The sequence below is a fragment of the Alteromonas sp. KUL17 genome, assembly GCF_006538305.1.
In the GTDB taxonomy this organism is placed as follows: Bacteria; Pseudomonadota; Gammaproteobacteria; order Enterobacterales; family Alteromonadaceae; genus Alteromonas; species Alteromonas macleodii.
Genome location: NZ_BJKJ01000004.1, coordinates 57,672 through 173,014, shown reverse-complemented (window position 1 = coordinate 173,014; position 115,343 = coordinate 57,672). Strand labels below are relative to the sequence as shown.

At 44.2% G+C, this 115,343-nt stretch carries 99 protein-coding genes, 1 tRNA gene and 1 pseudogene (2 of these 101 cut by a window edge); 52 read left to right on the top strand and 49 right to left on the bottom strand.

Features of this window, described 5'->3' with window-relative positions:
* Nucleotides 1-1,252: the 3' portion of a short-chain fatty acid transporter gene (locus KUL49_RS05555; RefSeq protein ID WP_049587759.1), read on the top strand. Its footprint begins 56 nt before the window's first position; the window shows 1,252 of its 1,308 coding nt (coding positions 57-1,308); its start codon lies off the left edge, out of view; the stop codon is at nt 1,250-1,252.
* 82 nt (nt 1,253-1,334) lie between these two features.
* Nucleotides 1,335-1,895, top strand: a complete 561-nt coding sequence (locus KUL49_RS05550; RefSeq protein ID WP_242633727.1) for an isochorismatase family protein — start codon at nt 1,335-1,337, stop codon at nt 1,893-1,895.
* Between the two features lie 32 nt (nt 1,896-1,927).
* Here KUL49_RS05550 and KUL49_RS05545 read toward each other — a convergent pair whose 3' ends face one another.
* Complete coding sequence (locus tag KUL49_RS05545; protein WP_242633726.1) at nt 1,928-2,473, bottom strand: cysteine hydrolase family protein; 546 nt, start codon at nt 2,471-2,473, stop codon at nt 1,928-1,930.
* A gap of 104 nt (nt 2,474-2,577) precedes the next feature.
* Here KUL49_RS05545 and KUL49_RS05540 point away from each other — a divergent pair, with 104 nt between their 5' ends.
* The 3 genes from KUL49_RS05540 to KUL49_RS05530 all read left to right on the top strand — a co-directional run bounded on the left by KUL49_RS05540 (nt 2,578) and on the right by KUL49_RS05530 (nt 5,503).
* Nucleotides 2,578-3,534: a GlxA family transcriptional regulator gene (locus tag KUL49_RS05540; RefSeq protein ID WP_131136582.1), complete on the top strand. Its 957-nt coding sequence runs from the start codon at nt 2,578-2,580 to the stop codon at nt 3,532-3,534.
* 81 nt (nt 3,535-3,615) lie between these two features.
* A complete protein-coding gene (gene zigA / locus KUL49_RS05535) occupies nt 3,616-4,818 on the top strand; it encodes a zinc metallochaperone GTPase ZigA (protein ID WP_131136581.1) in 1,203 nt (400 codons plus the stop codon).
* A 1-nt stretch (nt 4,819) separates the two neighbouring features.
* The gene (locus tag KUL49_RS05530) at nt 4,820-5,503 is read left to right on the top strand and encodes a DUF1826 domain-containing protein (RefSeq protein WP_131136580.1); all 684 of its coding nucleotides are present in this window, start codon (nt 4,820-4,822) and stop codon (nt 5,501-5,503) included.
* A 223-nt stretch (nt 5,504-5,726) separates the two neighbouring features.
* On the opposite strand, the gene KUL49_RS05525 is transcribed toward KUL49_RS05530, so the two are convergent.
* Nucleotides 5,727-7,253: an ATP-binding cassette domain-containing protein gene (locus tag KUL49_RS05525; RefSeq protein ID WP_131136579.1), complete on the bottom strand. Its 1,527-nt coding sequence runs from the start codon at nt 7,251-7,253 to the stop codon at nt 5,727-5,729.
* 119 nt (nt 7,254-7,372) lie between these two features.
* Here KUL49_RS05525 and KUL49_RS05520 point away from each other — a divergent pair, with 119 nt between their 5' ends.
* Nucleotides 7,373-8,104, top strand: coding sequence for an SDR family oxidoreductase (locus KUL49_RS05520; protein ID WP_131136578.1), 732 nt, complete (start codon nt 7,373-7,375; stop codon nt 8,102-8,104).
* Between the two features lie 5 nt (nt 8,105-8,109).
* The gene (locus tag KUL49_RS05515; protein ID WP_131136577.1) at nt 8,110-8,598 is read left to right on the top strand and encodes a GNAT family N-acetyltransferase; all 489 of its coding nucleotides are present in this window, start codon (nt 8,110-8,112) and stop codon (nt 8,596-8,598) included.
* Nucleotides 8,599-8,658: 60 nt separating this feature from the next.
* Here KUL49_RS05515 and KUL49_RS05510 read toward each other — a convergent pair whose 3' ends face one another.
* Nucleotides 8,659-9,078 (bottom strand): helix-turn-helix domain-containing protein, encoded by a 420-nt coding sequence (locus KUL49_RS05510; RefSeq protein WP_131136576.1) that lies wholly within the window; start codon nt 9,076-9,078, stop codon nt 8,659-8,661.
* 91 nt (nt 9,079-9,169) lie between these two features.
* Here KUL49_RS05510 and KUL49_RS05505 point away from each other — a divergent pair, with 91 nt between their 5' ends.
* From KUL49_RS05505 to KUL49_RS05495, 3 genes are all read left to right on the top strand, one after another.
* The gene (locus KUL49_RS05505) at nt 9,170-9,655 is read left to right on the top strand and encodes a DUF2938 domain-containing protein (RefSeq protein WP_131136575.1); all 486 of its coding nucleotides are present in this window, start codon (nt 9,170-9,172) and stop codon (nt 9,653-9,655) included.
* Between the two features lie 156 nt (nt 9,656-9,811).
* Nucleotides 9,812-10,054: a type II toxin-antitoxin system Phd/YefM family antitoxin gene (locus KUL49_RS05500; RefSeq protein WP_131136574.1), complete on the top strand. Its 243-nt coding sequence runs from the start codon at nt 9,812-9,814 to the stop codon at nt 10,052-10,054.
* A gap of 8 nt (nt 10,055-10,062) precedes the next feature.
* A complete protein-coding gene (locus tag KUL49_RS05495; RefSeq protein ID WP_131136573.1) occupies nt 10,063-10,359 on the top strand; it encodes a type II toxin-antitoxin system RelE/ParE family toxin in 297 nt (98 codons plus the stop codon).
* Between the two features lie 203 nt (nt 10,360-10,562).
* Here KUL49_RS05495 and KUL49_RS05490 read toward each other — a convergent pair whose 3' ends face one another.
* Nucleotides 10,563-11,273, bottom strand: coding sequence for a hypothetical protein (locus tag KUL49_RS05490; RefSeq protein WP_131136572.1), 711 nt, complete (start codon nt 11,271-11,273; stop codon nt 10,563-10,565).
* A gap of 265 nt (nt 11,274-11,538) precedes the next feature.
* Between KUL49_RS05490 and KUL49_RS05485 the strand changes: the two genes are divergently transcribed.
* The 6 genes from KUL49_RS05485 to KUL49_RS05460 all read left to right on the top strand — a co-directional run bounded on the left by KUL49_RS05485 (nt 11,539) and on the right by KUL49_RS05460 (nt 15,384).
* Nucleotides 11,539-11,976 carry a GNAT family N-acetyltransferase gene (locus KUL49_RS05485; protein WP_131136571.1) on the top strand — a complete coding sequence of 146 codons (438 nt, stop codon included), beginning with the start codon at nt 11,539-11,541 and terminating at the stop codon, nt 11,974-11,976.
* Between the two features lie 45 nt (nt 11,977-12,021).
* On the top strand, nt 12,022-12,366 hold the full coding sequence (locus KUL49_RS05480; RefSeq protein WP_131136570.1) for a lactoylglutathione lyase: 345 nt from the start codon (nt 12,022-12,024) through the stop codon (nt 12,364-12,366).
* 30 nt (nt 12,367-12,396) lie between these two features.
* A complete protein-coding gene (locus KUL49_RS05475) occupies nt 12,397-12,816 on the top strand; it encodes a GNAT family N-acetyltransferase (RefSeq protein WP_131136569.1) in 420 nt (139 codons plus the stop codon).
* A 397-nt stretch (nt 12,817-13,213) separates the two neighbouring features.
* Nucleotides 13,214-13,879: a FlgO family outer membrane protein gene (locus KUL49_RS05470; RefSeq protein ID WP_131136568.1), complete on the top strand. Its 666-nt coding sequence runs from the start codon at nt 13,214-13,216 to the stop codon at nt 13,877-13,879.
* Between the two features lie 4 nt (nt 13,880-13,883).
* Nucleotides 13,884-14,648: a FlgO family outer membrane protein gene (locus KUL49_RS05465; RefSeq protein WP_014949957.1), complete on the top strand. Its 765-nt coding sequence runs from the start codon at nt 13,884-13,886 to the stop codon at nt 14,646-14,648.
* 10 nt (nt 14,649-14,658) lie between these two features.
* Nucleotides 14,659-15,384 (top strand): FlgO family outer membrane protein, encoded by a 726-nt coding sequence (locus KUL49_RS05460; RefSeq protein ID WP_131136567.1) that lies wholly within the window; start codon nt 14,659-14,661, stop codon nt 15,382-15,384.
* 125 nt (nt 15,385-15,509) lie between these two features.
* Here the strand turns inward: KUL49_RS05460 and mnmC are convergent, their stop codons facing one another.
* Together mnmC and KUL49_RS05450 are read right to left on the bottom strand one after the other, a co-directional pair.
* Nucleotides 15,510-17,570 (bottom strand): bifunctional tRNA (5-methylaminomethyl-2-thiouridine)(34)-methyltransferase MnmD/FAD-dependent 5-carboxymethylaminomethyl-2-thiouridine(34) oxidoreductase MnmC, encoded by a 2,061-nt coding sequence (gene mnmC / locus KUL49_RS05455; RefSeq protein WP_131136566.1) that lies wholly within the window; start codon nt 17,568-17,570, stop codon nt 15,510-15,512.
* A gap of 3 nt (nt 17,571-17,573) precedes the next feature.
* Complete coding sequence (locus KUL49_RS05450) at nt 17,574-18,848, bottom strand: galactose oxidase (protein ID WP_131136565.1); 1,275 nt, start codon at nt 18,846-18,848, stop codon at nt 17,574-17,576.
* Between the two features lie 223 nt (nt 18,849-19,071).
* On the opposite strand from KUL49_RS05450, the gene KUL49_RS05445 reads away from it, so the two are divergent.
* The 4 genes from KUL49_RS05445 to KUL49_RS05430 all read left to right on the top strand — a co-directional run bounded on the left by KUL49_RS05445 (nt 19,072) and on the right by KUL49_RS05430 (nt 22,995).
* A complete protein-coding gene (locus tag KUL49_RS05445; protein WP_131136564.1) occupies nt 19,072-20,634 on the top strand; it encodes an AMP-binding protein in 1,563 nt (520 codons plus the stop codon).
* 296 nt (nt 20,635-20,930) lie between these two features.
* Nucleotides 20,931-22,145, top strand: coding sequence for a beta-ketoacyl-ACP synthase I (gene fabB / locus KUL49_RS05440; protein WP_014949953.1), 1,215 nt, complete (start codon nt 20,931-20,933; stop codon nt 22,143-22,145).
* A gap of 353 nt (nt 22,146-22,498) precedes the next feature.
* Entirely contained in the window at nt 22,499-22,729 is a 231-nt protein-coding gene (locus KUL49_RS05435) for a type II toxin-antitoxin system ParD family antitoxin (RefSeq protein ID WP_131136563.1), read from the top strand.
* A complete protein-coding gene (locus tag KUL49_RS05430; RefSeq protein WP_131136562.1) occupies nt 22,726-22,995 on the top strand; it encodes a type II toxin-antitoxin system RelE/ParE family toxin in 270 nt (89 codons plus the stop codon). The genes KUL49_RS05435 and KUL49_RS05430 overlap by 4 nt, the downstream gene beginning before the upstream one ends.
* 67 nt (nt 22,996-23,062) lie before the next feature.
* Here the strand turns inward: KUL49_RS05430 and KUL49_RS05425 are convergent, their stop codons facing one another.
* Nucleotides 23,063-23,752 (bottom strand): Crp/Fnr family transcriptional regulator, encoded by a 690-nt coding sequence (locus KUL49_RS05425; protein WP_069944556.1) that lies wholly within the window; start codon nt 23,750-23,752, stop codon nt 23,063-23,065.
* A 176-nt stretch (nt 23,753-23,928) separates the two neighbouring features.
* On the opposite strand from KUL49_RS05425, the gene KUL49_RS05420 reads away from it, so the two are divergent.
* The 10 genes from KUL49_RS05420 (at nt 23,929) to purF (ending at nt 38,408) form a co-directional block, all read left to right on the top strand.
* Nucleotides 23,929-24,684 carry a class II aldolase/adducin family protein gene (locus KUL49_RS05420; protein ID WP_039225270.1) on the top strand — a complete coding sequence of 252 codons (756 nt, stop codon included), beginning with the start codon at nt 23,929-23,931 and terminating at the stop codon, nt 24,682-24,684.
* 237 nt (nt 24,685-24,921) lie between these two features.
* Nucleotides 24,922-26,124, top strand: a complete 1,203-nt coding sequence (locus tag KUL49_RS05415) for a 4-phosphoerythronate dehydrogenase (RefSeq protein WP_131136561.1) — start codon at nt 24,922-24,924, stop codon at nt 26,122-26,124.
* 29 nt (nt 26,125-26,153) lie between these two features.
* Nucleotides 26,154-27,170: an aspartate-semialdehyde dehydrogenase gene (locus tag KUL49_RS05410; RefSeq protein WP_014979671.1), complete on the top strand. Its 1,017-nt coding sequence runs from the start codon at nt 26,154-26,156 to the stop codon at nt 27,168-27,170.
* 498 nt (nt 27,171-27,668) lie between these two features.
* Nucleotides 27,669-32,072: a FimV/HubP family polar landmark protein gene (locus KUL49_RS05405; protein WP_131136560.1), complete on the top strand. Its 4,404-nt coding sequence runs from the start codon at nt 27,669-27,671 to the stop codon at nt 32,070-32,072.
* Nucleotides 32,073-32,276: 204 nt separating this feature from the next.
* Nucleotides 32,277-33,068 carry a tRNA pseudouridine(38-40) synthase TruA gene (truA, locus tag KUL49_RS05400; protein WP_131136559.1) on the top strand — a complete coding sequence of 264 codons (792 nt, stop codon included), beginning with the start codon at nt 32,277-32,279 and terminating at the stop codon, nt 33,066-33,068.
* 309 nt (nt 33,069-33,377) lie between these two features.
* On the top strand, nt 33,378-34,223 hold the full coding sequence (accD, locus tag KUL49_RS05395; RefSeq protein ID WP_014949945.1) for an acetyl-CoA carboxylase, carboxyltransferase subunit beta: 846 nt from the start codon (nt 33,378-33,380) through the stop codon (nt 34,221-34,223).
* Entirely contained in the window at nt 34,223-35,554 is a 1,332-nt protein-coding gene (folC, locus tag KUL49_RS05390) for a bifunctional tetrahydrofolate synthase/dihydrofolate synthase (RefSeq protein WP_131136558.1), read from the top strand. The genes accD and folC overlap by 1 nt, the downstream gene beginning before the upstream one ends.
* A gap of 46 nt (nt 35,555-35,600) precedes the next feature.
* A complete protein-coding gene (locus tag KUL49_RS05385; RefSeq protein ID WP_131136557.1) occupies nt 35,601-36,221 on the top strand; it encodes an SPOR domain-containing protein in 621 nt (206 codons plus the stop codon).
* 160 nt (nt 36,222-36,381) lie between these two features.
* Nucleotides 36,382-36,870, top strand: a complete 489-nt coding sequence (locus KUL49_RS05380) for a CvpA family protein (RefSeq protein ID WP_014949942.1) — start codon at nt 36,382-36,384, stop codon at nt 36,868-36,870.
* 14 nt (nt 36,871-36,884) lie between these two features.
* Nucleotides 36,885-38,408: an amidophosphoribosyltransferase gene (gene purF / locus KUL49_RS05375; RefSeq protein WP_014949941.1), complete on the top strand. Its 1,524-nt coding sequence runs from the start codon at nt 36,885-36,887 to the stop codon at nt 38,406-38,408.
* Between the two features lie 76 nt (nt 38,409-38,484).
* On the opposite strand, the gene KUL49_RS05370 is transcribed toward purF, so the two are convergent.
* The 3 genes from KUL49_RS05370 to KUL49_RS05360 form a co-directional block, all read right to left on the bottom strand.
* Nucleotides 38,485-39,084, bottom strand: a complete 600-nt coding sequence (locus KUL49_RS05370; protein WP_014949940.1) for a Yip1 family protein — start codon at nt 39,082-39,084, stop codon at nt 38,485-38,487.
* A 270-nt stretch (nt 39,085-39,354) separates the two neighbouring features.
* Nucleotides 39,355-40,296 carry a hypothetical protein gene (locus KUL49_RS05365; RefSeq protein WP_131136556.1) on the bottom strand — a complete coding sequence of 314 codons (942 nt, stop codon included), beginning with the start codon at nt 40,294-40,296 and terminating at the stop codon, nt 39,355-39,357.
* Between the two features lie 69 nt (nt 40,297-40,365).
* Nucleotides 40,366-41,154, bottom strand: a complete 789-nt coding sequence (locus KUL49_RS05360; protein ID WP_131136555.1) for a tRNA-(ms[2]io[6]A)-hydroxylase — start codon at nt 41,152-41,154, stop codon at nt 40,366-40,368.
* Between the two features lie 180 nt (nt 41,155-41,334).
* Between KUL49_RS05360 and KUL49_RS05355 the strand changes: the two genes are divergently transcribed.
* A complete protein-coding gene (locus tag KUL49_RS05355; RefSeq protein ID WP_131136554.1) occupies nt 41,335-41,922 on the top strand; it encodes an ACP phosphodiesterase in 588 nt (195 codons plus the stop codon).
* Between the two features lie 150 nt (nt 41,923-42,072).
* Nucleotides 42,073-43,689 (top strand): S10 family peptidase, encoded by a 1,617-nt coding sequence (locus tag KUL49_RS05350; RefSeq protein ID WP_131136553.1) that lies wholly within the window; start codon nt 42,073-42,075, stop codon nt 43,687-43,689.
* Between the two features lie 133 nt (nt 43,690-43,822).
* Here the strand turns inward: KUL49_RS05350 and KUL49_RS05345 are convergent, their stop codons facing one another.
* The gene (locus KUL49_RS05345) at nt 43,823-44,755 is read right to left on the bottom strand and encodes a LysR family transcriptional regulator (RefSeq protein WP_181412763.1); all 933 of its coding nucleotides are present in this window, start codon (nt 44,753-44,755) and stop codon (nt 43,823-43,825) included.
* Between the two features lie 99 nt (nt 44,756-44,854).
* Here KUL49_RS05345 and KUL49_RS05340 point away from each other — a divergent pair, with 99 nt between their 5' ends.
* Nucleotides 44,855-45,868: a zinc-binding alcohol dehydrogenase family protein gene (locus KUL49_RS05340; protein WP_131136681.1), complete on the top strand. Its 1,014-nt coding sequence runs from the start codon at nt 44,855-44,857 to the stop codon at nt 45,866-45,868.
* Between the two features lie 137 nt (nt 45,869-46,005).
* Here KUL49_RS05340 and KUL49_RS05335 read toward each other — a convergent pair whose 3' ends face one another.
* Entirely contained in the window at nt 46,006-47,001 is a 996-nt protein-coding gene (locus KUL49_RS05335) for a YhdH/YhfP family quinone oxidoreductase (protein ID WP_131136551.1), read from the bottom strand.
* A gap of 228 nt (nt 47,002-47,229) precedes the next feature.
* Here KUL49_RS05335 and KUL49_RS05330 point away from each other — a divergent pair, with 228 nt between their 5' ends.
* Entirely contained in the window at nt 47,230-47,670 is a 441-nt protein-coding gene (locus tag KUL49_RS05330) for a helix-turn-helix domain-containing protein (RefSeq protein ID WP_131136550.1), read from the top strand.
* Between the two features lie 212 nt (nt 47,671-47,882).
* On the opposite strand, the gene gtfA is transcribed toward KUL49_RS05330, so the two are convergent.
* The 3 genes from gtfA to KUL49_RS05315 all read right to left on the bottom strand — a co-directional run bounded on the left by gtfA (nt 47,883) and on the right by KUL49_RS05315 (nt 50,917).
* The gene (gtfA, locus tag KUL49_RS05325) at nt 47,883-49,379 is read right to left on the bottom strand and encodes a sucrose phosphorylase (RefSeq protein ID WP_131136549.1); all 1,497 of its coding nucleotides are present in this window, start codon (nt 49,377-49,379) and stop codon (nt 47,883-47,885) included.
* 372 nt (nt 49,380-49,751) lie between these two features.
* A complete protein-coding gene (locus KUL49_RS05320; RefSeq protein WP_014949928.1) occupies nt 49,752-49,931 on the bottom strand; it encodes an oxidoreductase-like domain-containing protein in 180 nt (59 codons plus the stop codon).
* Between the two features lie 230 nt (nt 49,932-50,161).
* Nucleotides 50,162-50,917 (bottom strand): SDR family NAD(P)-dependent oxidoreductase, encoded by a 756-nt coding sequence (locus KUL49_RS05315; protein ID WP_131136548.1) that lies wholly within the window; start codon nt 50,915-50,917, stop codon nt 50,162-50,164.
* A 112-nt stretch (nt 50,918-51,029) separates the two neighbouring features.
* Here KUL49_RS05315 and KUL49_RS05310 point away from each other — a divergent pair, with 112 nt between their 5' ends.
* Nucleotides 51,030-51,935: a LysR family transcriptional regulator gene (locus KUL49_RS05310; RefSeq protein WP_131136547.1), complete on the top strand. Its 906-nt coding sequence runs from the start codon at nt 51,030-51,032 to the stop codon at nt 51,933-51,935.
* 58 nt (nt 51,936-51,993) lie between these two features.
* On the opposite strand, the gene KUL49_RS05305 is transcribed toward KUL49_RS05310, so the two are convergent.
* The 7 genes from KUL49_RS05305 to KUL49_RS05275 all read right to left on the bottom strand — a co-directional run bounded on the left by KUL49_RS05305 (nt 51,994) and on the right by KUL49_RS05275 (nt 60,617).
* A complete protein-coding gene (locus KUL49_RS05305; RefSeq protein WP_131136546.1) occupies nt 51,994-53,763 on the bottom strand; it encodes a flotillin family protein in 1,770 nt (589 codons plus the stop codon).
* An 18-nt stretch (nt 53,764-53,781) separates the two neighbouring features.
* Nucleotides 53,782-54,396: an OB-fold-containig protein gene (locus tag KUL49_RS05300; RefSeq protein ID WP_131136545.1), complete on the bottom strand. Its 615-nt coding sequence runs from the start codon at nt 54,394-54,396 to the stop codon at nt 53,782-53,784.
* A gap of 166 nt (nt 54,397-54,562) precedes the next feature.
* Nucleotides 54,563-55,336, bottom strand: coding sequence for a hypothetical protein (locus tag KUL49_RS05295; RefSeq protein WP_242633724.1), 774 nt, complete (start codon nt 55,334-55,336; stop codon nt 54,563-54,565).
* An 81-nt stretch (nt 55,337-55,417) separates the two neighbouring features.
* On the bottom strand, nt 55,418-57,340 hold the full coding sequence (locus tag KUL49_RS05290) for an alkaline phosphatase (RefSeq protein ID WP_131136544.1): 1,923 nt from the start codon (nt 57,338-57,340) through the stop codon (nt 55,418-55,420).
* 14 nt (nt 57,341-57,354) lie between these two features.
* Nucleotides 57,355-58,938, bottom strand: coding sequence for an alkaline phosphatase (locus tag KUL49_RS05285; RefSeq protein WP_131136543.1), 1,584 nt, complete (start codon nt 58,936-58,938; stop codon nt 57,355-57,357).
* Between the two features lie 321 nt (nt 58,939-59,259).
* Nucleotides 59,260-59,985: a UDP-2,3-diacylglucosamine diphosphatase gene (gene lpxH, locus KUL49_RS05280; protein WP_131136542.1), complete on the bottom strand. Its 726-nt coding sequence runs from the start codon at nt 59,983-59,985 to the stop codon at nt 59,260-59,262.
* 140 nt (nt 59,986-60,125) lie between these two features.
* Nucleotides 60,126-60,617, bottom strand: a complete 492-nt coding sequence (locus KUL49_RS05275) for a peptidylprolyl isomerase (protein ID WP_014949922.1) — start codon at nt 60,615-60,617, stop codon at nt 60,126-60,128.
* 185 nt (nt 60,618-60,802) lie between these two features.
* Here KUL49_RS05275 and cysS point away from each other — a divergent pair, with 185 nt between their 5' ends.
* Nucleotides 60,803-62,185 (top strand): cysteine--tRNA ligase, encoded by a 1,383-nt coding sequence (gene cysS, locus KUL49_RS05270; RefSeq protein WP_131136541.1) that lies wholly within the window; start codon nt 60,803-60,805, stop codon nt 62,183-62,185.
* A 122-nt stretch (nt 62,186-62,307) separates the two neighbouring features.
* On the opposite strand, the gene ctlX is transcribed toward cysS, so the two are convergent.
* On the bottom strand, nt 62,308-64,314 hold the full coding sequence (ctlX, locus tag KUL49_RS05265; RefSeq protein WP_131136540.1) for a citrulline utilization hydrolase CtlX: 2,007 nt from the start codon (nt 64,312-64,314) through the stop codon (nt 62,308-62,310).
* Between the two features lie 213 nt (nt 64,315-64,527).
* Here ctlX and KUL49_RS05260 point away from each other — a divergent pair, with 213 nt between their 5' ends.
* Entirely contained in the window at nt 64,528-64,962 is a 435-nt protein-coding gene (locus KUL49_RS05260) for an Lrp/AsnC family transcriptional regulator (protein ID WP_131136539.1), read from the top strand.
* Between the two features lie 19 nt (nt 64,963-64,981).
* On the opposite strand, the gene KUL49_RS05255 is transcribed toward KUL49_RS05260, so the two are convergent.
* The 4 genes from KUL49_RS05255 to gloB all read right to left on the bottom strand — a co-directional run bounded on the left by KUL49_RS05255 (nt 64,982) and on the right by gloB (nt 69,159).
* Nucleotides 64,982-65,407 carry a halomucin gene (locus tag KUL49_RS05255; protein ID WP_242633723.1) on the bottom strand — a complete coding sequence of 142 codons (426 nt, stop codon included), beginning with the start codon at nt 65,405-65,407 and terminating at the stop codon, nt 64,982-64,984.
* Nucleotides 65,408-65,526: 119 nt separating this feature from the next.
* The gene (locus tag KUL49_RS05245) at nt 65,527-66,558 is read right to left on the bottom strand and encodes an ion transporter (RefSeq protein WP_131136537.1); all 1,032 of its coding nucleotides are present in this window, start codon (nt 66,556-66,558) and stop codon (nt 65,527-65,529) included.
* Nucleotides 66,559-66,638: 80 nt separating this feature from the next.
* Nucleotides 66,639-68,303, bottom strand: a complete 1,665-nt coding sequence (locus KUL49_RS05240) for a LysM peptidoglycan-binding domain-containing protein (protein WP_131136536.1) — start codon at nt 68,301-68,303, stop codon at nt 66,639-66,641.
* A gap of 64 nt (nt 68,304-68,367) precedes the next feature.
* Nucleotides 68,368-69,159: a hydroxyacylglutathione hydrolase gene (gene gloB, locus KUL49_RS05235; RefSeq protein ID WP_131136535.1), complete on the bottom strand. Its 792-nt coding sequence runs from the start codon at nt 69,157-69,159 to the stop codon at nt 68,368-68,370.
* An 84-nt stretch (nt 69,160-69,243) separates the two neighbouring features.
* Between gloB and KUL49_RS05230 the strand changes: the two genes are divergently transcribed.
* Nucleotides 69,244-70,101, top strand: a complete 858-nt coding sequence (locus KUL49_RS05230; RefSeq protein ID WP_014976867.1) for a class I SAM-dependent methyltransferase — start codon at nt 69,244-69,246, stop codon at nt 70,099-70,101.
* A gap of 186 nt (nt 70,102-70,287) precedes the next feature.
* On the opposite strand, the gene KUL49_RS05225 is transcribed toward KUL49_RS05230, so the two are convergent.
* Nucleotides 70,288-71,127: a mechanosensitive ion channel family protein gene (locus KUL49_RS05225; RefSeq protein WP_039225292.1), complete on the bottom strand. Its 840-nt coding sequence runs from the start codon at nt 71,125-71,127 to the stop codon at nt 70,288-70,290.
* Nucleotides 71,128-71,470: 343 nt separating this feature from the next.
* Nucleotides 71,471-73,498: a methionine--tRNA ligase gene (gene metG, locus KUL49_RS05220; protein WP_131136534.1), complete on the bottom strand. Its 2,028-nt coding sequence runs from the start codon at nt 73,496-73,498 to the stop codon at nt 71,471-71,473.
* A 108-nt stretch (nt 73,499-73,606) separates the two neighbouring features.
* Between metG and apbC the strand changes: the two genes are divergently transcribed.
* Both apbC and dcd read left to right on the top strand, forming a co-directional pair.
* Entirely contained in the window at nt 73,607-74,713 is a 1,107-nt protein-coding gene (gene apbC / locus KUL49_RS05215; protein ID WP_131136533.1) for an iron-sulfur cluster carrier protein ApbC, read from the top strand.
* A gap of 224 nt (nt 74,714-74,937) precedes the next feature.
* A complete protein-coding gene (gene dcd, locus KUL49_RS05210; RefSeq protein ID WP_131136532.1) occupies nt 74,938-75,531 on the top strand; it encodes a dCTP deaminase in 594 nt (197 codons plus the stop codon).
* Nucleotides 75,532-75,589: 58 nt separating this feature from the next.
* On the opposite strand, the gene KUL49_RS05205 is transcribed toward dcd, so the two are convergent.
* The 3 genes from KUL49_RS05205 to KUL49_RS05195 all read right to left on the bottom strand — a co-directional run bounded on the left by KUL49_RS05205 (nt 75,590) and on the right by KUL49_RS05195 (nt 77,908).
* Entirely contained in the window at nt 75,590-75,817 is a 228-nt protein-coding gene (locus KUL49_RS05205) for a hypothetical protein (protein ID WP_131136531.1), read from the bottom strand.
* A 254-nt stretch (nt 75,818-76,071) separates the two neighbouring features.
* The gene (locus tag KUL49_RS05200; RefSeq protein WP_131136530.1) at nt 76,072-76,935 is read right to left on the bottom strand and encodes an AAA family ATPase; all 864 of its coding nucleotides are present in this window, start codon (nt 76,933-76,935) and stop codon (nt 76,072-76,074) included.
* On the bottom strand, nt 76,922-77,908 hold the full coding sequence (locus KUL49_RS05195) for a reverse transcriptase domain-containing protein (RefSeq protein ID WP_131136529.1): 987 nt from the start codon (nt 77,906-77,908) through the stop codon (nt 76,922-76,924). The genes KUL49_RS05200 and KUL49_RS05195 overlap by 14 nt, the downstream gene beginning before the upstream one ends.
* 532 nt (nt 77,909-78,440) lie before the next feature.
* On the opposite strand from KUL49_RS05195, the gene KUL49_RS05190 reads away from it, so the two are divergent.
* Nucleotides 78,441-79,877, top strand: a complete 1,437-nt coding sequence (locus KUL49_RS05190; protein WP_049586885.1) for a DASS family sodium-coupled anion symporter — start codon at nt 78,441-78,443, stop codon at nt 79,875-79,877.
* On the opposite strand, the gene KUL49_RS05185 is transcribed toward KUL49_RS05190, so the two are convergent.
* Complete coding sequence (locus tag KUL49_RS05185; protein WP_131136528.1) at nt 79,864-80,760, bottom strand: AraC family transcriptional regulator; 897 nt, start codon at nt 80,758-80,760, stop codon at nt 79,864-79,866. The genes KUL49_RS05190 and KUL49_RS05185 overlap by 14 nt on opposite strands.
* A gap of 128 nt (nt 80,761-80,888) precedes the next feature.
* On the opposite strand from KUL49_RS05185, the gene KUL49_RS05180 reads away from it, so the two are divergent.
* Both KUL49_RS05180 and KUL49_RS05175 read left to right on the top strand, forming a co-directional pair.
* Nucleotides 80,889-81,350 carry a YHS domain-containing (seleno)protein gene (locus KUL49_RS05180; protein WP_131136679.1) on the top strand — a complete coding sequence of 154 codons (462 nt, stop codon included), beginning with the start codon at nt 80,889-80,891 and terminating at the stop codon, nt 81,348-81,350.
* A gap of 111 nt (nt 81,351-81,461) precedes the next feature.
* Nucleotides 81,462-81,538, top strand: a tRNA-Pro gene (locus KUL49_RS05175).
* 151 nt (nt 81,539-81,689) lie between these two features.
* On the opposite strand, the gene KUL49_RS05170 is transcribed toward KUL49_RS05175, so the two are convergent.
* The 7 genes from KUL49_RS05170 to KUL49_RS05140 form a co-directional block, all read right to left on the bottom strand.
* The gene (locus KUL49_RS05170) at nt 81,690-81,860 is read right to left on the bottom strand and encodes a YrhK family protein (RefSeq protein ID WP_230633717.1); all 171 of its coding nucleotides are present in this window, start codon (nt 81,858-81,860) and stop codon (nt 81,690-81,692) included.
* A gap of 28 nt (nt 81,861-81,888) precedes the next feature.
* Nucleotides 81,889-82,338, bottom strand: a complete 450-nt coding sequence (locus KUL49_RS05165; protein WP_131136527.1) for a carboxymuconolactone decarboxylase family protein — start codon at nt 82,336-82,338, stop codon at nt 81,889-81,891.
* A gap of 48 nt (nt 82,339-82,386) precedes the next feature.
* Complete coding sequence (locus KUL49_RS05160; protein ID WP_039225300.1) at nt 82,387-83,199, bottom strand: helix-turn-helix domain-containing protein; 813 nt, start codon at nt 83,197-83,199, stop codon at nt 82,387-82,389.
* Nucleotides 83,200-83,283: 84 nt separating this feature from the next.
* Complete coding sequence (locus KUL49_RS05155; protein ID WP_131136526.1) at nt 83,284-84,147, bottom strand: alpha/beta fold hydrolase; 864 nt, start codon at nt 84,145-84,147, stop codon at nt 83,284-83,286.
* A gap of 144 nt (nt 84,148-84,291) precedes the next feature.
* Nucleotides 84,292-85,644 carry a sensor histidine kinase gene (locus tag KUL49_RS05150; protein WP_131136525.1) on the bottom strand — a complete coding sequence of 451 codons (1,353 nt, stop codon included), beginning with the start codon at nt 85,642-85,644 and terminating at the stop codon, nt 84,292-84,294.
* Nucleotides 85,641-87,170, bottom strand: a complete 1,530-nt coding sequence (locus KUL49_RS05145; RefSeq protein WP_131136524.1) for a DUF3369 domain-containing protein — start codon at nt 87,168-87,170, stop codon at nt 85,641-85,643. Before KUL49_RS05145 ends, KUL49_RS05150 begins: the two co-directional genes overlap by 4 nt.
* A 242-nt stretch (nt 87,171-87,412) precedes the next feature.
* Nucleotides 87,413-88,915, bottom strand: coding sequence for a catalase (locus KUL49_RS05140; RefSeq protein WP_131136523.1), 1,503 nt, complete (start codon nt 88,913-88,915; stop codon nt 87,413-87,415).
* Nucleotides 88,916-89,144: 229 nt separating this feature from the next.
* Between KUL49_RS05140 and KUL49_RS05135 the strand changes: the two genes are divergently transcribed.
* Nucleotides 89,145-89,816 (top strand): nitroreductase, encoded by a 672-nt coding sequence (locus KUL49_RS05135; protein ID WP_039225304.1) that lies wholly within the window; start codon nt 89,145-89,147, stop codon nt 89,814-89,816.
* A gap of 146 nt (nt 89,817-89,962) precedes the next feature.
* Here KUL49_RS05135 and KUL49_RS05130 read toward each other — a convergent pair whose 3' ends face one another.
* From KUL49_RS05130 to KUL49_RS21445, 4 genes and pseudogenes are all read right to left on the bottom strand, one after another.
* On the bottom strand, nt 89,963-91,846 hold the full coding sequence (locus KUL49_RS05130; protein ID WP_131136522.1) for a bifunctional diguanylate cyclase/phosphodiesterase: 1,884 nt from the start codon (nt 91,844-91,846) through the stop codon (nt 89,963-89,965).
* A 413-nt stretch (nt 91,847-92,259) separates the two neighbouring features.
* Nucleotides 92,260-93,366, bottom strand: a complete 1,107-nt coding sequence (locus KUL49_RS05125; protein WP_131136521.1) for an NADH:flavin oxidoreductase/NADH oxidase — start codon at nt 93,364-93,366, stop codon at nt 92,260-92,262.
* Between the two features lie 65 nt (nt 93,367-93,431).
* Nucleotides 93,432-94,586, bottom strand: a complete 1,155-nt coding sequence (locus KUL49_RS05120; RefSeq protein WP_131136520.1) for an iron-containing alcohol dehydrogenase — start codon at nt 94,584-94,586, stop codon at nt 93,432-93,434.
* A gap of 14 nt (nt 94,587-94,600) precedes the next feature.
* Nucleotides 94,601-95,467 (bottom strand): annotated as a pseudogene (locus tag KUL49_RS21445) (type 1 glutamine amidotransferase domain-containing protein).
* A 108-nt stretch (nt 95,468-95,575) separates the two neighbouring features.
* Here KUL49_RS21445 and KUL49_RS05110 point away from each other — a divergent pair.
* Nucleotides 95,576-96,484, top strand: coding sequence for a LysR family transcriptional regulator (locus tag KUL49_RS05110; RefSeq protein WP_131136519.1), 909 nt, complete (start codon nt 95,576-95,578; stop codon nt 96,482-96,484).
* A gap of 110 nt (nt 96,485-96,594) precedes the next feature.
* Here KUL49_RS05110 and KUL49_RS05105 read toward each other — a convergent pair whose 3' ends face one another.
* On the bottom strand, nt 96,595-96,999 hold the full coding sequence (locus tag KUL49_RS05105) for a phosphate ABC transporter substrate-binding protein (RefSeq protein ID WP_014949893.1): 405 nt from the start codon (nt 96,997-96,999) through the stop codon (nt 96,595-96,597).
* Between the two features lie 163 nt (nt 97,000-97,162).
* Here KUL49_RS05105 and KUL49_RS05100 point away from each other — a divergent pair, with 163 nt between their 5' ends.
* From KUL49_RS05100 to KUL49_RS05075, 6 genes are all read left to right on the top strand, one after another.
* Complete coding sequence (locus tag KUL49_RS05100; RefSeq protein ID WP_014976849.1) at nt 97,163-97,414, top strand: hypothetical protein; 252 nt, start codon at nt 97,163-97,165, stop codon at nt 97,412-97,414.
* Nucleotides 97,415-97,620: 206 nt separating this feature from the next.
* On the top strand, nt 97,621-99,540 hold the full coding sequence (locus KUL49_RS05095; RefSeq protein ID WP_131136518.1) for a Cache 3/Cache 2 fusion domain-containing protein: 1,920 nt from the start codon (nt 97,621-97,623) through the stop codon (nt 99,538-99,540).
* 226 nt (nt 99,541-99,766) lie between these two features.
* Complete coding sequence (locus KUL49_RS05090) at nt 99,767-102,415, top strand: M1 family metallopeptidase (RefSeq protein ID WP_131136517.1); 2,649 nt, start codon at nt 99,767-99,769, stop codon at nt 102,413-102,415.
* A 337-nt stretch (nt 102,416-102,752) separates the two neighbouring features.
* On the top strand, nt 102,753-106,841 hold the full coding sequence (locus KUL49_RS05085) for an ExeM/NucH family extracellular endonuclease (protein WP_131136516.1): 4,089 nt from the start codon (nt 102,753-102,755) through the stop codon (nt 106,839-106,841).
* A gap of 16 nt (nt 106,842-106,857) precedes the next feature.
* Nucleotides 106,858-107,427, top strand: a complete 570-nt coding sequence (locus KUL49_RS05080) for a PEP-CTERM sorting domain-containing protein (protein ID WP_131136515.1) — start codon at nt 106,858-106,860, stop codon at nt 107,425-107,427.
* A gap of 115 nt (nt 107,428-107,542) precedes the next feature.
* Entirely contained in the window at nt 107,543-108,430 is an 888-nt protein-coding gene (locus tag KUL49_RS05075; RefSeq protein ID WP_131136514.1) for a WYL domain-containing protein, read from the top strand.
* Between the two features lie 52 nt (nt 108,431-108,482).
* On the opposite strand, the gene KUL49_RS05070 is transcribed toward KUL49_RS05075, so the two are convergent.
* From KUL49_RS05070 to KUL49_RS05055, 4 genes are all read right to left on the bottom strand, one after another.
* Complete coding sequence (locus KUL49_RS05070) at nt 108,483-110,606, bottom strand: response regulator (protein ID WP_131136513.1); 2,124 nt, start codon at nt 110,604-110,606, stop codon at nt 108,483-108,485.
* 91 nt (nt 110,607-110,697) lie between these two features.
* Nucleotides 110,698-111,888, bottom strand: a complete 1,191-nt coding sequence (locus tag KUL49_RS05065; RefSeq protein WP_131136512.1) for a pectinesterase family protein — start codon at nt 111,886-111,888, stop codon at nt 110,698-110,700.
* Nucleotides 111,889-111,901: 13 nt separating this feature from the next.
* On the bottom strand, nt 111,902-113,368 hold the full coding sequence (locus KUL49_RS05060) for a glycoside hydrolase family 28 protein (protein ID WP_131136511.1): 1,467 nt from the start codon (nt 113,366-113,368) through the stop codon (nt 111,902-111,904).
* Nucleotides 113,369-113,401: 33 nt separating this feature from the next.
* On the bottom strand, nt 113,402-114,607 hold the full coding sequence (locus KUL49_RS05055; protein WP_131136510.1) for a glycoside hydrolase family 105 protein: 1,206 nt from the start codon (nt 114,605-114,607) through the stop codon (nt 113,402-113,404).
* Nucleotides 114,608-115,288: 681 nt separating this feature from the next.
* Here KUL49_RS05055 and KUL49_RS05050 point away from each other — a divergent pair.
* Nucleotides 115,289-115,343 carry the 5' portion of a TonB-dependent receptor gene (locus KUL49_RS05050; protein WP_131136509.1) on the top strand. It continues 2,660 nt past the right edge of the window, so 55 of the gene's 2,715 nt are visible here — the first part of the coding sequence; its start codon is at nt 115,289-115,291; its stop codon lies beyond the right edge, outside the window.

The window sequence follows — 115,343 nt, the reverse complement described above, 5'->3', positions numbered from 1 at the left end:
CCCCTACATTTTCGTTTTATTACTCACCCTAATTACGTTTGCGTTTGCAGTGGTCATTCAAAATCAGTCTCCACTTACAACTATTCGACAGTGGGGTGACGGATTTTGGGGGCTGCTCACATTTTCAATGCAAATGCTCTTGGTGCTAGTCACTGGGTTTATGTTGGCATGCACGCCATTAGTAAAAGCCTTACTTGAAAGGCTTGCGAGCTTAGCAAAAAGCCCTGGGAGCGCCATTGTGCTGGTCACGTTGGTGTCGCTTATCGCAAGCTGGATAAACTGGGGCTTTGGTCTTGTTGTAGGCGCGTTGTTCGCTAAAGCCTTAGCAAGAAAAGTGTCGGTTGATTATCGGTTATTGGTGGCAAGCGCGTACTCAGGCTTTATTGTATGGCATGGAGGTTTAGCGGGCTCTGTGCCCTTAACTATTGCAACGCCGGGTCATTTTTCAGAAGCACAGATTGGCGTAGTTGGCACTGGAGAGACTATTTTCAGTGGGTTTAACTTGCTGTTATTGGCAATCATGTTCGTGATTATTCCTCTTGTTAATCGTTTAATGTTACCGCCTGAATCTGAAAGCATTATTGTCGATAGCGCCAAGCTAAAAGACGACGCTTTGCCTTCGGCAACAAACGAGCGGCCCGCCGACAAACTTGAAAACAGCAAGGTGCTTGGGTTACTCGTAGGCTTTGCAGGGCTTGCTTATCTCACTAATTACTTTGTTTCAGGGGGCGGGCTTAATCTCAATATCGTTAATACGCTATTTCTCTTTCTCGCTATTGTCCTTCACGGTACACCACGCAATGTACTGCACAGCCTGCAGCAAGCCGTTCAGGGCGGTAGTGGTATTGTTATACAGTTCCCATTTTATGCGGGGATCATGGCGGTAATGGTTCAATCAGGATTGGCCCAAACCATGTCAGAATGGCTGATTAGCTTTGCATCTGCAGAGTCGCTGCCAGTATGGAGTTTTATTAGCGCAGGCATTGTTAATATCTTTGTGCCGTCGGGTGGAGGGCAGTGGGCAGTGCAAGCCCCAGTAATCTTGCCTGCTGCCGCTGAACTTGGAGCCGAAATAAATAGAGTTGCCATGGCGGTAGCGTGGGGTGATGCGTGGACTAATTTGATTCAGCCATTTTGGGCGCTACCCGTACTTGCCATAGCCGGCCTGAAAGCAAAAGACATTATGGGCTTTTGCTTGGTTCAGCTTATCGTAACCGGTGTCATTATTTCCTTGGTATTGCGGTTTGTGTGAGGATTTAGAGAGCAATTTAACGCCGTCAAACAAAGCGAATAGAGCCGAATATGAAGCCACAACTTAAATACAAGCGATGTGAATGATGCATTTAGACGAAGAAAAGGTAGGATTGTTGATCGTAGATGTTCAGGGCGCGCTGGCTCGAAAAGTCAATGATAGTCAGACAATGATCTGCAAAACAGTAAAGCTAATACAGTGTTGTAAATTGCTCAATATTCCCGTAGTTGTACTTGAGCAAAATCCTGAAGGCTTGGGGAAAACGGTCCCTGAAATTGAAACTCATGTCGCAAGCGATCCTCACTTTAAGAAGTTTACTTTTAACGCTGTAGCGGGTACTGACCAGTGCTCGTCCGAAATACTGGCGTACATTGGTGAAATGGAATTAAGTCGATGGCTGGTTGTAGGAATTGAAGCGCACGTATGCGTTTATCAAACGGTAACGGGTTTATTGGAAAATAATCACACTGTGGAAGTAATACAGGACTGCATTTCTTCAAGAGAGTCTTCAAATGCTGTGCTCGCCATCCAAAATATGCGTGAGCAGGGCGCACGGATCAGCAGTTTTGAGATGACACTTTTTGGCCTTTTAAAATCATGCCAACATCCAAAATTCCGAGAAGTGTTAGCGCTCATCAAGTAGTCGAACAACGTGATGAGCGAAACAAGTCGGAGCTATGCGAATGCGGTTTCTATCGATACAATGTCAATACCACGCACTTGCATAGAATCCAGCGCCAATAGATGACCAATGGCGTCACGCGTACAGGTGCAAGGTTCAATGACTTTGGGGGAATACTTGGCAGCCGCTGGTGACAATGCTGTGTGAGTTACGCAGTTGTGCGTCATCATACCTGCAAGAAGAATTTCATCCACGCCCAATGACTGTAAGGTTTCTTCTAAATTGGTGTTCTCAAAACAATCGGCGTGTTGCTTTGTGATGATGGGCGCATTCGGGGCTGCGGCTATCACCTCTTTATGAATTTCAGCGCCGTGAGATCCTTCATAGAAAAACAACCCTTCTCCGGCCTCAACAGGCACAAGGTGCTGTATGTGAATAATTGGAATGCTCTTTTCCTTTGCAATAGCCATCGCTTTAAGTGTTTCTTGCATCGCAAGCTCTGGTTTGTGTAAAGGATACTTCCCTTCAGGAAAGTAATCGTTTTGAATATCTATAACAATAAGTGCTTGTTTAACCACGGTCTTACCCTCTTTTTCCAAGAAATAGTCTCTAGCACGGTTTAAGTTGTGCTTACTCGATATTGACTATTTTGCAGATTTTCACGTGTAATAGAGAGTGACGATAATGACAAAAAGCGCGCCAAATGCGACAGCGTACACAGAACGACAATGAAACGATGAAAGAAATAAAAATAGCAGTAATAAACTATCCAACCGCAAGCCAATCTGCGCTTTACGGCATCGTTGAGATGTTAGAGTTAGCAAATACGATGTGTGAGCAAATCAACGCTGATGTGGCATTTAGCGCGAGTATTTACAAAGCGGAACAGTTAAATTCAAATGCACTGGTTGATGTCGTCATCTTGCCGCCAAGCATGAGTGAAACATTTTTTGAGCATGACTTCACATCACTCATTAACTATATGGAAGTCATGAAGTCCCAAGGTGCATTGCTCGCATCTGCTTGCGTAGGTGCATTTATTCTTGGCAAAGGGGGCTTTTTAAATAACAAAATGTGTACTACACACTGGCGAATTGCCGATCACTTCATGGCAACCTTTCCCACAGCAAAGCTAGATGCTAAGGCTATCGTAGTAAACGGGGAGGGTGTAATAACAGCTGGCGGGAGAATGGCGTGGATTGATCTTGTGTTTGAAATCATATCGACCTTAAGTTCACCCACCATTGCCTTGAATCTTTCTAAAGAGATGGTGGTGGATACAGGTTACAGGGAGCAAGGCTTTTATCACCAGTTTTCACCTAAAAAAGATCATGGCGATGCTCTCGTTGTTAAAGCGCAAAATTACTTGGAAAACCATTACAGTCAGCCAATTTCTCTTAGCGATTTAGCCAGCCACACTTTCGTTAGTCAGCGAACCTTACAGCGAAGATTTACGCAAGCGTTAGGTATGTCAGTCATCGACTATCTGCAAAAACTGAGACTTCATCATGCTTGTCAGCAAATTGAAGTATCAACGCGTAGCATTGCTGATATTGCATTCAACGTGGGCTATCAAAACGTCAATGCGTTTAGGAAGATATTCCGTAAAGAGTATGGGCTTAGTCCGGTGGAATACCGCAAGCGTTTTGCAATAAATTAATCATATCGTTATTTTCATTTTAATTGTTATGTTATAACATTTATTAAATTCGAGATTTAAAATGAAACTTAGCGAGTCGTTATGTCAATTCAAACTCAGCTTCCCGTTACCGTACTTTCGGGCTTTCTAGGCGCCGGTAAGACCACGGTTCTAAACCATATTCTGAATAATCGTGATGGATTAAGAGTAGCCGTTATTGTTAATGATATGAGTGAAATCAATATCGATGCGGCTACGGTGAAAAATGAAGTTAGCTTTAATCGAGCCGAAGAAAAGTTGGTTGAAATGAGCAACGGCTGTATTTGCTGCACGTTGCGAGAAGATTTGCTTGAAGAGATAGAGCGTTTAGCGCATGAAGGTAAATACGATTATCTGGTAATAGAGTCTACAGGTATTTCGGAGCCTTTGCCTGTAGCTGAGACCTTCACGTTTGCCGATGAAGACGGTAAAAGTTTATCGGAAATATCACGCCTCGATACTATGGTTACCGTTGTCGACGCATTGAATTTTCTTAGAGACTATGACGAAGCTAAGTTTCTCAACGAAGTGGGTGAGAGCTTGGGTGAGGAAGACGAGCGTAGCGTAGCAGACTTGTTGGTCGAACAAGTGGAATTTGCTGATATATTGCTAATTAGCAAAACAGACTTAGTCTCTGAACAAGAGTTGGCGCGCCTTAAGAGTATTCTGCAAACCCTTAACACCGAGGCTATTCAAATTCCTATTGAGCATGGAAAAGTGCCCCTCGACAAAGTGCTAAACACAGGGCGATTTAGTTTTGAGCGTGCTCAGCAGTCGCCCGGTTGGCTGAAAGAAATGCGTGGCGAGCACGTACCAGAAACTGAAGAGTTTGGTATAAGCAGCTTTTCGTACGAAGCGCGACGTCCGTTCGATCCGCAGAAGTTTTATGATTTTATTCATAGTAAAGACATTGCAGGTAAGTTAATTCGTTCAAAAGGCTTCTTCTGGCTGGCAACACGCCCTCAATTAGCGGGCAGTTGGAGCCAAGCTGGCGGTATGGCGAGATACGGGGCTGCTGGGCTGTTTTGGAAAGCCGTACCCAAAGAGCAGTGGCCTGAAGACCCTGAATACCTTAAAGCGATTGAAGAACAATGGATGGAGCCCTTCGGTGACATGCGTCAAGAACTGGTGTTCATTGGACAAGGGCTTAATAAAAACGACATTATCGAGCGGTTAGATCGTTGCTTGCTAACAGACGAACAGCTTATTCAAGGTCATCATGTTTGGGCTGAAATGCCTGACCCATTTCCTGCGTGGGAGCACTAATATGCAGGCGTTACAAGACTACAATACCGTATTCGAACGCAGCAGTTCTTGGCGCTCAAACGCCGATGCTATGGTGTTGGGCGATATCTTTGAAAAAGGGGTAAGCGTTGCGATATGGACAAGGCCTGAAGTACCACTTGTCACGCAATATTATGTCGACGTTTTTAAGTCATTAGGAATGGGGATTCGCGGTGTTTTCTCTTTAACATCACTGAAAGAGGAAATCGCAAAGCTTTTACCTGATGGAAGAAATAGTGCCGGAAAGCAGGCTGCCATTGACGATATTTATTTGCTGTCTGACATGCTCACCACGCTATTTGACTGTGACAGTGTGGGTGTAAGGTTAGTGCCCCTTTCATCAGCAATGTGCCCAAGCTTTCATGTGGACAATATTCCTGTTCGGTTGGTGAATACCTATTTGGGCGAAGGTACAGAGTGGCTGCCGAAAGAAAGTGTGGTTACACGCCCAATGATTGGTCTTAACGACGCGAATACACAAGGGCTTACTAAGAATAGGTTGGGCCAGCACTATCGAGAGAGCAGCGTTAGGCAAATGAACGCGTTTGATGTGGGTTTACTTAAAGGTAAGTCGTGGCAGGGCCATGAAGAATTTGCCGCCGTGCATCGGTCCTGCAAAGTCATACCTGGTACTCATCGCGTGTTGCTTACCCTGGATCCCATGTAGTTTTTAAGTTCTTATTGTACCTCACCCTCGGTTACTTCGGCGCTATCACTTTTTCCATGAGTTTTCCCTTGTGATAGCGCTTTTTTCTTTCTCGGTACCTAACCTCGCTTATCTTCTTAAATATCCCCTTTTAAGCTTCCAGCGTTAAGGTAAATAGTCTAACAGGCAAGTGCCATATCTTTTTAGCGAAGACCTGAAAGGCCAAGTTTTTCAACATATACCCTTAAACATTATAGTCTTTCATATTTAACGTATTGTGAATGCTAGGAATGCGTTCTTCTGCATGGTGATTTACATACAGCAGTGTACTGGTGCCTGCTTTAGCCAATATATCAATAAGCTTAAGCGCTTTCTGTCGGTTGAAGTCGTCTAAACCATTGCAAGGTTCATCCAAAATAAGCACGGCGGGGTGCTTAACCATAGAACGTGCAATAAGTACTAATCGCTGGTCACCAAAAGAGAGTGACTGAAACGGCGTGTTCTTTTTCTGTTTCAAACCCAGTACTTCAAGCCACTGCTCTGCCACCATGCGTTCCTCTAGCGTGGGGCGGGTATACAGACCAATACTGTCGTGAAAGCCTGAAATGATAACGTGCTCAACACTTGCATTCACTTTGTACTGCATGTGGAGCGCGTTAGACATAATACCAATGTGCTTTTTAATGTCCCATATGCTCTCGCCTGTGCCACGTTTTATGCCAAACATTGTTAAATCGTTGGTATAACAATGGGAATTATCACCGGTAAACATTTGAAGCAAACAGGTTTTTCCTGACCCATTTGGACCAGTGATCTGCCAATGCTCATTTTTGTTAAGCGTAAAGTTAAGCTTTTCAAATACGGTTCGCTCATCAAAGCGCACGAACCCATCTTTAAGCTGAATTAAGGTATGAGGTAGTGAATCTAACTCACTGTTTTGCTCATTAAGGTTTCGGTCATTGCGATTTGGGTCATCGCCGTGTTTGTCTTTAGCGTTAAGGGCTGAGGGAACATCGATATCATCAGACTCTAGTGCAAACCAGGTGCTTAGTTCTGAGCGCAAACCGTCATAGTTAATTTTATCTTCAGATTTCCACGTAATAGCCAAGTCATCCATGACAATCAACTGGGCTTGAATATTCTTGGGAATATCTGCGAGTTTGTTGGCGGTAAGTACTAAAGAAGCTTGCTGCTGAGAGACAAGAAAGCGACTAAATGCGCTTATCGCTTCAACATCTAAACCTTCGAAGGGTTCATCAAGCAAAATAATAGAGGCATTACTTAACCATGCCAACATGATAATAATCTTGCGGGTTTCACCTGTTGAAAGTGAAAGAAACCCATTATCTAGCAAATGCTCAATTCTAAGCGCAGAGGCGAGTTCGTCGTAATAAGGGTGGTTTTGATAATCCACATTAGTCTGTGCGAATAGTTCGCGAACCTGTGTTGGCTCAGCTATTACGTCTAGAATATCTGCACTGTCTTTTTGTTTTTCTTCTTCAATTATCGCTTGCTGTTTAAAAACCGATACCTCTGCAACAACCGAACTACATTCACGACTACCGCTTGCTACCTTCCCACTACCGGCAAGCGCGGAAATTAAGAGTGACTTTCCGCTACTGTTTCTACCTGCAATAAGGAAGTGGGACGGCGCACTTTCAGTACAGAGCGCTAGCGAAAATGCAGGAGTAATGTATTGATTAGAAAGCTTTATTTTAAATTCAGAAAGGTACAGCATTAATGATCGCGAGTGAATATAAAGTAGAACCATTGTGAAGTTTTCTGATTACGTGTCAATGGTGAATAAGACTTTCTGAAGCCAGAACTAGCTGGTAAGTTAGTCTTATAAAGTTAGCGCCACGTTCAATGGCCAGTTAAGGGAATCAAATTGTGGGCAAGGTAGTTATTGTCACAGGCGCTAGTCGTGGTATTGGTGCCGCAACTGCTAAATTGTTGGGAAGTAACGATTATAAGGTTTGCGTTAATTACCTATCAGATAAAAATGCTGCGGATAGGGTGTGCGCGTCGATAGCTGACAACGGTGGCGTTGCATTTGCTCATAAAGCCGATGTTTCAGATGAAGCGCAAGTACTGGACATGTTCGAATATGTAAGGGAACAGTGGGGTGAGGTAACGCATTTGGTTAACAATGTGGGTGTTTTATTTACCAAAACTGAGTTAATTAACGTCAGTGCAGAGCGCTTCACCAAAGTACTTAATACTAATGTGCTTAGCGCATTCTTGTGTTCAAAGGCTTTTGTAAAACAAAGCGTTGCAGGAGGCGCAATCGTTAATGTTTCGTCCATTGCCTCTCGTACTGGTGCTCCTTTTGAATACGTCGACTATGCGACGTCGAAAGGGGCAATGGATTCATTCACCAAAGGGCTTTCATTAGAACTTGCTGCGAAGAACATTCGTGTAAACAGCGTCCGGCCTGGTTTTATTAAAACAGACATTCATGCCGATGGTGGTGAACCTGGCAGAGTAGAACGGTTAAGCTCACAAATTCCTATGCAGCGGGGCGGTACAGCAGATGAAGTCGCACAGGCGATAGCCTGGCTTCTATCACCTCAGTCTTCATATGTTACAGGATCGTTTATTGATTTAGCGGGTGGGAAGTAAAGCGCGTGATAACACTCAGAGATTTCAAAATGAGCGATGTAGGTAGACTGGTAGATATTTTGAATCAACCGTCGGTCACGCAGTTTCTGTCGACAAAAATTCCCAGCCCTTATACAAAAGAAGATGCCACATGGTGGATTCAAGAGGGGAGCAAAGAGGGTTTTATAAGAGCTGTAGAGTACGACGGCGAGTTAGTAGGGTGTATTGGTGTTAACCCAGGTAACTTTGAATATGAGAGATCTGGAGAAGTTGGGTACTGGCTTTGCTCATCGCATTGGCGAAAAGGCATTATGCGCGAGGCGCTGCGCCAGATTATTGCGCTTACTTTCTCAAACACAAATATAGAGCGCATTTTTGCCTGCGTATTTTCATCCAATTTTGCTTCGCAAAAGCTGCTGCTAAATGCAGGGTTCAAGCAGGAAGCGATATTGCAACGCGCCATTTTCAAAGATGGACAGTTTTACGATAGCCATATTTTTGCCATTTTGAGGTAGCTCTTCGATGGTGACTTTAGAACCCGCAAAGCGTTGAGTGGTTTCCATAGATACGGATATTTATTTTACTGCCTTATTCGCGGCAACGCCTTCAATCACCCCTGCGGCTGCAAGGTTCATCAATCGACGAAACCTCGGACATTCCAAATGACTCGGTGCTGTGCAAGCAGCTGCATGCTGCAGACCATCACGCATTGCTTCTAATTTTTTGATTGTTCCATCTAATTCGCTCGCTTTTTTAAGTAGCAGAGCGCGGTCTATATCAGGCTTTGCATCGGTTCCTAATATCCCAGAAATTTCTTCCAGTGAAAAACCAGCTGCGCGGCCTAGTGCGATTAATTCAAGGCGCTCTAAAACGTTTGAGCTAAATACGCGACGTATACCTTGTCGACCAATAGATTTGATAAGGCCTTTTTCTTCATAAAAGCGCAGTGTTGATGCCGACACTCCTGACTTTTTGGCGACCTGAGATATTTCCATACTTTTTCCCAAAGGAATGCTTGACTTAAAGTTAACTTGAAGTTGTAGGCTAGCATCTCATGTTAATTGAAACTAGTTATTGAGAGTGAATATGCAAAGTATTGTTTTTATCTTGCTGATAGGTATTGGAGCTACTTTAGTGATGGATTTATGGGCCTTGTTGAGAAAGCAATTGTTTGGTATTGCTCCAACAAATTGGGGCATGGTAGGGCGTTGGATAGGGCATATGAAAAAAGGGCGATTCTCGCATACTTGTATTGCCAACGCCGATGCTGTGAGTGGTGAGAAGATCATTGGGTGGACAGCGCATTACGTAATTGGTATTGGCTATGCGGTGTTACTTTTTCTTATATTTGGAGAAGCTTGGTTGTTCGAGCCGACACTAGGTCCAGCAGTAGCGCTCGGTATCGCTACGGTCGTTGCACCGTTCTTTATATTGCAGCCCGGAATGGGCGTAGGAATTGCTGCGTCGAAAACGCCTAATCCTAACGCTGTCCGTCTACACAACGTTTTAAACCATGCAGTATTTGGCTTAGGGTTGTACGTGTCGGCCTTGTTTGCTGGAGTCATTTTGTAGTAATCACTATAGGACAGGTACTTGTTGATAAAAATTGTGACCTTTGGTTATACAACGCATTTTAATCGAAATTAATTATTTCGCACGATCCGCTTAAATTGCACACTTTGTATGATGTTGTATACTTACGGATGTATATTGGATTGAGGTGTAATCATGCATACGTTAACCGCTAATGATGCCAAACGTAACTTTGGTGAACTTTTGCTAAGTGCCCAGCGCGAACCCGTTAAAATAAGTAAAAATAGTAAAGACGCAGTAGTTGTCATGTCGATGAAAGACTTCGAAGATTTGGAAGCTATGAAAGCTGAATACATAAAGCTTTGTTTTGAGACCGCCAAAAAAGATAAAATCGAAGGCAAACTCGCTGATGGTGATGATTTTATGAGTAAATTATAAAGTTCACAATGAAAAAAGCTTATCGATTAAGTAGTTTTGCACAGGGCCATTTAGTAAAGATAAGAGATTACACTTTAGCTGAATATTCGGTTGAACAATGGGAGCGCTACAAGGAAACGCTTGTTAAGGGGCTTCAATTTATCTCAGAAAACCCTTCAGTTGGTAAAAGTTGTAATGAATTGGTTACTGATGGCTTTTATTTTCCAGTAGGCAAGCATACAGTCTACTACCTTCAAGATAGCGACGGTTTAATAATTGTAGCGATTCTAGGCCAGTCGCAACTACCTCAAAATCACTTGAAATAGCTGTCACTACTCACCGAATATCGGCAGCTCTCTGTATTAAGGGGGGAAGCCGCCTTCGCTTTTTATCAACGGCCCGACGATGAATATCAAATATAATTATGGAATTGGCCGAGTTATGAATACAAATGAAAACTGCAGAGTGCAAAACCGAATCTGACTGCGGAAAGGCAATAACCCCTAAAATAAGCGGTAACTGGGAGCATTCAGTTGGCGATTCTTACGGTTGATGCCTTACCTTTTCTAACGCCAAGAAATGTAGCAAAGTGTTGATTATCATCACTGTACAGCCTAACAAATCCTCTTTGCATACTGGCGTATATGTCTGCATCAAACATTAAGTCATCAACTAGACTATTTAATATTTCCAAATTACTTGACGCCACCTCTATTGCACAAAGGTCGTTATTACAAACGGCCTCTCGATACAGTGCTGAGTCGTGCTCTTCTAGTCTGTCGTAGAGTGAATCTTGCAGTTCATTCTCTATTAAAAGGGTCTCACTAGCTTTGGGAGCAAACTTTATCGTTTCTACAAGGCCCCTTAATTCTGTAATAGTTAAAGAGCCTAAACGCTTAGTATCCAATATGGCAACGTCGTTATTGACCTTCAAAATGTGACTTGTATCGTCAATTGATTCTTCTGGTTCAATCAAAGCGTGAACATTGGTTTCATCACTAGTTAGTTTTTCATTTTTTAGCTCAGCGTCAGTATCAATTTTCATCACCATAAGTTCTTCCGCTGAAATCAGTGCTTGGGACGAGGTTGAGCCTGACTTATCCGCTAGGGGAACTGCTGTATTGTTCAGGTTAGTTGCTTGGTCTTTCTTCTGAATTCGTGGCTCACTGGTTAACGAGCCGATTGAGTAACCCACACTAGTGAACAATACTACGGTCAAAGTAAAAGAGAGTTTTTTCAATATAAATATCCTTATTTCAATAACTGAAAGATGTTGTGCTTGTTATGGAGAAGATTACCTCTGTCAAAAGCGCTATTCCTTATGCTCTTAACCAAGTGTTCCTGTAAAACGTGTCACTATACTATAAAGATTAAAACACGAACCAAGAACAACATATCACATTGAATAACGAAACTACTTACCTCAATTGCTGATAAGAAAGTTTAAAATACCAAAACAGCCACAATTATTTATTCTTAATAATTAACCGGAAAAAGAAAACAGGATGAAAATTTCACTGGAAGAAATAAACAAATCTAACTATGAGCAGGTTTGTGACTTGGATGTGGCGGATGATCAACAAGCGTTTGTAGCGTGCAATATGTGGTCGTTGGTTGAGTCTTTTTACAACGAGAACCATACCTGCAAAGCCATTTATTGCAATGGCCAGCCCGTAGGGTTCTTGATGTGGGTTCAGGAAACGCCAACCAAAGTGTCCATTTGGCGCTTTATGATTGATGAGAGCCATCAGAACAATGGAATTGGCAGAGTTGCTTTATCTCAAGCTATCACGCTTATAAAGCAAACTTCTGAGCTCAAACAGATAGAGATATGCTATAACCCCAAGAATCCTGTCGCCAAAGCCTTCTATTCAAGCTTTGGTTTCGAAGAGGTGGGGTTAGATGAAGATGGCGAAGACATGCTTGCTGTTATTGCCATTTAGCCACGACTTAAATTTAAAGCAGCGAAATGCGATGGATCTCAAGATATGGACGTCATAGATATTAAGACTTTTATTCCAAGCAAAAACTACGATATTTCTAAAGCATTTTATTCTGAGATTGGATTTAATGCTTCATACGTAAATGAAGACCTAACACTGTTTGAGAATGGTGATTGTCTCTACTTTCTTCAGCGCTTTTATAATCCTGAATTGGCGAATAACTTTATGCTACAAATATGTGTAGCAGACATTCAGGACGCTTTTGATTTGTGCTCGCGCTCGTTACATAAAACGAAAATTTCATCAATTGAGCAACAACATTGGGGAAGTGTTTTCTATCTATGGGGCCCGTCGGGCGAACTACTTCACATTACCGAATTAGGTAGCTAGCTTTTGCGAGAACGAGGGGAGGAATGACGAATGATGCATACCAATTACACCATTAAAGAAAGCCCTCCGTCAGTTGAAGACTTTGCCAGTTTAAGAAAATTGATTGGATGGAGTAACCCGTGTTTATCGGTTGTTCAAAAAAGTATTGATGCCTCGTTGTTTTGGGCAACAATTTACCTCGACAGCAACCTTGTAGGCTGTGGTCGGGTGATTGGCGATGGCGCAATGTATTTTTATATTCAAGACGTCATTATTCATCCAGAACATCAGAATAAAGGCTTGGGATCGAAAATAATGAACACGTTGATTACACATTTGGAGTCTTGCTGCGCACCTGGCGCAACCATTGGCTTGTTGGCTGCGCATGGAAAAGAGAGTTTTTATCTTAAGTTTGGCTTTAAACCTCGCGATGGTCAGAGCTTAGGTTTAGGCATGTGTAGGTTTATTTAGCTACTTGGTCATTGACGCGGCATGAGAGTCCCAGGAGTCCTCAAGTTTTTTAATCACTTGGCATTGTGATCATTGCCTATTTAATTATCGGCAGCTTTCTGTCCTAAGGCGGCAAGTCGCCTCCGCTTTTCATGCACGGCCTGACGATAAACATCAAGTTCTTTTAACACTGAGAAAGGTATATCTCCTTAAACTAGGCGCTTTACGTCACTTGGTTATCAGCAATTTTATCAATGTAACCTTCAATGCTGCTTGTAGCCTCTCTTTGGTGTGAATTTTGCAAAAGCCTGTTTAAAGACACTGAAAATGTCGGTTTGCGTACTAGCTGATCACTGTTTTTTGATGAGTTTTTGCTTCTTTCCGATAGAAATTTGACGTTTTTCACTGGACACGTGTAATGAAAAGTATGACAAAACCTGTCTCTCACGCTCTGCTGACAGAAAATGGTCGCTTAGTCGCGAAAGCCTTGGCATATACCGCGCTTCTATTGGGCTTACTCTCTGGTTGCTCTTCATCTGACGAACCTAAGAGTCAATTTGCGCAAACCGATGCCAGCGACGTATCGGCATTGGGGAATGTGGAATACCATACCTATATGTTGGCAAACGAACTTTTTTCTGATGTGGGTCCAGCACGTCAGTCTCGCTATGCGGTAGTTGGCTTTGTACCTGCCGATACCATGAAATACAGTGCTGATCATCAACATCCGCTAATGTTGTTGGGCCATCAACTTGAACAGGGAATGATTACTGAGGCCACGAAAAGAGGCTTTTCTACTCAAGAATTTAAGCTTTCGAACGATATAATTGTTAGTAACGAAAGCGACAGAGTATTAACCCGCGATATCGACCAGCTTTCCAACATTGAGCGCGTCGATTTTTATATAACCGGCACTATGGTGTATCAAGAGTCTGGCGCGGTGGTTAACGCTCGAATTATCAACGCTAGAAACAAAAACATTGTCGCTGCAGCAACACGCTTTTTCCCTGCCGAACTGTTTTGGCGCGAAGAACATGTAACCACCAGAAACGGCAAGTTATACAGAACTGAAGGTACGAGGTAACCCCATGAAAAGACGAAATCAATACGCGGCGCTTTCGCTTTGTGCTTCACTGCTAAGCGTCAGCGGGTGCTCTATGATGATGGGGGAAGAAGAGGTAGCCGAACAAGCGCCTCAGCGCCCGGCCATGAACGTGATTGATATTACTGCCGCCGACCGCGCTCCTTCAAAGCCAGTTGAAAATACCAGTGATACCCAGTCTCAGGGTATGGACGCGTACGGCGCTATCGGTCAACCCCCTTTGTATTCGAGCGTACAGGGCGCGTATAAAGGTCGACCTCTAACCAAGCATATTGGCGACTATGTGAAGAACATGGCGCAAGACTTAATTGCCAATATGGAATATGTGAATAACAAGACACCTATTGGTGTAACCCATTTTGCACTGCTAGATACTGACTTGCAGAAAACAGACTTGCTTGGTCGTCAGATGGCGGAATCTTTTGTTCACGAACTGCATAAATTCCGCGTGCCGGTTATCGACTTCAAAGCCACCGAGTATATTCGTATTACTGACGATGGCGATTTTGTATTAAGCCGAGACTATTTGGAATTGAGCAGCAGCCTTCCTATTGAATACGTCTTAACCGGAACAATGACCAAGCACCAAGGTGGCGTGTTAGTTAACGCCCGTATTTTAGGCATGGAGTCGCGCGCGGTGGTGGCAACTGCGCAAATGTTAGTGCCGTTCTACGTAGTAGATGCACTTATTCCAAGTGATGGTAGCCAGCAAAACGGTATGCGCGATGGCGTTAAGCTAAGTCGCGGCTAGGAGTTTCAGCATGGTGTTTACAAAGAAGCTTGTGTCAAGCAGTTGGGCAGCCGTTGGCGTAATGCTGAGTGTATGTATGGCAGGGTGCACTAGCACAGAGTCTATTGGCTCATTTTGGTTAGGTGAAGACGGTGAAATTACGCATCACGCCGAGCCAGTGCCTGTACCAAGCCGTTCAGGGCTGGAGTACACACCAGATTCTCGCGATAGACAATATCAACAGCACGTGGAAGTCGACCCCGGCTATAAAGACCCACTACACCATGGCTATTCACCTTCACAAACGCATAAGCGCTTAAATGATTACGCCTCGCAACTTGCGATGGAGTTAATGGACAATGCAACCCGTCTTACGCAGCAAGATATGGTGGGTGTGGCGAGTTTTGTGAGGCTTAATCAGTCGTTGAGCGACAGTACCGTGCTAGGCAATCAGCTTTCAGAGTATCTAATAGCCGAGCTGCAAGACTTTGGGTTAGCGGTTGTCGACTTTAAGCTTGCAGGTGGCATTACCGTAACGCCAGTGGGCGATTTTGTTCTTACTAGAGATGGTACTGCACTCGCTAAACAGGTTGAAATGGACCATGTTGTAACCGGCACCATCATTGAAGATGACAGAGGCGTACGCGTAAACGCCCGTATTGTGTCGCTGGAAAATAAACAAGTGGTTGCAAGCGCCAACGTCTACATTCCTGCCTTTATTGTGATGGATTTAAATAAAATGGCTAGCGTAAACTAGCCATTTACTTCCTTTGCACTCTGTTTTTTCAAAGCGAACTCCTTTCATGTTCGCTTTAAATCCTCTAAACGTCCGATCTTTTGTGTCTAGGCACAGTAGAATTTTCACAAAGACCTCTCCGTTTATTAACCCTGACTTCTTATTGCTTCGCGAGTCATAAAGCGGCTTGTGTTTACAGCATTAAGCAGATCGTTGCTTAAAGGTAGCGGCTCCTTACATAGACTGCTCACCAAGACCTCTGCCATTAAAGGCGCTGTGGTTAACCCTCGCGACCCTAAGCAAGTAAGGGTGGAAACTACGCTGGTTGGCAACACTGGCGCGCTAGTCAACGGTTTGCCCACGCCTAGCATAGTGTAGTGTTCTTTTAATGAGTCAAAATTATGTAGTGCACCGACAACAGGTTGGTGGTCGGGTGAACCTAAACGCGTAGCCGCTCTGGCTTTACCGTCATGTTGTAATGCTTGCACGATGTCGGTGTTTGCCAGCGCCTGTTCATGTGTAGCAAGGTTCATTTCAGTTTCATCGCTTCTCACATCGGTACTTAAGTCGTTTTTAACGTAGGTTGAACCTAACGCATGCCGACCTTCGAATACAGGTGTCATATAGCCTTTGTGACACAACACAGTGTTGAGCCGTTCAATTGGCATTTGGGTTGGAATAGCTTCAACCTGTCCGCGAACAGGGCGAAGGGACAGGCTGTCAAAATCGCTAGCGTTTACCGCACCTGCTCCAAGGGCAAGGATAAGGTGATCGGCAGTAATAACTTCTTCACTCTCAGCGCTATCTAAGTTAAAACGAATTTGCACCTGCTGCTTTGTTGTCTCAATTGCCTCATGAGACACATAGGTATGATTGGGTTTTAGCTCAAGTTTGCCACTTTGAAGTGCTTCTTCAATCATGGCAGTAACTAGCTGCGGAGGAGAAAGCCATCCGCCGAGGCCAATGTATAAGCCAGAGTAGGGAAGAGTTAGGTTAGCGATATCGCTCACTTCTTTGCCGTCCACGGGCTTAATCAAAGCTTCAGGCCATACGTCGGCTGCTGCTAGTTTATTTTGACGCTCTGCTACCTTGTCGTTAAAGCTCAGTTGAACAACGCCACAGAAATCATGGGCAACGTCGGATAGGCCACAGGTTTTTGCATGTTCAATAGTGTGGTCGTAGGCTTGTCTAGCATACAAAAAACTGTGCGCCTGAATGCGGCTGGCAATACTTGCTTCGCTATGAAGCTGCGGGTAAAAACCGCCTTGCGGGTTGCCAGACGCGCCGCTTGCAAGGGTGTCACCATCAAAATACAAAGTAGTGCTAATGCCGCGTTTTACTAAAGCCAGACATGCCGTAGCTGCTGCAAGGCCGGAGCCTACTACTGCGACTTCACTTGTTTTATCTAAACTGCCGTTAGCGTACCTGTAATAGGGGCCAGCAGGCAGACGAAGTTTATGCTGCACATTATCATGGTCTTGGTCAAAAACGCCGGTCAACATGTCGCGCTTACGGCCAAAACCGTTGCGTTTTTTAATGGTAAAACCCACACCAGCTAGCCCACGTTTTACGATGCCTGCGGCGGTAAAGGTTCCAAAGGTTGTACCTGTTTTTGACAAGCGAGCCATTTGGCTAAACAGTGCATCAGTCCACATATCAGGGTTTTTGCTTGGTGCAAAACCATCTAAAAACCAGGCATCGATGAGGCCATTTACAGGGGAATGCCATTGAGGCAAAAGCTCGTGCACATCACCAATCCATAAGTCGAGTGTGGTTGAATGGTTATCAAAATGAAGGCGATGACAACCTTCAAGGCCCATGGGGTAAAGTGAAGCGAGTGCTTGCGCTTCGTCTTTAAGGGCAGGAAAAGCTTCTAGCGCACGCTGCATATCCTGTTGAGGCAGTGGAAACTTTTCGGTGGTAATAAAATACAGGCGCTTTAACGGATGATCAGGGTTCGCTGCTCTAAATTCGTTAAAGGCACGCATGGCGACCAAAAAGTTCAGCCCAGTTCCAAAACCTGTTTCGGCGATGACAAAAGTAGGGTTGCGCCACTGTTGCCAGCGCTCATCAAGGTCGTTGCCTGCAACAAAAACGTGTTGGGTTTCATCAATTCCGCTGTCGTTAGAAAAATAAACGTCGTCAAAATGGTCGGCGACAGGCGTACCGCTCTCATTAAAATGAACCTGTGCATGCTTAGATTTCACTGTTTATTTTTCTCCGTTTATATTGTTTTGGTGTTGGCACTTTGAATTGGAGGCGGTTTTCACTACTTCAACAGCTTGCCCATCCGATGCTTGTTTTGAAACGTCAGAGCTAGCCTGCCTTTTAGATAAACAAGACACTTCTGCGAGTGTTGAAAAGTGCGGGATTACTTTACTGGTCACGTGCTGTGCGCCAAGCATACCGCCAACGGTGTACCAAGAACCGTTAACGTTAATTAATCCGCGATGATCCATCGTAGGTGCTTCAGCTTCTGTTTTCGAGATAACCCAAGTGCCTTCGGCAATATCAAAGATCCAGATGGCGTCATCTGCAGTTGAAGGCTCGCCATTATAGCCAATGCCATTGTAGTTGTACGGATTAGTCGAACCGCCCACAAAATAGATTTTACTGGTGTCCTTATCGCCCGCTGCCGCCATGCGATAGCGTGCAGTACCCGTTGGATGGTCAAGCGTACGCCAATCAATTTTGAATGGATTTTCCTTGTCAATTTCACCTTTAAAGCAGGCTGTTTCTGGCGCGAAGCTGCGGCGTTTATCACTGTGAGGTGTTACAGAAACGCCGTCACAAATTACCATAGTGTTATTAACGATGCCGCCAGCTTGCCCGAATACTGGATTGCCAAGAAAAGGGCTCGCCTGTTGCCATTGGCCGGTTTGCGTATCGTAAACCTGCACAAGGTTTACGTTGCCATCGTTGTGCCAGCCTGAAACTAAGTAAACGTAGCGGTCTTGGTAGACTAAAGCAGTTGCATCATCAACAGGCACAGGCATAGGCGTTAATAGCGTATATTTCCCAGTTACAGGAGCGTATTTATAAACATCGGGCGTACTAATTTCATTGTGATCTTCATCAACCGTGTAACCGCCAAAAATATAAATGCTGTCATTAACGCCCACTGCTACGGAGGCTAAACGGCCTTTAAGCGCAAGGCTGGATGGAACTGGGGTAAGGGCTTGCCATTGCAAAGGTTTATCTTTGTTGTTGATAACAAGTTGCCAAGCACGGTTGTGCACGTCTTTATGGGTCTTGCCTTTGCCCAGCCCCATAAAACTAAATACATATTGTGTGTCGTCGATGGTTACAGAAGCTACGGCATTGTTTGAAACTGGCTCTGGTAGCGCGGGGAGGACGATAGGCGCAGCTGTTACTGAGACAGTCGCTGCAGAAGCAATAATAAAGGCAGCCACTACAAAAGAAAGTCGGGGTACCGCACTCTGGAAAATGCGTAGAGCAATGGTTCTTGGCTTTTTTAATAACACAGCAATCTTCAGTTTTATCTAAATTTCGAACGTTTGGCTGCGTATTCTACCTGTCACCTTTTTGTTTTTCCGCAAAAGTTTGTGCCTGCTTAAAACTCTTCTTTTCATATTGCTTCTGCAAATAACAATCTATCAGTAAAAACAATACGTTTATTTAATTGTTGTTGTAAATAATTTGTTAAATTTGGCGCTAGGTCTATTCAAGATAGTTCAGGGAGAAGGTATGGCGGGCGTGTTTCACCAATGTGGTCAAAGCATTTGCAAACGCACTAGAGACGAAATGGATGATCGTGCACGTATCATAGCACGTGCACTGGCTGAGCAAGGTGTGTGCGATAACGATGTGGTAGCTATTTTTATGCGAAACCATGTCGATATATTTGAAATAGTTGAGGCATGCCGATATGTGGGTTCGCGCTATGTTCTGCTTAATTGGCACAGCCCTGTTGCCGAACTTCTGCCTATTTTAGACGACTGCAGCGCTAAAGTGCTGTTCGCTCATCGCGATTTATTAAAGGGGGAGAATGACCGCCAAACCTTATTACAAGTTTCCACCTTGTCAGTGATATACACGATTAAAACGCCGGAAAGCATTTTAGAGCGCTATCATTTAACAGATAATTCACTGTTAGCATCAGAGGCGAAAACTGGGGAACAGTACCAGTACCTTGATACGCTATTAGCAGCCCCAAACGCAACGCGCCACAATGAACCGCCAAAACGCTTTAAGGGCATGTTTCCCTACACATCTGGCAGTACCGGAAAACCTAAAGGTATTAAGCGAGATGAAGACCTAACGCGGCCAGACCCTTATTTAATATTTAAAGGGCTGTCTGAAGCGTTAATGCAGCTATCAATAGGTGATCGCTTTTTCGTCTCGGCACCGCTTTATCACAGTGCACCACACGCGCTTACGCTCTGCTGTTTAGCAGCGGGTAATATTGATGTATACATTGAGCCTCAATTCGACCCCGAACGCTTTTTACAAGACATAGAGCGGTTTAAGCTGACTCACGCCTATATTGTTCCCACTATGATGGTGAGGCTACTTAAACTGCCCGAGTCGATAAGAAGCAAATACGACACTTCAAGTTTGCGATTTGCTTTATCAACCGGGTCCGCACTGCCGAGCGACGTGAAAGAAGCAATGATTAACTGGTTTGGTCCAATTTTCTATGAATCTTATGGCGCTAGTGAATTAGGCTTTATGACCCTAATTTCATCTCAAGAAGCATTAGAGAAGCCAAATTCTGTGGGTAAGCCCATTCCCGGTGCCGCGATTAAAATACAGAGCGACGATAAAGAGGAGTGCGAAGTAGGTGATGTTGGCGTTATATATGCGCACCTTTCCATGTTCGCGCCATTCAAATATACCAATACTACGGGCACGCAAGGCGACTTACATGTTGGTGAATTCACGACATTAGGTGATATGGGTTATGTGGATGAAGATGGCTACTTATATATTTGCGATAGGAAAAAAGACATGATCATCTCAGGTGGCGCCAATATATTTCCTGCTGAAATAGAAAGCGTCATCATAGAAATGCCTGAGGTTGCAGACTGCGCGGTATTCGGTGTGCCTGATGCTGAGTATGGCGAGAAAGTCGTGGTGGCTGTTCAATGCTCACCCGACAACGCGCTGTCGATTGATGCGCTACACGGGTATTTAGATGGCAAACTGGCGCGGTTCAAGTGGCCTAAAATGTTGCAAATGCTCGATACTCTGCCCAGAGAAGATACGGGTAAAATATTTAAGAACAAACTTAGAGCCCAATTTACTTAATAAAAGAAACCGCTAAAGCTATTTTGAAGGTTTTATGAAGGTATAAATTAACGCTGGTCATGACCCTGTGCATTCATGCTACATTGGAAATATTCTGAACAAGAAAGCATAGACAAAGACGGCAGAAACGAAAAAGAAGGGAAGTGGGAATTTACCTGTTTATACACATAAGCCCAGAATTGAAACAGGTACTGCAACGCTGAAACTTGGCAAATTTGAGTATGGCAATTGGCAGAGCAGACCACTTTACCATTCAAAATCGTTACCATAAGCCGCAACAACGCAAAGGGTAAACTATGAGAAGAGCAGTTATCACCGGTCTTGGTATCGTATCAAGCATCGGCGTAAATAAAGAAGACGTACTTGCTTCACTTAAAGCGGGTAAGTCTGGAATTACATTTTCAGAACAGTTCGCCGAAATGGGCCTTCGCAGCCAAGTTTGGGGCAACATCGACATCGATTTGAAAGACCATATTGACCGTAAAGCTATGCGCTTTATGGGCGATGCGGCAGGCTACGCATACGTAGCGATGCAACAAGCCATTGCAGACTCTGGTTTAGAAGAAAGCGACATTTCAAACGAACGCACAGGTATCATTGCTGGCTCAGGTGGCGCGTCTTCTGAAAACCAAGTGCTATCTGCTGATATTCTTCGCGAAAAGGGCGTTAAGCGTGTTGGTCCATACATGGTTCCTCGCTGTATGGCATCTACGGTATCGGCTTGCCTAGCGACACCGTTTAAAATTCGCGGCGTGAACTATTCAATTGCTTCTGCGTGTGCAACTAGTGCCCACTGTATTGGTAATGCGCTAGAGCTTATTCAGCTTGGTAAGCAAGACGTAGTATTCGCCGGTGGCGGCGAAGAACTACATTGGTCACTATCAAGCCAATTCGACGCTATGGGCGCACTAAGCTCTAAATATAACGACAATCCTGCTGTGGCATCACGTACTTATGACGCAGCACGCGACGGCTTTGTAAGTTCAGGCGGCGGCGGTATGGTTGTTGTTGAAGAACTTGAGCACGCACTAGCGCGCGGCGCAAAAATCTACGGTGAAGTAGTAGGTTATGGTGCTACATCAGACGGTTTCGACATGGTAGCACCGTCGGGTGAAGGCGCAATTCGCTGTATGAAAATGGCAATGCAAAATATCGATGCGCCAATCGATTACTTGAATACCCACGGCACATCTACGCCTGTAGGTGACGTGAAGGAACTTGCGGCGATTCAAGAAGTGTTTGGCCAAGCGGGCGTACCTATTAGTGCAACTAAGTCACTGACAGGTCACGCACTAGGTGCAGCGGGTGTAAACGAAGCTATCTATAGCTTGTTGATGATGGAGAATAACTTTATTGCGCCATCAATTAACATCGACACGCTAGACGATGCAGCACAAGGGCTAGATATTGTTACCCAAGCACGTGAAGCAACGTTAAACACTATAATGTCTAACAGCTTTGGCTTCGGCGGCACTAACGCAACGTTAGTTATGCAGCGTTACAACGGTTAATTGAAACCGCTTGAACCAGTAAGCTTTTTTAACTTCAGTTAAGAAGTTTCAAAGAAGACAAAAGGGCGTAAACCTGAGCACCGTGGGTGCTTGTGTTTACGCCCTTTTTTGTTGCCGTTTTTTTGATTAAACGTGCGGTTTTAGAAGTAGCCGCTTAAGTGATTGTAATTGTGTATTTTGTCCGTGAATCAGAATGTCAAATTTTTATTAAGCGCAATGTTTCGAGTGACGCTAAATTTGTCGTTCAACTAAGTGCTCTGAGTCATCGGTTAAACCTAACTTTCATTACTTAGTTGGCAATCTTTGTCAATGTTTGCCATAGTTTGAGGGTGGTGAACATTCGGAAATAGACAATGGCAACTTTAAATGTGTCGCTTCCTGACGAAATGCGTACGTGGATTGATGAACAGGTAAAAACTGGCAAATTTGCTATTGCTAGTGATTATATCCGCGATTTAGTACGTCGCAATCAGAGTGAGCGAGAGGCAATTAGCTTAGCTCTCATAGAAGGTGAATTGAGTGGGAAAAGTGATAAGAATGTTTTAGATATTATTCAAGCTAAGAAAACTCGAGCCTCAGAATGAATAAATATACCCTCTCTAATAAAGCAGAGGAAGATATCTCCGGGATTTACGATTATTCAGCCAATATTCATGGCGTAACTCAAGCTGAAGCCTATCTTGTTGCCCTACACGAAGCTCTAGTTATTCTGGCGGAAAAACCTAGTTTCGGTACTTCAGCAGAGTATATAGGAAAGAATTACTTTCAACTGCCAGTTCATAGGCACATGGTCTTCTTTAAAAAGTCGATGACGGTACTTTCGTCATTAGGGTACTTCATCAACAGATGAAATACTCTATACATCTATGCGATTGAAATACGAAGGAAAGACCCAGTAATGTGGCGGAAGCGTCAAGTTAAATAAACTGATAACGACTAAACAAGGTATCTGGCTCGGGAATAGTGATTTTCCCGTAATGCCGTTTTACCAAACCTTCTTGTTGAAGTTCACCTAATAACTGGTTCACCGTTTGCCTACTGCTATTTATCATTTGCGCTAAAGACTCTTGCGAAAGGGTTAGCGTAATCGCGTTATGTTTGGGCAAATGCTGACCGTAACTGGTGGTAAGCATTAAAAGCCGCTTTACGAGCTGATGCTTAAGGCTAAGACCCGCACTTGAGTCAATAAACTGAAAAGCGCTGCGCACTCGCGTGCATAAAAGGCGAGTGAAATGCGGGTAGAGTTCAGGATATTGCTCAAGCAGTGCTTTAAACGCGTTCTTTTGAATAATCGCCACCGTGCAATTTGTCTCGCAGAAGTTGTCGTGAGTACGAGGGAGGTCGTCAAACATCGATATCTCACCAAACCAGGTGCCGGGGCCCAGTAGCGCAAATAGCATTTCGCGACCATCCACGCCCACAGTGACAACTCTTAAACGGCCTTCGCATACCCCATAAAAACCGACACCGTCTTCACCTTTGGCATGCAGTTGCTGCCCAGCTTTTAAGTGTTTTAGACGCATCTTGTCGAACATGGCTTCCTGCAAATAGGGTGGAAGCGCGCTAAACCAAGTAGAGCTAGCGAGAACAGGTTTAAATTTTTCCATTTAACAAATTTCTTACAATGTCGTATATCCGACAGTGTATAGCAATTACTGCGCGTAATGTAGGCGGTAAGAAAAAGTAAGTGGAAGTTTCCTTGAAACGCTCAAGGTATCGAGCCTTTCAATTAGGGAACACCCGCCCCAAATGAAATCAATTTGTACGTTAAAAGAGTAAAGCTATGACAGATTCAGTAAAGTCGAAAGTTAGCAGTGAAGAATGGCAAACCCGTGTTGATCTAGCCGCATGCTACCGCGCAGTCGCTATGTATGGTTGGGACGACCTCATTTTTACTCACATTTCTGCTCGTGTTCCTGGGCCTGATCATCATTTCTTAATCAATCCTTACGGTTTAATGTTTGATGAAGTTACTGCATCAAGCTTGGTTAAAGTTGATCTTCACGGTAACAAAGTAATGGAAAGTGAATACGACATTAACCCAGCAGGTTTTACTATTCATAGCGCTGTTCATGAGGCTAGAGACGATGCCAAATGTGTGTTGCATTTGCATACAGCAGAAGGTGTGGCGGTATCCATTTTAGAAGAAGGGTTGCAGCCATACTCGCAGCAATCGCTTTTTCCGCTGGCGTCGCTTTCCTATCATGCCTACGAAGGCGTGGCGTTGAATCCAGAAGAAAAAGTGCGATTGGTTCGCGACCTTGGCGATACCCAATTTATGATTTTGCGCAATCACGGTCTTTTAACCTGTGCAGACAATATTCCCGATGCATTCTTGTTTATGTTTATTATGCAGCGCGCCTGTGAAATTCAGTTAAAAGCGCAGGCCACAGGCAAGCCGCTTATTCCAATTCATTCGGCAATTCTAGATGGCATTCGTACACAAGCCGATCAAGTCACTCGGCAGGCTGGTGGTTCGTTAGCATGGCCGGGTATTAAACGACGCGTTGAACGCCGTTTCCCTGGTTACGACAAGTAACTATTTAAAGTTAACGTTATCCAATACCACGTTCGCAAAGGATGAAGTGGACAAAAAACGTGAGCTAAAGCGGTTTGCTCTAAGCGTTCCCGTTTTAAAGGATTGTATGAACTTCGGCCGTCTCTTTAATGTTGCGGCCAAACGTGCATCAAAATGACGTAAATTAAACGAATCACCGATAAGATAAATCAAGGGCGCTGGGTTACTAAAAGCCTAAGTTAAGGTACACTTAGCGCCATGAAAATACTTCTTGAAGATACCATTCCGTTTGGCACCGATTACCTTAATAGCGTAGGTGAGGTTGAAACCTATGCGTGGCAATCTCTTGTGCCTGAAATGCTGCGCGATGTAGATATTCTTGCGCTACGTTCTACCACTAAGGTTACCCCTGAACTGCTGACCAGCGCTAGCAAGCTCAAGTTTGTTACTACGGCAACGGCGGGGACCAATCATCTAGATAAAACGCATTTAGATAGCGTGGGTATTATGCATAGCAGTGCAGCAGGCTGTAATGCCGTAGCGGTTGCCGAGTACGTGTTGAGTGTTTTGCTGCACGCGCAAAAAGCCCAAAAGCTCGATTTATATAATGCGACAGTGGGAATAGTAGGTGCTGGTAATGTGGGAACTGCATTATCAAGAATTTTAACGGCAATTGGCGTTAAACACTGTCTGTATGACCCACCGCTACAGCAAGCGCTAGCAAAATCAGGTAAGAATGAGCACAACGGTCAGTCATTTGTAGACTTAGCGCAAATAGCAAAGTGCGATGTTATTTCGCTTCACGTGCCTTTTATTAAAGGCGGCGACTATCCTACATATCAGATGATAGACGAAGCGTTTCTGGAAGAGTTAACGTCAAAACAGCTGCTTATAAATGCATGCCGAGGTGAGGTTATTGATGAAGTGGCACTATTTAGTGTACTTCGAGGTGAAAAACCGCCAACGGTGGTACTCGACGTATTCGACAATGAGCCTGCCATAAATACAGCATTATTTGACTATGTTTGGTTCGTTACACCACATATCGCGGGGCACTCTGTAGAAGGCAAAGTGCGCGGTACGCAAATGATTTACGAGCAAATTTGTGACGTAGTGGGCAAAGCCCCAGACAAAGTGCTTAGCGACTTTTTAGAGAAAACTAACCCGATCAAAGCTGCGTTAAATTCGCCAGAGGCGGTGCGGTTGTCGGTTGAGGATCTCATTGCCGTATTTCACAATGTGTATGATGTAGCTATTGACGATGAGATAACGCGAAACGCGTTTGCGTCAGGCCATAATGAAACGCCAGAGACACACATAGCAAATACGTTCTCTACATTGCGCAAGCAATACAGAGTGCGTCGCGAGTGCAGCGCCTATGCGTTACACTTGCCAAAAAACACCAGTAAGCAAATCCAAGACACATTCACCAAACTGGGCTTTCACGTTAGCCTGGTTTAGTTTTTTTTACATTAGGAGCATAAAGCATTATGTCGCAAGCGTTTGACGTAGCGGTACTTGGCGCCACAGGTTTAGTGGGCCAAACCATGATTGAACTATTAGAAGAGCGAGACTTTCCGGTAAACCGTTTGTATCCGCTTGCCAGTAAACGTTCAGCAGGTAGTACCGTGTCGTTTAAAGGCGAAGACATTGAAGTATTAGATGCTGATGATTTCGACTGGTCATTAGTGCAATTTGGCTTTTTCTCAGCTGGAGGCAGCATTTCTGCAAAATTTGCTCCGCTAGCGGCAGAGGAAGGCTGTATTGTTATCGACAATACTTCAGAGTTTCGTTACGAGCCAGATATCCCACTTGTGGTGCCAGAAGTTAACGCCCATGCACTGGCAGAGTTTCGCAATAGAAATATTATTGCGAACCCAAATTGCTCAACCATTCAAATGTTGGTTGCACTCAAACCTATTCAAGACGCGGTTGGTATTGACCGTATTAATGTATGCACGTACCAGTCAGTTTCTGGTGCAGGTAAAGAAGCCATGGAAGAGCTGGCTAAACAAACCGCAGGTTTGCTAAACGCACGTGAAGTAAAGCCAGAGTCGTTTAGTCGTCAAATTGCCTTTAACGTTATCCCTCAAATCGACGTATTCCAAGACAACGACTACACCAAAGAAGAAATGAAAATGCTGTGGGAAACCCAAAAAATCATGGGCGATCAGAGTATTTTGGTAAACGCGACGGCCGTGCGTGTACCGGTTTTCTATGGCCATGCTGAAGCTATCCACCTTGAAACGCGTTCGCCAATAGATGCGCAGCATGTTAAAGAGCTTTTAGCCGATGCGCCAGGCGTAACAGTTTATGACGGTAATGAGCAATTCCCAACGCAAGTAAGCAGTGCTAGCGGCAACGACATTGTGCATGTAGGACGTATCAGGAATGATATTACTCACCCTTGTGGTTTAAACCTATGGGTAGTGTCAGACAACATTCGCAAAGGTGCAGCGACAAACAGCATTCAAATTGCTGAGACACTCATTCGCGACTACTTGTAAGTATTTTACAGAGGGTCAGCCTCTGATTAATCGGATAAGCACAGGAAAAGGTAAACATTTTTCTGTGCTTGCCGATACGCAATGAAAGGGGCATTGCCTGTTGCAATGAAGCGGCACTATTCAACGGGATAGAAAGACAGCACTCTAAGCTACTGAATGACGGTTTTTAGTGAAAATTTGAGCATTAGAGCGCTTCAATACTACTGTCTAACTAGATCACCCTTAATAACTGGTTTATAGTTTGTAAAGTTAGGAATAGAACAACGTTAAAAACAATACTCAGTCAGACACTTAGGCGAAGGGTAAGAACTCTATAAAGCGCAAATAAATCTTACTGCTAAGTTCAAAAAGACTGTAAAACGCTAGCTTGATTATTAATGGTTTCAAGGTGGCTTAAGAATAAAAATAAAAGCCAATATTTTCTTCCGTACTGATTGGCTAGAAAATCCGCCCATACGTCTCGGGTGGTAAAGACGCTTGAGGGCATATAGGACTGCTATGAAATTGCATTTGACGGGCTTACTTTTACTAACACTTTGTTTGTCTGGCCCTATCATCACTGTTGATGCACAAGAACGCGCTACCTTCTTAAAAGGTCCCAAAGACGCAACTGACCAGTATTCAGGCCTGGAATATGGCCCTATCGACGCCAACGATACCTTATGGCGTATTGCTGAGCGCTATCGCCAAAACAATAACCTGAGCGTATATCAGGTTATGACCGCCATTTACGAGCTCAATCCAAACGCATTTGAAAACGGCAATTTAAATTTATTAGTTGATGGTGCGGTATTAAAGTTACCATCAGAGCGCTATATCGCTAGAATTGATAAGCAAAAAGCCCAGATGCGTGCTGAGCAGGATGATAGAGCATTTGCTGAAATGCTTAATAAACCTGGCAGTAGCGTAAGAAACATCAAGCCTGCATCTCCTTTAGTCAATCAACAAGACTTGACGCAAACCCAAACTGATATTGAGCAGAAAATCACTCGCTTGGATCAGGAGCAAACCCGACAATTTGACGAACTGCGTATGCAGTTTGCAGCCTCACTGGAAAATGTTGAAGCGATTCTTAACGAAAACAGACGCTTGTACGAGCGTGTTGAGGCCGTTAATGGCGAACTAGAAACCTTGCGTGGGCAAGTCGAAGGAGATGTTAAGAGCCAACTGGATATGCAAGTTGCGCTTCAGCAAGAACTGCTCGACATGATCAAGGCCGAGCAAGCGCAGCGCGAAGCAGAAAAGCAGTCTTCGTTTTTAAGCGCACTTACCAGCCCTCTGAGTCTAATTATAGGCTCGGCAATTCTGTCACTATTGTTAGTTGGTGGCCTTATCATGTGGCTGCTTAAACGCAACAATAAGCCTGAAGAAGCGCCTGCGGCTGGACCTACGATTACAGCCGATAACGATGAAGTGCCGGTACCTGATTCTGACATTGGCGATCTTTCAAGTGCACTGGCCCCTGACTTTGATGATAAAGCAGAGTTGTCAGATGATGACTTGTTCAATGACGACGACCTACTTGATGACGTACTTACATCAGATTTAGAAGAAAGCCTAGATGACGAACTAGAAACCTTCGCCGACCTTGAAGACGATATGTTGGTGCCAGACGATGGCAGTGATGACTTGTTTGAAGCTGGCGATGATGAGCTTGATCAAAGTGAACTAGATAGCCTGTTCGATGACGATGACCTGTCAGATAAAGTATTAAACGAAAACGACGCTGACGACCTTGAAGGCTTTGACCTGTCAGGGGATGACGACATCTTTGATGAAGATTCTGCCGATGAAAGCGAGCAAAAGACGGAAGTTGCTGAAGAGGGGGCATCTTCGGATGACGATGATTTTGACATTGATGACTTGCTTGATGATGTACAAAGCCAAGACGCGGCAGAACTTGAGAGTGATGAGCTAGATGAGTCGGGCGACATAGACCCTGACGACATACTGGCTGAGGTCAACGGAACCGCTGAATCTGACAATGTTGATGACGACGATATCGACGCGTTGCTTGCCAGCTCGGTTGATGATTTATCTGACGCTGGCGAAGAAACAGAAAGTGTTTCTTCTTTGCCAACCGTAGAAGATGAGGACGATAAGCCTGAAATCAGTATTGACGATTTGCTAGAAGAGCACGGCGTTGATGCAGGTCTTACTGATGAGCTAGACAGCAATGACGACCTTATCAATGAGGATATGCTAAGCAAGCTCGACGACGAGATTAATCAGCAAAATAAAGAAATTGATAAAATCACCGACGATTTGTTAAATGAAATTGAGCAAATCGAAATGATGGGTGGCCTAGGTGAAGAAGATGACGAAGACGAGGATGATCTTGAGGAAGAAATAACAACTTCTTCGCCGTCGCCGCAGTCTATTCAGAGTCTTGATGCCATTACCGACGATTTAGACGAAATAGTCACCGACGAAATCGAAACTAACGCGGACTTCAGTGACCCTCTTTCCGATGAGCTTATTGCTGAGCTACAGGCGGAAGATGAGCTTGCTGAAGAGCCTTTAGCGAATCAAATGCCCTCAGCGGATCAACAGCCCTCAGCTGATGAAGAGCTTAATGAAAGCGCTTCTAGCGATTTACCTACTCAATCCGATGAGGAAGGTGATTTTGACGATCCGTTTACTGATGAACTACTTGCAGAGCTTGAAGCAGAGTTGGATGGCGAGCCTGAAATTAGTCCTGAAGCTCACGAAGAAGACGTAGGCCTTGAAACGCCTGAAGGCGATGAAGAAGATGCAAGCGAAGATGATTTTAGCGACCCGCTAACTGATGAGTTGCTTGCTGAACTAGAAGCTGAAGAATCTAAAAGCAGTGAAGATGTCGATTTGCTGACAGACGAGCTACTTTCTGAGCTTGAGTCTGACATAGAACCAGATGATGAAACAGATACAGAGTTCGAACCTGAAGTCGAGTTTGAGTCAGAACCAGAAGCTGAGCTAGAAGCTGACTCGGAAGATGAAGTAGAGCTTGAGACGGAAGCCGAAGGTGAACCAGAGTCAGAACTAGATTCAGAGCCGGAGTTTGGCACTGAGGTAGAAGCAGAAAAAGACGCTGATATTGAGCCTGAACTAGAAACAGAACTTGAGTCTGAACCAGCGACGGAGTCAGAGCTTGAATTTGAAGCTGAGCCTGAGCTTGAATCTGAATTAGAACAGGATATCGATTCTGAAACAGAACAAGACCAAGAACCAGAAGAAAAAGTTGAACCTGAAACTGAAGCTGAACCTGAAGCCGACTTGGAAGATGAAGTAGAGCTAGAGGCGGAAGCCGAAGGTGAACCAGAGTCAGAACTAGATTCAGAGCCAGAGTTTGGCACTGAAATAGAAGCAGAACAAGACGCTGAGCTTGAGCCTGAATTAGAAACGGAACTTGAATCTGAGCCAGAGCCGGAATCAGAGCTAGAATTTGAAGTTGAGCCTGAAGCCGACTCGGAAGATGAAGTAGAGCTAGAAACGGAAGTCGAGGCAGAACTAGAGCCAGAAACAGACGTAGAGCCAGAGCTCGACGCTGTTGATGAAGACGCTGAAGAAAAGGCAGGACAAACGTCAGACGATCCACTAGATGACGCTATTGAAGCGTTTGAAAGACAGATGATGGATGATATTCCTTCGTTCAGTCAGATGGATACGGAAGAGCCATTAGCGCAGGAAGAGCCCTCAGCACAGGAAGAACCTTTAGCGGGAGAAGAGCCATCAGCGCAGGAAAAGCCATCAGCGCCAGCGGAAGATGCTTCAGCAGAAGACAGTGATGAATACGACGACAGCCTGTTAAACGCTGCGTATGACGAAGTAGAAAGCTTTGAATTAGAGCAAGAAATTGACGGTGTAGTAGACGGTGAAGATGAAGGTGACAAAATATCATCAGAATCTAGCGCTGCTGAAGAATCGAGTTCACCTGAAGAAACTGATTTAAACCAAAGCGATTCAGATAAGAACAGCGAAGAAGACTTTAACGAACTTGACGATGTTCCTGGCCTTGACGACTGGCTGTCTGCTTCCGATGACGACGATCATGTAGACGACAACGAGATTCTTGACGATCTTGACAGTGCGGAATTCGATGAGCTTCTTCAAAGTCTTGAGTCAGACGCTATTGTTGATACAAGTGATGTCGACACCAGTGAAATCGAAAGTGATGACGGTCAGGAGCCAGAAGAATCTTCAGCAGAGAGTGAAGATACTTTCGAACTTGAGCAGGAAGATGATGAAGCCACATTCGAGTTAGAAGGGGGTGACGACAACCTTGGATTCGACGAAAGCGATGATACGTTTGAACTAGACGAAGAAGATGAAACCTTTGAGCTAGACGAAGATGGTGCTTTTGAGTCTGAGCAAGAAGACGACGAAGATACTTTCGCCCTTGAAGAAGATGATTCGGAACTTGCATTAGACGACCTTGAAATTCCAGATGATGTGGAATTGGATATTGCCACACCAACTGAAATTGAAGAGGACGAACAAGAGGCTCAATCCGTTGAGACTGAAAAGGCTCAAGAGGATGATCTTAAACTCGATAACCCTGATTTAGATCTTGCCGCCTTACTTAGTGATGTCGATGGTGAAAGTGACGCGCAAACGCCACCAGAAGACTTCCTTGATGTAGAGGCTTTAATGGACGATGGCGATGATGCAGACGCTATTGACCCGGATAGCCAAGCGCTAGATCTTGATGTAAGTTTATCTGACTTCACAGGTGTATCTGATGAAGATACGGTGATTGATATAGATAAAGACGCAGGGCAGAACGCTAACCTGGACTTAGCTCGCGCTTATATTGAAATGGACGATGTGGACGCTGCAAAAGAGTTGCTTGAAGAAGTAATGAAAGAGGGTAGCGAAGAACAAAAACAGGAAGCCGCATCGATTTTAGCGAATATTGCTTAAGTAGTTTGCTCTTATGCGCATAACCGCGCTCTCGTTTGAGATTTTGGACGGCCAGTATATTTACAAGATATACAGGCCGTTTTTGTTTTAGGTGATGTACATTTATTTTCTATGACCTAAAAGAGTTTTGCGTATTAGCGGCATTGCATGTTGCAAGCGACATGACTACACTTAGCGCCTTTTCAGAAACGGGGTAATACAGATATGGGGCGAATTGCCTTAGGGATTGAATACGACGGTGCTGCTGTATACGGATGGCAACGCCAGCGTGAAGTACCAAGTGTTCAAGAACATCTTGAAAAGGCACTATCGACAGTAGCCAATGAACCCATTGAAGTACAATGCGCTGGACGTACCGATGCTGGTGTACATGCTACTGGGCAAGTGGTTCACTTTAACTGTGATGCACCACGCTCAGAGCGCGCTTGGACACTCGGCGTAAATGCGAATCTGCCTAACTCTGTTGCTGTTACTTGGGCAAAGAACGTCAGCGATGACTTCCATGCACGTTTTTCTGCTACCCATCGCCGCTATCGTTACGTTATTCATAACGCGAAAATGCGTCCTGCTATTCTCCATTCCGGTGTTACTCATATTCACCGCGAATTAGACGAGAAAAAAATGCATGTTGCCGCACAAGCATTGCTAGGTGAGCAAGATTTTACCTCGTTTCGCGCAGCGCTGTGCCAAAGTAAAACACCATTTCGCAACGTTACTGATGTAAGCGTATATCGCCAAGGGCGATACGTTATTATCGATATTCGCGCTAATGCTTTCTTGCATCATATGGTTCGCAATATCACGGGCGCGCTTGTTGAGATTGGGGCAGGGGAGCAAGACGTAAATTGGATGGCTCACTTGTTAAGCCTGAAAGACAGAAGTAAATCTGCAGCCACGGCGAAGCCAAATGGGTTGTACTTGGTCGACGTCACTTACCCTGACGAGCATGGTTTACCTAAGCCGCCTTTAGGACCACTATTCCTTCCAGAAGCCTAATCTATCTACCTTCGCCTTTAAATTTTTCAATCTGAGTTAGCTGCACATCGCGTAGCAGTTAACTCAGGTTGTATTAAAGCGTGTATCTTCAAATCATCCCCTGCCAACTTCTAAGACCAGTTTTGTTTTTTCCATTTCGTTGTATTGTGGTCTAATAGCGCGCTATATTAGGTAGCTGTTCTATTGTGTTACGTATTTTTTCTTTGTAATACAGTATGAAACTTAAAAAATTAATGTGTTGTTGACCACAAGTATGAACAAACATCAATCGTCATGGTCGGCAAACAAAAAACAAAGGATTCAATTTCCATGAGCTGGATTCAAAAAATTCTTCCTCGCACGCAAACATCAACCAAAGGTAACGTACCAGAAGGTATCTGGACAAAGTGTGGTTCATGCCAAGCAGTGCTGTATAAGAGCGAACTGGAAAAACTTCAGGAAGTTTGCCCTAAGTGTGACCATCACATGCGTATTACGGCACGCCGCCGTATCGATGCGTTCTTAGACGATGGCGATCGCGTTGAGTTAGGTGCAGAGCATGAGCCACAAGACGTACTTAAGTTTAAAGACTCTAAGCGCTATAAAGACCGTATCGTTGCCGCACAAAAGGCAACGAACGAAAAAGACGCACTAGTGGTAATGCAGGGCAAGCTAAAAGGTATGCCGGTAGTGGTTGCGTGTTTTGAGTTTGCGTTTATGGGCGGCTCAATGGCATCGGTTGTAGGTGCTCGCTTCGTTGCTGCTGTTAATGCATGCTTAGAAAACGATATGCCGCTTATTTGCTTTAGTGCTAGTGGCGGTGCGCGTATGCAAGAAGCACTGATGTCGCTAATGCAAATGGCTAAAACATCTGCAGCGCTTGCTAAAATGAGTAAGAAAGGCCTGCCTTATATTAGTGTACTTACAGACCCTACAATGGGTGGTGTATCTGCAAGCTTGGCGATGCTTGGTGACGTAAACGTAGCCGAGCCAAAAGCGCTAATCGGCTTTGCGGGTCCTCGCGTAATCGAACAAACAGTAAGAGAAAAGCTGCCTGAAGGTTTCCAACGCAGTGAGTTCCTTGTTGAGAAAGGTGCAATTGATATGATTGTTGACCGCAGAGATATGCGTGATAGATTACACAGCCTGTTGGTTAAGTTGCATTATAAGAATTAGTGAATAACGAAAACAATCTAAATACTGGCTCAGCGCCACACGCAGAAAACGCCTCAGCGTCTTCATCTTCGCAAAAAAGCCTGAGCCAGTGGTTATCCTACCTAGAATCTATTCATCCTAGCGCCATCGATATGGGGCTAGACAGAGTGAAAGAAGTGGCCAATGCCATGGCACTCTCACTCAGCCAGTCTTTGGTTATCACTGTTGCAGGCACAAACGGTAAAGGCACAACGTGCCGCTTACTCGAGCAGGCCATGCTTTCGCAAGGCAAAAGTGTTGCGGTATACAGTTCACCCCATTTAACCGACTATCGTGAACGCGTGCGTTACAACGGCGAATTACCGCCTGCCGATGAATTTGTAAATGCATTTGAGTTTGTTGAAAGCGCGCGAAAGAGCACGGCTGGCGAACCTATTACTCTAACTTACTTTGAGTTCGGTACACTGGCTGCCATGAAAATGATGCAGTCATGGGCTGTTGATGTGGTCATTCTTGAAGTAGGCCTAGGCGGACGTTTGGATGCCACCAACATTATTGATCCCAATCTAGCTGTTATTACGACTATCGATCTTGACCATCAAGATTGGCTTGGTAATACCCGCGAAAAAATTGCTCGGGAAAAAGCGGGCATTATGCGCAAAAACGGCAATGCTGTGGTTGGTGAACTGTTTCCTCCATCATCGCTTTACGATGTGGCTAACGAGCTACAAGCTAACGTACGTTGGGCTACTCAAGATTTCGAAACAGTGGTATCAAGTGATTACGGTGAGTGGAGCTGGAAAGGGAAGAGCAATAGTTATACGTCGCTACCTTATCCTAAAATTCCGCTTCAAAATGCGAGTACAGCGTTGGCCGCGCTGGAACTTTTAGATTTACTGCCCGAAGAAAGCGTGGTAAGAGATATTATTGAGAACACCACCATGCCAGGGCGCCAGCAGACTATAAGTGAATCGCCCCTGGTAGTTGTAGACGTTGCCCATAATCCACAGGCGACGACAGCTATGCAAGATTGGCTAAACCGTTACGATGTAAGCCAAATGCGCGTTGTGGTGGGCATGCTAAAAGATAAGTCTATTGCAGAGACCGTAGCGCCACTGGCGACACTTAATGCCAAGTGGTACGTAGCGTCAACGAGTGGTCCTCGGGGCTGCAGGGCAGAAGTACTTGAAAATGCACTTGTTAATGCCGGCACAACCATAGAGAATATAGACACGTTTCAGGACGTGACCTCGGCATATCAGCGCGCGCTTGCAGATTATCAAACTGGTGAACTTATTCTCGTTTTTGGTTCTTTTGTTACCGTAGCAGACGTGCTTGCTGAGCAAAACTAACACGCGCATTGTAGAGTAAAACCGTGTATTCAAGCAGGAGAGCACAGTGACATCGGCATTAAAGAATAGACTGGTGGGGACAATTATTGTTGTCGCCCTAGCGGTAATCTTTTTACCAGACTTTCTTGATGGCAAAAAGCAAACAAACAGAGAACCTTTTGTCTCCGTACCTGCTAATCCGCCTAAAAAGCCCATCGTAGAGCCAGAATCTTTTCCATCAGAGCGCGTGGCGAAAGCTGCGGTGCCAGCGGTTGAAATTCAAGATGAAACGGCATTAGATGATGATCTGGATTCTTCTGGCGCAGGGGAAAGTGGTCGTGCAGGTGAAGCCACTACCGCAAAAGCGCCAGCGGTGAAAGCCTTTGAAGAAGAGGACAGTCTAGCAAGCCAAACGGTGGTTAATACAAAAAGTGCCGCAGACGATGACGCTGGTTGGGTTATTCAACTTGGTAGCTTCCGCCACGAGAAAAACGTAAAAGCGCTGTTAGCTAAGCTAGAAAAGGCTGGATATCGTGCGTTTAGTCGCAAAATTCAGACCAGTTCTGGCCCGCTTAATAAAGTTTTCGTTGGCCCGGATTTAGACAAGGAGAAACTGGAATCGGCACTACCTCACTTAAAGGAACTCACGAGTCTTAAAGGTAAGGTCACTACGTTCAAAGTTGAATAGTGCGCATTGTTCCTGGTGCTTGTCGAATTAAGCACGGACAGAGCAACAGGGATTGGTATTACAGACTAGTAATATTTTTATCTTCTGTTAGAATGCGCGCCATCTCGCCAAAGGCTCGTTGCTTTACGATAAAAAGCAACATCAACGCAATAAAGAGACGATGAACTGGGTAGACTTTTCCATACTGGGTATCATTGCGGTATCTACCTTAATAAGCCTGATCAGAGGGTTTGTTAAAGAAGCCATCTCGTTAGTGGTATGGTTTGCTGCACTCTTTATTTCAAGCAATTTCTACGCTGACCTCGCCGTTTACTTCACAGCCATTGACGATCCTTACTTAAAAAACGGTGCTGCAATTGCAGCATTGTTTGTCACCACGCTCATTCTTGGCGGCATGATCAATTACGTGATTAGCCAATTGGTTCAGGCAACAGGGCTGTCTGGAACAGATAGGGCCCTCGGTATAGTTTTTGGCGCACTGCGTGGCGTGCTTATAGTTAGCGCATTGCTCTTTTTTATGGATACCTTTACTGGTGCAGCTTCCTCAGATTGGTGGCAAGCATCGGTACTCATTCCAGAGTTTGGTGTCATCATTGAGTGGTTTTTCAGCTATGTGAAAGACTCCTCCAGTTTCTTAAATCCCGCTTGAAATAGGTAACGCACATGTGTGGTATAGTCGGAATAGTTGGTAAAACGCCCGTAGCTCAGTCACTGTACGACGGTCTAACGGTTATTCAACACCGTGGACAGGATGCCGCAGGCATAATGACTATCGACCAAAATATGTTTAATTTGCGTAAGGCAAATGGTTTGGTTCGAGATGTTTTCCATACGCGTCATATGAAGAGGCTGTCTGGCAACATGGGTATTGGCCATGTTCGCTATCCTACCGCGGGTACATCAAGCTCTGCAGAGGCGCAACCGTTTTATGTGAACTCGCCGTTTGGTATTGCCTTTGCTCATAACGGCAACCTCACCAACGCCCATGAGCTACAGGAAGAAGTATTCCGCATTGCACGCCGCCACATCAACACCACCTCAGATTCAGAATTATTGCTTAACATTCTTGCGCATGAACTGCAGCAGGTAGCAGGTTTAAGCGTAAGTGCCGAACACATTTTTGAAGTGGTAACGAAAGTTCATAAGAAAATTCGTGGTGCCTACGCAGTTGTTGCGGCCATCATCGGCCAAGGTATTGTAGCGTTTCGCGACCCGCACGGTATTCGTCCTCTAGCACTCGGTAAGCGTATGAGCGAGCTGGGTGAGGAATGGATGGTGGCATCTGAAAGCGTGGCGCTTGATGCTGTTGGCTTCCAGTTTGTACGCGATGTAATGCCAGGTGAAGCGGTATTCATTACCGAAGAGGGTCAACTGCACACCAGACAGTGCGCCGAGAATCCAGTAACCTCTCCGTGTATCTTTGAGTTTGTTTATTTTGCTCGCCCAGATAGCTTTATAGATGGCATTTCAGTTTATGCATCGCGTGTAAACATGGGCCGTAAGCTAGGTGAAAAAATTAAGCGCGAATGGGCAGATCTGGATATCGACGTGGTTATTCCTATTCCTGAAACGTCGATGGACGTGGCGCTTCAAATCGCAAACACACTGGATTTGCCATATCGCCAAGGCTTCGTTAAAAACCGCTACATTGGCCGTACTTTCATTATGCCTGGCCAAACCATGCGTAAAAAATCAGTACGCCGTAAGCTAAACGCAATCTCATCTGAGTTCAAAGGTAAGAGTGTACTACTTGTCGATGACTCTATCGTGCGTGGTACTACATCAGGTCAAATCATTGAGATGGCGCGTGAGTCAGGTGCGAAGAAAGTATACTTTGCGTCAGCTGCTCCAGAAATTCGTTTCCCAAATGTGTATGGTATTGATATGCCATCGGCAAACGAACTGATTGCTTATGGTCGTGAAATCGATCAAATTGCAGAGCTTATCCAAGCAGATGGCCTTATCTTCCAAGACATTTCTGACTTGGTGGATGCCGTTCGCGAAGAGAACGAAACCATTCAGCGTTTTGAAACGTCTGTTTTTGACGGGAACTATATTACTGCGGATATCGACCAAGAGTACCTTGAGCGAATTGATATGTCGCGCGGTGAAGCGTCAAGAAAAGCACCAGTGGTGCAAGCAGAGCTTAGCAACCTTGATGTGCATAATATTGATGCCGCTGATTAATGTAAGACGCTCTTTGATATAGCAAAAAGCCGCTTTTTGAAGCGGCTTTTTTAATGCTTTATTTCAATGAAAGAGGCTAGTGAACAAATACTGGTCCGCCGGACAGTCCCCATACCAAAACTGAACCTGTCATTAGAATAACGAGCAATACTAGCCCACATGTCACTACCGAGCTTGAGTAAATGAACCCTTTATCTTCTGGCATATGCATCAAAATTGGCACGCCAGAGTAGAGCAGGTATACCGAATAGCTAATACCGACTAACAGCGCCGTCATCACTACCCAGAGTTCTGGGTAAAGACCTGCGAAGCCCACCATAAACAACGGTGTAGCCGTGTAGGCCGCAAGTTCCAGCGACTGCGTATAAGTTGGCGTCGCATCAAACGCTTTAGCCAACTCATGAATAAGTACAGCCAATGCGACTACGCCTGCAATCAAGCCAAAATACATGCCTATACCCATCATAATGGCGGTATTTTCGCTAAGGCGAATTATGTCACCTGCGCCGATACTCCAGCCAGTATGGGCACTGGAATAATAGGCCACGAGTGAAGGAATGAGAGATATAAAAGCGATATGGGTAAGCGCGTAAAAATAGGTTTCGTGTTTGGTATCAATGGTTTGCCACTCTTCTTTTGGATGAGTGTAAATACCAATTAAATGATTCAAAATCATAAAGTCCTGCCTTATTCACCAACGTTATTATTTTAAAAAATATTGTTGTGAGGCAGGGAGAACACACGGATTAACCGTAAAACCAAGGAAACACAAACACAGCGCAAAGCGCTAAACACTGCCATTAACAATATGTTTACAAATTGAGTGTGCAGCAGAATTACTAAGCCGTCAATATAAATTGTCGAAAATATAAACGGTCAAAAACTTTAGCATTATCGTTGAATATTCGGCACGAGCAGTGATTGATGCATCGTTATAAGCTGTAATCTAGCCGAAAAGATCGTTTTGATTTTCTCTCATTTTCTTAGCGTGAATATAAGCTTTTCCTTGCTTAGTCCTTTGTATTGTAGGTCCGTCAAGAATATCTATTACCGTTGGCACCGAATAGCTTTTTATTTTCACTTCTCCAATTTCATCTAATTCTCTGTGAATCTGTAACAAGCATCTAATTGTCGTCCCAGCATGAAATTTCAGTCCGTCTATAAAAATCGCATCTCGAAATTTATTATCTGTCATGCTGAAGCTAATAGGGTAACCTTCGTAGATTCCTTTCCATTTATAATTTCCATCTTTCAGTACAGGGGAAATGATTTCAATTTCAGCGGAATCAACCTCTTGTACTTTTAACCTATTCGAACTTAATATGAAGTTCTTGAACTCCGAGCGTGGAAGTTTCACTTCACCTTTTAATCTCCTCTCTTTAGAGATAGCGCTTATGCTAACGAAAGAAACTTTTGGATAATTGTTTAGGTGAGAGTAAAAATTTGACCTTCGTTTGGTAATTTTTAAGTTCTTAGACAACTTGTTTGCGACAGCTTCGGCAACTTCTAATTTTTCACCGTCAGTCGCTGTTGTCATATCCTTCAGTCGCAGCTTAAGTTCTTGGATTTGAAGCTCTTCTAGTGTTTTCTTGCGTTCATCCTCCTCAGGGGTATAACTGAAGTAAATTGTTGTCACAACGCCAATTGCGACCAACAAGACTTGCAGTTGTGCAGAGTTATCTCCTAATGCAGTCCAAAACTCTTTAAAACCACCCTCTTGGGTAGGTTCTGAAACTAGTTTTAGTGGAATATCAAAAACTGAAGCAGCTTCATAAGCAATAGCAAGTAGTTCTGATTCGCACTTGTTTCTAATTAGCGCATCAATCTCATGAGAGGAATCGGAGAAATAGTAATGTATCTCTAATTTATTGCCTTTCCAAACGTCCATGTTATTTCCAAACGAATCAATATACGACCCATATTGCCATAAGTCACCGCTTCAAGGGAAACTGGTTATTTAAACAGCGTTTTTAGAAGGTAACCCACTGTGAAACTTTAAGTCACCGTCTGGCGAAGTAATGAGTTCAGCTTCTACTTTTCCGAAGTGGGCAACGCGCTCTGAAATATCAGTTTTAGCGATTTGCCCAGCCAGCGTTAGGTAGTCTTCAAAATGTCTGGCTTCTGAACGCAGCAATGACACATAGAACTTACCTAAATCTTCGGAAACATACGGCGCAAGTTTGGCAAAGCGTTCACAGGAGCGCGCTTCAATGTAGGCACCACAAATGAGCTTGTCGACAAGCTTTTCAGGTTCGTAAGTGCGTACGTGACGCAATAAGCCATTTGCGTAACGACTGGATGTTACCGACTTATATTCAAACCCTAACTCGTGCATAATTTCTAGCACTTGGTAAAAATGATGAAGCTCTTCTTTAATTAGCATGACCATTTTATCAAGCATGTCTTTTTTAAAAGGGTCTAGCCCTTCTGTGTTAAATACATTTTTGGAAAGGTGCTTAGTATTAAGCGATTGCCAATCGCCTTCGTGGCGGTAAGTGAAGTCTTCGTAAGGTTTCAACCAGCCCAGCAATACCTTACTGGTTTCTTCATCGGCCACATAGCGGCGAAGTAGGTACATAGCAGACTGAGCTGCTTTAAGCTCGCAAATTAGGTGGTCAGTAAGGATAACGCGAAGGTTTTCCTCTTTCTGCGCTTCGTCTATCCATGACTGAGGCGTCTCGCAATGTAAAAAGGCATTGATTGGTGAAAGTAGAGACGTGACTTCAGAAGTGGATATTACAGACATGTTGAAACTCAATTTTAAGTGCTACGGTTTTTCAGTTACATTTGAATTTGGCTGCTGCCAACACTAGTTTCGGCAGTTTGGTTTATAAAAGTACAAATTTAGCGTATCTGAATTGGACCACAATTTTACTTGATACCAACAAGCCCTTACAACTTAAAATAGAGGCCAATAAATTACAAAATGAATTATCTTGCCCATCTTTTCTTAGCCCGACCAACTGCCGATTCTCAATTCGGTAACTTACTCGGAGACTTCAGGCGAGGTGTTGATATTAAAGAGTTTGGACAAGCGGTACAGCTAGGTCTTAAAAACCACTATGAAGTGGATAGGTTCACCGACAGTCATACCAGCGTCTTAGCAGCAAAAGCGTTATTTCATAAAAGTCGTCGGCGCTTTGCACCTGTGGCGTTGGATATCTACTTCGATCACTTGCTAATTAAACATTGGGCGTCGTTTACAACACAGGGTTTTGACGACTTCAGGGAACAGAGTTTCGCATTGTTAGAACAGCGATTGCCCACTATGCCAAGAACGATGCAGCACAGTGTTGGGCATATGATAACCCATGACTGGTTTGAAGATTATGCTAGGGAAGAGGGCATTGCTAAGGCGATTGCTGTGGTCGCTAAACGTATTCGTTTTCCCAACACGTTTCATCTTGCTGTGGATGATATTAATGCGAACAGAGACGAGATTGAAGCGAGATTCTTAACGTTTTTCCCTGAACTCATTACACATATCAAAATTAATGGCCCTGAGAATATTTGAAAGGCTTAACCGTGTTACAGAAATGTATCGAAGAAATTGGTCGTTTTGTCGTTCATTGCTAAGCTGTTGTGTGAACAGCGATATAGTAAAGCGTGCAATACAAAGACAACACAAAAAAGATAAAATTAACGACACTCAAAGATAATAATGATGAATATTCAATCCTTAGTTAGAAATACATCGCCCGTATTATTAAGTCTGGGTAAAAATAAACACAAAGCGCAATCGCACGCGACCCTAGCATGGTTAACGGCAGCCTTAATTGCTTTTGTAAGCTTAACTACCAGTGCTTCAGCGCAAGAAGAAAGCGCATCTGCCCATGCTCGTTCAATAAAAATTGATAGCAGTGTAGTGACAGAGCACGAAACTAAAATCCTAGGCAAGCGCGTAAAGTACAGTGCCACCACGGGTACTCAACCGGTTTGGAACAGTAAAGACGAAGCGGTTGCCACTTTGTTTTACACTTACTATCAGCGCACTGACGTAAAAGAGAATAGTGAGCGCCCGCTTATTATTTCTTTTAACGGTGGTCCAGGCTCTGCGTCAGTGTGGATGCATGTAGCCTACACAGGCCCTCGTATTCTTAATATTGACGATGAAGGCTATCCAGTTCAGCCCTATGGTGTTCAAACCAATCCTTACTCCATTTTGGATGTGGCAGACATTGTGTTTGTTAACCCAGTGAATACAGGGTACAGCCGCGTGCTGCCTAAAGCTGACGGCAGCATGCCATCGCAAGATGAACAGCAGAAAATGTTCTTTGGTGTAAACGCCGATATTAGCTATTTGGCAGACTGGGTGAATACTTTTGTAACGCGTAATAATCGCTGGCGTTCACCTAAATATCTTATCGGTGAAAGTTACGGCACGACGCGTGTGTCAGGATTAGCATTAGAGCTTCAAAATCGCCAATGGATGTACTTAAACGGCGTTGTGCTTGTATCGCCAACCGATATTGGTATAGAGCGCAACGGGCCGGTAAAAGCCGCTAATCGACTGCCTTATTTTGCTGCCGCGGCGTGGTATCACAATAAGCTTGAACCCGCGTTGCAAAACAAAGATCTTACTGAGCTATTGCCTGAAGTTGAAGACTTCACCATCAATACGCTTATTCCTGCTCTGGCCAAAGGTGGCTTCATTGGTGAAACGGAAAAGCTCGATGTGTTAAAGCAAATGGCGCGCTATTCTGGGTTAAGTGAAGCGTCTATTGCGCAAAACAACTTAGACGTGAGCACTGCATTTTTCTGGAAAGACTTACTGCGCGAGGAAGGGAAGACGCTAGGTCGTTTAGACAGCCGCTATTTGGGTATAGATGCTAAGCAAAGCGGCGACCGCCCTGACTATTGGGCTGAGCTAACATCATGGCTTCATTCGTTCACGCCCGCTATTAATTACTATTTGCGTGAGGAGTTAAACTACAAAACTGATATTAAGTACAACATGTTTGGAAACGTGCACCCATGGGATAGAAGCAATAATCAAACGGGTGAGAACTTGCGATTGGCCATGGCGCAAAACCCGTATCTGAATGTGATGATTCAAGCTGGCTATTACGACGGCGCAACGAACTACTTTGATGCCAAGTACACGATGTGGCAGCTCGACCAAAGTGGCAATTTAAAAGACCGTTTGAGCTTTAAGGGATATCGCAGCGGTCACATGATGTATCTGCGTCGCGACGACTTAAAACAGTCCAACCAAGACCTACGCGAGTTTATTAAAATGAGCACACCGGGCAAAGGCATACCTGCTGAATACAAGCGATAGTGAAAGGCAAATCGCTTAGTTGATAATAGGCACTCTCACATTATTGGGCTGTCATTACTTGGTTAACGTAACGACAGCCGTTTGTCATTTGTGAGAGAACTGTGGTTTGCACCTCTAATGTCAGCTTAAGCGACTAGTTTTTACTCTCTACAACTACACCAGCTTCCTTGAGCTGCGCTAAACATTCAGCGCAGCGCTCTTTCAGCATATCTCTGAATAGTCTTACTGCTGGAGTAATAGATTGGCGGCTAGGGCAAATCAGCCAAAGCTGTTTCGGTTTAGGTTGATATTCGGGCAACAAGGTTACAAGTCTACCCTTTAAAATGTCGTCGCACGCATCTAAGCCAGATTTAACAGCAATACCTTTACCCGCGACGGCCCAACGCTTTACTATTTCTCCGTCGTTTGCGGTTCTGTTGCCTCGCATTTTTATCTTCAGCGGTGTCCCTTTGTGAAAAAACTCCCATTCGTTATATACCTTGTCGTGTAGTTGGTAAAAAAGCCCGTTGTGTGTTTGCAAGTCTTCAAATTTTTCAGGGGCACCATGAGAGCTGATATAAGAAGGGGAGGCAACAAGTAAACTTGGTACATCACAAATTTTGAAACCGTATACATTCGCATCGGTTGGAGTACCGTACCTTAGCGCTAAATCGACGGGATCGCGATAAAAGTCAATGTTGCTGTCACTCAGGTTGAGCTTTACGGTTATTTTGTCATGTAAATCCATAAAGTCATCTAGCCACGGCGCAATCACATTTCGGCCTAAATCAGACGATAAACCTAACCTAAGCTCGCCCTCAATCACGCCTGTATCGCCCTTTAAGTTCTGCTTGGCATTAGCCAGCATTGACATGGCTTCTTGGCACGTTGGCAAAAACCTTTCACCCGCAGACGACAGGCGTAGTGAGCGTGTAGTACGAACAAATAATTCGGCACCAAGGGCCTGTTCTACGCGTTTGACCGCAGCACTTGCGGTTGCTGTACGCATATTCAAATGTGTCGCTGCTGCAGTAATGTTTCTAAATTCAGCAACTTTTATTACTACATTCAAGTCGTCGAGTAACATGGCTTTCAAAAACTATTTGATAATGTTTCTTTTATTGTGCTGTTTATCCAAATTTAATCAAGAGTATGATGATGATATTACTCAAAGGAGAGACAAATGATGAAAGCTATTGGTTATACCCACTCACTTGGTATTAATGAGCCTAATGCACTGGTGGATATTGACATCGAAAAGCCCAGCGCGTCGGGTCGAGATTTACTTGTAAAAATAAGTGCGATAGCAGTTAACCCTGTGGATTATAAAATTCGTCATCGCGTTAATCCTAATGGAGGTGATCCCAAAATTCTGGGGTGGGATGCAGTAGGTGAAATCGTTGATATAGGCGCTGATGTTACCGAGTTCGCAGTTGGTGACAGAGTTTACTACGCTGGCGACCTTACCAGAGCGGGCTCAAACGCAGAGTTTCAATTAGTTGATGAACGTATTGTCGGTAAAGCGCCTAAGTCTCTGTCAGACAGCGATGCTGCGGCACTTCCTCTAACCACAATCACAGCATACGAATTGTTGTTTGATCATCTTGCTCTAAGGCAACAAAGTGAAAAGAGCGATGAGGTTGTGCTTGTGGTAGGCGCAGCTGGTGGCGTGGGTTCTATTATGCTGCAATTGCTTAAAGTACTAACGGGGGCTACCGTGATCGCCACTGCCTCGCGTGAAAGCTCAAAAAGCTGGGTTCAGGAGTTAGGTGCCGACTACGTAGTGGATCACAGCAAGCCTATGGCTGAGCAAATCAAGGCCTTAAACATTGGTGAAGTGACGCATGTCGCAAGTTTAAATAACACACACCAGTACATTGATAGCTTTGTTGAAGTTATGAAGCCGAAGGGCAAACTGGCGCTAATTGACGACCCAGAAAGTCTTGACGTAGCCAAGCTTAAGCAGAAGAGCTTGTCACTTCATTGGGAGTTCATGTTTACGCGCTCAATGTTTGAAACCGACGATATGGCAGAGCAAAGCCGCTTACTTACTCATGTAGCATCGCTTATCGACGACGGTAAAATTAAGACTACTGTAGGCAAGCATTTAGGTAAAATAAATGCGGCTAACTTAATCGAGGCTCACAAAATTTTAGAAGAAGGGCGTGCTATAGGTAAGTTAGTACTAGAGGGCTTCTAAAGAAAGCGTGCTTAAGGTTATATTCCGTAATACCATTCACTTGGCTAAAAAAATGAGTAACGACGGGAACTAGTCACTCGTAGGGGCGAGCCAGATAAACCGAAGGCACCATATTAAGGTGCCTTCTTTTTGTGTATTTAACCTTGAACGTTCACCAAGGTACGGCCAGAAATCTGCCCTTTTAAGATTGCGTCTATTTTTTCATTTACAGCATCAAGTGTTACTTCCTCAGTAAGTTCGTCCAGGCAATCCAGCTTCCATTCGCTTGCAAGCTTGTCCCACAACCTCAAACGGGGAGGCATTGGACACTGCACAGAGTCGATTCCAAGCAATGAAACGCCTCGCAAGATAAATGGAAATACACTCACGTTAAGATCTGCAGCAGCCGTAAGACCGCAGCACGTCACTGCGCCGCCATATTGCGTAGCTTTGATTGCCTGTGCTAGATACTCTCCGCCTACTGTATCAACGGCGCCAGCGTATAGCTCTTTTAACATAGGGCGTTCTTTATTTTCCAATAACTCGTCGCGGGTTATCACTTTGCTGGCCCCCAGTGCTTTTAAGAATGCCTCATGCTCCTTTTTTCCGGTGCATGCCACAACCGAAAAGCCAGCTTTTGCCAACAGGGTAACAGCGACAGAGCCTACGCCTCCTGTAGCGCCAGTGACTAGAATATCGCCTTTGTCAGGAGTCACGCCGTGTTCAACCAAGCCTTGTACCGATAGTCCTGCAGTAAAACCTGCGGTACCAATGATCATTGACTCTCTCAACGTAAGTCCATTTGGCTTAGCTACCGCCCATTCACTTGGAATTCTGATGTATTCGCCAAAGCCTCCAGCGGTATTCATGCCGAGGTCAAATCCGGTGACAATAACTTCGTCTCCTTCTTTAAAGCGATTGTCACCACACGATACCACCGTGCCTGCTGCGTCAATTCCTGGGGTATGAGGAAAGTTTCTGCTCACACCTGGATTGCCGGTGGCTGACAGTGCATCTTTGTAGTTAAGCGATGAATAATGCACCTTAATGAGTAGCGTGCCTTCAGGCAAGTCATCAGTTGAGCGCTGCGTTACGTTGCGCGTGAAGGATTTATCTTCCTGCTTTTCTACAAGCAAAGCTTTAAACGATGTCATACCTGTCTCCGTTAGTCGAATGATTACGCTACCCATTGTGACGATATATAAAATTTGCGCAAGTATGCACTTTTTAGTAGGGTAGTACCCTAAAAGATACTATTGGCGTGATGTAAATCCTTTGTTCGACTGGTCGCTTTAACAAAGACCACTGACATCAATGCTGACATTAATAATAAAGCCTTTTACGTAGTGAATATGAACGTAATTACTCTAAGAGGGAGTAGTATGACCGCAACTTTGAACAGTGTAGTGGCAGAGGAAAGTGATGTGACATCAGACATTGATAATTACGCCGTCCTAAAAAGCCAGAAACAAGATAATGCGCCCAATGTTGCAGAAAATACGAATGGCTCAAATCAATACATTTGTGGCGTAGCAGTATCCCTTGAGATAATAGGCGGTAAATGGAAAGGGGTTATTTTGTGGCACCTTTGCCATAAAACGCTACGTTTCAGTCAGTTGCGTAGACGATTGCAAGGCGTTACCCAAAAAATGCTTACACAGCAGTTAAGAGAGTTAGAGCGTGATGGGTTGGTAAACAGGAAAGTGTATGCAGAAGTGCCCCCTCGTGTAGAGTATTCTCTGACCGATTTAGGCCGTACACTAGAGCCAACTTTACGTCAGCTATGTGACTGGGGTAGGGCGTATAACGACGACTATAGATAAAACACCAACACAAAATAATACGTCGTTTAGGTAAACGAGTACTGAGTTAATTCACAACAATACCAGTTCTTCTGTTGGGGCTTGTAATACTTAAATCGTAATGGCTAATCCAAGGTTTACGTGCCGCTAATGCGTTTAAGCGCATTGACGACACGTGTTAATTCCTGAATAGCTGAGCGCTAAGTAGCTAAACTATCGCTAAAGATTGCGCTTTAAGCAAGTAGCGTGTTGATTGACAACACGCTTTCTTCACCATTATCCACCGTATGAATAGTTGCATCCATTGTGCTGAAGTTCACGTTTAGTGACGCCGCATGGTTGCCGTTTTTCCACGAAAGCACGAATACGTTGTTGACGTAACTCACGTCAAATACACCATTAAAAGCATCGCTTTCGTTTCTTAGCCTAATAAGCTGCATCAGGCCTTTAACCACTGGCTTCTCAACGGCTTCTTTTACCATGGCAGTAGACAAGTATGGGCGGTTGATGTCGCGGCCAACATTGGTTTTAGCAAGTAACGCCATGTCATTGTGCGCAGCAAGCAAGCCACCGTAATAAACTTGAGGGATACCCGGGCTAAAAAATTGAATGGCGCGTGCAACCAAATAAGCGAAGTCATCTTTACCTAACGCATCGTAATATGTGCAGTTTACCTGGTAAAGGTCTACATTATTTGCAGCGGCACCGGTGGCTTTTTTAGACTCGCCATTGGAATTTTCATGTATTTGGTCAACGAGCGAATTAATCGCATCTGCGGTAAGCAGGCCTGGTTTGTCACCATTCGCGCCCACGTCAACAATGCCGATGCCATCGTGAGTATCTAGCACGGTAAAGCAGTTACGTGGCGAAATTGAAAGCCAGTATGCCAATGCCTCTGCATTTTTAGAGAACAAGGTGTGTAGTACAAGCGGAGGTAAAGCGAAGTCGTAAACACTGTCGCAACGCGCAGCAATATCAATTTGAGTTTGATAGTGACTGTGTATTTCGACCAAACACTGCATGCCCATACCACGTGCGCGGTTTGATAATTCTTCGATAAATTCGAAGGTTTCTTCAAGCATAAAGCAGTTCGAACCTGCGCGTTTAATTGCATAGCCCGCCGCATCTAAGCGAATAAGATCAACATTACTTTCAGTAAACGACTGAAGAATAGAAGATAGGTAGTCTTTGCCTAACTGTGACTCCACATCAATATCAATTTGATTAGAGGTAAAAGTTGTCCAGAACGGCACGGTTTCAGGGTTACCAGTCTCTGTGCCCACCTCGTAATCGCTGAAAAACGGTGTGGGTCGAGGGCGGAACACTTGTGCTATTTGTTCGTCAATTTGCGTTTGATCGTTGCCCTTAAAAATATCTTCCTTGGTTAAGAACAGCGGCCAATAACTCGATTCGCGCCCGTTTTTCAGCACGTCTTTAAACGCTTCACTTTGCCCCGACATATGGTTAACAATGAGGTCGGCCATGATATCTACCGATTCGCCAAGCTTTTTGACGTTCTCCCAATCGCCCAAGCGCTCATCGACCAAGGTATGATCGATAGGATCGAAACCCGCGTCTTCACCATCGTAAGGGTAGTAAAAAGGAAGGATGTGAACACCCGTAAACAGGCCACCTAACGGGCCCTGAAGTATGCTTGTTAGACTCTCGATGTTGCCATCGCCTAGTCGGTCTGCATAGGTGATTAGTTGAACGCCATTGCGTATAGACATGATAACTCTCCAAAATTCAGCATGCGCTTGCTCGTACTTCTCTTACGTATCGCGAGCACACATTACTACGAATTAAGCACTACCAGTTTGGCAGATTAAAAATTAACCATGTAACGGGTTTAGCTTAATTCTTAATCTTCTGTTATTGACTGACCAAATTTGGTTGAGACTCACAGAAAATCAAAATCTTAATCGATTAAGATAAAATAGCAGTAGAATAGAAATTTGTAAATGAGAAGTTTAAAAAATGGAACTGCCAAACGCTCATGCGGCGGTTTCAATTAGGCAAGTTCTAAGACAGGGTAGCTCGTTCAAGGGCTGTTCAATAGTAGGAAATAGCGAACACGGTACTCTAAATACGAGTTCGGATCGCTAGTCTGGAGATCTTGTGTCTGATGACTCATTATTCGCTAACTCGTCAAATTCTCGCTTTGCTTCCTTCCACTTAGCGAGCTTCTCGTAGTATACGTCCCAAATACATGGGCAACACGAACCTCCGCCGCAACAATCGTCTCTTAAAGGTTTCTCTGGTTCTTCGGGTAGCGACTTCAAAGCACTTATCCTCGACTTTCTTCCTTAAAAATATCTAAATCTCAGATAATATTTTCAAGGCTTAACAATATCCTCACGTCCAAACCTAATGTTTAAGCGCAGGGAATACAACTTTGCCTGTGTATGTTACTCCTTATGATACGCCTTTGCAGCTTGAAAGGTTACAAAGGCGTTTAACCTATTTTCGTTAATAAGTGAAAGCTGACATCAACGCCATCATGCTAATGGTGTTACAACTTCATACCACCAGATGCCTCAATCCTTTGGCCGTTAATCCAATAACTATCGTTACTTAATAGCGCTGCCATAACGCCACCTATATCTTCGGGTTGGCCAACGCGGCCCAAAGCGGTCTGAGAGGCTATAGCATTATTGACTTCGCTATTATCGCGAACATAGCCACCGCTAAAGTCAGTCTCAATGGCACCTGGAGCCAGGGTGTTTACTCTAATTTTACGGTCTCCTAACTCTGCAGCCAGGTAACGACTCATGACCTCTATGGCTCCTTTAGCCATACCATAGGCGCTGTATCCTGGGAAGCAAAATCTTGCCAAACCAGAGGAAACATTCAGTATTGCTCCGCCATCCTCAATAATAGGTAACAGTGTTTGGGTTAAAAAATATGGTCCCTTCACATGCATATCAAATAGCGTATCGAACTGTTTTATACTTGTTGCTGTAAAAGAAGCATTTAGACCAACGCCGGCGTTATTTACCAGATAGGTAATAGCCTGTTTGCCAAATTGATTTTTCAGGACGTCTTTAAGCGTAACCAGAAATTCCGGGAACGAATAATGCGAGGCGGCAGTGTTAAGGGGCAGGGCACAGGCCTTTCTTCCAATGCTCAGAATCTCTTTAACAACCTCATCGGCTGCTGCTTCATTAGTGTTATACGTGATAACAACGTCTATCCCTTTTTTCGCCAGTGCTAATGCGCCAGCGCGCCCAAGACCTCGACTTCCACCTGTTATTAATGCAATCGCCATTGTCATCTCTCTTTGTTGGTTAATTCGTAGACGATTATATTGACTAAAATTGGTATGAAATACCTGCCTAAAGCGATAACATTGTTCTTATTTGGTGAACAATAGGCGAAAGATGGACAGGTTCGATATGCTTACCCGGTTTATAGAAACCGCGCGATTGGGAAGCTTCAGTGCGGCGGCCGCACTTCTAGGTTTACCGAAATCGAGTATTTCTCAAGCGGTAACAAATCTCGAAAAGCAGTTGGGCACACGCCTTTTTAACCGAAGTACGCGAAGCGTTTCTCTCACCTCTGATGGAGAAACGTTTTTGCCGCAAAGTATTGCCTTATTGAGTGAATGGGACGCCTTACAATCACAGTTCTTAACCTCAGCAGACAGCGTAAGTGGCGAGCTTCGTATCGATATGCCAAGCCGATTTGCAACCAATATTCTGCTTCCCATTTTAGGTGAGTTTATCTCTACTTACCCCAAGATTACGTTGCGAGTAAGCAGTGTCGATCGCAAAGTTGACCTTATTAAAGAAGGGTTTGACTGTGTGATTAGGGTTGGTGAATTAGCGGATAGCAGTTTAGTTGCCCGTCGCCTTTTAACTTATCCAATTTATAACTGTGTAAGTCCTGATTATGCGATGAAGTGGGGCATACCGCAGTCGCTGGAAGATTTAGCTAATCACAAGCTTATTGATTATTCCCATACCCTAAGTCACAAAACACCAGAATTTGAATTTATGAAAGGTGGAGAACTCCATGGTGTCGAAATGCAAAGCTTGTTAAGTGTTAACAGTACCCAGGCCTATTTCGCTGCGTGCGCAAGTGGATTAGGTATTGCGCAAATTCCAAGTGTGGGGGTTGAGTCAGAGCTGAAAGAAGGAAAACTAATTCGTGTGCTTCCTGAATTCGAGGCCCAGGCGATGCCGGTAAATCTCCTGTACCCCTCTAGAAGACAAATGCCACTTCGGTTAAAAGTATTTTCAGAATGGTTAGTTGATAAATTACGTGAAAACAAAAAGCCCTGTTGAATTACAGGGCTTTGGGTGTTGTGTCGTGTTAGCTAGCTAAATACTAGCTCAATGAGCATTAATCAGCTGGAAGCTCTTCCGACGCTTTATTACCATTTAGGTTTTCTGGTGCTGCCACAATAGGTTTAGGTTTTACGGCATTGGCCTTGGTCAGTATGTCGCTGTTGCCTGTTACCAAATCATCTAATGTGCCTTTTTCCGCATCGACCAAGCCCACTTCACGCAACATAGAGTCTACCAGTGGGGCGTTAGCACGATAGCTTAGTGCGGCTTGCGTTACTTGTTCAGCTAAACCACTACCAGCAGTAGCAACGGTGTGATCGCCTTTCACGCCACTCCCTTGGCCGTAGCCTTGAAGAATTTTAATACCTTCTATGTTTTCAAGTGGCTTAACGGCGTGTGCCACAAGCTCAGGCAATATTTTGAGCATGGCAAGGGCTTTTTGCAGCTCAATTTGCTCGGTCTTAAGCGTATTTTCAGCCTCATAAAGCGCTTGTTTACCTTGTGCTTCAACAGCAAGCACTTTCTCATCAGCTTCAGCCTGAAGCATTTTTGCATCGGCAGCGGCCTTAGCTTCCGTAAGAATAGCGGCAGCAGAGTTTTCAGCTGCTTCTTTCTTAGCTTGTGCTTCTACGGTAATGCCTACAGCCTCACGCTCTGCCTCTTTGCGCGCGTCTATAACTTCAATTTGTTTCTTACGCTCAGCTTCTGCCACCATTTTCGCTGTGGTTACTGCTTCCACTTTTTCCACTTTAGCTTTTTCCGCTTCAGCAGCTTTAGCACGTGCGGCCGACTCTTCCTCAGATTTTGTCGCAACGGCAATTTGTTTAATTTGCTCAGAAACCTCAACTTCTTGCTGCTGACGAATGCGCGCTTGCTCTAATGCCTGACGCTTAGCAATTTCTTGGGTTTCAATTTCCCGTGATTTTTCGATCTCCGCAGCCTCGATAGCACGGTTTTTAGCAATCTCTGCTTCGCGCTCTTCCCGTTCTTTCATTTCGCGCTGTTTAGCAATTTCTGCTTTTTGTTCCTGACGTTTAAAGGCAAGAATTTGCTCTTGGGCTAAGCGAGCTTCTTCTTCATCTCGTTTCACCTCTAATGATTGTTTCTCAGCAGCCAAATTACGCTGTTCAATGAAAATGCGGTTTTCTTGTTGAATATCGTTGGTTTCTTTGCGCTTTTCTTCAATGATCTTCGTTAAGCGTGCACGCCCCTCGGCATCGAAAGCGTTGTTTTCATTGAAAAACTGTAGGTCGGTTTGGTCAAAACCAGTCAAGCTCACCGATTCTAACTCAAGACCGTTCTTTTCAAGGTCGTTAGCCACGCTTTGCTGAACTTTTTGTACAAAGTCAGCACGCTGTTCATGCATTTCGGTCATGCTCATTTCAGCAGCTACCGCACGTAGTACGTCAACAAACTTAGACTCCATTAGCTTTTTAACTTCTTCAGCGCGAGTTGTGCGCGTTCCTAGCGTTTGCGCAGCCATTGATATGCCATTGGCATTGGGGGCCACGCGTAAATAAAAGTCTGCCTTAACATCTACACGCATACGGTCTTTGGTGATAAGCGCGTCTTTTTGAATTTTTTCCACTTCTATACGAAGCGTGTTCATGTTCACTGGAATTATTTCGTGAACGACGGGAAGTACGATAGCACCACCGTCTTTTATTACTTTTTCACCGCCTAGACCGGTTCTGACAAACGCAGTTTCTTTAGTTGCACGGGTATAAAGTTTGGCGAATATAAGGCCTATAACAATGAGCCCTACAACGATGACACCGGCAATAAAGAGTATTGACGGCAAGTTAGATGGTTGAATTGTATCCATACTTTTATCTCTTTTAGGTTATAGATAGCGGGTGGCTAACCAGCTGTGTTGTTTTTTCTGAACTAAAATGACGCGCTCTCCTTGTGCGAACAATTCTTCATCCTCGAACGGCTCTACTAACACAAAATGAGGCTGAGAATAATGGTCGGTAAACTTCGCTTCGGCAGGGTTGCCTCTGCTCGCTTTGCCTATGGTGATTTCCGCAACTGAACCAATAAAGTCTTCGTTACTTACCGCGCTAGACTCTACGCTTGGCAATACGCCAGCAATAATCTTTACAGTTTTTGCTGTGACGAGAAGCCCAATAAAAAAGGCGAGAGGAACAGACACAAGCGCTGGTAAGCTAATGCTCAAAAAACTTGCTGTAAAACCGTTTAACATAAGCCCAGCAAGCCCGAATAATGTGAGCAATACGATTAGATATATAAGAAAGGGAACTTTATTGATATTTAGCCAGTTAGCGAAAGAGGTATTAAGGAATCCATCGCCATCTAGCTCTGCAAAGTCGTCGCCAAGCCCCAACAGGCTTGCGCCAAAGATGGTACTAATGAGCTCTAGAACAAAAACAAAGAATACGGCTATAAGCGCAATGCTAAACCAGAAATTTGCAGGGGAAAGAAGAACATCCGTCATTTACACCGTCCATGATGACTAACTTGCTTTTATTCTTTATACCACAGAACAAAAATTAAGCCAGCACGTAACACATGTACGTTGGAATAGTTTGTAACAAAACCTTTTCACGTTGCCTAAATGGCCGAGCCGCAGGCACGGCCATTTAGAGAGCGGATTTAAACGTTTAGTGTGCGTGACCCTCACCGATACTGTGACCATGCTCATCGTAGTAGCCACTGGCTCCTGATTCAATAAAGCCTTGGGTCACCATTTTGGTTAAAAAAGGATCTGTGTGGTCATCGCCAATATCAGCGTAATCTGTACTTTGATAGTTTTGTCTCTTTAAAAAGAAGTCTTTCGTATTCTTATTGAAATCGACGGTTTTGAGTTTCCACTCTTTTACATACCCACCTTTATCAACGCTAAAAGTTTCTATTAATTTTAAATGGGGAAGCCATGCCAATTTAAAGTGGCCCTGACTGTTGTCTAGGGAATAGTATTCCACTGTACTACAGCCTTTACCATCTCTTGTATCTAGGGTCATAACATCAATAAGTTTGTCGCTAATAAGTTGGTAGCGGTATGAAAAGTCGGTCTCTTTTTTTCCGTGAATAGTTTCACCTGGCTGATATTCAATAGCACGCAGATGAGCATCGAAAAAGCGAGTAGGTTTTATAAATTTGTTTCTAACAAGCGTCCATGACTCAGTAATATTAGTTGCAGGGTATTCATGTGCAACCTTGTTGCCGTTTCGCCATAAATGAAGGGATGTAGTTCGTGAGGTTTTTGAAGGGCTTGTCGCGCTTATTTCATAACTAGCGAATAGGCTGGTGCTGTCTTTCTTACACGTCTGCTCACTAGACACGTTAACTACTGACGAAGACTCAGAGACTTGAGCTAAGCTACACGTACTTGCACTTGTAAAAAAAATCAGCGCAAATGCATTGAATAATTTCATTCATTTATCCTACCGAGAATGATGTTATTAACTGAAGCGGAAAGGCGACCAAAGGCCGCCTTTGCATTACTTTTTTAAAATTTATTCCATTGCATTTTCTGCTTTAGAGACAAAGTCTCCCGCAAAATCCATAACGTGGAATATAACGCTTTGCTCGTTAGTGCCGTTGACAAGGAAAGCGCCAGGGCCTTTGGCGTAAATGCCTACATCTTCACCTGAGTGTGTTTCCGACCCTAATGGGATTAGCGCTTCTTGGTGATAGCCTGGTGTTGTAGTATCGACATCAGTGATGTCTTTACGTCCTGTATCAGGGCCTTCTAAATAAGATGCATCTGAGTTAGTAACGTCTCCCAGGTTTCTAAAGCCTAAGCCATTGGTATAGCCAAGCGTGGTGTATGGGGTACCGTCAGCGGCTGTAGCAGCTTCATCTGAACCCACGTTTACCACTTTGCCCAAAATGGGGTTACCGCGCTTAGGATAACCAGCAATGGTAAACACGTGACCGTGGTCGGCGGTTACTATAATGAGAGTATCTTCGTCATTAGTAAGCTTGTCAGCAGCATCAACAGCTTCAGCAAAAGCGATAGTGTCGTGAAGTGCACCGTAAGCATTACCCGCGTGGTGAGCGTGGTCGATACGACCGGATTCAACCATCAGGAAGAAACCTTCTTCATTGTTATCTAGCACTTTAATGGCTGCACTAGTCATTTCAGCAATAGATGGTTCACCGGCGATGTCGTTGCCGCGGTCAGCTTCGTATTGCATGTGCGATTCGTTGAACAACGCGAACACTTTTTCAGTGGTTTCAGTATCTAATCCGTCTAAACCAGATTGATCGTAGATATAAACGCCGTTTTCGTACATGGCTTGCCATTCGGCCGTTAAATCACGTCCATCTGTTCGATCACCTTCTACACTGCTTGCAGCGTCTGGGCTGTTAAATGCTTCGTCACGCGGTAAGAAGTGGCGGCGTCCGCCACCCATCACAACTTCCAGGCCATCAACGTCTAAGCCTTCAAAGTTCGCTTCTAAGTTAGCTTCGAAATTAACTAGCTGCTCGGCAATGTCAGAACAGCCTGCTGTAACCGCTGCTTCTGGCATATCAGAAATGTCTTCCCAATTACGGTCAGCAGATTTAGCGTAAGTTGCAGCAGGTGTTGCGTGCGTAATACGGGCAGTCGAAATGATGCCGGTTGACTTACCTGCAATTTCTGCGAGTTCAAGTGCCGTAACTAACTCGTTACCTGCAACGGTAGAGCAATCACCGCGCTCAATATCTTCGTCTACGCCGATAACACCAACGTCAGTTTTTATGCCGCTCATCATTGCTGTCATGGTACCTGCAGAATCAGGTGTTTGGGCATCAACGTTATAAGTTTTTGAAAGCCCAGAGAATGGGAATTTGTCAAAGCTAAGCTGGTTTTCTTCGCCCGCTAGGCCGTTCATCTGACCATCTAGAATACGCGCTGCTGTAACGGTAGAAACGCCCATGCCGTCACCGACAAACAAGATAACGTTTTTGGCTTTACCGCGCAGGTTCGCTACCATGGCTTTCAATTCTTCTTGCGAATTTACAGTGGCAGTAAAAGACGCGTTCGATGACGCTGCACTTTCGCCCGATGTTGCGCTCATCCAAACCGCTTTATTATTTTCTACTTCGTTCTGAGCAGCCACAAACCACTCGTTATTGAGGCTAGTTAGCAGTTCGCTATTGCTCACGCTGTTTACGCCAGGAACACAAACATAGCTGGTAGAAGTGATCTCTGATTCGCTCAGATTGCCATCAGTATCACTATCTAAACCCGAATCTATGCGAACACCCGAGTTAGGGCAGTTAGCATCGCCAACCGCTAATTCGGTTTGCACGGTAAGGCTTGTTAAACCGTTTTGACCGTCAGCGCCATCAGCTCCAGGTGCGCCATCATTACCATCATCGCCCTCTAAGCTACACGCTGAAAGACCTGCAACTGCTACTGCAATTAAGCTTAATTTAAAAAAGTTCATATTCTTATCTCTACTTACTCGTTTACAAGGTCAAGCGCTTGGTTAATCAAGTGGAAAACAACGTTCTGCTCTATTACGCCTTGCGCAAGCTGGCTTCCAGGCCCTGTTGCATGTAGCGCAATGTCTTCGCCTGAGTGTGTTTCTGAACTCAATGGAATAAGTGCTTCTTGGTGATAACCAGGCGTCGTTGTGTCGATATTGGTAATATCAACACGGCCTGCTGCGTTTTCCAGTGCGTACGTGGCATCAGAATTCGTCTCATCACCAAGGTTGCGGAAACCTAGACCATTGGTGTAACCAAGTGTGGTGTATGGCGTGCCATCAGACGCTGTTGCAGGTTCGTCCGAACCCACGTTAACCACTTTGCCTAGAATGGGATTACCGCGCTTCGGGTAGCCTGCAATAGTGAACACGTGTCCGTGGTCAGCAGTAACGAGGATTAACGTTTCAGAAGGATCGGTATTTTCAACCGCAGTCATTACTGCTTCTTCAAATGCCAAAGTGTCGGTAAGTGCACCCGCCGCGTTGCCCGCATGGTGAGCGTGGTCAATACGACCTGACTCAACCATTAAGAAAAAGCCGTTCTCGTTATTATCAAGAATGTTAATTGCCGTTTCCGTCATCTCTGCAACTGATGGTTCGCCCGCGATGTCATTTCCGCGGTCTGCTTCGTATTGCATATGCGACTCGTTGAAAAGGCCGAATACACGTTCAACACTCTCAGTGTCTATCGCGTCAAAACCTGCTTGGTCATAAACGTACACACCATTTTCGTACATGGTCTGCCATTCTGCAGTAAGGTCGCGACCGTCGGTTCTATCGCCCTCAACGTCACTAACTGCATCTGGGCTATTGAATGCGGCGTCTTTTGGCAAGAAGTGACGGCGACCACCGCCCATAGCAACTTCAATACCGTCAACGTCAACACCGGTATAACGCGCCTCTAAGTTGCTTTCAAAATTCACTAGCTGATCAGCAATGTCTAAGCATCCGCCGGTTATTGCTGATTCTGGCATATCAGAAATGTCTTCCCAGTTACGGTCAGCAGATTTGGCATAAGTTGCCGCAGGGGTAGCGTGAGTGATTCGGGCCGTGGAAACAATACCCGTAGAAAGACCCTTGATTTCAGCAAGCTCCAGCGCGGTAATAACTTCGTTGCCTGCAACCGTTGAGCAATCACCGCGTTCAATATCTTCGTCAACACCAATTACACCCACGTCAGTCTTAAGGCCCGACATCATCGCTGTCATGGTGCCTGCTGAATCTGGGGTTTGAGCATCTACATTGTAGGTTTTAACGAGGGCCGTATGAGGAAAGCTTTCGAAACTTAAATAACCTTCTTCACCAGGGTTACCAGCCAGTTGGCCTTTGTAAATCCTTGCCGAGGTGAGCGTTGAAATACCCATACCATCGCCTACAAACAAAATAACATTCTTTGCTTTAAACTGATTGTTGGTTTGTAGCTTTGTAGTTAGTTTGGTTTGGGCATCAGTAAACCAAGCGCTGTTAGTTTGGTGCTCGGGTAACACAGCCGCTTGAAGACTAGCAGAAACCGCTAGAGCAACTGCGGTGCATGCCACTTTCCAGTTACGATTCATGATTTTTTCCTAAACGTTCTGTTTATGTTGGTTGTGATAGTGTTTAGATATTTGATCGCTACACATTGTCATTTCTTATTGGGTAGCGATGCGCCTAAATCACGGAGAGCGTATGGGGATAAGGTGACACTTCTTTGACATTAATATTGCTAGATTGTCACAATTGTCATAAAACCGTATTTATTGACCTAAAGAATCAAGCCTAAAATCCAAGTTCTATGCAGTGTTTACAAGGGCGGAGGGACGAAAGAAAGACCTAGTTAAAATATAATTAACAATTATAAAAAAAGTGGTTGGACCATTTGTAAGTGTCAGATTCTCTTACTTAAAATTGTGATGTTGTAACATAGCGCTACAGGGGGTGACCTTTAAAACACTACCTTGATCATACCAATCGCCGAGTACAATCCGCGTGGCAGGTTTGCCATTTGCTTCAAGGCTGTGAATGTTTGGTCTATGTGTATGGCCGTGGATCATGCGTTGCACACCCCATTTTTCCATCACTTTCACCACCTCTTCAGGGGTTACATCCATAATATCTGGCTTAAGGCTTTGCTGCTTAGCCTTACTTTCCGCACGGCCGTTGTCCGCAACACGCTGGCGATACCATAACGGTAGGGCAAGCATTAATCGAGGCCACCACCAACCACGGGATTTCTTGCGAAACTTTTGATAGGCAACGTCGCGAGTACAAAGCTCGTCACCATGGGTCAGCAGAGTAGGCGTGCCGTAGAGATCTACAACTTCTTGTTCGTTTAATAACGTCATGCCAGCTTTTGATAGCCACTTTTCACGTATGGCGAAATCGCGATTACCGTGAATGAAGTATATAGGGCAATGCTGACTCACTGCCTTGAAAGCTGATGCTATGGCAGTGTTAAATGGAGTAACGTTGTCGTCGCCAATCCAAACTTCAAACAAGTCACCAAGAACGTAAAGTGCATCAGCATTAATCGCGTCTTCTTTTAAAAAGCGCATTAAGCATTCTGTAATGTCAGGGCGGTCGGCACTTAGGTGCAAGTCGGCAATGAAGTAGGTGAACGACATAAATCTTCTTATTGTGGTTTAAAAAGCCGCGTTAAAGTAACGCGGCTTGTTTTTAACTCAAGGCCTTGAGTATGTCTTGAAAATCATATTGGCCAAGGCGTTATTGAGACAGCTATTCAAGCATAGATGTCAGCGGCTATTTAAGAAATAGTCGCTTTTTCAATGATAACAGGCTCAACAGGAACATCCTGGTGATAGCCGCTGTTACCAGTTTTAACGGCTTTAATTTTTTCAACAACATCCATACCTTCAGTTACTTTACCGAATGCACAGTAGCCCCAACCATTGACAGACTTGCTAGAGTGGTTAAGGAAGTCGTTGTTATTTACATTAATAAAAAACTGAGCCGTCGCAGAATGTGGATCTTGGGTACGCGCCATCGCGATTGTACCCACTTCGTTTGCTACGCCGTTGTCCGCTTCGTTTTCAATAGGGTCTTTTGTGTCTTTCTGATCCATATCTGGCGTAAAACCACCACCTTGGATCATGAAGTTGTTGATTACACGGTGAAAAATAGTGTTATCAAAAAAACCGTCTTCAACGTAAGAAATGAAGTTAGCTACCGTTTTAGGCGCTTTATCTTCAAAAAGCTCTAGGGTGATGTCACCGAAATTTGTTTTTAACGTAACCATTGTGGTTTGTCCTGTGTGTTAGCATACATATAAAGTGGCGGCATTTTAGCGCAAAACGAGTCGTTAGCGCAAAGAGACGGTTATCGCAAAACCCAGCAATATCGTTGCAAAAGGCTTGTACCATTTAAATCGTGACAGTGCTAAACTTTGCGGCCGAAAAATTATGACAAATAGGAAATATAGACATGCTACATCTTTACAACACCCGAACCCGTGAAAAAGCGAAGTTTGTGCCGCTTCAAGAAGGGAAAGTGGGTTTGTATGTTTGTGGTATTACCGTTTATGACCTAAGTCATATGGGTCATGCCCGTACTTACCTGAGTTTCGATGTCTTAGTACGCTACATGCGCCACCTTGGTTTAGATGTGAAGTACGTGCGCAATATCACCGATATCGACGATAAGATTATTGCTCGCGCCAATGAAAATGGCGAAAGCTTTGAGGCGCTAACTGCACGCACTATTGCCATGATGCACGAAGACTTTGCGGCGATTAACTTACTAGAGCCAGACGTCGAGCCGACAGTAAGTGGGCATATGGATGAGATCATTGAAATTATCCAGCGACTAATGGACAAAGGCTACGCCTATCAAGCTAAAGGCGGCGATGTACTATTCGACGTAAGCAAGTACGAAGATTATGGCAAGTTAAGCAAACAAGACTTAGATCAGCTTAAAGCGGGTGCTCGTGTTGAAGTGGCGGCAGGAAAAGACGACCCGCTAGACTTCGTACTGTGGAAAACCACCAAGCCTGGTGAGCCGGCATGGCAATCGCCATGGGGCGAGGGACGTCCGGGATGGCACATTGAATGTTCTGCAATGAATTATAAGCATCTTGGTGCGCACTTTGATATTCACGGCGGTGGCTCAGATTTAACGTTCCCACATCACGAAAACGAAGTGGCTCAGTCGTGCTGTGCGTATGACACACCATACGTAAACGTGTGGATGCACGCGGGAATGGTACAGGTTAATGACGAAAAAATGTCTAAGTCATTGGGTAACTTTTTTACCTTGCGCGATGTGCTTAAAGAGCACGACTCAGAAACATTGCGTTTCTTCTTAATGTCGGCACATTATCGTAGTCAGTTAAGCTACTCTCAAGACAATATTACTCAAGCTAAGGCCGCCCTAGAGCGTTTGTACACTGCGCTGCGTGGTGTAACAGTAGACGAAAGCACTGACCTTAGCCACGGTGGCTACCTAACGCGCTTTGAAGCGGCAATGAACGACGATTTAAACGTACCCGAAGCCTTTTCGGTGTTGTTCGACGTGGCACGTGAGCTTAACCGCCAAAAAGATAACGTAGAAGAAGCAGGTAAACTGGCTGCTGTTCTTAAAGGCCTAGGTGCAATTTTGGGTATGCTTCAAAGTGATCCAGACACCTTCTTGAAAGGCGGTGAAGGCAATGACGACGAAGCGGCTGAAATTGAAGCGTTAATTAAACAGCGTAACGATGCCCGTGCCTCCAAAGACTGGGCAGCGGCAGATGCCGCACGCGATGCGTTAAACGCAAAAGGCGTAGTGCTAGAAGACGGTCCGAGCGGTACTACGTGGCGTAAAGCGTAATTAGCACCCAATACTTTTTAACAGAATAAAAGCCCGCATTTGCGGGCTTTCTTTTTAGTTAAGCTTAAAGCGCACACCGAGTTTTCGTCATTGAACAGCGGTTTTTGGATATACGCACGAGGCTAAACATCTGAAAGTAAGATGGTATCTCCCGAGCTAACGTTTAATGCTTGTGCTGTTTTGCGAGAGATAACAGCTATTTCGTCTTGTTCTTCGGTTTCTGCCATCATTGCATAAAAAGGCTGGCTCAACGTGGCGACAAGCGTCATTTTACTCTCAGTGACACGCTTAGTACCTTCGCAAACTTTTATTCTTACTTGCCTTGTTGATTTGACAGTTTTTAGGCTTAAAACTTCAGCTTCCATACTTGGCGCACCATCAAAAATATCGATGTAGTTCGTGAATTTAAACCCTTCTTTTTCAAGCATTGCCATAGCGGGTTGGCCGTCGTTATGTGGTTTATCAATAGCCAACTGAGCCTCTTTGGGTAACATATTTACATACAGCGGAAGTTTAGGCATTAAATCAGCAATAAATTGATTTCCATTTACGGCGCCATATAAATCCGCTTCAGCGTATGTCATAGGAAAAAAGTGACGTCCGACGGCATTCCAGAAAGGCGAGTCCCCATGCGTATTTACATAGCCTCGTAGATCGGCCATGACTTGCTTTGGAAATACATGCTGATGTAAGCCCATAAAAAGGTAGCGTACTTTTGAAAGTAGTTTTCCGTTGAAGTGTTTTCTGTATTCAGGCAGTAAGTAGAGCGATGCCACTTCCGCGTAACCTTCAAAATGGTGACTTAGGTGCAGTATGTCATGGGTGTAGTGTGCGCCTAGTGATTTATTTCGCTGTGCGACTTTTTCTCGTTTGTAACTATAAAAACTGTCTTCTTTTCCTAATTCACCAAAAATTGCAGATGTACCAATAAGCTTGCCAGTTCGAAGGTCCTCCAATACAAACAAAAGGTAGTCTGGACGCTCTTGACGCATAAGTTTTTGTTCTTCTCTAATGGAACGCTTTAATTTGTTATCAAGCGTTGCTCTATCCGGTGGGAAGGTTGTCATACCTGGCGATGCAGCTTCAGCTAACGCAAGCAAGCCTTCCAAGTCATCACCTTTTGCTAGTCTTACGCGGGTGTCAAAGCTGATGTTATTAGTCGTAGTTTGTTCAGCGCCAATCGTTTTACACTCAAGGTGAATACCCGCGACCATGCAGCGAACGGAGCCTCCTCCCATTTCAATAGTAGGCACTGCGATGGGAAGTAAAGTAAGATCGCTGGGTAGTAAAGCTAGTTGCTCTTCGTTCATTGAACTAAAAGCAGTGTCTGATATAAGTAATAAACGTTTTCCATTGCTATTCAAAAGCTCTAGGCAGTTTCCGGCAAAACTATTCACTTGTTCTTCGCTAATTTCGATGACGTTTTTACCTGTCTCCTTAAGTGTTGAAAGCACCACATTTTTGTCGCTTTCTTCTATCATGCTAGTAGCAACAATGGCAAAATCACTTCCCACACACATCATTACGTTGGTGTGGTAAATCGCCGTACCAGCAGTATCAAAGGCGCTAAAACATATAGGCGTTAAACCAATAGCTTTACACGCCGATATTACAGCTCTCTTATTGGCTCGTTGGGATAGGCAAACATAGGCTAGCGCGTTTACATGGTCGATCACCATAGCCCCTGTACCTTCAACAATATCTCCGTCATCTTCAAGGAAAGATAAATCTTTAGCTTGCTGTACGATATAGTGTTGCTGCAGATAACTGACAATATCGTCACGACGCTCCGCTCGGCGGTTTTCACAGTGCATAGGGTAGGTGACAAGCAAACCGTTGGGATGTGTACTTAACCAATTATTTGGAAATACGGCATCGGGCGTGTTTTTCCTTTCTGTTTCAAACACCTCTACCGTTATGTGGTTCATACGTAAAGTGCGAACCATCTCATCAAATTCCGCACACGCATTCTTTGATATTTCCGCTCTATTTCTTCCCGTCGATACAAGGGGCTTCTGAAAACTATTGTCTTTGGCTGTTTGTTCGTTGGGGCGAAAGGCACAGGGGCGTACCATTAAAACGGAATTTGGTGTAGTTAATCGTGAGTTTTTGATGTGACTGGCTTGCATATAACGTCCTACAGCCCTTAGCTGAAATATTTCCACTGAAAAGAGCGTGTATTTTATTCTCTGGCGAATTCACTTAACCATGCTCAAGGTGTTGCAAGCTGTTATTTAGTTTAAGCATAATGTTCAATAGTTTTATCATTATGCGTTTTGCTAATTAGTCTTGGAGAACGAGTTAATGACTCGACGATTTGTTTATCTATTGGGGAAATAGCTATGTATGTAGATTTAGATGCGAAAGATCGCGAGCTTCTCGATATATTGAAGCGCGATGCGCGAACACCTGTAACCGTGCTAGCTGAAGTCCTCTCGTTATCGCGAAATACGGTGCAAAAACGAATCGACAGGTTAGTAAAGTCGGGGGTGATCGACGGTTTTACTATTCGTGTTAACGAGCAGCTGCAACCAGACAAAATAAAAGCTCTTATGTCAGTCGAGCTTGAAGGGCTTAGTACAACACAGCTTATTAGTAAGCTTAGGCAGGTGAATGGTGTTGAGCGGTTTCATACTACAAACGGAAATTGGGATTTACTTATTGTTATAACCGCCGAAAGTCTCGCGCACTTAGATGGCATTTTAAAAGAAGTGCGCGGCGTTAAAGGCGTGCTTAATAGTGAGACGAGTATTATTCTGTCTACTACTGAAAAATAGTGTGTACGCCTTATCAGTCTTAACAGCTATTGTCGCCATTTATCCATCGATTTATATCATCACTTAAATTTAAGTCTGTGCCCAAGTTAAACTCACCTTCTCGAACAGATACCTCGCTGCCGTAGGTTGAGTGGGTAACGGTGACGTGTAAAAAAGGATATTGCGGGGTGCTCCCTTCTTTACGACTGGCCGTGAGTTTGTAGCCGCTTTGTATTGTATACGTGTTTACGACTATATCGCTATGGATTGGCTGATGCAGTGTGGACCAGCATCGGTTTGCATTGTATTCAATGCGCTCAACTATTTTTTCAGGTTCTTGGTTGGTGGAAATAGAAGAAGTCGGCAAGATCACCATGCAGCCTGAAGCAACCGCCGTTATACAACTTGCAAGTATTGCGTGGTTAAATGAGCGGCTGAACATTCTGCAGCGTTTAATTTTCATCATAAGTCCCTTTAATCGTTATAATTATATTCGTAAGGACTTTATATTAGCTTATTTGTATGAACAGTGGCTGAACAGAATACTGCTAGCGTTCACCTTGACTCTATCGCTTTGCAAATTAATTAAATTTCGGGCTTGCCAGTGGGGATTGCCGATTCTTTTTCGGTGAGATGTGACTTCCAACGCTGCTGTGCAACGTGCGCTTTCACCAGTTCTAAGCATTCGTTTACAACGTTAAGTACTTCTTTATCAAGTGCATCGGCGGTAGGGGTATAGTCGTGCATGCCGACTGAAATGAAATGGTCGATGCGCTCTGCGTCTAAGTCGCTTAACAGATTAACTAGCGATGTGGTCACGATATCGGTGACTGACTCTTCCAACGTATTTTCAATGGTTTTGCCGATAACAGGTAGGTAATGCAGGGAAGAAACTTGTGCATTACTTCTCACCGCTTTACCCACGCTCTTGCGCACGTGCTCCCGTATCACCTCGCCGTGCTCTTCGCTTTGAATTGACTGGCCTAAATGGTTGATAACGCCAGCCATCCATTGGGTAATGACAGGACGGCGGGGGGCCAGTACCTGTGCGTTGATATCGTCTAATAAAGGCGAACCTGCTGAGATGTCTTTTTGCGCATCGCTGAGCACTTTTACAACAATCCGGTCGCTTAACTCTTCAACAAATACATCGTAGTAAAACGCAAAAAAGCGAAAGACCGCGGTTTGATTTAAGTCGATGATTTCGAATTTGTGCAGGCGGTGCAAAATAGAAAATATGCGCAAGAAACGAAATAGGCGGGTAGGTCCAGTAGGGATTAGACCTATGATATCGTACCAATGCAAAAACGGAAAAAAATACCAGCGTAAGTGTTCTTTACGCACAATAGCTACAACCCACCGGAAGCAAAATTCGCTGAAGAAAATGGCGATAAACACCAAGTCGACCAACAGAAAGTTGTTGTGAACGGGATCGTAAGCACTAAGAAAAGCGGGAAAATACGTGCCCAATAGACCATAGACAAAGTCGGTGGCGTATAAGGCGTCGAAAATGAGCCATGCTAGGTTCACAAAAAGTATACCTAACATGACTAAATCTAAGATTAACCAAGGCGTTTCATGACTGTTTCGCAAATTTTCTCGGTTAATTCTTAGCATTTCCTTATCCTGTATTCTGACTTAAAGCGTAACGTAAATGCAGTTAGGCATGAACAGTATTGAACTTTAAGTATTAAAGGTTAGCTTGATGCGTTTAACCTTGTTACGTCTACATAAAGTTTTAGCTTCTGACCAGGTTGTAGATAGCGCTTGGTATTAAGTGAATTCCACTTGCCTATGTCGCTTACTCTAACATTGAACTTGCTGGCGATACGAGACAACGAATCGCCATTTCTTACTGTGTAGGTCACTTTTTTGGTAACACTGTCTTGCGCTTTACCTTCCTGCCAGATAACTAAGGTTTTGCCAGGGTGAAGCATATCGCCAGGGGCCATACCGTTCCATTTAGCTAACTGTTTAGTGCTTATATTGTACTTACGGGCAATATCCCAAAGCGTATCACCAGGTTGTACGGTATGACGTACTTTTTGCTTAGACGTGTTGCCGTTCTGCAAGCTGGCTAGACGCTGTTCCTGAGATAATGTGTAGCTGTTCAGTTCTTGAAGTGCTACTGGTACCATTATCGCTTGACCCACGCGGATCATGGACGAGTCTAGCTCATTCACTTTTTTAAGAACTTTCACGGTGGTGTGATATTGCTTAGCGATTTTACCTAAGCTGTCGCCGGGCTTCACCGAGTGGCGTACCCAGTTCAATCGCTCTTTTTGATCAATTTTAGCCAGTGCTTGAGAGAACGCAGCAGCCTTATCAAGGGGAAGTATTAATCTATGTGGTCCTTCTGGTGACGTTGCCCAACGATTGAACCCTGGGTTTAACCCGTGTAGTTCTTTTAAAGACATACCAGCAAGTTCGGCGGCAAACGCTAAATCGACCTGTGAGCCGATATCAACCACTTCGATAACCGCTACATTCTCAACTTCAGGCCACGCATACGCATATTCATCTTTATTTTTTAGAATATCAGCCAGTGCAAGCAATTTAGGCACGTAAGCACGTGTCTCTTTGGGTAAATTTAAGTTCCAAAAGTCGGTAGGTTTACCCGCGCGTTTGTTAGCTTTAATAGCCCTTTGAACGCGGCCTTCGCCACTATTATAGGCGGCAAGTGCGTGCAGCCAATTACCATCAAACATTTCGTTTAGATAGGTTAGATAGTCTAGTGCGCCTTGAGTAGACGCAACAACGTCTCGACGTCCGTCATACCACCAATTCTGTTGCATACCAAAGCGCTTGCCTGTGCCGGGAATAAACTGCCACATACCAGCCGCTCGGCCATGGGAATAAGCAAAGGGATCGAAAGCACTTTCCACTATTGGTAAAAGCACAAGCTCCATCGGCATGTCGCGCTTTTCAATTTCTTCGGTAATGTAATAAAGAAAAGGCTTGGCGCGTTTTACAACGCGAGCCATATACTCTGGGTGCTTCAGGTACCATTTACGCTGTGCGCTAATGCGTTTGTCGTCAGGGATAGGTAAGGCGAAATTTGCACTTGCACGTTCCCATACGTCAGTAACGACCGCCTGCGTATGCATATCCGGTGTATCGGTAAGCTCAGCGCCTTCTTCTAGCGTATCATCATTGGGATGAACAACATCAATAACGCCGTCTCTTGCAATTTCACAATCAGAAATGGCTTCTTCGTTGTTATGAATTTCACTGCACGCTTCTAGTGAAGCGGTTTCGTTACTTTCTAATTGTGCATTGTCGTTATTATTATCGGTTAACTGACAACCCGTTAAACCTAGCGCCAATATCAGTGGCGACAGTGGGAAAAACTTCAACTGCATATATGAAGAAACCTCGTGGAGCACTGCAAACCGACCATGTTACGATAATCGGCTTACTTTTGCATCAAAACTCATCTTTCCAGCGGCGAACTGCAGTAAATACCGCTACATCGTCAGCCAGGTTATTTTCGCAATAGGCTTCGGCAGCAGTTTTCACAGAAAGTTCATGAGCCCGTAAAAATGGGTTTATGTTTTTTTGCTCTTTGAGATTACTTGGTAGTGTAGGCTGACCTTGAGAGCGTTTTTCTGCCACCCACTGTGCGTAGTCACACAGCGCTTTATTGTCTGGCTCTACCGCTAAAGCAAACTGGACATTAGCCTGAGTGTACTCATGTGTACAGAACACTTTCGTGGTGTCGGGCAGTCGCTTTAACTTATTCAGTGAATGATGCATTTGCTCTGGCGAACCTTCAAACAATCGTCCGCAACCTGCTGAAAATAACGTGTCGCCGCAAAACAATGCGCCATGCCCGAAGAAAGCAATGTGATCAAGGGTATGACCTGGCACTTCCATCACTTGCAGCGCCATTTTAAAAACAGGTAGCGAGACAGTATCGCCTTGAGAAACAGATTTAGTTATTCCTCTTATGTGATTGCCTCTTGGGCCAATAACTGGCAAATCTGGTACTGCAGATACTAATTTAGCAATACCTCCTGTGTGGTCTCTGTGGTGATGAGTGATGAGAACTGCACTTAGCGTTAAGCCTTTGGCTTTAATAAAAGCCAGTACTGGTTCAGCATCACCTGGGTCGACAACAATAGCGCTACTCTCGTTATAAATACACCAAATGTAATTGTCGGTAAAAGCGGGAATAGGATGAATGGCTACGCCTGAAGGAAGTGTTTCTGCCGTCATAAGAGTACCTGCTTGTGTAGGTAGAATTATGCGTTACTATAGGGACTTGTGAAGAGCAGAGCAACCTAAGAGCGCGCAGTGTTAATGAGATCGGCGTTTAAAGCCAAACCGCCACGCTACCCTACAAATTGGAATGATTTCCCCGCCGGAGAGCACATTCGACATGCGGTCAATGCAGTTTGTAGCGATTATGCTGAGCGAATTTTTGGGTATCACTTTGCCAAACTAGGCTCGCTAAGTGCCGATATAAATCTCGATACCAGCCCAATTCGACACCACATCAATCACGTTCCGTTTAATGACCTAGCTAGCGAGCAGCCACACCACAATGAAGCGAAAGAGGGCTTTCCCAATCACAATGCATCGGGTATATCGTTAGGCGGTGATAAACGCGAACCGAAAATAAGTAGAGAAAACACGGTAGTGGGGCAGTCGCACTGCTTACCCTTCGCCGAAAACAGCATTGATGGCTTTCTACTTGCTAATGAATTAGATTTTGCGCAAGACCCTCACGAAATATTAAGAGAAGTAGACCGCGTTATTACACAAAACGGTTATGTGATCATAAGTGGCTTTAACCCCTTAAGCCTCGCTGGAATTGCCAAATTTCTACCTGTTAAGCGCGGAAATATCCTACACGATGCACGCTTTTTTACGTCCTATCGCATTAAAGATTGGCTTCAGCTGCTGGGATTTGAAATTGTTGAACAACGTCAAGTGATGTTTTCAACGCTCTTTTTTCAACAAAAATGGAAAGGGGCGGTTAAGCTTCAAGACTATTTAGCATCTTACTTGCCATGGTGCAGTGCGGTTTACGTAATTCTCGCGAAAAAGCGGGTTATACCCATGACCGCAATAAAACCCAAACGCAATTTGAAGCCGCGTTTTTCGGCGGTTGGCGCCAGTGTAAGGACCTCTACGATGAATCGCACGCTGCGCTAATATTGTTAATGTGTATGCCATGTGCAAAGAGAGCACGCCACGCTCTTAACTTAGAAGCAGTGACAGGCGCTAACCACCTTCTAAATTTACCAAAATGTTGTACTAAAACGGGTAGCTTTCGCATTTTTTCGCAAGTTTGAAAGGGGAATAGGAGATAGCATAGACTGCTACCTCCTAACTGAGACGTTAGTCGTTACTCGTTTTATAGAGGTGCACATCTCGTTGTGGATATGGGATGCTAATACCTTCTTCGTCAAAAGCTTTTTTAACTTTTTCCTGCATATCCCAGTAGTAAGGCCACAAGTCATCTGTGGCGACCCACGGTCTAAACATTAAATCGACTGAGTTATCGCCTAATCCGCCTACACAAATTCTTGGTGCAGGGTCGGTCAACGAGCGCTCATCTTCTTCAAATAGACGCTGCAACACCTTCTTCGCTTTATCGATATCGTCATCGTAACCTATGCCAAATGTCATGTCGCAACGGCGTTTATCATATACGCTAACGTTAATTAACGTAGCATTAGACAGGCTGCCATTGGGAATAACAATGCGCTTATTGTCAAAAGTGTTAAGTACAGTATAAAGAATTTGTATCTCTGACACTGAGCCTAAATGACCCTCTGCTTCAATGGTGTCACCCACTTTAAAGGGTTTAAAAATCAGTATAAGCACACCGCCAGCAAAGTTCGCCAGGCTGCCTTGTAATGCCAGACCAATAGCTAAACCTGCTGCACCCACGACGGCAATAAATGAGGTGGTTTCAATACCTATCATTGAGGCAACTGAAATCAACAGCATTACTTTTAGCACCGCACTAATAAGTCCGCACAGAAACTTATTTAACGTGGGGTCCTTTTTACCTAGCCGATGATCTAATAGGTTTACAAAACGATTCACTAACCAGAGACCCACCACCAAAGTAAGAATAGCCAACAACAATTTGGGGGTGTAAGTCATCACCAGTGATATAGCTTTTTCGGTTAATTCCGATAAATCGATATTAGTCCCGAAGAAATCTTCCATAAATACCTCTTTTATTAATTAACCACGTTGATTACGTTAAAAAAAGAGGGTTAGATCGCCTTGATTCAAACCGAACGGAACTGCGCTGTGTTTTGACAAGAATTTTCTAGCCGATTTGCCTTATGCAGATAAGGTTAGTGAGTGGGTAAATAATTAGTGAGTGAGGAGTGTAGGATGATAAGGCTTATTAGCATGCCAAGTTACGTGCTTGCACCTTGATTCTGGTTATATGATTTTTGCTTTATAAATTTAAGCGCTGCTTTGACCGCCCAATAAAAAAGGTGACATCCCGTCGCGTTATAGCGCTGAATGTCACCTTACTTTTAAGGGGGCACTTTACAGCTTACTTAACACGCATACCCGGCTTTGCACCTTCGTGCGGCTCAAGAATGTATAGCTCGTCGCCACCAGGGCCCGCGGCTAATACCATGCCTTCACTCATGCCAAAACGCATTTTACGAGGGGCGAGGTTCGCTACCATTACCGTGTGCATACCAATTAGGGCTTCAGGCGAGTAGGCCGACTTAATACCTGCAAAAACTTGTTTAGTTTCGCCACCTAAATCTAGCTCTAAACGTAAAAGTTTGTCAGCTTTCTCTACGTGTTCAGCTTTAGCAATACGTGCAATACGTAAATCTACCTTGGCGAACTCATCAAACGAGATAGTGTCGCTAATAGGGTCTTTAGCAAGCGGGCTGTCTGGGTCGATAGCCGGTGCTGCTGGCGCTAGGCTTTCTTTTGAATCTTCAACCATGGCGTCGATTTTCTCCATTTCTACACGCTGCATCATCGGCTTAAATTTGTTGATGGCGTGGCCTTTCAATAGGGTTTGCAGTGAATTCCAGTCGAACTTGTCGTTTAGGAATTCTTCTGCTTTTTCTGCAAGTACTGGCAGTACAGGCTTTAAGTAAATCACCAACAGACGGAACATGTTGATACCTAGCGAGCACACATCGTGTGTGAACTGCTGCTTAGTCTCGTCTTTAATGGTTACCCAAGGTGCGTTGTTATCAATGAACTGGTTTGCTTTGTCAGCAAGGGCCATGATTTCGCGCACGGCTTGGTGGTATTTACGCTTCTCGAAAAGTGCAGCAATGCTCTCTGACGCGTTTTGGAACTCTGCAATAAGCTCTGGCTCAATCACATTGTCAGACAATTTGCCGTCGAAACGCTTAGTGATAAAGCTTGCACAGCGGCTTGCAATGTTAACCACTTTACCTACCAAGTCTGAATTCACTTTTTGTGCGAAGTCAGTAAAGTTAAGGTCGATGTCGGTAACTCCGTCGCCTAACTTAGACGCAAAGTAGTAACGCAGATATTCTGGGTTCAGGTGGTCAAGGTAAGTACGGCCTTTAATAAACGTACCGCGCGACTTTGACATTTTCGCGCCGTTCACCGTTACGAAACCATGAATATTTACGCCAGTAGGCTTACGGTATCCCGCACCTTCTAGCATGGCAGGCCAAAACAGGCAGTGGAAGTAGGTAATATCTTTACCAATAAAGTGATAAAGCTCAGCCTCTGAGTCTGCTTTCCAGAAATCATCAAACTCTAAGTTGTTTTGATCGCAGAAGTTTTTGAAACTTGCCATGTAGCCAACAGGCGCATCTACCCACACGTAGAAGAATTTGTTCGGCGCACCTGGAATTTCAAAGCCGAAGTAAGGCGCGTCACGGCTGATGTCCCACTGTTGAAGACCTTCAGTAAACCATTCTTGCAGCTTGTTAGCCATTTCTTCCTGCAGGGCACCTGAGCGGATCCACTCTTTTAACATGCCTTCAAATTTTGGCAGGTCAAAGAAGAAGTGCTCAGACTCACGTAGCACTGGTGTAGCACCCGATACTACGCTGCGAGGGTTTTTCACTTCTGTTGGGCTATACGTTGCGCCACATACGTCACAGCTGTCGCCGTTTTGATCTTCTGCGCCACAGCTAGGGCAGGTACCCTTAACGAAGCGGTCTGGCAAGAACATTTCTTTTTCAGGGTCGAACAGTTGGTTAATGGTGCGCTTGCTGATGTAACCCGCATTATCCAAACGGGTGTAAATTTCTTCACACAGCGCCTTGTTTTCTGGCGAATGGGTTACATAGTAGTTGTCGTAATCTACGTGAAAATCAACAAGGTCTTGGTGATGTTCAGCACGCGTTCTTGCCACCATTTCTTCTGGTGTAATGCCAAGCTCTTGGGCTTTAAGCATAACCGGCGTACCGTGTGCATCGTCGGCGCAAACACTGTAACATTCGTTTCCGCGAAGGCGCTGAAAACGAGTCCAGATGTCGGTTTGAATGTGTTCTAGCAAATGACCTAAGTGAATAGAGCCATTTGCGTATGGCAACGCACTGGTTACCAGAATTCGGCGTTTTTCTGACATAATGACGTTATTGATTCTTTGCGTTTCAAAATGGCTGCAAATACTAGCGGAAAACCGCGTTTTTTGCATTACGTAATTCACACAATTCTACTACTAGTAAGGCATTTTATGTTCTTTTCTCGCAAAGCAGAGCCGGCAACTCAAAAAGTTGCTGTAATTTTGGCCAAGTATTTTTCGTTAGATGTTGAAGATACCTTGCCATGGTGTGCTTTTAGCCAGCCAGAAAATGAAGATGCCGGTGTGACAGTTACTTTGCCGTTTTGTATTGCTACACAGCTAGACGCGCTCAAACAAGAAGTGCTTAACCAGCTAAAAGGGAAGCTTGGCGATGAGCTGCTTACGTTTAAACAAAACGTAGCGAGTGGAGAAACTGAAGTAGCACCGGTCACCAACATCAAAAACATCATAGCGGTGGCCTCTGGCAAGGGCGGCGTAGGTAAGTCGACAACCAGTATTAATTTAGCGTTTGCGCTTATGCAAGAAGGGGCGAAAGTTGGGATTTTAGATGCCGATATTTATGGGCCGTCTATTCCCATTATGTTGGGCAACCCCGATGCGCACCCTGAAAGCGAAGATAATAAGCACATGCAGCCCCTTATGGCACATGGGCTAGTGGCGAACTCAATTGGTTACTTAGTGCCTCAAGAAGACGCGGCGGTATGGCGCGGACCCATGGCAAGCAGGGCATTAAAGCAGTTATTAGATGAAACCCTATGGCCCGTGCTGGACTACTTAATTGTAGATATGCCACCAGGAACAGGCGATATCCAACTGACGATGGCGCAACAGGTACCGCTGACTGCTTCAGTGGTAGTTACAACGCCGCAAGACTTAGCACTAGCCGATGCCCAAAAAGGCATAAGCATGTTTGAAAAAGTGAACGTACCTGTATTAGGGCTTATTGAAAACATGAGTTATTACCAGTGCAGAGCCTGTGGTACCAAAGACTATGTGTTTTCAAAAGACGGGGGCGAGGCGCTTGCCGAACGCCACGGACTGCCACTTTTAGGTCAGCTACCGCTTGATATCCATATTCGCGAGCATGGCGATGCCGGTACGCCATTGTTAATTACCTCGCCTGAAAGTGCATTGAGTGAAAGTTATCGCGAGGCTGCTCGCGCCCTGTCTATGCAATTGGCCCTTACTGTTGCGCCACGCAAAGGGGCAGTTAAACACATTAAGGGCAACCCTATTGGCATTGTTGGTAAAGAGTAACTAGCTTGAAATATCTAGGTAACAAATATCAGGAATGCACATCGGATAGGTAAATTCAGGCAGGTGTAGTAAAGGTGAATTATAGCCAGGTTCGATTGCTTAAATTTAAAATTTGATAAAACTATACGAAAATTGCGCAAAAGCAGATAAAACAAGCCTTTGAGCAGTTGAATGCATGCGGCGACATACGCATAATAGCGGCCTAACGAAATGAGGAATACACCATGCGCTTGTGCGACCGCGATATCTACCAACATCTGCAAGATGGAAAAATTAAAATTGACCCTACACCCAGCTACGATCAAATAAGTGGTGTAACGGTAGATATCCGCCTAGGTAATAAATTTCGCGTGTTTGAAGATCACCAAGCGCCGTTCATCGATTTAAGTGGGCCGAAAGCACAGGTTCAAGAAGCGCTCGACCATGTTATGAGCGATGAAATTGAACTAGAAGAGGGTAAAGCCTTCTTTCTACACCCTGGGGAGCTAGCGCTTGCCATTACCCACGAGTCAGTAACCTTGCCTGACAACATCGTAGGTTGGTTAGACGGGCGTTCTTCGCTTGCGCGTTTGGGCTTAATGGTTCACGTGACCGCGCATCGAATAGATCCAGGCTGGGCGGGCAACATCGTTCTTGAGTTTTACAACAGTGGTAAGTTACCGCTGGCGCTTCGCCCTAAAATGAAAATAGGGGCACTTAGCTTTGAGGTGCTATCGGCGCCAGCTGAAAAACCGTACAACGCACGAGTGGACGCTAAATACAAAGGCCAAGCAGGTGCAGTTGCAAGCCGTATTTCGTCGGACGACGAAGGTAAGTAAAAAGGAAGTTAACGCCTCTCAAAGTGCTGCGGAATAAATAAGAAGTCGTAAAATATTGCTATGGAATACATAGATGGGATTGGAGAGCACCAATGAGCTCAGAAAGATGCTCTTCATGTTTGCTTTCGAGTAATGCATACAAGTCGAATGCTGTCTTTTGTTTTGAAGCTATTACTTTCTTCCAATATGTTTTTGCAGTTGCTTTCTCTTTTTTTGCTTCTTTAAAAACTGGTTGCTCAATATCACTTAGTAGCGCTTCACGATGTAGCCAGATATATAACTCCATATCATCAATTGGTGAGCAATAAAGCTTGCTCCGACTTTGATAGTTTATTTTTCCGTAAATATCTTTATCAACTACTGTTATTACTTGCTCTGAGCGACCAAATATTTCATCTTTATCATTCTTTAATGTAATTTGTCTTATTTGTGGTTCACCACCGACTGGAATAATTTCGAACTCATAAAATGGCTTAATATGCTTATTTATTAAATATCTTAAAAAAACCTTCTAGAATCTGATCTTCGGTGATTATAAATCTATCTTTTCCTCTGAAGCTGTAAAAGGTCAGATTTTATATACCCAAGTGACCTTTGTTCGAGTAACGTATTGCCTTCAATTGTTTCGAGATAATAAAGCGTTCCATCATCTACAGTGTTCATAAATGCAAGTGAGTGAGAAATCACGATCATCCTGCTACTGTGCTTCAATAAAATAGGTTTTAACGTTTCATATAGCTTTACTTGTGCTGCAGCGTCGAGTGAAACATCGAGTTCGTCTATTATTATTAATTTCGCGCCAGAAGTAATAAATCTATAAAGTTGAATAAGAAAAAATTCACCAGAGCTAAAATGGTCTTCTCGAATGTACCGGTCATCTTCAGCTAAAAGAAAGTAAAAAGTGTTTTTTCCAATCTTTGTTGCTTTTAAGTTTTGAAATTTATCAATAGAATAAATTGAACCTAAAAATGCGATGATTTCGTCGGCGGGAAGGTATTGATTAGAGGCTATATTTACTCTAATTTCTGCATCAAAGCTTGCTATCAAGCTGTACTGTTGAAATCTTTGTCCAAATGGAATTGGTAGCTCAGCTACTACCTCATCTTTATTTGGAATTTTGTCTCTACTATCTAGCGCACCAATTTTGCTGTTGAATTTAAAAGAAAACGGCTCGAAGCCATCAATTTCAAATGAGATTACTGTATTGCTATTAACAGCTTGGACACCTGAGGACTTGTCGATAATTTGAGGATCGGTAATCAAGTGAAGTGCGCTGACGATCGAAGTCTTACCTATTCCGTTCTTACCAGTAATGACTATAATATTAGAATCTGGATAGATGAACTCCGCAGTAAGGTTAATTATAGATTTAAGATTACTTATAGTAATTTTATCGATTGTCATTCGATTTTTTTTCCATGAAAAACCTTACCGCATATATCCCATACTTTCTTTGGAGCTTATCTAGATAATCAGGGTCAATAGATTGAACATAATGAAGCATTCCGAAAACTGACTTTTCACTTCCATTAAAGTTTTCTTCTAGGTAACTTTGATATTTTTCTTTGTTGTTAGAATAAAAGTGAAGTAGCAACTCAAGCCTACTTTTGTATTTTGCATCAATAGTAATTGTTCTATTAGGTAATATCATTAGCCCGAGAATTTTTACTTTATTGCCAAGATGAGTTATGCGAGTTTTACTTTTGTTTAAACGCAACTCATTCGATGCGTGGATTTTGAGAAAGTCTTGAATTGTTGTTTTTAATCTTTCTAGTTTTTCAAAGCTAGCGCCAGAAATAATTACGTCGTCTGCGTAACGCGTATAGGTCAATGACTCGCGCGAGCAATACGTTTTGAGAGCAATATCAAAATCGTATAGAAAACTATTACTTAGTCTGGGAGATGTAGAAAAGCCAACGGGAAGCTGGTTGTTGAAACTCACCACAGATGAAAGGAAATCTATATAATTTTCTATATCTGAAATAGGTATGTTGTTGATGTTTCGATAGAGGATTTTTTTTACATCTTCAGTTTTTATTTTAGAGAAGAAGCTTTCTATATCAGTCAAGAAAAAATAATCATTGCCAACATGCTCTTTTACAGCTGTATATGTATTTTTTTCTTGAGAGAAGGAATGAACTACATCCGTATCTATCGAAAGATGCCTCAATATAATGCGATCTATGAAGCGTAAATACCGTTTTAATCTATCGGAAGTTTTAAAAACTTCTCTGTCTGAAATAGTAAAGGGTTCTACCTCTGAAATAACATCAAGAGAACAAAATTCGCTAAAGTCTTCTTTATCGTGAAATATCGTGTTGAAAGCCTGCTCTAGGGTTTTCTTTTTAGTTTGGTTAGAATCAGCTTCATGAGTCATAAGTAGTTATACGGCACTTAGCTATTTATTCGTAGGTGTTGAGAAGAGATGTTTATAAAACAAGTCGCAATTTTCATCTGAACGCCCCAAAAGAGGGGCGTAACAGTGAAATTTTATAATGACTCCTAGGGACCAGCTTTGTGACTGGAGCTTCTCCTAGTCACTGGTGAACTTAAGTATAGACTTATCATGTACTAAGTCAATCTTAACTGTTTTAGCCAATTAAAATTCAAGAAAATATGTTGATATGCGTTCTGTTTTTATTCTTGATTTCAACAGCTTGTTCTAATGCTGTTGAGCGGTAGCCATCATTAGAACAAGAAAGCGAGGACGTTTACTCGAGCAAGTATAATGTTAGTGCATCCTTTTTAAACTATTGCGGTAACAGCTTTTGGGGATGAGTTTTAATCTACAACTTCTGCTTTCTCTTGGCTTGTTCTAAAAGTTGCGTGCGTTTCCCGCTAATTACTGATAGAAAATATAAGAGCAATAACTAGCACTTATAATAAAGCTATTAGTAACGGGAAGCGCAATGCACACAAACTCTGAACCTTCTTCAGAAACTCTACAACGAAAGCCAACACGTAAAAACAGTATAATTCTATTTGCCTTTATCGCTTCAGTACTATGTGGCTTGGGATTGTGGGCTATTGATCAGCCCAGCGAGATCATTTTTACCGCAGCAATTACGCTATTTGTAGCTGTGCTCTGGGTGACTGAAGCGCTCCCCATTCCCGCTACCTCACTTTTACCCTTCGCGCTATTCCCGCTATTTGGTGTGTTGTCTCACAGCGAAGCTGCCTCTGCTCTCGGAAGCCACGTTATCATTCTATTAATGGCTGCTTTCATGCTTTCAAAAGGGTTGGAGCGCGCTAACTTACACAAGCGTTTCGCCATTTACATGTTGCGTATAACGGGCAGCGGCAGCCCGCTCAAGCTGGTACTGGGCTTCATGTTAACAACTGCAGTACTCAGTATGTGGATTAGTAACACGGCAACAATCCTAATGATGTTGCCAATGGCTATCGCTATTATCAACGCAGTAGACAATCCGCGATTTGGCGTGGCGCTTATACTTGGTATTGCTTATTCAGCAAGCTTAGGTGGGGTAGGGACACCGATTGGGACGCCACCAAATATTATCTTTATGAGCGTGTATGAAGAGACCCAAGGTATTGAATACAGCTTTATCGACTGGATGAAAACTGGTGTACCCATCGTGATTTTAGGCGTACCGATTATGGCTTTATGGTTAGCGCGCGGTATTAAACAAGTGGGGAACATCGATTTACCTGTCCCAGGCACGTGGACAAAAGCCGAGAAGCGTGTTCTTGCTATTTTTGGCACTGTCGCTTTAGCTTGGATTTTCAGACCTTTTTGGACTGCTTGGATAGGCATAAGCACAATAAGTGACAGTACTATTGCCGTAGCGGGTGTTGCTGCTATGTTCTTTACAAACAGCGGAAACGATAACGGTGAAGTAGACGAAAAAGGAAACAACGACAAACTGCTTGATTGGAAAACCGCAAACGATATTCCGTGGGGCATGTTGTTATTGTTTGCTGGCGGTATTTGTATTGCCAAAGCATTTATGTCATCGGGCTTAAGTGTTCTTATGGGAACATGGTTAACGGGACTTTCTACGCTTCCTGTTCTTCTGTTGGTACTTGGAATTTGCTTGTTCGTTACCTTCTTGACGGAAATTACCTCTAACACGGCAACATCTACACTACTAATGCCAATTCTAGCGGCCGCGGGTATGGCTGTGGGCGTAGATCCTAAGTTGTTGATGATCCCCGCGGCAATTAGCGCAAGTTGCGCTTTTATGCTGCCAGTAGCTACAGCGCCTAACGCCATTGCATACTCAACGGAAAAGTTCGACATAAAAACTATGGCCAGAGAGGGTGTGGTGCTAAACGTGTTAGTTGCACTGGTAGTAACTGGGGTGTGTTACGTTACGCTGGCCTAGCTTGAACGCGCTTTTGTGAAGGAGATACGCCAATCTCTCTTTTAAAAGCCTTTGAAAAAGAAGCTTCCGTTTCGTAACCATATTGGTTTGCAATGGTAATTAACGGCTTGTTGCTTTGGATTATTTCTGTGCAGGCACAACGCAGGCGCCATTGCGTTAGGTATTTAATTGGAGTTACGCCTGCACAGGCTTTGAACTTTGCTGCGTAGTTAGATTTAGACATATTCGCAATACTCGCCAGCATTTCTACGTTCCAATGTTGTTCAGGCGCGTTATGCAGCGCTTGAAGGCTATTTGCTATGGCCGGATGCAGTAGAGCCCCTAAGGTTGATGAGTACTTGCTCATTAAATGCTTCACAATCAAAAGGAATACAACCTCAGCGATTTTGTTTAGCAGAACCGACGAAGTGAAGGTTGAGTCCGACACTTCTAACGACGCGCTGATAAGTAACTGCAGACTTTCATGTAGCACTCTACTTTCTTTTGATGCTTTTTTAATTATCCAAAATTCTGGCAGTTCTTTTGTTATTACTCTCATTAAAGGGTGCTGATACTCGAAGTAACCGCAAAGTAGCACCGGGCCTTCAGCTCCTAGTTTCTCGCTAACAGGAATAGAGCTTGCGCTAACATTTTTGTAAGTGTGAGTCTTTGAAGGGCTTAAAAGGTGTGGGCTATCAACAGGCAGTAAAACCATGTCGCCTTTTTCTAACAGAACTGGGCCTTCGTCGTTACGGTGTAAGTAACATTGACCGTGAGTCACGGCGTGAAAATTAATAAAGCCGGTGCCAGAAGTGTCAACTTGCCAGTTACCGCAATATTGTCCGTTGTGAAATACGTTGGTGGTTATTTGAAGTTTGTCAAAAAGGCTTTCTAAATTTTTCATGGTGTTTTGGACAAGTATTTAAGCGTTTGGAGCATGTTTGTATAAGACCGAAGTACGTACCATATTCTTCGAACTTATACAGAGATAGTGTGAAAACACTCGAAACACCAATGTGGAGAAGAAATAGCATGAGAGCATTCTTAAAAGGTAGTTTATTTGCAGTTTCACTAATTGCTAGTGGGGCGGTATTCGCTGGCGTTGACACAGAGACCGACGAAAACGGAATTATTTTAGCCGGGCACGACGCTGTAGCTTATTTTACTGAAGGTAAGCCAGTGCTGGGTAAAGCGACTATAACGGCCGTCCACAACGACGCTATTTACCGATTTTCATCGCAGAAAAATAGAGACATGTTTGTAAGCAACCCAGACAAATACGCACCAGCGTACGGCGGCTTTTGTGCCTACGGTGCAACGTTTGGTAAGAAATTTGAAATAAACGGCAAAGCGTTTGAAATTGTTGATGGCGTACTTTATGTGAATAAAGACGAAAGTGTATACAAAGCATGGGCCAAGAACATTCCTACTCATATAGATGAGGCGAATAAAGAATGGCCAGAAATCAAAGATGTAAGTGCAGACGACTTGTAATAAGCTTCGTTTTAGATGGGTTTTGATTACCAAATAATCGTTTAGACGGTTATTTGGTTTTTTTACATTGCAAAGTCGTTGAAATTGAGTAGACTTGTCGGCTCTTTCGGTCGGTGTGTAGCGCAGCCTGGTAGCGCACTGTCATGGGGTGTCAGGGGTCGGAGGTTCAAATCCTCTCACACCGACCAACTTCTCTCTCCCCATTCAATGGCTTATGCCATATATATCTCAAAGTAAAATCGAAACTCACTTTTCTTGTACCAATATACAGCAGTAAATTTAGCTCAATAAAAGAGTGCATACTTGTATATACACTCTTAAACATTATTAGCGCAAAGCCTAGTTGGTTTTAATGCTCAAGATGTCGAAAAGCATCAATAGAGAACCCGCCATAAATAACCATACTCCAGCGGTTGCAAATTTGCTGAAGGCTGGCAAGAAAAGGGTACTTCCCCAAAAAAAGCACAAGCAGGCGGCTACACCCAATTTGTTATTTTGTACTTGTTTCATGATCGTCATTTTCACGTCTTCCTTACTACTAAATAGAAGGTTGAAACTGAAGGCTTACTGAAATACGGTTCCAGCTATTAATTTGCAGAATAATAGACGTGAGTTCTATCAGCCCTTCTTTTCCGAACGTGCTTTCTACGCTGTTATACATTTCTTCAGTAATAGTGGAAGAGTGGATAAGCGTTAACGCTTCCGTCCACGCTAATGCTGTTCTCTCTTCAAAACTGAAACAATCTAGCTCTCTCCATGCAGACAATACATCAAGCCTTGACTGATTTTCATCAGACTCTCTCGCTTCTTCGGCGTGCATGTGTTGGCAGAAGCCGCACTGATTAATTTGTGACGCACGAAGCTTAACTGAATGTATGAGTTTATGACTCAAAGTACTTTTGACTGAAGGCTTAACCAAGCCTGTGAGGTGTTCAAGAATATGGGGATATTCAGAATATAGCTCAGATTGTGTAATACGTTTTTTCATAGTGATCTCCTTTAAACTGCGGAGAACTATAAAGTCTAAGCAATACGCTTAATTGTAAATTTGCGACAACTTTCGCTTTCTATACTGAAGGGGCGTTTCCAGCGCGAAATCACTAAATGAATGCGTAAAGTGCGCTTGGTCGAAGTAACCACATGCCAATGCGACGTGGCTCAGCGCTTCAGAGTTTGAGGTTAATAACGATCGAGCATGGCGTATTTGAGCAAATTGATACAATTTGTTTGGCGAGAAACCAAAGTTAGTGCGAAATTGGCGCTCCAGCGTTCTTCGGCTGACGCCGAACTGATCGGCAAGATGTTGTGGGGGCACCAGTAAATTCATCGACTGATAAAGCATGCGCTCCCATTTCTGAAAGGCTCCATCAGTATTTTCTGCTAGCTCAATCAACCAGTGCTGTATTGCTAAGCACTGCTGACTAATAGTTTTTCCAATAAGATAGGCTTGCAGTCGTTGATAGGAATCACGCTGCTTAACCATAGCCAACGCGATGTCGATTTGTTGGTTTTTACTGTCATCAAAGGTTAAACCGAACAAGTATTTCAAGGCACCGGGCCTAAACCTTACACTTATTTGTCTGCAAGCCAGTTCCCACGGCATGGCGCAGACCTGAGTATGGTAAAACAATTGTGCTTCACAGTTAGTTTGATCGAGATAAAAAGTCAAACTAGCACCTGCATCGGGATAAAATTTTTCGTTTAGGGTTGTAGCTGAGCCTTCTGGGTTATCAATCACCCATATGCATTGTACAAACCGTTTTATGGAAGCAGCAGGGGTCACGAAACCAATATCAATCTGCTTAAAGCTAGCGGCAGGAATAATTTCGTTGTTGGTTGAAGCGTCCATAAACGTTGGTTGCGAGTCTAGAGTTAAATCAGTGAAGCATTATATTACCCCTGTCGCGTGCCGTATCAAGACAAAGTTTCACGTTTAGTTAGCGCAGCGACCTAAAAAGCTTGTTATAGAGTTCACCACGGCTTCAGCACTTTCAATTTGCGGATAGTGCCCAATTTGATCGAGCTCAATTACGTCTGCATTAGGAATGAGTTGTTTGTACCGCGCCACCATATGCGCGCCAGAGATTGGATCAGCCATACCTGCGGTTAGTCGAAGAGGGGCATTGGCATTTTGCAGTGCACTTACCCAGCGCTCTCGGTATTGTTTACGCTGCTTCATATAGTCCAAAAGCAAGTGCATGTGTTGGTGACCATTATTTGTACTGATAAGCATCCAAAAATCATTGATGTCTTGATCTGAAGGAGGTGTGTTTGGACCAAATATGTTGTGCATGCTTTTTCGAATTGCATTTTTGTTTAAAAAGCGAATGAGTAGACCACCAATTGGAGAGAGCAGCAGCTTTTGAATGGGCAGAGCACGATGTGTCTCAGGAAAAAGGCCACCGTTAAGTAAGTGCAGCGATTCGATGCGAAAGGCAAGGTCGTTTTCCAGTTGCTGCGCCATCATTTCTTGCGCAACCGTATCACCGTAATCATGAGATAGAACATGGGCTCTTGTGATACCTAAATGCCTTATTACCTCACTTATCGTGTCTGCTTGCTCTTTAATTAAGTATTTTTTTGGTGACTTATCGCTAAAACCAAACCCCGGCATATCGAGCGTCACGCATTGATACTTGTTTGTAAGTGCTGGCCATATTTTAGCCCAATCAAAACTTGCGGTGGGGTATCCGTGAATGAGTAATAGTACTGGTCCCGTGCCTTCTGTTTTATAAAAAACTTGCTGACCGTCGACGTTTAAAAAGTCTCCGGAACTTCGCCATTGTGAAAGTTGCATTTCTACATGCCTTGTTATGTTTTTGTATTTAGCGTGCCCAGCCTTTGATTTCACGTCTGTCGTGAGGGCGACATTTTAATAATGTCGCGCGCTGCACAGGGAATTTATAACGCAGGGTATAGGTAGTGGAAAATGAGAGGTACGCTAGTCTTCAACCGGAATACAGACGGTTACTTTCGTTCCCTCTCCAGGGGCTGATGTTAAGTCAATCTCACCGTTAAATTTTTGTCGTACTAAGTTGTATAAAATATTTAGGCCCAGCCCTGTACCGCCTTTATCACGAGCCGTGGTGTAAAATGGCTCGAATACCTTCTTGTGAAGTGCCTCTGGTATACCTTTGCCATTGTCTTGTACGCTAATCACAATGCCTTTAGCATTTTTGCTGCAGCTCACACTCACTCTATTCACGTCGTTATTTACCGATGGACCAAAAGCGTGACGCTGAGCATTCGATATTAAATTTGTTAGCAATTGGGCAATTATACCGGGGCAGGTGGTTATCACTAAATTGGGCGTAACGTCTATGCTTAGCTCAACTTGTTCTTTGCGAAGCATGGGTTTTAAAGGGTTACAGACTCTAGGGATATATTCGTCTAATGCAATTTCTTCTATTTCTAACGACGTTTGGTCAGCAGAAGTGCGCTTAAAGTCTTGTACTAAATTCGCTGCCCGCATCAGGCTCGTTTCAGCCAAGTTTAGCCCTTCAGAGCAAATAGCTTCGAAGTCTTTAAAACCCTGCTCGGTTAATTCATCGTTTTCGAAGTCTCGATAGATGCCTTTTAGTTCTTCTTTGCAGTTACTGACGGAGGTAAGTGCAATGCCTAACGGCGTATTAACTTCGTGAGCAATGCCTGCGACTAGATTTCCTAACGCCGCCATTTTTTCTGACTCGACGAGCTTTTCTTGTGCGGCCTCAAGTTCAGCCGTGCGGTCTATTACTTTTTGCTCAAGGGTTTGGTTGGCCTCAATTAGCCTCTGCTCGTAATCTGCGCGCTCATTTGCACTCACTGCACGCCCGTAAAGGTCTGCCAGTGACGCCGCAAATACAACTTCATCGGCATGCCATTCACGGGCTTTGCCTTGATGTTCACAGCAAATTATCCCAATCATTTTGCCGCGGTGGCGAATAGGGACATCAAGCATAGAGCTAATCCCAAGCGGCGTTAAATACACTTCTGCAAATTCAAATGTTGCAACATCTGTTAATGCGTCGTGGGCCGCAATGGTTCTCTCTGAATCTAGCGCCTCGAAATAATGAGGAAAGTCTTTTCGCGTAAGTACTAAGCTTTCGTGGTCCAGGTCATTACCCTTATCAATGAGCAATGTGCACTGTACCAGTGTTTGCATTTCATCATACAACCAAATGCCAGCTCGAGTAATTTGCAAACCCTCACACACCGAGTTGATAATAAGTCTAGAAGCAACGTCTAATTCACCTTTATCAATATCTGCGCTTTGGCTAACGCGTAATAAGATTAGTTCTAGCGATTCTTTCATTCATCTTCGTCCGGTTCTGTGGCTCGGATTTCAAGGATTCTGTCGAAGTGCTCTATCATAATGTGGGTGATTAGCGGATCGAATTGTTTCCCGGAATTCTTATGAAGATAGGCTTTTACTTCCTCAGGACTCCATGCCGGTTTATAGCAGCGCTTAGATAGCAATGCGTCGACAACGTCGACAATTGCCATAATTCGGCCCTCCACGGGAATGTCGTCTCCAGCTAATCCTTCAGGGTAACCTTGACCATCCCACCGCTCATGATGCGTTTTCGCAATGATGGCGCCCATTTTAGCAACGATGCGATCAGACCCCGCAAGTAGCTCGTAGCCTTTTTGTGCATGGGTCTTCATGATCTCCCATTCTTCGGGGTCGAGTTTGCCCGGCTTATGTAAAATAGTTTCAGGGATGCTAATTTTACCCACATCATGAAGTGCGGCTGAATACCGTATGGTCTCAATAAACTCTCGGCTCATGTGAAGCTTTTCAGAGAGAAATTCGGTCATAAGAATGACCCTTCTCACATGACCACCGGTCTCTTTACTCCGCATTTCGATTGCGTCGCTAAGCACCATAATGAGTTCTTTTTGGGTTTTTTGTATGTCTTCTTTTTGCGTGAGATTTTGGAATATTACCGCCACATTAGAGGCAAACATCTCTAAGGTCTTGCGTTGCAGAGCATCCAGTGGATGATCTAATTTAACATACAAAATGTTGTGACTATCTTCTCCAGTAGGGTAGTAGCCGATGAATAAATCTTTAGACTGATAGTGACTTTTGTTTTCTAAGACTTGTTTGATTTCTTCTTCGATAGTTTCAGGAATTCGGCTAGAAATTCCAGGTTCGCATAATCCAACTAGGTCGCCGCTGGCACCTAGCACCGTCATGGTCGTATCGCCATATAAGTCGGTGTGCTGAGTAGACAAGTAGAGTACAGAGTTGTTTAGGTTAAGCAGTGTAAGTGTCTGTTTCAACACTGCGGTGCCAAATTGGGCTAAAGACTGGCTTGCTAAAACGGAAGACGAGGATTTTAAAACGTCTTCCATACCGCGCTTACCTTGCTCAATAGTCTGAATATCCCGATACGACCTTATTGCTGTGTACACACATGATTTAAGTTTAAGCGATGATAATTCGGTTTTGGCTTTGTAGTCGTTTATGTCGTAACGCCTGATTACCTCTTCTTCCGGCGCCTGACCAGGTTGACCTGTTCGCAGAATAAGGCGGGCGGTATGGTTATTGAGCTCGTTGCGAATGGCATCAACCAAATTCAAACCCGCATCGTCAGTTTCCATCACCACATCAACGAAAGCGAGAGCGATGTCTGGATTTGCTTTGAAAAGTGCTAGGCCTTCAGCGCCACTGTGAGCTGATAGAAATTCAACCCCGCGTTTTTCGAAATTAAATTTCCGCAGAGTGAGTTTAGTGACCTCATGTACGCCTTCTTCATCATCGATTATGGCTATTTTCCATGGAGCTTGGCGAGAGGTGGATTGTTCTGTTTTTGACTTCTTAAATAACGACATACATAGCGCTATAAACGTTTAGATACATTAAACGTAAGCCACAATTTTCAATCTCGCAAACTTACTCGACTAGTTTTGTTCTAAAGTTCAATGAGCATATTTTGATGACAGAAGTCTCTTTACCATCAGTTAGACGTGTTTTAGGCAAGTATTAAAAATATGCCATGTTTGTTAAGTTGTGGAGCCCAGCAGATTCCAGTAAGAGAAAACTGCTGGGCCGCGATACCTTACGACAATAGCGTTTAGCTATCTTCGATAGGGGTATTTTCAGTAATCGGTACCGTATTTACGTCGGTATCTAAGCTTTCTACCGCATTTCGTACGCCTGCGGCGTATTCTGGGTGTACCTTTTCTAGCACGGCGTACCAACGCTCTTTTACGCTATCTGAGCACGGGCCCATTGCGGCAGCGTAGTTTTTATACAGCCGTTCTTTTTGATCATCAGAGAACATCTCATACAGTTTTCGCGGCTGCACGTAATCCACATCTGCTTCATCTTGATGATATCTATCAGCGTCTCCATCAATGCGAAGCGGAGGCTCTTTCACTGAAAAGTCAGCCACCGGACCTTCGTATTGATTGGGCTCATAGTAGGCGTCAGGGTTACCAAAATCATTGGTAAAGAAGCGCATCGCGCCGTCTTTGTGATAGTGGTTTACCTTGCTATTTTTCGGCGCGTTAGCGGGGAGTGCTTCATAGTGTGTGCCCAAACGATAGCGATGGGCATCAGCATAAGAAAATATGCGAGCCTGAAGCATTTTGTCAGGGCTAAAGCCAATACCAGGGACAACATTTGATGGACTGAATGCTGCGTTTTCTATCATTTGAAAGTAGTTTTCTGGATTTCTGTTCATTTCCAGTTCGCCAACTTCAATAAGCGGATAGTCATCGTGCGGCCACACCTTGGTTAGGTCGAACGGGTTATAGCTTTGCTGTCCTGCTTCCTCTTCTGGCATGGCCTGAATGTACATTGTCCATTTTGGGAAATTGCCTTCTTCAATGGCGTTATATAGCTCTTCTTGATACTTTTCCCGAGTGCTTCCAATGATTTTTTCAGACGTTTCATTGGTGTAGTTTTTAATGCCTTGTTGAGTTTTGAAATGGAACTTCACCCAATGACGCTTGCCTTCCTTATTCCACATGCTGAAAGTGTGGCTGCCATAGCCGTTCATGTGCATAGGTGACACCGGAATACCACGGTCCGACATTAAAATGGTAACTTGGTGCACGCTTTCTGGCTGTGCAGCCCAAAAGTCGAACATGGCTTCTGGTGAGCGCAGGTTAGTTTTCGGATGTCGCTTTTGCGTACGAATAAAGTCAGGGAACTTGTATCCATCACGAATGAAGAAGATAGGAGTATTATTACCTACCATATCCCAGTTGCCTTGTTGTGTGTAAAACTTCAAGCTAAAGCCTCGCACGTCACGCTCGGTATCAGCTGCGCCTGATTCTCCTGCTACCGTAGACCACCGGCTTAATACTTCAGTTTGTTTACCCACTTCCGAGAATAGGTCAGCGCATGTGTAATCGGTAATGTCGTGCGTGACCGTAAATGTGCCCTGTGCACCCCAGCCTTTCGCGTGAACGACACGTTCTGGAATTCGTTCGCGGTTTTGATGCGCTAACTTTTCGATTAGTTGATAATCTTGTAAGAGGGCGGGGCCGGGCTCTCCTGCTGTTTTAGTGGTTTCGTTACTTACTACGGGGGCGCCTGCCGACGTGGTTAATTGCGGTTTCTTAGCCATTATAAAACTCCTTTCGTATGCTTTTTTTGAAAGCCAAACTTCCATAAACATCATGTGTGCCTGACTCATGACATGCTTTTGCTACGCACTGCTAAATGAAAGGGTTTACAAACTTCTATATATATCTATAAAAACAAACAATCTGAATTAGGTTTGCCACCTATTGAAGAGCAAACTCGTCGTGTTTACTCTAACTTAACAAGTTCAATTACCGCGTTTAAGGAAGTGTATGAATTTTGCCGAGTTTGCAGCATCAAGAAAGAGTGTTAGAGGGTTCACTAAACAGCCTGTTACTAAGGAAACAGTAGACGCGATTATCAACGCAGCGAAGTGGGCGCCATCGTCCTATAACACGCAAACCTGGAAAATTCATGCAGTAACAGGCGACGTGCTTGATAAAATTCGTGAAGGCAACACCAAAAATACACTTGAAGGTAAACCGCACGTTCGAGACTTTCCCTACAAAGAGGACTACGAGGGGATTCACCGTCAGCGTCAAATTGATGTAGCCATACAGCTGTTCGACGTAATGGGAATAACCCGAGAAGACAAGGAGAAGCGTATGGATTGGATGATGCGCGGCTTTAGGCAGTTTGATGCACCCGTTTCTTTGGTGCTTACCTATGACAAGGCTTTAGAGCCAGCGGGGATCACCCAGTTTGGTTTAGGGTCGCTGGCGTATGGCATTGTGCTAGCTGCATGGGACTTAGGGCTTGGTTGTGTTATCAATGGTCAGGGCATTATGCAGTCCGATGTAGTACACAAGCACGCTAACATCCCTGATGATGAGGCCATTATGATTTGCATAGCCTTGGGCTATCCAGACCCAGAGTTCGCTGCAAACGAGGTTCGCTCAACTCGCGCCGACAACGAAGAGTTTGTGACGTATCACGGGTTTTAGCGTTTTTCGATTTAGGCAGATTGTTATTTTTTCAGCAAGCCAATGCTGCGTTAAGCCATCGGCATGAAAACGTCCGTTTGAAATATCATGAGCTTCTAAAACAGCGCCTTCATAACTGAACATTTCCGACTTCTTAGTGTTAGTGGTTACTTTGTTAGATGGTTACTTAAAAATCGTTCTATCTCGGGCGCGGGGAGTGGCTTGCTCCAATAATAGCCTTGCCCCAAGTCACATCCCATATTTATTAGCTTTTCTAAAGCGGGTTTACTTTCAATACCTTCAGCTACCGCTTTCATGCCAAGGCTGTCGGCAATGCTGATTATTGCTGCAACTAAAGGTGCGTCGTTTTCCCCAATGCCCAAGGTGTTGATAAAAATGCGGTCTATTTTGAGTTTGCGAGCGCTAAATGTCTGTAGATAATTTAAATTAGAGTAACCGGTACCAAAATCATCAATAGCAAAGTGCACGCCTAACGATTTAATCGCTTCGAGCTGTTCGCCAGTGGTGCCATTTTCATCCGCGAGTATGGTTTCAGTTAGCTCGAGCTCTAAAAATTGCGGTGCTAATTGTGAATTTTGCAAGGCCTGCTCAACGACCGCAGGGAGCGTACCATCTTTGAATTGTGCGAAGGATAAGTTTACGGCAACCGTAAGATTAGTATGACCGTTTTCATGCTGTTTAGCGCAAAATTCACAAGCCTGGTTCAATACCCACGCACCAAGAGGGATGATCAGGCCACTGCTTTCCGCTAAAGGTATGAACTTGTCGGGGAATATCATTGAGCCGTCTTTCTGAGGCCATCTCAAAAGCGCCTCTACTGCTTGAACCTCGTTAGAGGCAAGGTCTATCAACGGTTGGTAGTACACCTCGAATTCATTGGCCTGTACAGCCGGGCGCAAACGCTGAATAAGTGTGAATTTTTCATCGTTTTCCTCGTCAAAGCGAACGTCATAGTATTCGTATCTATTTCTGCCGTTGCGTTTCGCTTCGTACATGGCAATATCAGCTTTTCGGCACAGCTGTTTAAATTTAATTCCGTCATAAGGCGCTTGTGCTACACCAATTGAACCCGATACTACCACTTTGGTTTGCAGCACTTCGAATTCGTTCGAACACCACGTAATTAAGTTCTTACATAAGTCATCGATTTCAGATTTGTCTGATATTTCTGGCGCCAACACAATAAACTCATCGCCACCGAAGCGTATTAAACTTTGCTTTGTGGATAGGTGGTCGGTGATGGTTTGAGATATTTTTTGAAGAAACCGATCGCCCGCAGCATGGCCAAGAGCGTCATTCACGGGTTTAAAGTTGTCTAAGTCTATAAACAGCAGCGCGAGCTGAAGCCCTTTTTCTTCACTCTCTCGTAGCATTTCGTTGAAAAGTCGCTCGCCCAAAATCCTATTTGGCAAGTTTGTGAGCGGATCGTGATGTGCTAAGTGCTGGATATGTGCTCTATTTTGCTCAACTTTAGACACCTCTTGCTGCAGTGACTGCATAAGCCGACGAATATCCTGTATCAAAATAAAAACGCTGAAGCCCGTAATAACGTAAATAACCATGATGAAGAGCACGTGAGACCAGCTCAAAATAGGCGGGTTTGGTGTTACTACATCGTGCATAATCAACCACGTAAGCGTAATGCACTGAAGAAGCACTAAAGATAAAACGGTGCCAAATAGGGCAATTCCACCTAATAAAGCCGCAAATATGATGACGCCAGGATAGCCAATCATGGCGATATCAAATACGCCTGCACCTGTTGCGGATAGGGCAAACAGCATTGACGACATAGCGCCTAAAAGTAGGTAACTGCTGGTGGTAACGTAATACTTGTATGCGAGCGAGCCAGTGACGATTAATGAGAACAAGCCCAGTAAAAAGATATCAAAAGTTATGCCTCTCGCGACCAGAGAAGAAGCGAAAAGCCCGAAGCCAGTTACCGCGCTTATTTGAATGACACGGCGCCTACGGAGTGACGTTAGATCAGCAAGCTTTGCTGATGAGGAAAAAAAATCTTTAACCTGCATTCTTCCAAATCTTGAAGGAGGTTTATAGCAACCTTAAACCTAACTTGGAAAAAAGCAAGTGCAGAGACGCAACGTTATACCAATCCGCATAGATAATTGCCCACTCAGAAGGTACTGGCAAGTTTCCTAGCGAAGCGTGGGAATGTAGGAATGGCTGTTCCCTTTCAAATTCCCAGAATGAAGCTAGGAAGCTTGCCAGACCTTCCCGAAGGGCGAGTTTAAAATGTCCGTACTCTTTGTTGTGCCACCTTAATGTAGAATCACTATACCTGCGGTAACACGCCGCGATTACGAACATTTTAAGTCTCGCTGAGTGGGTAATTATCTATGCGGACTGGTATTATATGTTATTGGCAGAAGACGAGGAAAAACACAGCAGTGCTCGAAAGCACTGCTGCCTGTAAAGTCAATAACTACCTTTCGTCTGATGGTGCGTAACGCTCCAACCAGTGTGCATATGGTGCAGGCATTACCCAAGATGGTTTTTCAACGCCTAGCTTTTTCGCTGCAAAGTAAGACCAGTGTGGGTTAGTAAGATGCATTCTACCTACCATAACAACGTCAAGTTGTTGGTTTTCAATGGTATCCTTGGCGAGCTCTGGTGTGTCTACTCCCCAAGCTGTAGCAACCGGGATCCCGGCTTCATCACGTACCTTTTTAGCAATTGGAGCAAGGAAAGCGGGGCCCCAAGGAATATTCGCATCAGGCGTGTTAAAGCCAACGCTTACGCTAACGAAATCAGTACCAATTTCTTTGAATTGTTTTACAAGTTCGATAGACTCGCTCAACGTCTGTTCGTCATCACCATCGTATTCGATAACGCCAAAACGCACGGTAAGCGGAAGGTTTTCAGGCCAAACTGCACGCACTGCGCTCAGTGTTTCAAGTAAGAATCGACCACGGCCTTGCGCATCACCGCCGTATTCGTCGGTACGCTTATTGGCGTGCTTCGAGAAAAAGCTTTGAGCCAAATAACCGTGGGCAAAATGCAGTTCAAGCCACTCGAATCCAGCTTCAAGCGCGCGCTGGGCACCTTTCACAAAGTCACTCTTAACGCGCTCAATATCGGCTTTGGTCATTTCTGTAGGCGTAACAGGTAAGTGTGCCCCAAAGGCTTCTGCCGAAGGTCCAATAGGCTGCCACCCTTTTTCTTCACTTGGCTGAATGTGGTCATCGCCTTCCCAAGGGCGGTTAGCACTCGCTTTGCGCCCGGCATGTGCAATTTGAATTCCAGCAACAGCGCCTTGGCTTTTTATACGATCAGCAACACTTTTTAAGCCACTAACGTGTTCATCTTTCCAAATACCTAAGCAATTTGGCGTGATGCGTCCTTCTGGCGAGACGGCGGTTGCCTCAACGATAACCAATCCAGCACCGCCTCGAGCAAATGACTGGTAGTTTGCTTCATGCCACTGGTTTGTAAACCCATCTTCTGCAGAGTATTGGCACATAGGAGGCACAGCAATACGATTGCGAAGCGTCACGTCTTTTAACGAAAATTGTTCAAATAATGCAGTCATATTTCTCTCTTTCTAAATAAACAAAAAAGCACTCAGCGAAGGCTGAGTGCTTTAAAACCTGGGGTTTATGCCGCAAGAGTTAGAATTTCACGGGCTTTTGCCAGGTCGATATCACCATGCTCACCAAGGGCTGTTAGTCCGTTGCGCTCTAAGTTATCGATAAGCCCATCAATTGCAGACTTTTCTATGTCATAGTCAGACAGGCGGGTTTTAACCTGCATAGTTTCAAAAAAGTCCTGAACCGCTTTTATGGTTAAGTCGATGGCCTTTTCTTTGTCATCTTCCTGAATGCCAAACACGCGCTCACCTAGCTGCAGAATTTTTTCCTGCTTTTTGTCACGCTGCACGAACATTAACGACGGTAGAACAATTGCTAGGGTCACGGCATGATCTAAACCGTGTAACGCAGTAAGTTCGTGACCTATCATATGTGTACCCCAGTCTTGCGGTACACCTTTGCCGATTAATCCGTTAAGCGCCATTGTTGCTGACCACATTACGTTTGCACGCACATCGTAATCTTCAGGCGTCGCTAACGCTTTAGGGCCTTCTTGAACTAAAGTTTGTAAAATACCTTCTGCAAAACGGTCTTGAAGCGGCGCATTTACTGGGTAAGTTAGATACTGCTCTATTACGTGAACAAATGCATCAACTACACCGTTAGAAACTTGACGAGTCGGTAGTGAATAGGTGAATTCCGGATCAAGTACGGCAAATACGGGTTGCAACGTTTCCGAGGAAAACGGGCGTTTCTGTGACGTTTCCTTTCTGTTTACTACCGAGTTGCCGTTACTCTCAGAGCCTGTCGCAGGTAGAGTAAGTACAGCGCCAACAGGGAGCGGGTTCTCAAATGCGGCGCCTTTAACTAATATGTCCCACGGATCGCCTGCAAAGTTAACGGCAGCAGCTACGAATTTCGCGCCATCAATAACACTTCCACCGCCAACCGCAAGAATGAAGTTTACGTCATTTTCACGGGCGACATTCACAGCTTTCATCAGTGTTTCAAATTCTGGGTTTGGTTCAACACCCTGAAATTCAATGACTTCAGCACCTGCTAGTGCAGTCGTTACTTTATCGTAAATACCATTTTTCTTAATTGAGCCGCCACCGTAGAGGAAGAGGACTTTTGCTTGTTGCGGCAAACGTGAAGACACTTCACTTAGTTGCCCTTTGCCGAACAGAATTTCGGTTTGATTTTTAAACGTAAAATTAAGCATAGTGTTGCCTGTCCTTAATTAGATTGTGAATTTAACTGTTGTAAAAGCTTTTCAGCTAACAGTTCATCAGAAAACGGGTTTTGGCCTGTAATAAGCTCACGGTCTACTACTACATTGGGCGCCCACATTTCTTTGAATTCCATCTTGCCACCCGCTTGCACCATGGCGTCTGCTGGGTAGTACAATAACGTTGCGTCGTTTAACGTACTTTCAAAATAGGCCTCTTCCGGTGTGGAGAAGATTGTCATTTTGTAGCCATCATAAATCCAACTCTCAGATGAGGCTTGCTCACCGGATTTCAATGCCAGTTCAAATGCCTGCGGGTTAGATTGCCCAGAAAGTAAGGCGATTGGACCATGGCAGATAGCGGCAGTAGGTTTTCCTTCACTGTGAAAGTGAGACAAAATTTCACCCACTTGAGGATTGTTTGCCAGGTCGATAAGCGGTGCATGACCGCCTGGAATGAATACGCCTTCAAACTCTTCCAGCCCTTGTCCAATCACTTCGCTCAATGACAGCGTGTCATCAATGCCTTCTATTGACGCTACAAACGTTTGAATGTCTCGCATTTGCGATTAGCCGCCATCAAAGTATTGCGGTATTACTGACTTTTTATCTACGGATGGCGCATTGCCTTTTGGCGTGGCCAATACCAGTTTGTAGCCTGCGTCTACCAATGCTTTTGCCGGCACACCAAACTCGTTAAGGTAATAGCCTGTAGGCTCTGTTTTGCCATCTGCAAGTTGCATTACATTTTCACTTGAAAGTAGTACAAGTATTTCGCCTTTACTGGCATTCGCAGCTTTAACGTCTGCCGCATAGGCCGACTGTGATAAACCCGCAATAATGGCGAGCGATAAAATTGATGATGCTGATTTCATGTGCAGCTCCTGTCGCATTAGAAAGTGCGTGTATCTTAGAGAGGTTGGTTTACATCGAGAAGTCAGATAAATTGTGACGAGTCATCAAAAATCTGATGGGTAGGGATTATGTCTTACTTAACACAGTTAAAAACCTTTGTAGAAGTTTATCGAAGCGGCAACATTACACGTGCTGCAGCTCGCCTTCATATGTCTCAGCCGGCGGTCACTTCTCACATACAAGCGATGGAGAATATTGTCGGTAAAGAGTTGTTCATAAGAAAAGCGAGAGGCGTTGAGCCAACGGCTATCGCTGATGACTTGGCGCTGCAGGTCGCCAGTCACATTGATACGTTAGAGCAGAAAGTGGCTTCTATTCGCAGTCGTGCTTCCACCGATCACGGCACGTTACACCTTGCAGGCCCTGCGGAGTACCTTAGTCTGGTGGCAGGTCCGGCACTCGCTAACTTGCTTCAGGCCGATAAAGTGAATTTAGTGATCCATACCGGCAACAAAAGTAATATTTATCATTTGTTGGAAAACGATGTAGCGGAGCTTGCCATTACGGCCTCTGAGCCCACTGACGCGATGTATGAATATCAGAAGTTGGATAAAGAGCGTTTAATCTTAGTGATGAACCGTGTGCAGGGAAAGTTGCTGGGAGAAAGAGAAATATCGGCAGCGCTACTCAACCAACATAAAGTAGTGACGTATGATGAACAGTTACCGCTTGTTCGGCGATACTTTTCGGAGGTATTTAATGCCGCGTGTGAGTCGCCTGTCGCGGCTGTTTGCCCCGATATAAGAGCAATAAATAGTATTATCAAAGCGGGAATTGGTTATTCCGTTTTGCCTGACTACTTATGTAAAGAAGGTATTTCAAAAGGCGAATTGGTCGCGCTGGGCAAGCCAGGCCCAGAAAATGATGTTTATTTAGTGTGGAAAAAGGGAGCGCTTCGTCATCCTAGGGTCGACTTCGCCAAAGATGTCATAATGGCTTTTGCAAACATTAACTATCTTTCGACACTTCCTGATTGAAGCTAGAGGCCTAAAAAGGGCGACGCATTTAGACAAGGCGTCGCCAATTGTTCCTAGATTAAATAACCAGGGCTTGTTGGTCTTTGCTGAATATTAAACAACAGCAGGCCCTAAAATGTACCAACAACTTTTACCGTGCCATCAACTTTACCTTCATCCACAAAACCTATGGTATTGGGGTTGGTCGCGACAAGATTTAACATCTCATCCTCAGTTGCTATCATTTCAGGCGGTGTGCCTCTGCCAGTAAACACAAGCTTCGACCAGAATGCAGAGTATTGTGATTCAGATTTTCCAAGCACATTATTATTAAAAGCGTCTCTGATATTATTACCTTGTTCGAAGGTAAGGGGAATTGCGCGACTTCCATCGGGAAATGCTTTTACTTTTCCCAGATATATTTTCTTGACGGTATCGATATCGATCCCAGAATTGTTGTTGGCATTTATTATCACGGCTGTACCGGCATAAATCGGCGCAGACATTAAAAAGCACAGGGCTGCAACTATCTTCATTGATATTACCTTCGTTCTTAACTCGCTAACATCGAGGCAAGCATGCTAGTGGTTTGTACCCAAGGGCGACGCGCCCTCACGAAAGTATAACCGAGATTTACAATTTGTCGCATTTCGACAAAAGGTGAAATTTGAAGGATCCTAAAACATACAAAGAGAAATTATGGCAAAACCTAATGCAAAAGGGCCGGTCAGAACCGTGCAAATTTATTGCTCCAAGTGCAAGTTCCAGCTATTTAAATATCGAAAAGGCGGCAAAGGCGCGTTGGTTAAATGCTTTAAAGAGAGAATAGTTGAGGACTTTACTCATGAAGAAGGAATATGTCCTTCTTGTGACGCACAGTTTGCAAGGAATGCCTTAATTCGAGGTGCACCGGCCCTGAAAATTGTTGGCACAAAGGTGACCATGAAGTAGCACAGACTGATAATCGGTTGTTAATCGGACAACTTTTTTAAAATATAAACGTTTGGATAATTTGCTCTTACGTAATTTTTGCCTAAATTAATATAAAGGGAATGCTGCCTCAAGCCGTTGTGCTGTTTGGTAAAAAAATTTAAGGCCGAGGTTAGAAAGCGCAACGGAATGGCTTTGTATTAAACGTCTACACATCGAGATGATAAATGTCCATTCAAAGAAAGTTTCTATTTTCTATTTCTGCTGTTATCGCTTTGTTCGCTTTAATTGTTGCCGTGGCAACGGTTATCACCACTTCCTCAAATGTTTCAACCCTTGTTCAAGAACAAAAGAAGAACACCGCCGATCGTTTAGTGAATATTCTTACTGTGACTGACTCTATTATGCTTGAACGCGTCAAAAGCAGTATGGCGTTGCTTAAGCAACGAGGTGAGGCAATCGGTGAACCCAATCAAACCGATATTGTTACCGTTAAAAATACGCAGGCTCGGCAGCTAAGGTTGGGCAATGCGGAGCAAGCCAACACATTCGATTTGGTCGATAACCTGACAAGCGTAATGGGAGGCACCGCCACGCTTTTTAGTAAAACAGGAGACGACTATATTCGCGTGAGTACCAATGTCATTAAAAATGGCGAGAGGGCGATTGGCACTAAGTTGGCCCATGATGGCAAGGCGATCAAAAAGATTAATCAGCAGGAAGCGTATTACGGTGCGGTTGATATTTTGGGTAGCCCTTATTTAACAGGTTACGAGCCAATGTTTAACAGCAGTGGTGATGTTGTGGGCATCTGGTATGTGGGATACTCAGCCGACCTTAACGTCTTAGAGCAAGCCATTAAGCAAAGTCACGTGCTAAAAGAAGGCTTTGTTGCCCTTCGTGATGCAAAAGGTAACATTCGCATGCATTCCGCACATGTGAATGATCGTCAGGTGGCCGACGCCCTTCAACCTAATGATGACTGGGTTGTGGAAGTGATACCGTTCTCGCCTTGGGGGTACGATATTATATTAGTGGCGTCGACGTCAGAAAAATCGGCTATGGTTCGAAGCTCTGTGTTGGTTGTTGTACTTAAAATCGTATTGGCGAGCGTGGGAATTTTGATCACCATTTGGTTGCTCGTTAAGTATATTGTTGGCAAGCCACTTGAAGAATTCATTGGGGTAGTAAACAACTTGTCTTCTGGTGAGGGAGATTTAACGTTCCGTTTTCAGGCATCAAGAAGCGACGAGTTTGGCACCATGGCAAGAGCGTTTAATGGGCTTCTTAGCCAGTTACAAGACACGTTGCAGAGTGTGGACGAAGCCACCGACCACATGCTAGCAAAGTCAGAAAGGTTAAATGCAACAGCGTTGCAATCCAAAGATACCGTTTCACAACTTAGCCGAGAAACGGAGTCAATTAATAACGCCATTTCATTAATGCAGCAGAATGCACAAACTGTGTCGTCAACCATTCGCAGTTCAAGTGAAGCGGCACACGCTGCCGATCAAGATACGCGAAGCAGCGTAAGCGTTCTGGCGCAAACCATTAAAGACATCCAGTCTCAGGCAAGCGATGTGGACGCGTCAGTACAGGTTATCACTGAGTTGGCTCAGGCAAGTGAAGAAATTAGCGGTGTAATGGAAGTTATCAGGAATATCGCAGAGCAAACGAATCTACTTGCGCTCAATGCAGCTATTGAAGCGGCTCGCGCTGGTGAGCAGGGACGTGGCTTTGCCGTTGTCGCTGACGAAGTCCGCTCGCTAGCAAGCAGAACGCAGTCTTCCACGGAAGAAATTCGCAATATGATTGAACGCCTTCAGCAAGGTAGCCGCGTTGCTTCTGAAAAAATGCAGCAAAATAAAGAAACCGCTTATAAAACCGTGGACACCACAAAACATGCTGGCGATTCGTTAAAGCAGGCGCTTGACGCTGTTGCACGCATCACAACGTTAAACCGAGACGCTGCCACAATGGCTGAAGGACAAACAGAGGTTGCTAACGATGTGAATAAAGGGGTAAGCAGTATTCAACAGGTGGGCAATGCCAATACTACCTATGCAAAAGAAGTGGCAGATAACTGTGAAGCCTTAGTTCAGCAAGTTAAGCAAATGCAAATGCAGTTGCGACGATACCATTTCTAGAGTTACTGGCTTATTCAATCGACTTGGCTGTCAGCAGGCAGCGAAGCAGAAACAAGATAAATCGCCAGAGTCAATGTACGCTGAAATGCACAATTCTTGCGGTTGACATGAATAGTAACAATTTGAACCAATGCCAAAAGGGCTTTAGATTGCTAAGGCCCTTTTTGATATTTATTCTTACCCATGGATGAATATAGGGATTTTCCCATAACATGGATAAACCATAATGAAACAACTATCTACACTAGCCGGTGTGGTTGCGAGTGTTTTTGCATTCACATCGCTATCGATAACGGCAGTAGTGGCGCAAGAAGCGCAAACTGCATCTGCAGTCGTATCACCCGCGAAAAAGACACTTGCTGATGTTGAATACCGCTTACCGTCAACAATCGCTCCCACTTTTCAACGCATTCACTTAAATATAGACCCTGATAACCCTACATATTCTGGAAAAACGAATATTGATGTAACGGTTAAAACCCCAACTAAGAAAGTGGGCTTTTATCAGCAAGATTTGACCGTAACTTCTGCGCGTTTAGTGTCTGGAAGCAGCAGCTTTCCTCTAAATGTTACGATTGGAGAATACGACATCAATTGGGGCGAATCGCAAGATGAGATTGCGCCTGGGAAGTATACGTTAGAGATTACGTTTGAAGGGAAAGTGAACACGTCTTCAGATGGCATGTATCTGTCACGTTTTGAAGAGACCAATTATATATTTACCCAGTTTGAAGATATGCATGCGCGAAAAGCGTTTCCAAGTTTTGATGAGCCAAACTTCAAAATTCCTTATCAAATGACCATCAGTTCTCCCGAACATCAGGAAATTGTGGGTAATACACCTGTTGAAAAGGTGACAGTGGAAAACGGGATTAAAACCGTAGTGTTTGAAAAAACTAAGCCCATGCCGACTTATCTTATTGCCTATACCGTAGGGCCTTTTGATAGTGCTGAAATTTCTGGGCTGTCGGTGCCAGGAAAAATATACGTTCCAAAAGGGTATGCCGATAAAACCAAATTTGTTATCAAACACATCCCAGGAATCCTAGCCTCGCTAGAAGATTTTTTTGGTATCAAGTACCCCTATAAAAAAATGGATTTTGTTGCGGTACCCAACTTTACCCACGGTGCAATGGAAAACGTAGGTTTAATTACCTATCGCGATAGTTTGTTACTGCTAGAAGATAACCCAAGCGTCACAGAGCGTTCACGACCGCTAAATGTTATTGCGCATGAACTTGCTCATCAATGGTTTGGCAACTTGGTAACAATGGCGTGGTGGGATGACCTATGGCTGAACGAAGCGTTTGCGTCTTGGGCTGCAAGTCATACTATGAAAACCTTGTATCCAGAGTTGAACTACGCCGATCGCATAGTACAAGAGGGAGCATTTGGTGCAGATGCTAGTCCCACGGTGAAACCTGTCAAAAAAGTAGTGAAAAGTCAGCCAGATGTGATGGATGGGTTGGGCTTGAACTACTCAAAAGGTGAATCAATTTTACAAATGATTGAATCGCTAATTGGTACAGAAAAGTTTCGTGAAGGCGTTCAAAACTACATGAATACCCATGCTTGGGGTAATACCGTAGCAGACGATTTGTGGCGCGCTCTAGATGAAGTGTCCGATTTCAACTTAAGCGCCATGATGAAAGCCTACTTGGAACAGCCGGGCTACCCACTTATTCATATTTCAAAAGATGGCAAATTAACCCAGTCTCGTTTTCACCTTGCAGGCGCGACCGTGAAAGATAAGACATGGGCAGTTCCATTAAAGCTGACTTATCAATCAAACGGAAAAATACTAAACGAAGTGGTTTTTATTGATAAAGAAACCACAGTTTTACCTCAGCTTGCTGAAGCAGACTGGGTGTACCCTAATGACAATGCAACAGGTTACTTCCGTTGGTCAATTGAACCAGCTCAGCTAAACGCACTGCTAAACAACATTGATGCGCTAAATAAGCGTGAAAAGAAAAATGTGCTATACAACTACCAGGCGCTGTTAAACGCAGATCAAGTAGGTGTAGACAGCGTGATGAAGGTGCTTAATAGCTTGTCAAAAGATGATGACCCTGCGGCCATTCGTGCGGCTGTTGGCGTGTTAGCTGAGTTTAGTTATTTAGTAAATGAAGACAATAAAGCCGCCTATGCAAAGCTTCTAAATCAAAATTATATGCCTTTGTTAAATAAACTTACCTTGTCTCAAAGTGAGCAGGATAACGCAGATGTCATTCACCTGCGTAACCAGCTATACAGCTTACTGGGTACTCATTCGAACAATGAGCAACTTGTTGAACAAAGCGTTAAAATAGCGAAACAGTACCTTGCAGATACTAGCAGTGTTCCTTCCGGTATTGCCGGTACAGCAATTGAAATTGCTACGCGAAATAGTGAACAAGGCGAGCAGGGCACATGGTTTAATACAATTGTAGAAGCATTTAAAAAAGCACAGTTGCCAAATGTGAAAAGCACGCTGGTGTATTCGATGTACTTTGAAGACAAAGCGACCGTCTTTAAAATGTTAGATTTAGCGCTTACTGATGATATTACGCCTGCAAATACCATGTATATGGTGGTGAGAGTAGCACGTAACTTAGACGATCATACGCTATTGTATGAGTGGCTTAGTAAGAATAAAGACGCGCTATTAGCAAAAATGCCTGATTACCATGTAAGCAGAATGCCGGAATTTGTTTCAACAACCTGTTCGGCTGAAAACTTAGAAATGGCCAATGCGTTCTACGCGCCAATTAGCGAGACCTATCAAGGAATGGCACGCGGTGTCGAAATTATGCAGGACGAGTCTCAACAGTGTATGAGGCTGAAATCTGCGTTTCAGGCAGACTTTAACGCCTTCTTAAACGAGCAGTTATAGGCAACAACGAAAAGGCGTTTTCCCAGCGCTTTTTATCCTAAAGTTATGATTGAAAGAGCGCCCACAAGGCGCTCTTTTTTTGTGCATAAAACTGTAACATGCACCACGGCGAGTCACTGAAATATTTCAAAGCTGAAACATTTGCGCATTGTGACAAATCAACTTTCCCTGTACCAAAGTTCAGCAGGGTTAATCAATAAGTAAGTTTATTTTAAACGTCTAAGTTTCTGATTTTTAAAGTTTGTGACGTTTATATTATTATTTTTATTGAGTGCTTGCTGTATATACGTATGTATAAGAATTTATACCTTCCTTATACAAAAAAGCGGAAAGCAAAATGATTCAAGAGGGTAACACACAAAAATATAAGCTGAGGAGATCAGCTAAAGTAGTCAACGCGTTGTTGGCGGGTGCATTGTCGTTAGGCGTTGTTTCTATTAATGCCTCTGCAGATACAGTATGGCAAGAGGACTTCGAAGCAAATGAACTGCAAGGCAAGGGCGCAACTGGCTCAGACCCAGCGGGAGCAATTGTTGATCTTGAAGGTGTTGATCGTTGGTCAATAGACGTGTCAGCGAGTGACCTTAGTGCCACTTCAGATTGGTTCCGTGTTGAAAGCGGCGCAATGCAAGCACGTGATACTGACGGTGAAGTAGTCTGGTTAAGCGAGTCTATCGATATATCTGGTGCCGGTGATATCACCATAAATGCCGTGCTTTCTCAAAGTGGAAATTTTGAAACGACAGACTACATCGATGTATTTTACTCAGTAGATGGTGGCGCGTTCGAGCTTATTACGCTTTCAGAAGGGGCAACGAATACGGTTCAGGAAGACTTTGGCTCTGCAACACTGACCGAAACGATAGGTAGCGGAAGCACCTTAATATTAAAGGTAGCCATGGCCAATAATGCTGCCGCTGAATACCTTAATTTAGAGAGTATTTCAGTAAGTGGAAATGGAACTACCGATGGTGGGGATACTGGCGGTAACCCTGATGACGGCGGTGAACCTTCAAATGAACTTCTTTTCTTAAGTGGTACTTGTTTTAACTGCCCTGATTTGGAAGCAGTTAACCTAGCCAGTGACTTTGTTGCATCTGACTATTACGCAGCTCTCGACACAGCTATTGCAAACGGTGAAAGTGCGCAAACGTTAAAAGACACGGCGCATAACATCATTGAAAATGGTCATCGTACGCTTTCCTACTCAGAAGTGTGGACAGCACTCACTTACACTGATGAAGATCCTGCTAACACCGATAACGTTATCTTGTTCTACAAAGGCATATCACAAGGCAAGTTTACCAACGGTAGCGGTAGTCAAAGCGCCAACCCAGACAATTGGAATCGTGAACATGTTTGGGCTAAGAGCCATGGTTTTCCTAGCTCAAGCCTAACGGCATACAGCGATATTCTGCACCTGCGTCCTACCGATATTTCTGTAAATAGCTCGCGCGGCAACTTAGATTTTGATTTTAGTGATAGCGCGCTTTCTGAAGCTCCGTTAAACCGAGTTGATGGCGACTCTTTTGAGCCTCGTGACGCAGTAAAAGGTGATGTAGCACGCTCAATGCTATACATGGACGTGCGTTACGATGGCAATACTGCTGGTGATACCGAAGACGACTTAGTGTTAGTAAATCGCCTTACCTCTACTAGCGAAGCCGCGTTTGGTAAGCTCTGCGTATTGCTTCAATGGCATGAAAGTGATCCAGTGGATGATTTCGAACGTCGTCGTAACGAGCGCGTTTATGAATTCCAAGGAAACCGAAATCCGTTTATTGACAAACCTGAACTTGCTTCACTTATCTTCAACGAGAGTTGTGATGGTACAGGTGGTGATACTGGCGGTGACACGGGTGGTGATACTGGCGGTGACACGGGTGGTGATACTGGCGGTGACACGGGTGGTGATACTGGCGGTGACACGGGTGGCGATACCGGCGGTGACACAGGTGGTGATACAGGTGGTGATACCGGCGGCGACACAACACCTTCTACCAGCAGCATTTACATTTCAGAATACATCGAAGGTGGCGGTTTCAATAAAGGTATAGAGCTTTTCAATAGCTCGACACAACCGGTAAGTCTAGCGGGTTATGAGTTAGTTTTACTCTCCAATGGTGAGACCGCAGATGCTGACCGTAAAGTGTTAGCACTTGAAGGCACAATCCCAGCAGGTGGCGTAGCAACATTCGCTCACGGAAGTGCAGATGCACTGTTAACTGCCGGCTCAACGATTAGCAGCTTCGTGATTAATTTCAATGGCGATGACTACATTGAGCTCGTCGCTAACGGTCAGGTTGTTGATGCTCTAGGTACGTACGGCGTTAAAACTAACTGGGGTAAAGATGTTACTTTGGTACGCAAGAGTTCAGTAACGGCAGGCAACCCTAACCGCAACCCAGCGTTTACCCTTGAAGAATGGGATAGCCTACCAAAAGATACGCTTAACAATTTTGGTTCGCACAATGGATCTGTTAGCGAGCCTACGGATCCAACTGACCCGACCGACCCAACTGATCCTACAGACCCAACTGACCCAGTTGGTGAAGTAGTCTTAATTAGCGCTATCCAAGGGGAAGGCGATGAGTCAGCAATGGTTGGCGCTGACGTTATTGTGGAGGCTGTAGTAACAAAAGTTGTTCCTGCCATGAGTGGGTTCTTTGTTCAGGAAGAAGCAAGTGATTCAGACGATAACCAAGCAACTTCTGAAGGTGTGTTTGTTTACGCAGGCTCATTCAACCTGCCGGAAGCTGGGGATGCGGTGCGTTTGCAAGGTACAGTAGGCGAGCGCTTTGGTGTAACTCAATTAACTTTGTCTGCAGAACTCGAGGTTACGGGTGTAGGTAGTAATGTGCTTTACACGCCTGTTGCAATGCCATTTAGCCCTGATACTGATTTAGAAGCACTAGAGGGCATGCATATTAGTTTTGAGCAAACCCTCAAAGTTTCTGATATCTACAATCTCGGACGTTATGGTCAGTTCAACGTGTCTTCAGAGCGCTTATTCATTCCTACTAATCAGTTTGTAGCGGGTTCACAAGAAGCGTTGGCACTAGCCGAAATTAATGCACGAAATACCTTATTGGTTGACGACGGAGAAACATCACAGAATTTGGATGATATTCCTTTCCCTGTAGGTGGTTTATCCCACAATAATCCACTGCGTTTGGGCAACAGTATCGAAGCTTTGGAAGGTGTTTTACATTACGCCTTTGGTGCTTACAACCTCATCCCTGTTGGTGATATTCAAACTCTAGGCACTAACCCACGAACTGCTACACCACAGCTAAATGCTATCGGTGATGTAAAAGTGGCTAGCTTTAATGTGCTTAACTACTTCAACGGTCCAGAATTCCCAACCTCTCGCGGCGCAGATTCAATTGCTGAATTTGAACGTCAGAAAGCGAAAACTGTTGCAGCTATTGTAGCGATGAATGCCGATGTACTTGGCCTTGTTGAAATTGAAAACGATGGTTATAGCAGTGACTCTGCAATTGCGACACTAGTTGACAGCGTTAACGCTGAACTGGGTAGAGATGCATACAGCTATGTTGCATTAGAATCACAGCTAGGCGGCGATGAAATAGCGGTAGGTATTATCTATAAGCCTGCTGTAGTTTCGTTACAGGGCAACCCTGTGACTTCATCTGAAGCCCCATTTGACTATGGTAACCGTCAACCTTTACTACAAAGCTTTAACGTAAACAGTAACGGCGAAGACTTTACCTTAGCGATAAACCACTTTAAGTCAAAAGGGAGCTGTGGCAGTGCTACAGGCAATAATGCTGATTTAGGTGACGGTCAAGGCTGTTGGAACGAACTGCGTACCCAAGCAGCACAAGGCCTAATTTCTCTTGTTGAGCAAAATAGTGATGTATTGTCTGACCGCGTTATCGTAATGGGTGATTTGAATGCCTATGCGAAAGAGGAACCTATCCTTGCGCTTGAAGAGGCTGGCTACAGTAACTTGGTTAACTTCTTCGATGGCAACAGCGCTTATTCGTATAGCTTCGGCGGCGAAGTAGGTTATCTCGATCATGCCTTATCAAGCCCTTCATTAACTGAATATGTGGTAGATGCAACGGTATGGCACATTAATGCCGATGAACCTCGTGTGTTCGACTATAACGTTGAATATAAGACTGAAAACCAGCTTTCTAGTTACTACGGCGCTGATGCGTATCGCTCGTCAGATCACGACCCAGTAGTGGTAGTGCTTAACTTCCCAGAAGAAGTAACAGTTGGAGATTTTGATGGTGATAACGATGTGGATTACAACGATATCATGGCCTTCTATCAACTGTTTTTACAAGGGCAAGCAACGGGTGAAAACTACGATTTCAACGGCGACGGCCAAATTAGCTTCTTCGATATTCAGGCATTAATGGCGATGTGTACACGCGCTAACTGTGCAATTTAATTTTAGGAAAATAACAATGAAAAAATTCTTTTTACTATTAATGGCTGCCGCCACTTTTAATGCAAATGCAGCTTACATCTCGATTACAACAGATAAGGATATTTATAACGTTGGCGAGACAATTACAGCAACAGTGAGAGCTTCAGAGTTGTCATTAAATGGGGTTCAGACATACTTCTTCGGGTATGATATAGCAGTTTTGTTTGATTCGTTGTTTGTGAGTTTTGACCCAACTACAGTAACGGACCTAGGTGCTATTGGGATTCCACCGTTTGAGCCTCTCAACGATAGTTCTGCTAATTCAGCGTCATTAAGCAGTGCTACTATTGCGCCTGTTGAATTTTTTCAAGAGGGCAAAACTGAGGTAGATATTTTCTCTTTCGTTTTAGTTGCACTAGAAAGTGGAATGGTCGACCTTTCATTCTCTGAAGCTGAATTGTCAAATAACATAGGGTCTAATTTATTTCTCGATACTCCTCAAGGCACAAGCTTTGAAATCGCTCAAGTACCTGCACCAGGTACCTTCGCGCTTTCGCTTCTGGCTTTAGGTGGTATGTTTTTCGCTCGCAAACGTGTGAAGTCATAAACCTAAATGGCTAATAGTTTAAGTCCAGCCACGTGCTGGGCTTTTTTATTTCTATTGCTATTTACATACGGCTTTAAATAAACCACACTGAATAAAAATACAATAAGTGCGCACCATGTTAGAAACCATTTCTTTTTCTCAACGCCAACGACTGGCGTATATCGACTTCTGCCTTTTGTTTAAAGGGGCTATTCATCGCCAAGACTTAATAAATCGCTTTGAAGTGGGACTATCGGCTGGTTCTCGTGACTTTACACTATACAAAGAGCTCGCCCCTGATAACTTAGTCTACGATCCAAGGGAAAAACGTTACTTTCAAACAGAAAGCTTTATTCCGGTTTTTGAACACGATGCAAAGCGAACCCTTGTGAAGCTTGCCAACGACATATCAGATGGATTTGATGCGATCGGTGACATACATTTCCCTGTTGAAAGTGCATCTTCACTTAATATTCCTGATATTTTTGTGGTGGCGAAAGTGGTACAAGCCATCGTGAACAAAAAGGCGATGAGTGTAATCTATACGTCGCTTTCAAGCGGCAGTGGCGCAAGAGAGTTAGTGCCTCACAGTATTGTTGACAACGGTCAACGCTGGCATGTTCGCGCATTCGACAGAAAATCACAAAGTTTTAGAGATTTTGTGATAACTCGAATTAGTAAGGTAACGGTTAAAGCAGAACCTGAAACCCATGAATGTATAGATTGTGATGAAGAGTGGGGGCGACTTATCTCACTTGAAATTGTGCCGCATCCTAAGAATATAAAATATGCCACCGCAATAGAGCTTGATTACGCCATGGAAGAAGGCGTGCTTACATTGGAAGTACGGGCTGCCATGGCGGGATACCTGCTTAGACGTTGGAATGTTGATTGTACAAAACATGCAAGCTTACGTACCGGAGAGTATCAACTTTGGCTTAGGAACCAGCAGAGCCTTGCGAATACCGACAATTTAGCCATCGCGCCAGGGTACATTGCAGAGCAAGAACCCTATACCGTATAAAATGTGGAAGTGGCCTGCCAAACAGCTCCTTGTTGAGTGTTAGTACATGCAGCTAACCGATATATTTCTTGATACAAACCAGTAGCGTGTCTTTGTCTAAAGGCTTGGCTAAAAAGTCAGTCATGCCGGCAGCCAAGCACTCTTCTTTGTCTTCTGCGAAGGCGTTTGCAGTGAGCGCAACAATTGGAGTGTCAACCTCCAATGCCTTGCGTAATATTGTTGATGCCTCAATACCTCCCATGACGGGCATATTGCAGTCCATCAAAATAAGGTCGAATTGATGTCGCTTGCCCACGTCTACGGCATCTTTTCCGTTCTTAACATGTAGGAACTTATAGCCTTCTGACTGCAATATAGTCTTCACGATTTCGGCATTGATTTCGTTGTCTTCAGCTAGCAGTATGCGTTTCTTCTTATTGCCTTCTTTAACATCATTATGAGATACGGGTTTTGTCTCAATTAACCTTCCTAAATCATGCTCAAGTTCTCGACGATTAATGGGCTTAGCATGCGTACGCCAGATAAGTTCAGAAACATCATTTTCATCTTCTAGTCGTTCCAGTTCAGCAGAGATAAGAATGATTTTAGGAAATTTATCTGGGTTCATCGCCTTCAACTGTTCTAGCAAATCGACCCCGCTCATCTCTGGCATAGACAAATCAAGAATAATAACGTCGAAAGCCAGTGGGCTGTCTGATAGGTAGGCTTTTGCACTATCATAACTTTGGGGCACAATCGACATGGAGGTAACGACATGCTCAAAATATTCGCGGCTGGTTTGTAAATCATCAACTATCGCACAGCGCAAATTAGCACTGGGTTCAACGTTAATGTCGGGCAGCTGAGATTCTTCCGCTGCCATGGTAAAACTGAAGGTACTTCCTTGACCTACAAATGAAGTTACATTGATGTCGCCGAGCATGAGTTTCGCCAACTGCTTCGCAATACTTAACCCTAGTCCTGTGCCCCCGTATTCGCGGGTGGTGGATTGGTCGGCTTGCTCAAATTTCTTAAAGATATTATCAAGCTTAGATGACTCGATACCAATGCCGGTATCAATAACATCGAAGCTTAAATAATTGCCGTTGGGGCGTTTGGTATAGGTGACCTTTAACGTGACAGAACCTTGTTCAGTAAACTTAATTGCATTACTTAACAAGTTGTGCAGAATTTGCGAAATACGAGTGATATCGCCTTTAATGACGTGAGGTAAGTCAGGGTCTTTTAAGTAATGAAATTCAAGACCTTTTCTTTGGCAGTAAACCCGCTGTAACGACACCACATCGTCCAAGACTTGTAATAGGTCGACTGGCGCCTGTTCAATTTTGATTTTGCCTGCTTCAATTTTTGATATATCGAGAATATCGTTGATTAACACAAGGAGTTGCCTACCAGCAGTTTTGGCTTTTTTAAGGTAAATGTTGCTTTTGTCAGGGTTGTCTATGGCCAACTCGATCATGCCAAACAGGCCGTTCATTGGTGTGCGAAGTTCGTGACTCATGCTTGAAAGAAACTCTGATTTTGCTTTGCTTGCTCTACGAGCCTCATCAGCCGAACTTTCCGCTTGCTCTTTCAAGCTCGTTAGTTTGGCAAATGACCGTTTAACGGTGCGCTCCATAGGAGAAAAGATGAATGCTGCCTCGATACATAATAGAGCGAGTGTGGCTAGCCATAAGTAAACTTCAATCGAAAGAACCACATCTACTCTAGCAGTGGCGTCTTGCTCGAACCGCGCGACGACATAATCAAGCTGTTGTAATAGCGATGTCAGCGCTTGAATATCTAACAGCGTAGTGGGCTGACACTGTGCTGCATCTAAAATTTGATCGGCGCTTTTTATATATTGGCTTACTTTGTTGTCGAGCTGGCCTTCGTTAAAGTAAGTATTAGAGATAGAGGCGGGAAGGTTATCGAGTGACACAAGCTGTTGATGATTTTGTTTGAAACGTGCTAACGATTGCGCCAAATACCTTTGCTCTTCACTGTCTTCGCAAATGTTTGGTGTAGAGGTGAGCAACGCAATACGCTGTGAAAGCATGCGTTGCTGACCCGCGATATTGATAATTTCAGCATCTTTCTTCTGATCACTGATTAATTCGTACAGAACAATAAAAGAAAGAGTGACGAGTGTAGCGGTTAGCAATAACGCAACGATATAACGAACACGTATAGACATAAGGGTAGTAGTGGCACAGTGATAACTAAAAGATAATAGATACCAAGTGGTTACGCAATGTGCCGAGCAAATTACTTACGCTTATGTTGCTCTATTTAATATCGTTCGGGATGTTATTAGGCACCCAGCCTCGCAATACCGCCTCTTTAGTGTAAAAAGCCGCGTTTTTATCATTCAAAAAATGAGAGTTTATTGCTGGTGAGGAGACTGCTTTAGGTGCACCTTCTCCATGAGATTGGTACTCGGAAAATCTTGCTTCTGTGTGGGGATTAAATGGTCTCTTTGTACCTGATGGCGTAGTTCCACCCATAGTAGTCCAGCGCTTTTGGATGATATGACCTGCCATATAGGTGTTGATAAACGTGGTTTTACCTACAGCGTAAGGGTTTGCATATCGGCCATCTGAAAAGGTGGTTGTAGGATGCCAAGGCCTTCCCAGTGCCACGCTTTCATCTGGAACGCCGTGTTCTCTTTCAAGCCTACAGTTATTGAACGTTAACCCATAAGGACGCTGTAAATGAGTGCTTGGGGCGGTAATGTAGCCTGTTAGTCCTTCGCTATCACCGCCAGAATAACGTGTACGGGAAACAATAGAAACGCTTTCAAAAAACGCGGTGCCCTCACCAAAAATAAAGTCAATATGTCCTGCTATTGTTCCGCCTTCAATCAGAGCGCGGTCACCTTTTAAATAGAGGGTATCTTGGTAACCCCAGAGTGCGACATTTTTAAGGTAAGTGCGATCTGAGTTCACATCGGTTTTAAGCGCTACTGCCTGCGTACCTGATAATCGAGTAGGGTCGTCTTTTGCTTTGACCTCGTTACCGGGATAATCAAAATCATTGGTGATAGTGATATTTTCCAGAGTGATATTATCACCTAAAATCTCCACAGTGGCAGTGCGACGAGTTCCCCATTTTTCTTGAGAATTCTCTGCGACTTGTTGACCTGCATATCGATTGAAAACGATAGTCGTTGTTTCTTGCGACTGGCCCACAAAGTGAACATTATCAACGTTTATGACGACACGCTCTCGATAAATGCCTTCGTTAATAAAGACGGTCCATACTTTATCTTTTTGTGGCTTGTGAGACGCGATATAAGCAACAGCTTGGGACACAGAGTTAAAATGAGGTAAAGCGTCCTTACTTACGTCACTGTCATGTGATTTAGCTACCACTACATCCGTCGTTGCTGGCATTGCCGCGCTTAATCCACTGAAAAGTATACCTGCCAGCAACACAAAGGCTGAACTAAGACTGACACGTGCTTTATTAAATTCCATAGTATTTATTCTTCTACAGCCCGTGCTTGTTAAATGGTTGGCTATTAATAAACACATTGTTTATTGAAAGATGCGCTACGTTTTCGATAACGGCATCTTTAAGCGCACGTTTTATCGTTATGTTATTCAACGTCAACCCAGAAATAGGCGTATGGTCATACCCGCGAAGCACGAAGGCCCGGTTAGCTGACGCAACGTTCAAGTTCTCTATAGTGATATCTTCCAGTAGTGGAGGGAAGTTACCGGCATCACCTTCTTCGTAGAAGAAATTCACGACAACAGCGTCTTTCACCGTCCCAATATCGATATTGCGATAGTTTAGATTTTTTAGGTGACCACCCCGAATACTGTTGGTTTTAATTCTAATGCCGCGGTCTAAATCAGGGCTACTCATGGTGCAATGCTGAGCATAGAGATTCTCTACACCGCCGGATATTTCACTGCCGATAACAACACCGCCATGGCCAGCCTTCATCTCGCAATGTTCTATGACGATATTACTGCAGGGAACATTAACCCTTCTGCCGTCTGCATTGCGTCCAGATTTAATGGCAATGCAATCGTCCCCTGTATCAAATGTACAGTTAGAGATAAGAACGTTCGTGCAGCTTTCAGGGTCGCACCCGTCCGAATTTGGGCCGAAACTTTTACAGTACACGTCGTCAACGGTGACGTTCTTGCAAAGCACAGGGTTAACTAACCAAAATGGAGAGCGCAGGATGGTAACACCCTCGATAAGTACATTTTCACAGCGGTAAGGTTGTATAAACGGAGGGCGCAGGTAATTATTTTCAAAAACGCGGTCACTAACGGGTGTCCCGTTTTCTACCATTTCTTGCAGCGTGTCTCTGGTATATTTTTGGTTCTCAACCGGATCGTCACCCCATGTTGAAGCCTTCCACTTACCTTTCCATGGCCACCAGTTGTCTTTCGCCGCGCTACCGTCAAGCGTACCTTTGCCGGTGATTGCGATATTACTTTGCTCAAAAGCATAAATAAGAGGGGAGTAACCCATTAACTCCATACCTTCCCAGCGAGTAAAAACATATGGTTTGTAATCATCAGGATTGGTAGAAAATCGAATTGTTGCGCCTGCCTCAATATGCAAGTTTATATTCGACTGTAAGTGAATTGGGCCGCTGCATAGCCAGTCGCCTTTTGGCACAACCACTTTGCCACCACCTTGGCGTGCGACTTGGTCGATAGCTGCATGTAACGCTTGCTTAAAGTCACTGCCATTTTCATTTAAAAAGTCGGTAACATTAGCTTCGCGCTTTGCAAAGGTGGGGCGCTTTATCATCCCTTTAATAAGGTTTGCTTCGGCGTCCCACTGGCGTTGAGTCCTTCCCGTTTCGGTCACATTTGCACATCCGGATAGGAATGTAGGAACACCTACAGCCATCCCAGAAGCTGCAACAGTGGTGGCGAGACCAGACTTTAAGAAGTGACGTCTGGCATTCGGTGAGTTAGGTCGGACCATCATATACCCCTTTTATTTACAATTTAGCGCTTTTTACTTATTCAAATAATGTGCAGCCAGAATGAATGGGCCTACACCTTTCGCATCGTTTGCTCTGATTGGCTCACTCATGTAGTAGTCGAATGAACCATCTCTATATGGATTTCCACCAAGACCAGCAACAGCGCAAACTTGCTCAAGGCTGATAACGTTAGTTTCTGGATTAACCGAAATCATTTGATCAAGAAGTCCAGCAAACCCTTTTTCTGCATGAGCTTTGTATTCCTCAGGAAGAAACTTAAGGCTTGCACCTTTAGCCATAGCATAGGTCAACATTGCTGTACCTGATGCTTCAAGGTAGTTTCCTTCACGGCTTCCCAAGTCAGTAACCTGATACCAGGTGCCTGAATTATGTTGATAGGTAAGCGTAGCGTCGATAAACGCTTTAAAGCGCCCTTGTAGCCACGGTGTTTTTGGGTGTTCGGCAGGAACAACTTCTAGTACATCCACCATTGCCATAGCATACCAACCTAGCGAACGTGACCAGTGATGTTGAGAAAGACCTGTTTCTTTATCAGCCCACTTTTGCTTTTTAGATGCGTCCCAGCCATGTAAGGGGAGGCCTGTTTTTTCGTCGTAAAGGTGCTCTTCAATGAGTTCAAATTGCAAAAATACGTCGTCTAGCTCTTTCATATCGCCGTACTTAACAATGTATTCAGCGTAGAAGGGGGCCCCCATGTATAGGCCATCAAGCCACATTTGGTCTGGATAGCGTTTCTTATGCCAAAAGCCACCTTGCTCGGTACGTGGGTGAGTAGTAAGCTGCGTTCTAAGTAGGTCAGCGGCTTTTTTGTATTTAGGGTTGCCGGTTTCTTCATAGAGGAAAAACAGCACTTTACCAGGGTTAACCATATCAATATTAAACTTATTGATATCATAGGTTTTGATACTTCCGTCTTGTTGAACCAACATGTCGTAGTAACCTTTTACATAAGACAGGAGACGGGGATCTTTAGTCTCTTGATAGACTTCTGTTATGGCAAGGAGGTTGAGACCGTGAACGTAATCCCATTGTGGCTTCTCATCCCAATCGATTTGCCAAGCTTCTGGGAAACGCACCATCTCAGACTCTATCATTCTCATAGACCATAATTGTGTGTTGTCGAGAGGCATTTGTACCCAATCATTTGCATTAGCAGCGGAAGAAACAAACGCCGTGCAAGCTACAACGGAAGCTGCGCGTAGAATACCTTTTAGCATAACAAACCCTTATTTTTATAACATTGTAAATACACTCTGTGCTACCGGTAGCATAATGGTTTTTATTTGCTCATATGTCAACGGAATTATTTACATTTTTTAACTTTTATTTTACGCGTTTGAAAAGTGTTCAATATGACGTAAGTGGCTGTATTTAGATGTTTTAACTAAAACGCGCATCCTGCTTTGGTTAGTTTCTATAGTCTCTTCTTCTTTCATCATTGCATATCAAATTTCTAGTTATTGTAAATTTTTTCAACAAAATTGTTGCCACCGGTAGCATAACTGTTTAGGATGTAAATCAAATGTAAAGCTTGAGTGTTGTTTTCGAGGTTTACATTATTGCCGAAGAGAAGTTTTGCGTTAACTAGAAAACATAGCTGTACCCTGCAACTCTTCTCATTCAAGGTTTTGGTGGTCTACGAGACCACTATAGAGAATGAATTAGAATTGACGCGTTTTCGCTTCCTTAACAGCCAAGACGTGCTATCGGATAAATGAAAAGCATTGACGGTATCAATCACCAAAATGTTATCCGGTGGCATAAAGGGGAGTGAAATGGTTAAATACGATAAATGTTGAATTTGTGTAAATTTGAATAGTTCACACACGTTTCAAAAGCATCTTCACCTTTTGTCAGTATGCGCGTCTCTTATAAATATAAAAACCGGAGAAACAACAATGTTACCAAAGAAAAAGCAACTCGCTGTTCTTGTTACGCTAGCGTTGTCAGGCG

What these genes read in the sequence shown, in the direction of transcription:
- KUL49_RS05060 (WP_131136511.1), bottom strand. Translation starts at nt 113,368, where the DNA reads ATGGTCCGACCTAACTCACCGAATGCCAGACGTCACTTCTTAAAGTCT.
- KUL49_RS05470 (WP_131136568.1), top strand. Translation starts at nt 13,214, where the DNA reads ATGAAAAGTATGACAAAACCTGTCTCTCACGCTCTGCTGACAGAAAAT.
- KUL49_RS05230 (WP_014976867.1), top strand. Translation starts at nt 69,244, where the DNA reads ATGAGATCGGCGTTTAAAGCCAAACCGCCACGCTACCCTACAAATTGG.
- KUL49_RS05275 (WP_014949922.1), bottom strand. Translation starts at nt 60,617, where the DNA reads ATGGTTACGTTAAAAACAAATTTCGGTGACATCACCCTAGAGCTTTTT.
- KUL49_RS05525 (WP_131136579.1), bottom strand. Translation starts at nt 7,253, where the DNA reads ATGGTTCTACTTTATATTCACTCGCGATCATTAATGCTGTACCTTTCT.
- KUL49_RS05290 (WP_131136544.1), bottom strand. Translation starts at nt 57,340, where the DNA reads ATGAACTTTTTTAAATTAAGCTTAATTGCAGTAGCAGTTGCAGGTCTT.
- KUL49_RS05090 (WP_131136517.1), top strand. Translation starts at nt 99,767, where the DNA reads ATGAAACAACTATCTACACTAGCCGGTGTGGTTGCGAGTGTTTTTGCA.
- KUL49_RS05430 (WP_131136562.1), top strand. Translation starts at nt 22,726, where the DNA reads ATGAATAAATATACCCTCTCTAATAAAGCAGAGGAAGATATCTCCGGG.
- KUL49_RS05365 (WP_131136556.1), bottom strand. Translation starts at nt 40,296, where the DNA reads ATGGACGTTTGGAAAGGCAATAAATTAGAGATACATTACTATTTCTCC.
- fabB (WP_014949953.1), top strand. Translation starts at nt 20,931, where the DNA reads ATGAGAAGAGCAGTTATCACCGGTCTTGGTATCGTATCAAGCATCGGC.
- KUL49_RS05340 (WP_131136681.1), top strand. Translation starts at nt 44,855, where the DNA reads ATGAAAGCTATTGGTTATACCCACTCACTTGGTATTAATGAGCCTAAT.
- truA (WP_131136559.1), top strand. Translation starts at nt 32,277, where the DNA reads ATGGGGCGAATTGCCTTAGGGATTGAATACGACGGTGCTGCTGTATAC.
- KUL49_RS05510 (WP_131136576.1), bottom strand. Translation starts at nt 9,078, where the DNA reads ATGGAAATATCTCAGGTCGCCAAAAAGTCAGGAGTGTCGGCATCAACA.
- KUL49_RS05095 (WP_131136518.1), top strand. Translation starts at nt 97,621, where the DNA reads ATGTCCATTCAAAGAAAGTTTCTATTTTCTATTTCTGCTGTTATCGCT.
- gtfA (WP_131136549.1), bottom strand. Translation starts at nt 49,379, where the DNA reads ATGTCTATACGCAATGGCGTTCAACTAATCACCTATGCAGACCGACTA.
- KUL49_RS05255 (WP_242633723.1), bottom strand. Translation starts at nt 65,407, where the DNA reads ATGATGAAAATTAAACGCTGCAGAATGTTCAGCCGCTCATTTAACCAC.
- KUL49_RS05300 (WP_131136545.1), bottom strand. Translation starts at nt 54,396, where the DNA reads ATGACGGATGTTCTTCTTTCCCCTGCAAATTTCTGGTTTAGCATTGCG.
- apbC (WP_131136533.1), top strand. Translation starts at nt 73,607, where the DNA reads ATGTTCTTTTCTCGCAAAGCAGAGCCGGCAACTCAAAAAGTTGCTGTA.
- KUL49_RS05500 (WP_131136574.1), top strand. Translation starts at nt 9,812, where the DNA reads ATGCATACGTTAACCGCTAATGATGCCAAACGTAACTTTGGTGAACTT.
- lpxH (WP_131136542.1), bottom strand. Translation starts at nt 59,985, where the DNA reads ATGTCGTTCACCTACTTCATTGCCGACTTGCACCTAAGTGCCGACCGC.
- gloB (WP_131136535.1), bottom strand. Translation starts at nt 69,159, where the DNA reads ATGACGGCAGAAACACTTCCTTCAGGCGTAGCCATTCATCCTATTCCC.
- KUL49_RS05135 (WP_039225304.1), top strand. Translation starts at nt 89,145, where the DNA reads ATGAATTTTGCCGAGTTTGCAGCATCAAGAAAGAGTGTTAGAGGGTTC.
- KUL49_RS05195 (WP_131136529.1), bottom strand. Translation starts at nt 77,908, where the DNA reads ATGACTCATGAAGCTGATTCTAACCAAACTAAAAAGAAAACCCTAGAG.
- KUL49_RS05080 (WP_131136515.1), top strand. Translation starts at nt 106,858, where the DNA reads ATGAAAAAATTCTTTTTACTATTAATGGCTGCCGCCACTTTTAATGCA.
- KUL49_RS05170 (WP_230633717.1), bottom strand. Translation starts at nt 81,860, where the DNA reads ATGAAACAAGTACAAAATAACAAATTGGGTGTAGCCGCCTGCTTGTGC.
- ctlX (WP_131136540.1), bottom strand. Translation starts at nt 64,314, where the DNA reads ATGCAAGCCAGTCACATCAAAAACTCACGATTAACTACACCAAATTCC.
- KUL49_RS05315 (WP_131136548.1), bottom strand. Translation starts at nt 50,917, where the DNA reads ATGGCGATTGCATTAATAACAGGTGGAAGTCGAGGTCTTGGGCGCGCT.
- KUL49_RS05345 (WP_181412763.1), bottom strand. Translation starts at nt 44,755, where the DNA reads ATGTTACTCGACGACTTGAATGTAGTAATAAAAGTTGCTGAATTTAGA.
- KUL49_RS05410 (WP_014979671.1), top strand. Translation starts at nt 26,154, where the DNA reads ATGTCGCAAGCGTTTGACGTAGCGGTACTTGGCGCCACAGGTTTAGTG.
- KUL49_RS05100 (WP_014976849.1), top strand. Translation starts at nt 97,163, where the DNA reads ATGGCAAAACCTAATGCAAAAGGGCCGGTCAGAACCGTGCAAATTTAT.
- KUL49_RS05460 (WP_131136567.1), top strand. Translation starts at nt 14,659, where the DNA reads ATGGTGTTTACAAAGAAGCTTGTGTCAAGCAGTTGGGCAGCCGTTGGC.
- KUL49_RS05495 (WP_131136573.1), top strand. Translation starts at nt 10,063, where the DNA reads ATGAAAAAAGCTTATCGATTAAGTAGTTTTGCACAGGGCCATTTAGTA.
- KUL49_RS05140 (WP_131136523.1), bottom strand. Translation starts at nt 88,915, where the DNA reads ATGGCTAAGAAACCGCAATTAACCACGTCGGCAGGCGCCCCCGTAGTA.
- KUL49_RS05160 (WP_039225300.1), bottom strand. Translation starts at nt 83,199, where the DNA reads ATGGACGCTTCAACCAACAACGAAATTATTCCTGCCGCTAGCTTTAAG.
- KUL49_RS05120 (WP_131136520.1), bottom strand. Translation starts at nt 94,586, where the DNA reads ATGCTTAATTTTACGTTTAAAAATCAAACCGAAATTCTGTTCGGCAAA.
- KUL49_RS05055 (WP_131136510.1), bottom strand. Translation starts at nt 114,607, where the DNA reads ATGCTAAAAGGTATTCTACGCGCAGCTTCCGTTGTAGCTTGCACGGCG.
- KUL49_RS05480 (WP_131136570.1), top strand. Translation starts at nt 12,022, where the DNA reads ATGGACGTCATAGATATTAAGACTTTTATTCCAAGCAAAAACTACGAT.
- KUL49_RS05335 (WP_131136551.1), bottom strand. Translation starts at nt 47,001, where the DNA reads ATGACATCGTTTAAAGCTTTGCTTGTAGAAAAGCAGGAAGATAAATCC.
- KUL49_RS05185 (WP_131136528.1), bottom strand. Translation starts at nt 80,760, where the DNA reads ATGAAAAATTTAGAAAGCCTTTTTGACAAACTTCAAATAACCACCAAC.
- KUL49_RS05070 (WP_131136513.1), bottom strand. Translation starts at nt 110,606, where the DNA reads ATGTCTATACGTGTTCGTTATATCGTTGCGTTATTGCTAACCGCTACA.
- KUL49_RS05085 (WP_131136516.1), top strand. Translation starts at nt 102,753, where the DNA reads ATGATTCAAGAGGGTAACACACAAAAATATAAGCTGAGGAGATCAGCT.
- KUL49_RS05355 (WP_131136554.1), top strand. Translation starts at nt 41,335, where the DNA reads ATGAATTATCTTGCCCATCTTTTCTTAGCCCGACCAACTGCCGATTCT.
- KUL49_RS05310 (WP_131136547.1), top strand. Translation starts at nt 51,030, where the DNA reads ATGGACAGGTTCGATATGCTTACCCGGTTTATAGAAACCGCGCGATTG.
- KUL49_RS05540 (WP_131136582.1), top strand. Translation starts at nt 2,578, where the DNA reads ATGCGACAGCGTACACAGAACGACAATGAAACGATGAAAGAAATAAAA.
- KUL49_RS05165 (WP_131136527.1), bottom strand. Translation starts at nt 82,338, where the DNA reads ATGAAAAAACGTATTACACAATCTGAGCTATATTCTGAATATCCCCAT.
- KUL49_RS05180 (WP_131136679.1), top strand. Translation starts at nt 80,889, where the DNA reads ATGAGAGCATTCTTAAAAGGTAGTTTATTTGCAGTTTCACTAATTGCT.
- KUL49_RS05420 (WP_039225270.1), top strand. Translation starts at nt 23,929, where the DNA reads ATGACAGATTCAGTAAAGTCGAAAGTTAGCAGTGAAGAATGGCAAACC.
- KUL49_RS05485 (WP_131136571.1), top strand. Translation starts at nt 11,539, where the DNA reads ATGAAAATTTCACTGGAAGAAATAAACAAATCTAACTATGAGCAGGTT.
- KUL49_RS05380 (WP_014949942.1), top strand. Translation starts at nt 36,382, where the DNA reads ATGAACTGGGTAGACTTTTCCATACTGGGTATCATTGCGGTATCTACC.
- KUL49_RS05360 (WP_131136555.1), bottom strand. Translation starts at nt 41,154, where the DNA reads ATGTCTGTAATATCCACTTCTGAAGTCACGTCTCTACTTTCACCAATC.
- KUL49_RS05130 (WP_131136522.1), bottom strand. Translation starts at nt 91,846, where the DNA reads ATGCAGGTTAAAGATTTTTTTTCCTCATCAGCAAAGCTTGCTGATCTA.
- KUL49_RS05065 (WP_131136512.1), bottom strand. Translation starts at nt 111,888, where the DNA reads ATGGAATTTAATAAAGCACGTGTCAGTCTTAGTTCAGCCTTTGTGTTG.
- KUL49_RS05425 (WP_069944556.1), bottom strand. Translation starts at nt 23,752, where the DNA reads ATGGAAAAATTTAAACCTGTTCTCGCTAGCTCTACTTGGTTTAGCGCG.
- KUL49_RS05260 (WP_131136539.1), top strand. Translation starts at nt 64,528, where the DNA reads ATGTATGTAGATTTAGATGCGAAAGATCGCGAGCTTCTCGATATATTG.
- KUL49_RS05200 (WP_131136530.1), bottom strand. Translation starts at nt 76,935, where the DNA reads ATGACAATCGATAAAATTACTATAAGTAATCTTAAATCTATAATTAAC.
- KUL49_RS05305 (WP_131136546.1), bottom strand. Translation starts at nt 53,763, where the DNA reads ATGGATACAATTCAACCATCTAACTTGCCGTCAATACTCTTTATTGCC.
- KUL49_RS05505 (WP_131136575.1), top strand. Translation starts at nt 9,170, where the DNA reads ATGCAAAGTATTGTTTTTATCTTGCTGATAGGTATTGGAGCTACTTTA.
- KUL49_RS05405 (WP_131136560.1), top strand. Translation starts at nt 27,669, where the DNA reads ATGAAATTGCATTTGACGGGCTTACTTTTACTAACACTTTGTTTGTCT.
- cysS (WP_131136541.1), top strand. Translation starts at nt 60,803, where the DNA reads ATGCTACATCTTTACAACACCCGAACCCGTGAAAAAGCGAAGTTTGTG.
- KUL49_RS05110 (WP_131136519.1), top strand. Translation starts at nt 95,576, where the DNA reads ATGTCTTACTTAACACAGTTAAAAACCTTTGTAGAAGTTTATCGAAGC.
- dcd (WP_131136532.1), top strand. Translation starts at nt 74,938, where the DNA reads ATGCGCTTGTGCGACCGCGATATCTACCAACATCTGCAAGATGGAAAA.
- KUL49_RS05145 (WP_131136524.1), bottom strand. Translation starts at nt 87,170, where the DNA reads ATGTCGTTATTTAAGAAGTCAAAAACAGAACAATCCACCTCTCGCCAA.
- KUL49_RS05295 (WP_242633724.1), bottom strand. Translation starts at nt 55,336, where the DNA reads ATGAAATTATTCAATGCATTTGCGCTGATTTTTTTTACAAGTGCAAGT.
- KUL49_RS05350 (WP_131136553.1), top strand. Translation starts at nt 42,073, where the DNA reads ATGAATATTCAATCCTTAGTTAGAAATACATCGCCCGTATTATTAAGT.
- KUL49_RS05415 (WP_131136561.1), top strand. Translation starts at nt 24,922, where the DNA reads ATGAAAATACTTCTTGAAGATACCATTCCGTTTGGCACCGATTACCTT.
- KUL49_RS05075 (WP_131136514.1), top strand. Translation starts at nt 107,543, where the DNA reads ATGTTAGAAACCATTTCTTTTTCTCAACGCCAACGACTGGCGTATATC.
- KUL49_RS05550 (WP_242633727.1), top strand. Translation starts at nt 1,335, where the DNA reads ATGATGCATTTAGACGAAGAAAAGGTAGGATTGTTGATCGTAGATGTT.
- KUL49_RS05225 (WP_039225292.1), bottom strand. Translation starts at nt 71,127, where the DNA reads ATGGAAGATTTCTTCGGGACTAATATCGATTTATCGGAATTAACCGAA.
- KUL49_RS05465 (WP_014949957.1), top strand. Translation starts at nt 13,884, where the DNA reads ATGAAAAGACGAAATCAATACGCGGCGCTTTCGCTTTGTGCTTCACTG.
- zigA (WP_131136581.1), top strand. Translation starts at nt 3,616, where the DNA reads ATGTCAATTCAAACTCAGCTTCCCGTTACCGTACTTTCGGGCTTTCTA.
- KUL49_RS05245 (WP_131136537.1), bottom strand. Translation starts at nt 66,558, where the DNA reads ATGCTAAGAATTAACCGAGAAAATTTGCGAAACAGTCATGAAACGCCT.
- KUL49_RS05445 (WP_131136564.1), top strand. Translation starts at nt 19,072, where the DNA reads ATGGCGGGCGTGTTTCACCAATGTGGTCAAAGCATTTGCAAACGCACT.
- KUL49_RS05435 (WP_131136563.1), top strand. Translation starts at nt 22,499, where the DNA reads ATGGCAACTTTAAATGTGTCGCTTCCTGACGAAATGCGTACGTGGATT.
- purF (WP_014949941.1), top strand. Translation starts at nt 36,885, where the DNA reads ATGTGTGGTATAGTCGGAATAGTTGGTAAAACGCCCGTAGCTCAGTCA.
- metG (WP_131136534.1), bottom strand. Translation starts at nt 73,498, where the DNA reads ATGTCAGAAAAACGCCGAATTCTGGTAACCAGTGCGTTGCCATACGCA.
- KUL49_RS05475 (WP_131136569.1), top strand. Translation starts at nt 12,397, where the DNA reads ATGATGCATACCAATTACACCATTAAAGAAAGCCCTCCGTCAGTTGAA.
- KUL49_RS05285 (WP_131136543.1), bottom strand. Translation starts at nt 58,938, where the DNA reads ATGAATCGTAACTGGAAAGTGGCATGCACCGCAGTTGCTCTAGCGGTT.
- KUL49_RS05125 (WP_131136521.1), bottom strand. Translation starts at nt 93,366, where the DNA reads ATGACTGCATTATTTGAACAATTTTCGTTAAAAGACGTGACGCTTCGC.
- KUL49_RS05370 (WP_014949940.1), bottom strand. Translation starts at nt 39,084, where the DNA reads ATGATTTTGAATCATTTAATTGGTATTTACACTCATCCAAAAGAAGAG.
- KUL49_RS05190 (WP_049586885.1), top strand. Translation starts at nt 78,441, where the DNA reads ATGCACACAAACTCTGAACCTTCTTCAGAAACTCTACAACGAAAGCCA.
- KUL49_RS05150 (WP_131136525.1), bottom strand. Translation starts at nt 85,644, where the DNA reads ATGAAAGAATCGCTAGAACTAATCTTATTACGCGTTAGCCAAAGCGCA.
- KUL49_RS05240 (WP_131136536.1), bottom strand. Translation starts at nt 68,303, where the DNA reads ATGCAGTTGAAGTTTTTCCCACTGTCGCCACTGATATTGGCGCTAGGT.
- KUL49_RS05105 (WP_014949893.1), bottom strand. Translation starts at nt 96,999, where the DNA reads ATGAAGATAGTTGCAGCCCTGTGCTTTTTAATGTCTGCGCCGATTTAT.
- accD (WP_014949945.1), top strand. Translation starts at nt 33,378, where the DNA reads ATGAGCTGGATTCAAAAAATTCTTCCTCGCACGCAAACATCAACCAAA.
- KUL49_RS05205 (WP_131136531.1), bottom strand. Translation starts at nt 75,817, where the DNA reads ATGGAGTTATATATCTGGCTACATCGTGAAGCGCTACTAAGTGATATT.
- KUL49_RS05530 (WP_131136580.1), top strand. Translation starts at nt 4,820, where the DNA reads ATGCAGGCGTTACAAGACTACAATACCGTATTCGAACGCAGCAGTTCT.
- KUL49_RS05155 (WP_131136526.1), bottom strand. Translation starts at nt 84,147, where the DNA reads ATGCAACTTTCACAATGGCGAAGTTCCGGAGACTTTTTAAACGTCGAC.
- KUL49_RS05330 (WP_131136550.1), top strand. Translation starts at nt 47,230, where the DNA reads ATGACCGCAACTTTGAACAGTGTAGTGGCAGAGGAAAGTGATGTGACA.